The organism is Ruegeria sp. BI11 (assembly GCF_056538005.1).
Genome location: NZ_JBQFSM010000016.1, coordinates 1 through 88,772, shown reverse-complemented (window position 1 = coordinate 88,772; position 88,772 = coordinate 1). Strand labels below are relative to the sequence as shown.

The following is an 88,772-nucleotide window of genomic DNA, read 5'->3' as shown; positions in this document are numbered from 1 at the left end:
AATGCAAACTAAATAGGAGCTACACTGATTCTATGGCTTTTCCTATAAGGGCCAAACACCAGCGCGGGCTTTACGACCCGGAACCGGTAGTGTCGCAAAATTTTTGAAGGGTGAGAAACAGTGAAATAACAGGCGCAGTTATCCTGCGATATCAACAAACATCCGAAAGCCGGAAGTCGTATCTCTTGAGAATTGTTTCTTACGGATCATGTTGGCTACCTCAATGCCTTCCAGTGTGGCTGACGCTGATCTGAACGACTTGAAGCCGCACATATGTTGTAGGCGTTGATTGATGAAATCTGTAATCCTGTTCAATCATGTTGTTTAAGTGTTTCTACTTGATTGTCTGTACTCTGGCTGGGCAGCCAAACCGCTTTAGAATCCTGTTCACTTCTCGAATCTCGGCTGCATTGGCGCCACTTTTGTCTATGATGATTTTTTGGGGATCCCGTTTGACGGCTGTGCTTTGGCAAAGAATTTGGTGGCTGCTGGACTATTTCGTCACTCAGACAGCATGAAATCAAAGGTGTTTCCCGTTTTGTCGACCGCTCGATAGAGATATATCCACATACCGTGCACACGGAGATAGGTTTCGTCCATACGCCAGGAACTCTGAGTTGGACGCTTCTTTGATTGCGCACGGGCAGCGACTATCGGCGAGTATTTCACGATCCACCTATTCAACGTGGCGTGGTCAAATCGCACACCGCGTTCAACCATGATCTCTTCCAAATCACGATAGGAAACCGTGTATTGCAAGTAGAAGTACACAGCGTACAAATGGGCAACCTTGGGGAAATGGCAGCCTTTCAAGGAAATCATGCTGAAATCTGTTAGAGTACTATACGCGGATTACAAACGCCTAAAATCTGCATACTCGTCAATGTGGACCCAAAGTTTGCGACACAACCGAAATTGGTAGAGATCTTCTCGCATATGCATCGAATTCCATGCGGCAGTCGGAAAACTGCCAGTCACTCGTTACCGAATTCTCAACTGAAAAATTCCGTTCAAAACGAAATCCGCTGTGCTCGGACTGCTTGCGAATGGTAGGTCGTAAACAATCGCCAGCCGGCTCAAGGCTTTGACATCCACATCGTGGGGCATCGGCGACATCGGGTCTATGAAGAAGAATAAGCCATCGAGCTTGCCTTCACATATCATCGCACCCAATTGCTGATCGCCTCCCAACGGGCCGCTTTTGAGTGCAGTCACCTGAAGCTCGGGCAAGGCTGCGCTGATGCGGCCGCCGGTGGTTCCTGTGGCAAAAAGGCTGGCCCGGCGCAGAGTTGCGGAATGCGTTTTGGCCCATTCCACCATCAGATCTTTCTTGGCGTCATGCGCAACCAATGCCAGTTGCAGCCGACTATCTGATGAACTGCTCGACATAATCCGCACCCAGACCTACTTCCTCATAGTGCTTACGGCACATGTCGATCTTGGTAAAGACATCCTCGTAGCCCATGGTTTTGCCCCACGGGTCGACATAGAGCATTACTCCGTTCACCTGAAAGTAGGTGATCATCTCAAACACGTCATCCGGCACGACCAGCGTGTGGGTTTCACCCGGCGGCTCAAACACGTAACCGCCTTCTTGTGCGACCCAGTCATGTTCCAGATAGTGCCATCGGCCTTTCAGAACAAAGCCATGCACGGGCTGGGGGTGTCGATGCCGGGACAGAACGCCTGATTTCCGGACGCGCAGCAAGTTCATCCAGTAGCCCTGCGACCGGTTCAGGCAGAGCGGCCGGAACGACACGTTTTCAGTCTGAGGAACCCAGATGCGCTCATCCTCGGCAACAGCATTTGGGATGACGATCTCATCCTGCGCATCCTTTGGGAAAGGAAGCTGATAGGGTGTTCTGGGGTCTTCGTCGTGTCCTTGCACGGGCATGGATTGTTTCCTCTTCACATTGCAGAATAGCCACCGTCCACTGGGTAGATGGCACCGGTGACAAATGCGGCCTCTTCAGACAACAGCCAAGATACCAAGGCGCCCACCTCTGATGGTTTGCCCCAGCGCTCCAAGGGCGTTCGACCAAGGATTGGCTGGTTTCGGGATGGATCAGCGCGCAGAGCCTCGGTCATTTCGGTTTCGATCCATCCGGGGGCAACCGCATTGACGCGCAAACCGTCTGCCGCCCATTGCCCGGCTAGAGCTTTGGTCAATTGCGCCACCCCGCCCTTGCTGGCGGAATAGGCAGGCACCAAAGGACCCCCAAAATAACTGAGCATCGACGCGGTGTTCACGATTGCTCCACTGGACGCGGTCAGAAGGGGCTGAGCCGCCAAACAACAGCGCATGGTGCCCGTCAGATTGACGTCGACCACCTTTTCGAAGGTTTCGATATCGTATTCTGCGGCTCGAGCCAGTATCCCGGCACAGTTCACCAAACCATCCAAGCGCTGCATATTCGTGAAGAAGGTGTTCACAGCAGTGGTATCGCGCACATCAAGCTGTGCGCATGTATCTTTTGGGTTGAGCTTTGCGTAGTGCGCCACTTCATCTGCGCCGACCCCCGTTGCCGTAATACGCCATCCCTTCTGCCGCAAAGTGTCGGCGATACCGGCCCCGATTCCGCGAGTTCCCCCTATGACAACGGCGTGTTTCATGGGTTAGTCTCCTTCCGCAAGGAACGTCTCGACCGCGCCCTTGCGCGGCATTGGGGCGACTGCGCCGTACCCTTGGGTCGATAGGGCGGCGGCTGCGTTGGCATAGCGGGCTGCCCGAAACGGATCATCGCCAGCGACGATACGCGACAGGAAAGCACCGTCAAATGTGTCGCCTGCGGCGGTGGCATCTACCGCTTCGACCTGGCGGCCTTTGACACGCTCGCGCATGTCAGGTGTCACCACCAGGGTCCCTTCGGCCCCCAGCGTCAGGGCAACAATTTTTGCCCCGAGGTTCAGGTAGAAGTCTGCGATGGTATCCGGATCGGACAGGCCTGTCAGTTGCTCGGCATCATCCAGACCGGGAAGGGCAATATCGCACTGTGACATGGCGGCATGTGTCACAGCGCGCGCGCGCTCGATCGGCCAGAGCTTCAGGCGCAGATTGGTGTCGTAGGACACGAGGCCTCCGGCATCTTTCGCGATCTGGATGGCGCGAAATACAGCATCCGCAGCAACATCCGATATCGCCTGACTGATGCCCGAAACATGCAGGATCTTGGCCGTTTGCAGCGCGGCTACCGGCAGATCATCCGGCCCCATCCGGCTGCTGGCAGAGCCTGCGCGGAAATAGCTGAACTCGTGCCCGTTCGCGCCATGCGTCACGAAATAAACCCCGGTATGAGCGTCCGTAACCTGTCGAACGGTCGACGTATCAACCCCTTCGGCCTGCCACAAATCCATGAACGAGTTGCCGAAAGTATCCGCCCCGATATGCGTCACGTACCCTACGGATGCACCCTGACGCGCAGCAGCGATGGCACAATTCGACGTGTCGCCGCCATGTCCGGGCAGGTAATTCCCATCGGGCTGCTGATTGAACTCCAGCATCGGTTCGCCAAGGCACAGAATATCGGGGGTCATTGGTGTCTCATTTCCGAAAAAGGGGTCAGCCCCGAAAGGCTGACCAAGGTGTATGGGAGGATTATTCGGCCGTATAGCTTTGGCCGACACCCGGAATCTTCCAGATGCGGAAGTTCGGGATTTCGGGGTCTTCAAAGTTCATGTCACCATCGACCCAGACATGCAGGTGGTTCGAGACCACATACATCTCGCCATCCGGACCCCAGGCCAGCGTGTCCGGCCAGTTCATTTCCGGGTGGTGGACGAAACGGCTGACCTCGCGCGTGGATTCATCGAATTTCATGATGCCGTCCAGTGACAGGGCGGTCATATAGATGTTGCCTGCGTTGTCCGCCGTCATCCCATCGGTGTTCGATGGTAGCACTGCGGCAACCTCAACTGCGTTTTCAATCACCGTCTCATTGGTCGCGAAATCACGCAGGATTTCGGTCGGCAGGCTATAGAGGTGATTTCCCGTCAAGTTGGTCCAGTAGAGTGTTTCTTTGTCGCCAGACAGCGCGATTCCGTCGGCACCGGTGCGCATGCCGCCATTCTTCAGCACCGGACGGTCGTCGATATTGAAGAAGAAATTCGGCTCATCATTGGTAAACCGGTGCTGATCCAGAATGCGGCGCACAGAGTTGGTGTTGCTGTCATAAACGATCAAGCCACCATGTAGCGGGTCACAGAAGATGCCGCTGTCGGCGATATAGGCAAAGCCGGTGTCGTTATCGACAGCCAGATCGTTCAGGAAAGAACACTGACGATCCGCTTCTTCCGCCGTAAAGACATAGCGTTGAATTTCCTTGTTTTCTTTCAGATCCCAGAGCACAAGCTTCGCGTCGCCATCCTCGAACGGAGGGCCTGCCACGTGGCCCTGATCCAGGATCCACATCACGTCATTGCGGTCGATCTCAAAGCCCAGCACGGCCTTCAGACCATCGGGATTCGACATGCTGTTCATGTCCTCGGACGGAAACGCCTCCAACTCCCACGTGTCGCCGTTTTTGACCAGTTTGGAGACGGTCGAGGGGATCTCGGCGCCGCCCCAGCGCGCGGTAGACACATAGATGTTGCCTTGACTGTCAACCTTGGCGCCCTGAACCAGCGCTTTGCCGAAGATTTCGCTGCCTTCCCAAGCTGATTTTGTCGCCTCGTCCTTGACGGCATAGGGCAGACTGTTCCATTCCGCGACGACCTCGGGCCCGTTCGCGAGCGCCGGGGTGGCCAGAACGGCGGTAAGGGCCACCGTGTTGAGCATTCGTTTCAGCATGTATTCCTCCCTTGCTGAGGTCTGGTGTCCCGCAGGTTGTTGCCGCAACCTGCGGGGCGTCTATCGGTTTGATTTAGATACGGCCGTATTTAGCCAGACCTTCGCGCAGCGAACCGGTTTCGATGATCAGGCGGGCCTGTTCAGCTTCGCGCGCGTCGATCTCGCGGGCCATTTCCAGAACCGCTTCGGCATGGTCGCGAGGCACGGATACTGCGCCGTCAATATCGGCCACGATGACATCGCCGGGGTGCACAATCACCTCGCCCATTGCGACCTCGACATTCGAGGCTAGCGTCCGAATGCGGCCCAGCGTGGTGCCCGGGCTTACACAGCGGGAATAGACTGGGAAGTCATAGTCGCGCTTGATCTCAACAAGGTCACGAACACCACCGTCCAGAACAGCACCTTCGTGCTTGTTGGCGACGGCGCCTGCTGTCATCAGACCACCCCACAGCGCCACATCGGTGGTGCCGTTGGTCGAGATCACAATGACCGAACCGGCCTCGGACTCATCAATGGCGTCCAGCGCGTGCTGGGGTGGCAGAAACTCATCAGTCGGACCTTCCAGAATGGTCACGGCAGGGCCAACAATTTTCTTTTCGTTGATGCGCGGCTTGATCGAGGCAGGCAGAAAGCCGGTTTTTCCTGCGATCTTGTCTACCGCGTCTGCAACGGATGCCGTGGCCACTTCGCGAAACCCGGCAACGAGTTCTTGAGTGTTCATGAGTATTATCCTCTTGGGTCAGATAGTTAGAAAGCGGGGCGTCTCACCACGGGTTTTTCCAGCTTTTGGGCTGATCCCCGTTGAGAACGCGGGTGATTTCTTCGGCGGCGTTGCGCTGCAGTACCGCAACCGAGCGTTCCGAGTACCAAGCGGCATGATCGGACACGATTGTGTTGGCGCTATGCAGCAGCGGGTTGTCAGGGGCGACCGGTTCCTGTTCGAACACATCGATGCCAGCGCCAAATATGCGCCCGTGGTTCAGAGCGTTGGCAAGCGCCGCCTCATCAACCAAACCCCCGCGCGATACATTGATCACGATCGAGCTTGGCTTCATCATCGCAATGTGTTCGGCATCCAGGATATGCCGCGTTTCAGGGGTGAGTGGCGCGTGCAGGCTGATCACGTCGGCTGACTTGCAAAGCTCGGCCAGATCAACCTTTTGCACATCGGCAGCGGCGGCAGCCTCGTCTCCAAGGTACGGGTCCAAGACCAACACGGACGCAAACCCAAGCGCCCGGAACTTTTGCGCTGCCTTCAACCCGATCTTGCCACACCCGATCAGGCCAAGGGTGGCGTTTTCGCGGCTGGGGATCAGGGCCGCCTGGCCGATGCCCCATTTGCCTTGTCGCACTTCGGCATCGCGCGACGGGATGCGCCGCTGCACCGCCAGATAGAGCGCCAGGGCGTGTTCGCTGACCTCAGTCTCGGCCCCGTAATCGGGGACATTCGCGACGTAAATGCCGCGCGACTGCGCGTAGTCCAAGTCGATGTTGTCGACGCCCACACCATAGCGGACGACGACTTTGAGGTTTGGGCAGGCGTCGATTACCGCCGCATCCACCGCGCGTTCGCGCACAAGGATGGCGACCGGGTTCAACGCCTGCAGGGCTAAGACCGCCTCAGTCTCCGGCGCGACCGGTGCGATTTGAACGTCCTGCTCAGCCAGCACCGAGGCTTCGGTGTCATAAGCGGCATAGCCGGGTTCCAGGATTGCGATGGTCTGGCGGGTCATGTGACGGTCTCTCGGCATGGGTTACTGGGCCTTGTACGCTTCGACAGCAGCGTCGAGGCGGTTCGGCCAGTCCTCACCAATCTCACCGACGATGTATTCGCGCACGGCAGGCTGCGCGGCTTCGCGGAACATGGCCTTCTGCTCGGGGCTGACGGGAACGACCTCCATGCCTTTTTCCGAAAGGATTGCGGTGGCATTCGCATCCTGCGCAGCGGTCATGCCGCGGTGGATCGTCTTCGAGATCTCAACGCACTGTTCGACGGCCTTTTTCTCGTCGTCCGTCAGGCTTTCGAAGAACATGTCCGACATCAGGTAGGCGTGCCAGCTGAACACGTGCCCATCCAGTGAAACGTATTTCTGGTGCTGGTAGAGCGAGGCGTTGACGATGTTGGTCACGCCATTTTCCTGACCGTCCACAACACCCTGCTGCAGCGCGCCGGGCAATTCTGGCCACGGAACCGGTGTTGCCGAAGCGCCCAGGCTTTCAACCAAAGTCACCCAAACCGGCGCCGTCATCACCCGCATTTTCAAACCCTCCATATCGGCGGGTTCAGCCACGGGTTTGACGTTGTTGGTGAAGTTGCGCACGCCGTTGTCGGCCACACCAAAATTGCGGATGCCCGTCTGGGCCAGCATGTCTTCAGCCAGTGCGTCACCGAATTCACCGTCCATCACTGCCCAGGCCATCGCCTGATCGTCAAACAGGTAAGGCATCGCCAGAACCGAGAAGGGTTTGTAGACGGCCGAGATCGGACCGTCATGGATCGCGGCCATTTGAACGGTGCCCAGCTGTAGCCCTTCCATGATCTCGGACCCGCCACCAAGCTGCGATGCCGGGAAGATCTGAACGTCGATCGAGCCCGAGGTTTTGCCCTCGACACAGGCCTCAAAGGCCAGGGCTGCGGCGTGTTTCGGCGAGCTCAGGTCAGCGGCTTGAAAATGCGCGTATTTCAGCTCCTTGGCCGAGGCTGCACCGGCAGCGGTCATTGCAATAACAGCCGTGGCCGTCATCAGTTTTGACATGGCTTTCATGAGGTTCCTCCCTTTCATGTCAGTTCGCAAATCCAAAGAAGTTGGGGATGAAGGTGCTGACGCCAGGCACAAGAATGACCAGAAGCAGCACCACGAGTTCAGCCAGCAGCAGCGGCAGAACCGCTTTTGACAGGCGTTCGATTTTCAATTGTCCGACCGTCGCGATCACGAACAGCACCGGACCAACCGGAGGGGTGATCATCCCGATGGTCAGGTTCAGCACCAGCATCATCCCGAATTGCAGCGGGTCGATCCCGGCGGAATAGGCAATGGGACCGAGGATCGGAGTCAGGATGATCAGCGCGGGCAGCGTGTCGATGAAGAAGCCGCAAATCAGGGCGAATATGGCCAGAATGAACAGGATGCCCAGACGGTTGTCACTGATCTGTGTGATCAGTTTGGCCAATTCCTGCGGGATCTGCAGATAGGTCAGCAGCCAGGCAAAGATCGACGCCATCGCCACGATCAGGAAGACCGACGACGTCACCACGGCGGCCCGCACGAAAGCGGCGTATAGAGTTCGGAACGTGAAAGCCCGCAGGATGAAGCCAAGGAACAGAGCGTAGGCTGAAGCTACGGCGCCTGCCTCGGTCGGCGTGAAAACACCGAAAAGGATACCGCCCAGAATGATTGCCGGCATTATCAGGGCCGGAATAGCTGACAAGGTGGCGCTGCGCAATTCGGACATGGTTGCGCGATGCTCGCGCCCGCGATAGCCAAACCGTGTGGACACGATATGATTGGCGATAGCCAGCGCGACACCTAGCAGAACGCCCGGCACGATCCCTGCCAGAAACAGCCCCGCAACCGTCACACCATTAGTCGAGATCGCAAAGATCACAGCCAGAATGGATGGTGGAATGATCGGACCGATCGTTGCCGTCGCGGCGGACAGGGCACCGGCATAGTTCTTTTCATACCCGGCCTCGCGCATCATCCGCATAACGATGGCGGAAGGCCCCGCCGCATCTGCCAGCGCTGACCCGCTGATCCCAGCAAACAGCATGGATACCAGTATGTTCACATGTCCCAGGCCTCCGCGCACATGGCCGACCAACGCGTTGGCGAAGCGCAACAAGGCGTTGGTCAGGCCGCAGGCTGTCATAAGTTCAGACGCCAGGATGAAAAACGGTACCGCCATCAGGGGGAAACTGTCGATCCCGGCGAACATGCGTTGTGTTGCCACCAGCGGGTTCAGTGAGCCGTCGATGAAGATCGCGGATAGCCCCGCGATTCCCATCGTGAAAGCCACGGGAACACCAAGAAAAAGTGTGGCGAAGAACAAAATGATTAGCGTTTTTGCCACGGCTTAAACCCCCGCCTCGTCACGTTCGGGGCTTAGTCCATACTCAAAATCTTGATTAACGAAGCGTTTGGCAAAGAAGGCCAGCTGGATCAGGAACAACGCGCATCCTATCGGAATCGCCAGATAGGGAATGCCGCGCGAAATGCCGGTGGACATGGTTTCCTTGTTCCAGCCGAATTCGACGAATTGTATGCCTAGCCACAGCATCGTCGCCATGAAACCGAACATCACGATGACGATGCACCAACGTAGCGATCGGGCTAGAACATCCGGCAACAGATCAGGAAAGGTGGTGATCGCTACCAAACGGCCTTCACGCAGGGCAAGGCCAGCCCCGCAAAACGCACCAAGGATCATCAGGTGCCGAGCGACCTCTTCGACCCAGGCCAGGGATGATCCCAGCCCATAACGCCCAACCACGTTGGCAAAGACAATTGCAAAGACCGCAGCCAGCGCCAGAGCAACGAGCGCACGGTTCAACGCAACAATCCATGTTTCCAGAATTTGCAAAGACGCCCCTCCCGATGTCGTCTCCTTGTGAGAATCGAAACTGGCATACAGTATGCCAATATGTCAACACTAACACATTGTATGCCAGATGCGAGGCTGCTACTGTCGAACCGAGGAGAGCGATATGAGCCCATTCAACAGACCGAAATCATTGACGGAATTGGTGACTGAAAATCTTCGCGAGCGGATCATCAAAGGCGAATTCGAACTGGGTGAGCAGTTGTCTGAAGCTCGAATCGCCAAGAATCTTGAGGTCAGCCGCACCCCTGTGCGAGAGGCGATCAATCGGCTTGAAATGGAAGGTCTATTGGTCGTTGAGCCGCAAAGGGGGTCTTTCGTGTTCAATCTGGAACCGGAAGAATTGGCCAAGCTATGCGATGCCCGTGTCTGCCTTGAGACAACCGCCCTAACTTCGGCCATGCAAGCGAACCCGCAGGCGCTTCATGCCGCGCTTGAAGATTGCGTTGTCCGAATGACAGCAGCCCGTGAAGCTGCGGATGATGCAGAATATCTTTATCTGGATACTCTATACCACCAATGCCTTTTCGACTGTGCCGACAATCGGTTTCTGAATGATGCCTATCAAACGATTGCATTGAAAATGGCGGCGTTGCGCAGCCGGTTGGGGCACCACCCGGATCACATGGCTAAGTCCTATCGGGAGCACATTGAGTTGCTTCAGTGCGTCGAGAATGGCGATGTTCCAAAAGCGCTGGACGTACTGAAACTTCACATAGACCGGAAAGAAGGGTCCTATTGGAGTGACGCAACTAATATGGACGGCCCGATCCAGCCGGTGAATTGAGCGGTTCTACTTCCTGTGTAAAACCAAACGCGTTGCCTGCAAGTCAGATACTTGCGAAAATTGGCCAAAGTCAGTGCTGGAAACAGAGAATGCCACTGAGGTATGCAGACATTTACCCTTCCGAGCCGTTGCTCAATAGCGACGCGATTGGGCGTCCGTCGGCAGCTGGACTGATGTCAGTCAGGTATTTTCAGGCAAAACCGGACCATATGCCCGAAGCGGTTTTCGAAGAACATCACGTCCTTCTGAATCTTCAGGCAAACGCGCATCGGGTTCAGAACTGGCGGGACGGAAAATTGCGTGATTTCACGTTTTGCAAGGACGATATTATCGTCACCCCTGCCGGTATGCGCTCGGGTTGGCGATGGTATGAGTCGTCTGATGTCATTGTTATCACGCTGGATCCGGCCAAGGTGGAACGCTTTGCACAGGCCGAACTTGGCATGTTGCTCGATCCGCAACAGTTCCGGAACTTGCCGCAGTTCTCGGACCCTGACCTTTGTGCTGCAGGTGTCATATTGCGGGACGCGCTTGAGGCGGATGACATGTCTTCCGCGGTCATGTTCGAGGCCATGAGCCGGGTGTTTCTGGTCAAACTGCTTCAGAAATATGGAAAACATCGCGCCGAAGATATTGAGCTGACTTCTCGGTTCACCTCTCAACATTACCAGCGCGTTTTGGACTACGTACAAAACCGGTTGGATCAGACGATCACCGTGGATCAAATGGCGGACGAGGCGGGGATGAGCCCATCGCATTTCGCCCGGGTCTTCAAGGAAACGCTAGGGTCAACCCCAATGCAGTATGTCATGGCCTATAGAATTGAGCAGGCGATGAAGATGATGCAGGATCACGGTCGCCCGTTGGGGAATATAGCTCTGGCGTGTGGGTTTTCGGATCAGGCGCATTTCACACGCAGCTTCAAGCAGGTGGTGGGTCAGACTCCGCGCGCATTCCGCGCTGGAAACGACGCCTGAGCAGGATCCTTCAAAAACACGGCAGTCCGGTGCAAGTATGCCGGGCTTTCTAAAGGTATCTCTTTGGTCATCGGGCTTGCGCCCATCCAGACAGATTTTGGGAGATACCGCCATGAAAACGTTCACTCTGAACACCGCCGCTGCGCTGATGGCTTCGTCAGCTGCGATTGCTCAAGTAGAGACCCGCACCGTGACCTTCGAAAATGAAGGCGCGACCTTGTCCGGCACGCTCTATCTGCCAGAAGAACGCGGTGATGCGCCTCTGCAGACCGTCGTGGTCACCGGTGCGTGGACCTCTGTGCAAGAGCAGATGCCCGCCAACTACGCCCGCGAAATGGCCGAACGTGGTTTCGCCGCCTTCACTTTCGATTTCCGTGGGTGGGGTAAATCCGGCGATCTGCCCAACCATGTGCGCTTTGTTGAAAGCCCCGAGGCCAAGACTTCGGACATCGAAGCCGCGTTCAGGTTCGTTGCGAGTCTGCCAGAGGTGGATGCCGATCACATCAACGGCCTGGGTATCTGCGCTTCGGCTGGATACATGGTCGATGCCGTTTCCGGTAACCCACTGGTTCAGCGCCTGGGCCTAGTCGCGCCTTGGCTGCAGAATGAAGAAATCGTCAAGGCGGTTTACGGTGGCGAAGAAGGCGTTGCAGGGCTGATCGAAGTCTCCCAAGCGGCTGAGGCTGCAGGCGGTCAGATTATACCTGCCGCAGGTCCAGAAGGTGCCGAAGGTGTCCTGATGCCGATCGGGGGCTACTACTACGAGGCCGACCGTGGCGCGATCCCTGAATACGACGACAAATGGAACAATGCGGGTTGGGAAGGCTGGCTGACCTATCACCCTGCTGACAATCCGCAGCGTTTGGACAAACCGCTGGCGGTTGTCCACTCGGAAAGTGCAGCGATCCCGCAGGGTGTGCAGACTTTCCTTGCCGGATTTGCCGGGGAAACGACGGCGCAGTGGCTGGAAGACGTCACGCAGTTCGATTTCTACGACAACCCCGAGGACGTGACCCGCGCGGCGGACACTGTGGCCGATCACTTCCGCGCCGGCCTGGACAACTAAGCAGCTAACTGGGCGTTGGGATTCCGTCCGGCGCCCATCCCTGATTTATTCGGAGCACCCCCATGTACAGAAAGTTTACAACAACTCTCGCCGCGGCCTCTCTGATCGGCGGCGTGGCCTTTGCCGATCAACAGGTTGATATCTCAACCTCAATCACTGACATCGCCGCCGGTGCGGATCGCCATGATTGGATCCGCGTGCGCAGCGCGTTTGCCGACACCGTCACCACCGATTACACCAGTCTTTGGGGTGGGGAACCGGCGACGCAACCCGCTGATGACCTTGTGGCGGGCTGGGCCGCCTTCCTTCCGGGTTTTGACAGCACGCATCACATGGTGACCAATCACTCGGTCACCTCGATTTCCGAAAGCTCTGCGACAGCCGATGCCGACTTCACGGCGACGCACCGGATCGACGATGGTCTTTGGGTGTTGGGCGGCCGCTATAGCTACGAGCTGCAAAAATCAGATAATCGCTGGGTCGTCACCTCGATGACCATGACGGCGTTGTGGGAAACCGGTGACCGCGGCCTTGTCGCCATTGCTGGCGAACGCGCCGCTGAGGCGAATTGAGAGAGGAGACCATGACCAATCAACGCATCGCACTCGTGACCGGAGCCAATCGCGGCATCGGCAAAGAAGTCTCCCGCCAACTGGCGCAAAACCATGGGGTGAAAGTTCTGGTGGGCGCTCGCGATCTGGAAAAAGGGCGAGCTGCAGCGAAGGACATTGGGCATGGGGTGGAAGCTCTGCAATTGGATGTATCCAATCCTGACTCGGTCGTGACCGCCTTTTCGATGATTGAAGCCACCTATGGGCACCTCGATGTCCTGGTGAACAATGCGGGCGTGGATTACGACACGGATCAGCAGGCCCATCGCGCGGATCTTGAGCGCGTGCGCCTTGCGTTTGACACTAACCTCTTCGGTGCTTGGGACACAACAATCGCCGCGATATCGTTGCTGCAACGCGGAAAGGATGCGCGGATCGTCAACGTGTCTTCAGGGGCAGGAGCGCTGACCGGTATGTCCTCCGGCACACCTGGCTATGGTATTTCCAAAGCGGCGCTGAATGCGCTGACCATTAAAATCGCAGCGGAGTTGGAACCCCAGGGTATCCTCGTCAACGCTGTTTGCCCCGGTTGGGTGGCCACGGACATGGGCGGCGGAGGACGTCCAGTGGCCAACGGAGCAAAAGGTGTCGTTTGGGCGGCAACCTTGCCGAAAAATAGCCCGACCGGCGGGTTCTTTCGCGATGGTGTCGCGATTGCTTGGTAAGTCTATCCGGGAGCCATGAAATCAATCAGCTTACGGACCCGCGCCGGCAAGAGGCGGCGGCCAGGATAGACGGCGAACATGCCCCGCGCCAGAGGCACGGCATCCTCGACCTCAAGAGGGTGCAAGTCACCGCCCACCATGTCCCTAGGCAACATTGCGACACCCAGATTGCGTCCGGCAGCCTGTGCGATGACGTCAAGGTCGCTTAAGCTGTGGGTGATATGGGATGGCTGCAATGTCTCCCGGGTCTCTAGCACCCAGGGTTGCCCTGCTGCCAGAGCAGGCAACTTCAGAAACTCCTGCCGCGATACCGGCCCGCTAAGCCCGCGTTTTTGGATGAAGCCCTTCCCGGCGCAGAAACAGTAGGGAACCGACCAAAGCCGCTTGGCGACCAGGCTGGAATCCGTCAGGGGACCGAGCCGAAAGGCCAGGTCGATATTGTCACGAAAGAAATCCAGCATCATGTTTGTCGTGGTCAACTCGAGTTCCACGTCCGGATTCCGTTCCGCAAAATCCAGTAGGCGCGGGCCTATGGTTGTACGGGCTGCCAGCGGAGGGGCAGTAATGCGGATGGTTTGCCGTCTTGTTTCATCCGCAAAGCCTGCGATGCCCTGAAGCGCTTCAATCGGGTCCTGACAGCGATCCAGAAGGCGACGTCCTTCTTCGGTCAGGCGAACTTGACGGGTCGTGCGTTCAAACAGTTTGATGCCCAGATGGTCCTCCAACTCAGCAACCCTGCGGCTGACCCGACTAAGTGGTATGCCTAATCGATCAGCGGCCTTGGAAAAGCTTAGGTGATTGGCGACAACGGTGAACAGGGCAAGGTCATTGTAGATCATTGTCCCATTTTTGAGATAATATCTTACAATATCAACTATTATTAATACAAATACCAACCTCTACCTTCTGCGCAACAGAAGGAGACATCTAATGCCCTATGCAATTGAGATTACCCAGACTGGCGGGCCCAACGTCCTGCGCAAAACCGACCTCGACATTTTAAAACCCGGTGCTGGAGAGATCCTGATCCATAACCACGCCGGGGCCATTAACTTCATCGACACGATCATACGCCGGGGCGAGATGCCCGAGGGAATGATGCCCAATCTGCCGCATGTGCCAGGTGTCGAAGGGGCCGGAGTCGTTGAAGCTTTGGGCGATGGTGTCGAAGGTTTCTCTATAGGTGATCGTGTGGCTTGGATGGGTCCAATCGGCGCGGGCGGTTATGGCACGCATTCGGTGATCGAAGCGCCCTATGTAACCCGGCTGGCCGACAACATCAGCTTTGAAACAGCAGCCTCGATCCCGGTAAACGCGATGACCGCATACCATATGCTGGTCAATCTTGGCGACGCGGCGGCGGGTAAATCTGTGTTGGTTCACGCGGCTGCGGGCGGTGTTGGAACGATGGCCCTGCATATCGCCAAACATTTGGACATGACCGTAATCGCCTCGGCCAGTACCGACAAGGTTGGTTATGCGCGCGCGCAAGGCGCAGATCACGTCATAGACTACCGCCAAGAGGATGTCGCCGCCCGGGTGATGGAGATCACAGGCGGGCGCGGCGTTGACCTGACATTGAACCCAATTTCAGGCGAGACCCTAAAATCTGACCTCGATGCGTTGGCGCCGCTTGGCACAGCTGTGTTGTTCGGTTTTCTCGCGGGTCCGCCCGTTGGCAGCTTTGCCGAAGATCTGGCGAAGCACTTCCAAAAATCCGTCGCTGTCCGGGTTAGCGACATCTACACCTATTTCGTGAACCACCCCGACGCTTTCAGTACGGATATGGCGGCTGTGTTCGAACTGCTGGAAACCGGCGTTCTGCGTCCTCAGATCACCGCGTTGTCGATTGCTGAAGCTGCCAAGGCCCATCGCCGTCTGGAAGCAGGCGAGACTACCGGCAAGCTTGTATTGAGCATCGACTAACTCAATCAGGCAAATCGAAAGACAAGGACCAAAGAAATGAGCATAGTTTTCGAAACGGCCCTCGCGGATAAACACGTCGTCATCGTCGGAGGCGGCAGCGGAATCGGTAAAGCAGCGGCGGAAATGGCCGTCGCGCTTGGGGCGCGTGTCACAATCGCCAGCCGCAGCCAAGCCAAGTTGCAGGCGATAGCCGAGGAAATCGGAGGCGGGGTGCAGATCGCGCCAGTGGATATGACAGACGAGAAGGAAGTGAGATCCTGGGCTGCAGGCCTTGGCAAGGTGGACCATTTGGTGATCTCCGCCTCCAGTGCTGCGCACGGAGCCTTTGCCGAGCTGCTGACCGACGATCTGCGCGGTATGATAGAGGCCAAATTCATCGGCCCTTATGTGGCTGCGCGCCAAGTGTTGCCGACATTGAGCGCTGGCGGGTCCATCACATTTTTCTCTGGCGTACTCAGCCGCCGCCCGTCCGCGGGGGCGGCAGGTCTTGGTGCCGTGAACGCCGCGGTCGAGGCTCTGACCAAGGGGCTGGCGCTGGAACTGTCTGGGCGGGCACGGGTGAACTGCATCAGCCCCGGCATGGTCGCCACGGAAGCCTATGCCGGAATGTCGGACGAGGCGCGAGACGACATGTATGCCCAAGTCGGCACCAGCTTGCCCGTCGGACGCGTCGGAGCGGCGGAAGAGGTTGCGCAGGCTGTTATCCTGGCGATGACAAATGGCTTCCTGACCGGCGCTGTCCTAGACGTAGACGGTGGCCATTTGGTCCGCGGTTAGGGTTCTGTCGAAAGTTTCCTGAGCTCTCTGTTTGAGTTTAAACCCTCGAGAGATCGGCGGCCCGAGTTTCTCATTTGGAATGCAGCGAAGATGGTTTCATTCAAAGTTGCGCACTTCCCAAAGGATGTGATCCTACAAACCGTGTTCTTCTATCTGCGCTACGGTGTTTCATATCGCGATTTGGAAGAAATCATAGCGGAACGCGGAGTAGATCTTGATCACTCGACACTAAACCGTTGGGTCAGTCGATAGGCCGACGTCGTAGCTGATGCCGCACGGTATCGGAAACGCCGCAGAAACCGTTCCTGGCGCATGAATGAAACGTATGTCAAAAATAAAAAGTGAATGGATTTACCTTCATAGAGCCATCGACAAAAATGGCGAAACTCTTGACCTCATGTTATCCAAGCGCCGGAACAAGACCATTGATTTAAGCCGACGGATCAGGCCCATGCTCGGCTTCAATTCCTTCGCTCCAGCCGCATCTGTCCTGGATGGCATCGAGTTGGTCAACATTATCCGCAACGGTCAATTCACGCTTGGACTCCGCCTGCTTCGGAAGTTCGTCCAACTGGCGGGATAACCGGCTCACCAACTCCACTGATGCTGTCGCTACAAAATTTGCGACAGAACCAACGGAAGTTATGGTGGAAGAAGCAGTTTCTTCCTCAATTCTTGACTAAACGAGGGCGAATTTCGCCAATGCCGGCAGCACCAACTTGTCAATTGTCCTGATTTCATCATCCTGACCCTATGAGCGAGCCCATTTACAAAATCGAACGTGCCGAGCTTCTTCCGGAACAGGATTTGCCAAATGGCGCAGATCTGCTGGGCAATGGTAAAAACATGGTGTCCTGTTGGGCCGTTGGCGACAGTGCATTTCGTCGCGCGACCGGTTGCAGGAACGAGATTGAGTACAAGCAATATCGTATGCAATCCGGTCATGTGATGCAGCATGCGCACCTCGGGTTCCGTGATCTTGCGCACACAGTTGATGCCATCCAATGTGTTTATGACAGCTGTTCAAAACGGGGGGTGCAAATTGATCGGTTTGGCATGTGTTTGGATTGGTCCATGGGCTTTCCAAGGGACCGGCGCACAGATCAGGCTCGCGGAACCGGAATTCTCCTGAACGACGCAGGGGCCTTTGCACGCCTGACAGAGGTAAGCCCCGCCGCAATGCACTTTGGTGACTTTATGCTGGGGTTTCCCGCAGCGTTGGAAAACACATGTGCGGCACTGGCTGCTGGTGCAACAACAATCGGGAACCTGGGGCAATATTTTACCTTCCGCTTGCCGGGGCATGACGATGACGTTGAAGCGACGCGGGCCACTGTTCAGGCACTTGGCCTTATCGCCGCACAACCGGTTCCGGTTTTGGTGCATTCCAATCTGGATGATGGATATGCCGCGGTATTTGAGGATCTGACCTCGGCGATGGGTCAGGCCTTGCTTGAAAAATACATCGTAACTGACCTGATCGGGGCGCCCTATGCAGTTTGCTACGGCCATCACTTCACCGAACCTTTGACGCGGATTGCATTTCAACGGGCACTGGCAAAAATCAGCGGCGGAGTGCCCGGCTCGCAAATTTACGGCGCAACGGTGCTTTACAAAGGGACCCATGCCGAAAATTTTGCTGGATTGTCGAGCTATCTTCTGTCGGACATCGTGGCACAGCGGCTTCGACCAAGTGGACATGCCTTGAACCCGGTGCCGGTCAGTGAGAATGAGCGCATCCCCGATGTGGCAGAAATCTGTGACGCCCAGTGCCACTTGGGCAGGCTTGTCGAACTGGCGGACGGCTATTTGCCTCTGATCAACACCGATAAGATCGACAGCATAGGCGAGACCCTGTTGCAGGAAGGCCAGGACTTTGCCGACCGGGTTCTGACAGGTCTGTCGCAAGGCGGTATCGATACGAACGACCCGTTTGAGCTGCTGCTGTCTCTGCGTCGTCTGGGCGGACGGGTATTGGAAAGGTCATTCGGTGGAGGCGCAGCGCGCGAGGATGCACCGGGGCGACGAACCCCCATCGTTGGAGCGACAACGCATCGCGAACTGGAGGAAAAAGCCGCGGCGTTTGCTGCATCTGACGCGGGTCGCACGCTCAAAGAGCTTGGGAAGAGACCCGTCCGAATTCTGACTGCGACCACGGATGTTCATGAACATGGTAAAATGCTGTTGGACCTCGTTTTTTACAAAACAGGGTTCGCTGTTGAAGACGGTGGTGTATCAAGCGATCCGGATCATATCGTTACTCTTGCCAAAAAGAAGTCTGTCGATGTGATCGCGCTGAGCACCTATAACGGTGTGGCGTTGCGCTACACAAAAGCTCTGATGCACAAACTGAGAGAGGCCGGGCTCGAACTGCCGGTTCTGATTGGTGGTCGTCTTAACGAAATCCCCGAAGGCAGCAATACAAGTTTACCTGTAGATGTTTCTGCCGAACTTAAAGAAACAGGCGTGTCGGTTTGCGCTGATCTTGAAGCGGCCAGTAATGCGTTAAGCGCCATTTTCGCCAGATCTGGTGACTGAGGAACTACATTGGAAGCAACCATTGGCGCAGACAATGTGAACGACCGGCTCGTTACGCCGTTTGTGAGTTCAATAGCCTCAAAATGTAACACTTGCGGCAAATGTCCGAAAAGCGGGGACGACTGCAGAAATCAAACGACGTACTCTAGGTCGGCTAAAGGCCGTGAACAATCGGATACCAGCTCCGGCATGGGCCACGCGCTGCGTTGGGCGTGAGCCCAAGCTCAGGGCTTCTGCACCTTCTCAGAGTTGCATCGATTCCCGTATATTCGGGGGCGCAATCCTGTTCACCCGTAAGAGAATGCCTGGGTGTATCGGCATGTCCGCAAGATATGGCAGACACAAATGGTTTAGATCGCGAGCCAATAGATGTCGAAATCCAGATCGTCCAATGAGCAATGTGGATGCCACGGTCGACGTTCATTCGTAGCGCAGCATTTAGCTTACTGGGCTCAGTGTGGCCATTCTCCGCAGCAAGCATGATTGAGCGGTGGTAGTCGTTTGTGGACATTCGACAAAAGTGCTCAGATGATCGCGTTGAGCCCATTATTGTCGAATACTGCACTCGGACGAATGTTGGTTTGTCCGCATCGCTTAGATTTTTTTACGCACACATGTTGACGATTTTTGGATCAAATACTAAGTGCACACACGCCTGAGGCAGATTGCCTCTCGTTATGGAGATTTTATGAAAGAGTCCCGGGCCTAACGCCCGTTCCTGGCGAAGTAAATTCAGGAACACCAACTTTAATAGGCACACTCACGCGCAACGCTGAGTGTCCTGTTTCTGTACTTTCGTAAAATCGAGACATCCCATGAACATTTCAAAGCACGAGCAACGTGTTTTGCATGAACTCGCCTTGGGTGGCGAGATTAAGTACGCGCGTGCCGACAACGGAAAAGTACAATCCGTTCAGTGTTACACCCGTGACGGCTTTGTCTTCTCGGCCTGCACGATGGACGTTTTCAAACGTCTCAAGGACAAACGCTTCATCAAATCGAAAAATGGCAGTCCCTACCGGATTACGCATTTGGGGAACCAATCCGTTCGTGCACAAATGAACCAAAGATAGGAATGAACTATGAACCACGCAGAAATCAAAGCCATAGTGGAAGTCCACAGACAAGCGTTTGGCGAGGCTGAAGGGGCAGAAATAGCTCAGCTGGCAAAAGATTTTCTCGACCATCCGAAGACAATCTCGATCAGTGCAGAGCGCGATGGGAAGATCGCGGGCAACGTGTTGTTCACACCGTTTGTTTTCAAAGACCACCCTGGCACAAGTTGCTACTTGTTGGCACCTTGCGGGGTGTCGCCGCAGTATCAAGGCCATGGTGTTGGCAAGGAGATCATGGAAATCAGCATCAACCACCTCAAGTCCATCGGAACGGACGCAGTGTTTGTGTTGGGCGTGCCGACATTCTACCCTCGGTTTGGGTTTATACCGACCGATAAGCAAACGCCGTATCCAGACCTTCTGACCGCCCCGGAGGCATGGATGGCACTTGAGTTAACTGCAGGTTCAGTCGAGAAATTGAGCGGCAATACGATTGCGATCGCACCGTTCATGCACTCGCATTGGTGGGACACTTCGCAGCACGGGTGAATTCATATTTCATCCTTAATTCAAGCAATAACCAGACATTCAATTTAGTGAGTTGAATGTCTGGTTCGTCCGCAGACTGTGAGTTCGCTAGGGCCCCGAGTTTGCACTCGCTGCGAATGACGGCTTTGGCGGGCCGCAGTGCAGCGATGAAGGTTCTTGGTTAACGGCGGGTTTGGGTCGCTTCAACCCAACCGTTTCTTGAATCTCAGAGTGGCCGCCAATAATCCGAATGCCGCAAATCCGATCATCCAGAGAATTCCCCAGCGCAACTCGTATAGCGAAGCGTCACGCAGGACCACACCGCGGATCATGTCCATAAAGTGCGTCGCAGGTAGAATTTGAGCAATCATCTGGACCGGTTTAGGCATGCCGTCGAATGGGAACATAAAACCCGACATAAGGATTGAGGGCAGCAGGACAAAGATGGTCATCTGCATCGACTGAAGCTGGTTCTGGGCCAGAGTGGAAATGACCAGCCCCAGAGAAAGGCTGGCAACAATGAACAGCAGCGTTACCACCAGCAATACACCCAGCCCGCCATTGATTGGGACATCGAACAAGACATGCCCGAGACCGAGAATGATTGCGACCTGTATCAGACCCAGAAAGATGTAGGGGATGATCTTACCGACCATCAACTCGATCGAACGGATTGGGGTGTTGATAAGCATCTCCATGTTCCCGCGCTCACGTTCGCGGACGATGGCAGCCGAGGTGAAAAGGATCATCGTCATAGTCAGGATGACCCCGACAAGACCTGGCACGATATTCACCGCTGACCGCTGTTCGGGGTTGAAGTAGAGCGTGACCTCAAACGTGGGCACTTGCTGGTTTGGAGGCTGTTTCAATAACTCGGTCAGGGGCATCGTCCGTAGGGATTTGATTGCGCTGGCAACCATCGTGTCCGAGCCATCGACGATCCAATGGGCAACAGGCCGACTGCTGGTCTGGTCCGTTGCATTGGGCAGACCCAACCCGACTGACGGGCTGCGAGCAAGGCGTTGGCTCACGTCCTGAGGGATGATCAGTGCGGCGCGTACGCGGGATTCCGTAATTGCGCGTTCCGCCTCCTGGGGGGTGGTCAGCTCTTCGGTGATTGTCACGACCTGCGTGGCCTGAACGATCTGCGAAAGCGTACGAGACAGCTCGGTTCTGGATTCGTCCACAAGCGCGACGGGGACATGACGCAAGTTCGTGTTGATCGCATAGCCAAACAGCAGCAGCTGGATCAGCGGGATCATGATCACCATAGCAAAGGTCATCCTGTCCCGTCGCAGTTGCAGCAACTCTTTCTTCAGCACAGCGGCGATGCGGCGTGGGGAGATCACTGTTCAGGCCCTCGTGTAGCGCTGACAAACACATCTTCCAGATTTGGCCTTTGTGGTGTCAAGGACAGGTTCGAGAACGCGCCAAGTTGGGTGCGCAGCATATCGACGGGCCGAGGCTCGGACTTGTCGACCAGCACACGCAGCCGCGAGCCCACTTGTGCTGTCGATAGAATCTTGGGCTTGCCGTCCAACTCGTGTTTGACCTTTCGCAAGTCCGGCCCCTCGACTTCGACAACGTCGGCCCGCAAATCGTCCATCAACTGGCGCGGAGACCCGTCCGCCTTTTTCACCCCGTGCTGAAGGATGGCCAGTCGGTGACAGCGTTCTGCCTCGTCCATGAAATGTGTGGAAACGATCATTGTCGCTCCCTGATCGACCAGATCAAACAATTGCTCCCAGAACGTCCGGCGTGTTTCCGGGTCAACGGCAGATGTCGGTTCATCCAGAAACAGAAGCTTTGGGCGATGCATGACGGTGGCGGCGAGGGCCAGCTTTTGCCGCTGACCGCCGCTCATGCTTCCGCTTAACTGATGGACATTGGTCGTCAAGTCATAGGTATGTAGCAGTTCATCAATCCGTTCCTTGGCGGATTTCACCGGAATGCCGTAGATTTCCGCCGCGAACCGGAGGTTTTCCAGCACCGTCAGGTCCCGGTAATACGAGAAGATCTGGGTCATATATCCGATCTCGTTCTTCAGCGGCTCTGCCGCCTCGGGCATCGACCGACCCAAAACCGAGATCGCCCCACTACTGGGTGTCAACAAGCCGGTTAGCATGCGCATGGTCGTGGTCTTACCGCAGCCATTGGGGCCAAGAAACCCGTAGATCTGGCCCGTTCGGATCTCGAGGTCCAGATTGTTTACTGCGGTGTTTTCCCCGAACCGGCGGGTCAGGCCTTTCGTCGAGACGACCACGTCGCTCATGGCATGGGGACCTGCACGGGCACACCGGCGGGTAAGTCCGGCAACGCAGTGGGCAGATCAATTTCAGCCAGATAGACAAGCCGCGTACGGTCGTCCTTGTTCAACCCATAATATGGTGTGAACGACGCGTCGTCGCTGATCCAGCGGATCACGCCGTCCAGCGGCTCGGTAAGCCCGTCAACGCGCACTTCCAGCGTATCGCCGGGCTTGAGGCCGACGCGATGCGGCTCGGGCACATAAACGCGCGCATAGGGTGTTTGTCCGGTGACCATAACCGCAACTGGGCTGCCGGACGTCACGCGCTCGCCAAGATTCCAGGGTAATGAATCCAGTACGCCGTCGCGAGTCGCTACAACTGTCAGGTCCTCCAACACGGTCTGTTCGGCGGCGACCGAGGCTTCGGCAGCGCGCACGTTGGCCTCGGCGACTGCCAAATCTTCTGGGCGGGTGCCGTTTTGCAGTTCTATAAGGGACTGCTGAGCACTGGCCAGCTCGGCGCGTGCGGAATCGCGAAGGGCCAGATCATTAGCAACTTGCGCTTCGGTAACGACCGAATTTTCCACCAGCGTGGCGTTTCGGTCATAGATGGCTTCGGCGTCGGCGAGGCGCGCGACTGCGCCTGCGACTTTGGCCTCGGCGATCGCAATCTCTTCCTCCCGCGGTCCGACCTGCAATTTCAAAAGCGTGGCTTGTGCTTTTTCAAGCTCGGCCTGCGCCAGAGCCAGCTTTGCGCTCTGCAGCGTTGGATCAAGCTGAACCAACGTATCGCCGGCTTTGACGGTGGTTCCTTCTGCAACTGGCAAATCGACCACGATTTCGCTGGCCGTTGCGGTCAAGGCCACCCGATCGCGGGCCAACACGCCTAAGGCCACACTGGTATCGGACCCAGAACACCGGTCCAGAAAGGCGGGCAATGCCGCCACCAATATCAAGGGTATGGGGATTGTCATATTCAGCAAGGCTACCCTCCGGTTTATGGCCCATGAACGGGTTGGGCTGATCGTTGAACCATACAATCAGGAAATCCGATTTGTATATATCGACTGGCCACTACGCGAGGCTGGAACGGTCTACGCAGGCAGGCGCACCAACCAGTCCTCCAGCTTTTGTCCGATCAGATGGGGATTATCTTCCTGCAGGAAATGAATACCTTTTCCTACATCTACCACTTCGAGCTTCGGGATAGTCTGACGGCACCATTCGACCTCATTTGGTCCAATGGTTCCTCCGGGTGTAGCATGAAACATCAGCATCGGAGTTTGGGTTTCACCCAGCCAGCGACTATAAGCACTTACAATGTCATGCACGTCCGTCGGTGTTCCGTCGATCGGGATTTCGCACGGCCAAATGCGCACCGGTTTGCGGCTATGAGCGGTGGGAAATGGCACGCGATAGTGCTCCATTTCTTGCGGAGTCAGGTCACGCACAATGGCGCTTGGGAGGATCTTCTCGACAAACATGTTCAGGCCCGAGATCATCATCCACCCCAGACCGGGTGTTCGCATCATCCGAAAACCAGCGCGGAAGTCGGGCGGGAATCCGGCCCAGGTCATCGGGCGGATGACGCCCTCCATGAAGACGATGCCACGTACGTTCTCGGGATGACGGTGCGCATAGTAGAACCCCAATGCCGAGCCCCAGTCGTGAATGACGAGCGTCACGTTCTTCAGTCCAAGCGCTTTGATGAAACCGTCCACGAAGGGGACGTGATCAACAAAGCGGTAGGGTATGTCCGGCTTGTCCGACTTGCCCATGCCGATCAGGTCCATCGCGATGGCGCGGCCCTGCCTGGCAGCATAGGGGATGATGTTGCGCCACAGGTAGGACGAGGTCGGATTGCCGTGGAGAAACAGAACCGGCGCGCCTTCGCCTTCGTCGACATAGTGGATGCGCTGGCCGTCCACCTCGACATATTTCGAGTCAAACGGGAAGTCGGGGGAAATCCCCTGTTCGGTATTCATTGAGCGGCCCTTTCTGCAGTGCGGGTCTTGTCGATCAAAAACAGCGCCTCATCATACCACGCGGGTCGGGACGCCCACCCGACAACTTCGGTAACGGGGGCGGATGGCGGGCGGGACAGGTTGCCGACGGGGACGACCAAAAACTTTCCGTTTTGCGTCTCAAACGGCAGGGTTGTCCCGCAGGTGCGGCAAAACACCCGACGCACCCGAGAATTGGGCACGTCGAACGATGTCAGCTGCTCTTGCCCTTCCAGCCATTCAATCTGATCAGGCGTGGTGAAGGCATTTGCAACATGGGCCGACCCCGAAGCTTTTTGGCAATAGCTGCAATAGCACAGTTTGAAAGCGGCCATGTTGTCTTGCACCTGGTAGCGCACCGCGCCGCAAATGCATTGGTCGTCAATGGCATTTGGTTGGTCCATTAGAGTGCTCACTTCAGCCGCGATACGCAAAAAACGCACGGACCGAAGCGGTAAAGGTCAGGCCCATGCTGATGATTGCAATGATAAAACCGATGACTGCCGTCGCCGGGATCGAGACCAGAAAATCAACGGCAATCGCTGCGCGGACACCGATCATGCTGCGCTTGAGGATAGAGGCGACAATGCAGGCAAAAGTCACCAAATACCCCAGCATCGTATAGAGCATCAGGTTGGCGGCCTGCGGGCCTGCCAACTCTCCGACTTGTAGCCCGTAGAGCTTGAACGCGGCGAAGAAACCAAAGGCCAGCAGGATCTTCAACGCGTTCAGAATGAAGATTATGCGCAGGGTGACGGGCTTTGAGACCCCGGTTGTCGGGTCGATGGCGGTCATGTCAGGTCTCCATTTCAGTTGGGCACGTGGCATTTGCTGTCGCGCGCCCGCAATGCTATCCATGTGGATAGGAATTAAATACTATCCACATGGATAGAAAAGCAAGGAGAAATCTGTGGCACGCAAACGCAAGACGGATCACGACAGTGCTGTAGCAGGTGCGCTGGACCTGTTCTGGCGGCGCGGATACCACGGTGCCAGCACGCGGGAACTGGAGCAGGAGACCGGGCTGACCCGGTTCACACTGCAAACCACCTATGGCGGGAAAGAGAAGTTTTTCCTAAAGACACTTGATACTTATCTGGACAATGCTGAGGCCAGGCACTTCCCGGACCCCGACACCTATTCGCTGGATGACCTCGGCTATTGGTTCCAGGGTATCGCCTCGGCAGAACGTATGCCGAAGATCGAGGATGCGGGGTGCCTTGCTTTCAACTCGATCAGTTCATTTGACCGCACAGACCCCGAGGTGAACGCCCGAATCGAGAGATACCTCACCGCCTTGGAAGGACGGTTTGAGGCGATCCTCAGCCGTGGCAAATCAGAAGGGACCGTGCGCATCGATGTTGACCCGAATGACGCGGCAAAGCTGCTGATCGGCTTGTTGCTGGGACTTCATACGATCATGAAAGCCCGGACGTCCGACCAGTTCCCGCAGAGCTATGCAGACGCGGCGGTTAGGTTAATTGATGGGTGGAGAAATTGGTAAGTAATGAAATATGCAGGTGTGATTGGCTGCTTTAAACTAACTTTAAAAGAATAATATCCGAACGAACGTGAAAGCTGAGGCCTAGCAGTAGGCTTCATTTGATCTGACCACCTGCAGTGTGAGCATTACGTGTCTGTAGCGAATTTCTGGATTGTGTGCTGCCATTGCGCAACTCCAATGGCCGCTTTGGGCCGCCAGTTAGCTCTTGGATCATATGCTAAAGACGAAAGGCTGGCGCCATGGAAGCCGAACTATATGCGTCTATTAGTCGAGGCTTTGTGCTGCCTGAGACGGCATTTGCGCATAGGATGCGTCATAGAAATAAGTCAGCCAAATTGACGACCCATCGAAGAATATATCGGAAATCCCGTGCGAATGAGATCCGGTGTCTAGTGGGAAAATGGTTCCATCAGTTTTAACGTGCAAAAGCTTCGCACTCGGGTACTCTTTGTGACCCCGATAACCTCCGACAACAACCGTGTCGTTGACAATTTCAACGGATTCCAAGTTACCGAAACCATTCGAGACAGTTATAGCAGTATCCCCGCTGTCTGAATGCGGCACCCAATACAAAGCGCTGTCCCAGGCGTCGTCGCTGCCCCAGGACACCGCGTAAATTCCTGTCTCTGCAATTGCAAAGCGGGCAAGCCCACTGATGCGCAGATCGCCAAAGTAAGGTTGAATTTGTCCGGTTTGGGTTGCGACCGAAATGAATGCGCCGCGCCCAAAATCACTCACGAGAAGGGTGTTCTCGTCGAGAGCTTCGATGTCGTAGAGGAAAACACCATCGTCATCGAGAGCCTGCCGCCAGTTTACTGTGCCATCCGGCGCGGTAGAGATGAGCTCATTGCCATCCACAATGACAATCTGGTTGCCAGAACGCACCATTCCGGTCGGATTACGCAGGCCCCGACCATCTGAGAGTTTGATTTCTTTGGTCGCGCCGTCGGGAGTGAGCTTGTATAGCCCACCATTGGTTGCGTCCGAGCCGAACTCTTCATCTGGCCCGTCCGGTCCAATCGAGACGGCATAGATATCGCTTCCCATTGGCAAAACAGCTTCGGTAAAGGGCGGCAGCTTCTGTTCGGCGACAGCAGGGCAAGCCACGGTGCAAGCAACCAGTAGCGAAAGCACTTTCATCGTAACTACTCTCCTGTGAAATTACACGTCGATGTTGCCGACCGTTTTCCCCGCGATGACTGCTCTGGGTAGGTCGTAGCGAACCAAGCGGTTTGCATCAGATGCTTCGGTCGAAGGCCAGAAAGTGCGCGGCCAGCGCATTGACGGCGGCGTCAATGATCAGCGGGTCTTCGTAAAACTGAAGTTGATTGGCCCCGTCGATCCAATGCAATGTCTTCTGCTCTGACGCGATGTCTTCAAAAATGCGGCGGGGAATGTCCCGACCGCTTGCTGCTCTGTCGCCATGGATCATCAATACGGGCAGGCTTAATTGAGGGGCAGTCTCGTCGATCCGCCATCCCCAAATGTCCGCTTCGCTCATCGCAGTGATACGGTTTTCCCAACCCCCTTTGAAAGCTAGCCAAGGGGCCCTGTTGTCCCAAGGCAGGTACCAGTCTGCGATAGCTGCCGCGGTCAGAAGAGCATCCTCAGAACCGACGATTGGAATGTAGTTCGCTTCCCCCGTCTTTGCGAAGTCGGCGGCTGCCTTGGTCGCGCGTGCCATACGCGCTTCAACCGCGGATTCACTGCCAAGGTACATTCTTGCGGTCTCTGCGGTCAGATAATGGCCCGCGACAACCCCGAGAGACGCCACGCGATCGTCTGTCACCGCTGTTTCAATCGCCCAGTTGACGCCCTGGCAAATCCCAAGAAGATGAAGCCTGTTTGCGTCAATACCTTCTTGACCGGCGAGAAATCCGAGGGCTGACTGGGAGTCTTCAACCTTGGCTTCTCCAGACTCGTATCGTCGCGGCGCGCCTGTGCTTTCACCGTGAAAGCGCGGATCGAAAATCAGAACAGCCAGCCCGCGCGAAGCCAGGCGGGTCGCGTATTGTACAGGTGACTGTTCCTTTACGAATGCAACAGGCCCGATGATCACAACTGCCGGGTGAGGCCCTGCCGAAGCGGGTCTCAACAATTTCCCTATAAGGGTTTCCCCAGAGCTTTCGAAAGACACCGTCTGGACATCGTAGGAGCCAAGGGCCGATTGATCTACGTCACCGGACGACGCTGCGGCGCTGGATACGGCTGCGAAAGCTCCACTCACAGATGAAGCAATCGCAATTGAGTTGAATTTGCGACGTGTAATCATTGCTGCTGTCCTTTCGTATTCAGTTTGATGGGCTCCGCACCCAAAAGATCATGGACAGAACGCCTGATCGGAGGTGCCCAGTTGGGCTTTGCTTGTCAGTTAGCTCGCAATCAGCATAATTGGGATGACGCAGATAGTATGGTGGTCATGCGTAAAGTGAATGGTGGTATAACTTCTCTGGATGTGCGGACTCTACGGTTCCTGCAGCTCCTGCTTCAAACAAGCAGCGTGACACGCACGGCTATGCATCTGGGGATCAGCCAGCCTGCCGCCAGTCGCATCCTCGCGCGGGTCCGCGACCTGATAGGAGATCCGGTGCTGATCCGAACGCAGTCCGGATACCAGTTAACGGATCATGCTCTGGGCCTGAGTGACCCCGTCGATGCCGCACTGTCGGCGATCGCGGACGTCTTTAGGCCATCCATCTTTGATCCAGCACAGTCCAACCACTGCTATCGCATCGCCTCGACAGATTACGGCGTCGCGGCTGTCCTGGGGCCAATGATGGAGGTCTTTGCCGTTACCGCACCCGCGTTGAGATTCGATGTCTCGCCATTGGTGCCTCAAAGCTTTAACGACCTGGAAAAAGGGGCAATTGATCTATTGCTATACGCGGATTTGGATGCCAGGGACGATTTGCTTGTTCAGAAGCTATTTGATGAAACCTACGAAGTCCTCTTCCGACCAGGCCATCCGCTTGAGGAACATGCGTCATCAAAACGGGCTCTTAATCCAAAGGACGTGTCGCCTTACCGGTTAATCGAGTTCAGCTTTCCGGGCACTACAGGTTTGAAACCGGATACGATCATGCGGCAAGACGGAGACGGTTCGAATGCCGTATTCCAGCAGCCCTACTTCACCACACTGCCATTCCTAGTAGGGCAGACGGATGCGGTTGCAGCTGTCCCCAAGCGGCTGGCAAAGCAAGTCCATAAATTGACCTCTCTTTGTTCAGCGCCGTTTCAGCCGAATTGCGGTTTCCCTTATTTTCTTGTCCGCCACGAGCGTAGCCGCTTCAATCCAGCGGTCAATTGGCTGAGAGAGCAAGCACAGGAGATCACCAAATCCGATTGATCAGATGTTCGAGCTTTGATGATGGTTTGAACGTGAGATTAACCTGCCGCAAATGGCATTGTTGACAGCAAGATCCAGATAAGAGCGGCTACGGTTTGGCTGGGCGGATTGATGCCTCGGCTCACTCGATGGCTTATTCGTGCCGTCCTGTCACGAAACCACATAGTGAGCGAATGGAGTACCTCAAAGCGATGAAAGGATCGCGCGGGCTGAGCCTGATCGCGGCCTTGATGTTGATGAGGGCTTCTTTGCTGTTGCCCAAATAAACCTGGGATCGGGCCAGCAATGCGTAGGCATGGGGATCTTTGGGGTTGAGGGTAATAGCATCCGCAACTTCCGCATAGCGCTCTGATGACGAGCAGAAAACAAGTCCGCCGCACCAAGTATGGCCATTGCACAAGCGTCACGGCCGTTCAACGAAACCACTCGTTACGCCAAACGTACTGCTACGTTGTCACCGTCGCCACAAACGTCTTCAACCGCAATACTCATGTCGCCGCTGTGCAGTCCCATCCTCTACGTGATCCGAGGGCTATCGGTCAGTTCGTTTTGGACAGCCATTGCGCGCTCGATACCACTAACCACGCTGGGAAACTCAACCAACCAGCTGTCTCCCATGCTTTTTTTACCCTTCCGTAGTGCTCACCAACTTTTGGAGTAGTTGGACACATCTGCAGCAAGAATACCGGCCAGACGTCCTTCTGGAACGTTTGATATGGATGAAGCATAGTCGACGGCAGGCGGTTAAGAAACTTCGGTGGTGTTGGCGGCTGAGGAACAAATGATTGAGCGTTTTGTTAAGCTTAGTCGCTCATCAGTGTCGGTTCGGCGAGTTGCCGCTGGTCAAAGACTTGACCAGCGCGGATGTTGAGAACATCATCGCCAGAGTAGAAGAGTTGAAACAAGACAATGGGATGAGCGGAGCAGTGCTTTTGGACAGTCGCAGATGGATCGGGCTGATGCTCGTCGCGGTCGGCGTGTTCACCGCCGCTCTGCTTTTGTCCGGCGGTGTCGCGGAGGCGCACGGAAAACATGAGCCTTCCGTGGTTTCTGTCGAGGATCAATATCACGCTGAACATTCTGCAAATGACCACCAGGGCCATTGTCACGGTGGGGCGTTCTGCAGCGGACCGGCGATTGTGCAACTGTCAAATCTGAACGCGGATTTATTGGGATGCAGTGAACGGTATGGACTGCCGCGCGCGACGATGGGCATCCCGGTTGTTTCAAATTTTGATCCGCCGCCACCCAAAGCCCTGATCTGATCCGTATCCGCATACGCCTTTGGCGTGATGAGATAATTCAGACAGGAAAATTCGATGAAAACTGAAAAATTGTTGATGGGCGCGGTGGTTGCGTCCGTTCTGGCTGTGGCAAGCCAATCGGTGTTTGCGCATGGCGGTGCCACTGGCGTCGTCAAAGAACGCATGGATGGCATGGGCGTGATGAAAGAGGCGATGAAAGTGCTGACGCCGATAATGCGGGGGCAGGCCGATTATGATGCATCCGTTGTGCGCGAACGGTCTGAGGATATCAGCCGCCATGCTGGCGAGGCGCTGACCAAATTGTTCCCCGAAGGCAGCCTTGATGCGCCATCTGAGGCGAAACCTGAGATCTGGCAGGACTGGGAAGCGTTTTCAGCCCTGGCCGATCAACTGCGCGTAATGGCGGAGGGATTGGCGGAAGCTTCCGAAAACGGGTTGATGATGTCCGGCGAAACGCCTGCTGTCGGCGACATGATGGGTGGTCAGGAAAGTTCAATGATGGATGGCAGCATGATGGGCACCGGTGCAGGCTCCGATCTGGAGGACCTGTCACAGATGCCGGCTGACGGGGTTTTCACCATGATGGGACAGGTTTGCTCGGCCTGCCATACCCGCTTTCGGGTCGAGAAATAGGCCAGGACGATGCGTATGTACTATCGTCTGGGGCTGGTTGGCGCTGTTATCGCCGCAGTTAGCCTTGCAGGTCTGATGGCCTGGCCGATCGGCCAGCCTCTCGCGCCCATCACCCTGAAGGGAGATGTCGACCGCGGTGCTTATCTGGCCCGCGCCTCCGGCTGCATCGCGTGTCATACCGACTTCGCGAAAAGCGGAGCGCCACTGGCGGGCGGCATGGCATTGGAAACTCCGTTTGGCACGCTGTATTCGCCGAACCTCACCACTGACCCTGACCACGGGATCGGAGGTTGGAGCCAAGCGCAATTCGCCCGCGCCGTCCGCGAAGGGGTCTCGCCCGAAGGGCACGCCTATTACCCTACCTTCCCCTATCCTTTCTATGCCAATTTCTCGGATCAGGAGCTTGCTGATCTCTGGGCGGCTTTCCAAACCGTGCCACCGGTCGCCGAACCATCGCGCCCACCTGAGATGGGCTTTCTGTTCAACCAACGCTGGGGGCTGAAACTCTGGCGCGCTGCCTTTCTGGATCCTCCCAGGACAGAGCCCATAGCGGGAAAGGGTGCCGTATGGAACAGGGGTCGCGAGCTGGTCGAAGGGGCCAGCCATTGCGCGGCCTGCCATACAGGGCGCAACATCGCAGGCGCGCGCAAATCCGACACAGAGCACTTCCAGGGGAGCAATGCGTTGCCAGGCGGTGAGAAAGCGCCTGCCATCGATCACCTGACATTGGCTGACAAAGGATGGGATGTGGCCGGCCTGGCCTATGCCCTGCGCACCGGCATCACGCCCGAAGGGGACGTCTTTGGCGGTTCCATGGGTGAGGTCGTGCTTTACGGCACAAGTTTCCTGACCGAGGCCGACCGGACGGCTATCGCGACCTATCTGATGGACGAACATGAAGGGGGATGAGGCAATGAAAACCGGAACCATCTTTGCATTGGCCCTAGCTGGGATTGTTGTCATTGGAGCTGCAGTCGCGTTGCTCACGCCATCATACACGCAGGCGGGAGCGCTTGTGCAACCGAAAGGGTCCGATATTGAGGAAGGCGCGGTGCTCTATGCCGAGTTTTGCGCCTCCTGCCATGGAGCTGAACTGGAGGGGCAACCCAATTGGCGCACCCCAAATGGTGATAGCACAATGCCTGCCCCACCGCATGACGAGACCGGCCATACCTGGCATCACGGAGATGCGCTGCTGTTTGATTACACCAAACAGGGTGGTGAAGCGGTGCTGGAAGCCCGCGGCGTGTCCGGCTTTGCCAGCGGTATGCCGGGATTCGGCGACAAACTGAGCGACCAGCAGATCTGGGACATCCTAGCCTACATCAAATCCACCTGGCCTCAGCGCATTCGCGACATGCAGGTGGTGCGCACCGAAAGCGAACAAATGCAGGGCGACTCATGACCGCCCGCTTGACACATATCATGACACTTGCCCGCGGTTTCGGCCACAAGATCCATCGTCACACCGCAGGCGCGAAAACGGAAAGGAAATGACATGACCACCCCGACACTCGACCGCCGCCTCTTCCTAGCTGGCCTCGGGGCCTCTGGCATCGCTCTGGCAACCCCGACAGTGGCAGCCGCCAAACCGCAGGTGCTGGTTCTCAAGGACCCCAACTGCGGGTGCTGCGGTACCTGGATTGACATCATGCAGCGCGAAGGATTTGAGATGGAGGTGCAGAACGCCTCCTGGGAGACCTTGTCTCAATATAAAGCCACCAAGGGTATCCCGGAGGAGATGGCCTCCTGCCACACCGGCCTCGTCGAGGGCTACGTCATCGAAGGCCATGTGCCGCCAACCGATATCCGGCGCCTTCTGGCCGAGCGCCCCAATGCCGTCGGGCTGATCGTGCCCGGCATGCCCTATGGCTCGCCCGGTATGGGGCCGGATAGTGAACGGGAGGCCTTTTCGGTCTTCCTGATCCGCAAGGATGGCACCACAGAAGTGTTCAATCACTACAAGGCAGCGTGATCGGCAAAATTTGTGTCAAACGCAAACGGAATTGCCGTGCGTTTAGGATGACTTTGCGATCACAGCGAATGGTAGCAATGTAGGCAGCGATTGCAGCAATTGAAGAGCGGGCTTAAGGTCCGCTCTGGGCCGAAAGTGACAGTTACCAGACATCCTAGCGAACGTTCGGCTTAGCGAAGGGCAAAGGGACGTAAGGGTTGCTCCTTCCTGAGGCTGCAGGCAGTGAAAGCGCGCCGGGTGATGCAGCTCTGCTACAAGTCAAGCTTCGAATGCTTTCGCAGAGGTCTATCGTGCCGCCTTAGCCGTGAATCTGAGCAAATACACGCCACCTGAATAGCGGGTTTCCGCAGGGTAAATTCGCTCTCACTATGCGAGGCAACAAATTTGCTCTAGGCCGTGCAGAACGTTTTGATGGGGGTCAAAATGAAACTAAGTGCATTGGAAATCTGTTGCATACTGCTGGCGGGCGCAGTGGCCGTAGCTGGGTTTGCCGAAGCTGCAAGCGCGCTGATATCGGCCATATGATGTAAAGGAGGGAAGTAGTGTTCCTCGTAAATACTCGGTGGCTAAAACCAACCGCATGACCAGTTCCACTTCTCCATCAACAATTCTACCCGTTGGGCGAAAGCCAAACTTGGCATAGAGCGGCATAGCGCCACCTGGTTTATCAATAACGCTGACGATCAGGTTTGAGCGCCCCCTTTCGCGCGCTAACGACTTTGCGAAATCCAATGCTGCTCTACCGTGCCCATGACCCTGATGGGCCTGGTCGACCATTAAGCGCCAGATATAAATCCCGTCCGGGTCATCGCCTTCGTCAAGATCAGCATCCGGGTGGGACATATCGACAACCGCCAATAGCCCGACCGGAGTAGATTGCTCCCAAACACCATAGATTTCTGACCCTGTTTCAAAGATGGACTGCGCCATGGTCATTAGGTTTGATGCAACGAAGGTGGTCTGACCGTCGCGCACCTTTAGTCCAGCCAGAGGCCGTAGGGTATCTCGGGAGAAAGGGCGAAACTCGCGCATGGGCTATACCTAACAGAACTCCTAAAGACCGAGAAGCTTTGGACATGCCGGCCTGAAACCAACTACCAGAATCGCGCGATCTCGGGTATGAAGTCTCATATCGATTTTTCTTTGAGGTATTGCCATGACCATTGTCCGCACTCTGACCGAGTACCATGCTGCGCTCCGAGAGATTGAGTATCTGTGGGGATCTGAGCCGGATACGGAAGAGGGCAAAAAACTCGAAGAATATTTGGCTGCTGTGGATCATTACGAGCGAATTTCCAATGTGGCACCTGACGTGCAGGCCATAGCTTAATTCCGCGTCTGTCTCTCACCGTGGGTGCCGCTCAGCGTATCGGGAGAAAAGATATGAACAGAAATTACCTGGTTGTCGGCGCAGTGCTGGTTGTTTTGCTCTTTGGCCTCACAATGATGAGGTCAGTTGAGGAGGGCGCGGGCAGTGAAGAAGCCGCCCCAGCTGCTGAAACGGAAACATCAACTGCTACGGACTAAGCGCCCCACATGACCTAAGGGCCGTGTTAAGGCGTAGAGAACGTCCGAACCAGACCAACGTGTCAAAAGTAGTAGTGGCGGTAGAAAAAGGGGTCTGGCGTGTAGTCAGTGTATTGCCCGGTTTCTCGAAGGTCTATTGCGACTTGAGCATCAGTCTCCCTTTGCTTCTTTCGCGCCAGCTCTTTTCTCTTTCGTCTCGCAAGCTTTTGTTCTGGCGAGGCGAAGAAGCCGCCCCAAAAGTTTCTGTGAATATTTTTGTTTCTAAAAGCCATTGTAGTTCCTCCCGCAGTTTGCAGTGAATCCATGACTTTTAACTGGTGCCTCTAAGTTGGTAGTTCTCTTCCAAATCATTAAGAAAAGTACATCGAACAAACCGCTTTTGGATCGTTTGGGTAGGGCCGGGTCTTAAGATGCATCACTTCGCAGACCACTTCGAAAATCTTGTTGAGAACTACGGGCTATTCATACTTTTCCCCACAATTTTTTTTGAGACCTTTGGACTGCCCCTTCCGGGTGAAAGCGCCCTAGTGGCTACATCGGTGCTTGCAGCAAAAGGGACTCTGAACATTTTTGCGGTGGCAGCGGTAGCCAGTCTTGCGGCCATAGCCGGCGACAATGTTGCATACCTGATTGGGCGAAGGTATGGGCGCGCTATCATCCTAGCGTATGGATCGCGTTTCGGGATTACCGAGACGAAGTATGAGGCCGCAGAACGCGCGACAAACAAATATGGTGCCTATGTAGTGGTCTGCGCGCGCTTTTTTGTATTGCTGCGGCAGTTAAACGGTTTGGTAGCCGGTTCAGCTAATATGCCGTGGTTAAAGTTCTTTTTGGCAAATGTTGCGGGCTCTGTGCTGTGGGTCGTGTTCTGGACAACTATCGCATACCAGTTCGGACATCGCGTCTCACTACTACCAGATGTCCTGCATCATGCTTTACTGATGGGTGCCGTCTTGGTTCCAATAGCTTTGGTGCTGATGCTTGTATTTGGCCGTAGGGCTTTATTGAAACGAAAAGCACTGGCGAAGAAGCAACCTGGACCAAGTTGAACGCAACTGGCTTGTGGCATTTTCTTTGGCTTGAAGTGGCAAAATGCTTTACTGATTTCGCATTCCTTGCTTGGAGAGATAGATGAAACGTTTGGCCGTGATCCCATTTATTGCTGTCTTGGCAGCATGCGATACCCCAACTGATATAGAAGGCACCGCCATAGACTCGGGCGGCGAAACGGCAATTATCAAAGGACTTAATACCTCTACACCGACCGATGCTGAACAAACCAACGCCGAAGTTCAGTGTAGTGGGCCTGCTTCATTCGAAAGCGCAAACCCCGTAGGAGATGGCTTCTACGACCTGAAGTTTACCTGCGACTAACGGAATTTTCATGCCCATCGCCGTCCACAAGACCCGGGTATATCCACGGTGCGTAGCACGGGCATCGCGTCAAAGAGCACCCGATCCGGTTTCCATAGAAAAGACCAGCCCAACCAATGCAGGGCTGACCGATCTTTAATCTGAACTCAGATATGCAGGGCTTGACCCAAAGCCTTCAGGCAAGCTTCCTGCAAGCCTTCAGACTGTGTCGGATGGGCGTGGATGGTTGCGCCGATGTCTTCAAGGCAGGCGCCCATTTCGATGGCGAGCGAGAAGGCCGCCGAGAGTTCCGACATCTGCGCGCCGACGGCCTGAATGCCCACGACAGCATGGTCGGCTTCCCGCCAGACCACGCGGACAAATCCATCTTCACGTTCGCATGTCATGGCCCGGCCGTTAGCTGCCAACGGAAAATCTGCGGCCTTTGTGCCTTCAATCTCGCCAGGCAAAGCACCACAGGTGACGATCTCGGGGTCAGTGAAACAGACTGTCGGGATCGCGCGTTTGTCCCATTCGACGGTGTGACCCGCGATATGTTCGGCAACCATTTCACCCTGTGCCATTGCGCGATGTGCCAGCATGGGTTCGCCTGTGATGTCCCCGATTGCATAAATGCCCCGCATTGAGCTCTGACAAGTCTCGTCGATTTGGATGAAAGGCTCGTCCATAGTTAGCGACAGTTCTTCGACCCCGATGCCTTGGGTGCGTGGGCGGCGGCCAACGGTCACCAGTACCTTGTCGGCGGCAACATTGCCTTGATCCGTGGTCAAAACACCATCGGCAAAGCTCTGTGCCCTGGTGCCGGTCATAACCGTGACATTCAGAGCCGACAGACGTTTAGCGACCGGTCCAGTCAGTTGTTTATCATAGGTTGGCAGGATGCACTCCTCGGCCTCGATCACTGTGACCTTGGTGCCCAGTTTCGCGAATGCCGTGCCCAGTTCCAGCCCTATGTAACCACCGCCAACAACTGCGAGGCTATTAGGTAAATCACGCAGCGCCAGCGCCTCGGTCGAGGATAAGATATCACCGCCAAACGGTAGGAAGGGTAGTTCGACCGGGGCCGATCCCGACGCGATGACGATGTATTCAGCGCTGATTTCGCGGCTCTCGCCATTAGTATCGCTGACCAACACGGTCTTGCCATCCAAAAACCGGGCGCGGCCTGCCACGAACCTGACACTTGCCTTTTTCATCAGACCCGAGACACCGGTGTTCAGCCGACTGACGATACCGTCTTTCCAAGCAACGGTCTTGGCGAGGTCGATTTTCGGAGCTGCTGCGGTGATGCCCAACGGGCCGTCATTGACCGCTTTGATCCGGTGAAACTCATCGGCCGCATGGATCAGCGCCTTCGAAGGGATACAGCCCACGTTCAGACAAGTTCCGCCGGGCTTGGCCTCGTCCACTATGATCGTGTCGATGCCCAACTGGCCCGCACGAATGGCGCAGACATACCCACCAGGACCAGCGCCGATGATCAGCAACTTGCATTTCAGGTCTGACATTCAGCCCTCCACAAACAACATGGCCGGGGTTTCCAGCAGGGATTTCAGTTTCTGCACGAAGACTGCCGCATCCCAGCCATCGACCACACGATGATCGAAGCTGCACGAGATGTTCATCATCTTGCGCGGTTGGAACTGCTGACCGTCCCAGACCGGGCGGATCTGCATTTTGTTGACGCCGACGATTACCACTTCGGGGTGGTTGATGATCGGTGTGGTGGCCAACGCGCCCAGCGGTCCGAGGGAGGTTATGGTGATGGTGCCGCCTTGCAAGTCCTCGCGCTTGATTGTGCCGTCACGGGCGGCTTCGGCCAGGCGGGTCAACTCAGCGGCATTGTCCCACAGGCTGCCCGCTTCGGCGTGGCGGATCACCGGAACGTTCAGGCCATTTGGCGTCTGGGTGGCGATACCAACATGCACGCCACCATGGCGATGGATGACGCCGGCCTCATCATCGAAACGCGCGTTCAATCCGGGCTGTTCGCGCACCGCTTCAACAATCGCGCGCATCAGGAAAGGCAGAATAGTCAGCTTTGGCCTGTCATCCTTGTGCTTGTCGTTCAGCGCCACCCGCAGGGCGTCGAGAGACTCAATTTCGACCTCTTCAACGATGGTGATATGCGGAATCTGGCGTTTCGAAAGCTGCATCTTTTCGGCAATCTTGCGACGCATGCCGACGACGCGCACCTCTTCGATGCCGGTATTAGCACCACGGGTGATCTGACCCTGTTGAATGCCGCCCGAAGCTATCCACCGGTCCAGATCGCTGTGGCTGATCCGCGAGGCCGGACCGGAGCCCGGCACATGGCGCAAGTCGATCCCTTCTTCACGGGCACGAGCCCGTACCGAAGGAGAGGCCAGCGGCTTGGTACCTTGCGCGCGCGCGACTGCGGGCGCGGCCGGTTCGGGAGCCTTTGCAGGCTCACGCGTGGGCTCGACCTTCGGCTCCAGTTCAGGCTCAGCTTCAGACGTCTCGGCCGGGGCAGGCGCGTCGCCTTCGTTGCCTTCGCCGTCGACCTCTATGCGGATCAGTGTGGCACCTACGGCCATCAACTCGCCGATCTCTCCACCCAGTTCCAAAACCTTGCCATTCACGGAGGATGGCACCTCGACTGCGGCCTTGTCGGTCATCACTACAGCCAGAATATCGTCTTCCCTGACTAGGTCGCCAGGTTTGACCTGCCATTCGGTCAACTCGGCTTCGGCGATCCCTTCACCAATGTCCGGAAGACGCATGACGTACACACCCATTGCTCAGTCCTCCATGACAGTTTTGAGGGCTTCACCCACCCGCATTGGGCCCGGAAAGTACTGCCATTCCTGGGCATGCGGATAAGGTGTGTCCCAACCGGTGACCCGGATAATTGGCGCTTCGAGGTGATAGAAGCACTCCTCTTGCACAAGGCTCAGCAGTTCGGCGCCAAAGCCGCACGTGCGCGTGGCTTCATGTACGATCACGCAGCGGCCGGTCTTCTTCACCGAGGCGGTGATCGTATCTAGATCCAACGGCATTAGTGTCCGCAGGTCGATCACCTCGGCGTCAATGCCGGTTTCCTTTGAGGCGGCTTCGGCCACGTAGACCATGGTCCCATAGGCCAGGACGGTCACGTCCGCCCCCTCGCGGGTGATCTCTGCCTTTCCCAGAGGCACGATGTCCTCGCCTTCTGGGACGTCGCCCTGAGCATGTTTTTTCCAGGTTGTCAGCGGCTTGTCGTGGTGCCCATCAAACGGCCCATTATAAAGCCGCTTCGGTTCCAGGAAAATCACCGGATCAGGGTCCGCAATCGAGGCAAGCAACAGCCCCTTGGCGTCCACAGGGTTGGACGGCATCACCACCTTGAGGCCCGACACATGGGTAAACAGCGCCTCGGGGCTTTGGCTGTGGGTCTGGCCGCCGAAAATGCCGCCGCCCGTGGGCATGCGGATGACAAGCGGGCAGGTGAAGTCGGCGTTCGAGCGGTGTCGCAGACGCGCGGCTTCGCTCACGATCTGGTCGTATGCGGGATAAACATAATCGGCGAACTGAATCTCGATCACCGGTTTCAAACCGTATGCGGCCATGCCGATAGCGGTGCCAACGATGCCGCTTTCGTTGATCGGCGCATCGAAACATCGGCTCTTGCCGTATTTCTCCTGCAAACCGGCGGTGCAACGGAAAACGCCCCCGAAAAACCCAACATCCTCACCGAATACCACTACACGGTCATCGGCGGCCATGGCCACGTCATGGGCATCACGAATGGCTTCGATCATTGTCATTTGAGCCATCTCTCAATACCCCGCCTGCTGGCGCTGCCGGACCAGATGCGGCGGCATTGTTTCATAGACACCCTCGAACATGTCGCGTGGCGATGGTGCCTTGCCGTCGCCCAGCGTACCGACGCTTTCGGCCTGTTTCTGAGTCGCAATGACCTCATCCATGATTTCGGCCTCGGCCTGAATATGGCGTTCGTCGGACCATTCGCCGATCGTGATCAGATGCTGTTTCAAACGCTTTATCGGGTCGCCCAGCGGCCAGGCGCTGGCTTCCTCACCCGAGCGATAGGCCGACGGATCGTCCGACGAAGAATGCCCGCCTGCGCGATAAGTCACATACTCAATCAAAGTTGGACCAAGCCCGCGGCGCGCACGTTCGGCGGCCCATTTGGCGACTGCATGAACAGCCAGATAGTCGTTGCCATCTACACGAAGTGAAGGAATGCCGAACCCATGACCGCGCGCGGCAAATGTGCCAACACCGCCTCGGGCGATCCCCTGAAAGGTCGAGATAGCCCATTGGTTATTGACGATGTTCAGAACAACCGGCGCCTTATAGGTGGAGGCAAACACCATCGCCGCGTGAAAATCGCTTTCCGCGGTTGAACCGTCACCGATCCAGCCAGCGGCAATCTTGGTATCCCCCGAAATAGCCGAGGCCATGGCCCAGCCGACCGATTGAACGAATTGCGTGCCCAGATTACCGGAGATCGAAAAGAACCCGTGTTCTTTCGATGTGTACATAATTGGCAATTGCCGGCCGTGCAGCGGGTCATCGGCATTGGAATAGATCTGGTTCATCATCGTCAGCATCGGATAATCCACTGCAACCAGCAGACCGGCCTGACGATATGTCGGGAAGTTCATATCCCCGGGTTGCAACGCACGCGCGAAGGCGCAACTGATCGCCTCTTCGCCCAGATGCTGCATGTAGAAACTTGTCTTGCCCTGACGCTGTGCCATCAGCATGCGTTTGTCGAAGGCGCGCAGGGTTAACATATGGCGTAAGCCGGTACGCAGCTCATCAGGCGTCATCGCACCTGCCCAGTCGCCGATGGCCTGTCCCTCTTTGTTCAGAACCCGAACAATCGAAAAAGCCATGTCACGAATGTCATCCGCGGCCACATCGACCGGCGGGCGCAGGACCTCGCCAGCCCGGGGGATTTCGAAATACGAGAAATCCGGAGTATCGCCTGGTCGGCAGCCCGGTTCAGGGACGTTCAGCGACAGTGGTTTGGTTGCGTCGTTCATGCCGCCCCCTCCTGTCGGTGTTCACGGGCGCTGTTCAAAATGTCATCGACAATCTGATTGGCGACCGTTGTCGTCGAATAACCGGTGCGCTTCGAGGTTTCGAGGATCTCGGCAATTCGCGTCGCGATCTTCTCGAGTCTGGCCTGCCGATATGCCTCACCAGCCTTGTGAATTTCACTGGCCACGCTGATGATGCCGCCTGCATTGACCACATAATCCGGCAAATAGCGTATTCCAAGCTTGCTAAGGGTCTCGGCCACACTGTCTGCGGCCAATTGGTTGTTAGCTGCGCCACAAACCAGCCTCGCCGACAGTTTCTGCGCGGTTTCATGGGTCAGAATGCCACCCAAAGCGCAGGGTGCGAAAATATCCATCTGTGCGTCAAAAACCTGATCCACAGGGCAGATATCCGCACGCAGCTGGTCGCGGGCCTGCCCCAACGCGGCCTGATTGATGTCTGACACGATCAGTGACGCGCCCGCTGCATGCAGTTTTTCCGCCAGGCTCATGCCCACATTGCCCAGCCCCTGAACCAGCACGCGGCGTCCGGTTAGGTCGTCGCTTCCGAAAACGTCGTGTGCGCCAACCTTCAGGCATTGGAAAACCCCTTCGGCGGTAAAGGGTGACGGGTCACCGCTCCCATACTCACCCCCTTCGAGACCAACAGCGAAATCCGTTTCCTCAGCCACAATCCGAATGTCGTCAGGCGAGAAACCCACATCTTCTGCCGTATAATACCGCCCCTCCAGCGCATCGATCGCGCGGCCAAAGGCGCGCAGCATTGCCGGAGTTTTTTCTTCGCGGGCATTACCGATGATCACCGATTTACCCCCGCCCAGCCCGATCCCAGCCATGACGTTCTTGGCCGTCATGCCTCGTGCCAGTCGCAATACGTCCTCGCGCGCGGCCTCCCGGCTGTCGTAAGCCCACATTCGACAGCCACCCGCAGCTGGGCCGCAAACTGTCGAATGCAGACAGATGTAGGCCTGTAACCCGTTGCTGGAATCCTCGGCAAAGACCAGACGTTCATATCCGGGCGGCGGGGTTTCTTCCGTGATGATCAGGGGCATGGTTTCACCATTCGTTTGTATGGCAGGAGTGTCGTCAATTCGATCCATCGGGATCATTTCTTCCAGCCTATGGCCCTGTGCCGGGTTGAAAAACCGCTTTTCCAAGGTATTTTGAATTGAACTGAGTGCTTTTCACTACCAATTGAGAAATTCATAGTGCCTTATACTACTGATCAGGTGGATCGAGAGATTCTTCGCGCGTTACAAGAGGATGGACGCATGTCATTGGTCCAACTTTCGGAACGCATTGGCCTGTCCGCCACGCCTTGCAAACGCCGGTTGGCACGCCTTGAGGAATCTGGGCTGATTTCGGGCTACAGCGCTCGCATAGACCGTAAAACGGCAGGCTTTCCGATCACAGCTTTCATCTCGGTTGAATTGGAGAGACAGGACGCCGAAAAAGTGGCCGACTTCCAGCGCCAGGTTGCGCTGTTTGACGAAGTGGTGACCGGAACGTTGATGACCGGCGCACAGGATTTCCTGTTGGAAGTTGCGGTTGAAAGCCTTGAAGAGTTTGAGACGTTCCTACAGACAAAACTAATGCGCTTACCGGGATTACGAGTGGTGCGTTCACGGTTCGCTTTGCGCCAATTCATCAATCGAACACGCATCCCATATTGAGAGCATAGCTAGTTTTGTCTGCGCTTAATCTAGCGCTAGAAGAAGACAGCTATCGCGGTACACTAATGACCCATCTAACGTCGGGAATGGGCTGTCCGCCAAGACGGCCCGGAAACACTAGATTTCGTTGGATTCAGCTATTGCTAGCGTCCTAAAGCTCCACACTGAGATGCCGAACTGTGCTGTCCATTTTTGTATGACAGAGCAAGAGTTGCACCGCGCGCAGTTCACCCATCTTCTAGTAAAACTGGGTGACTTTGATTCGCCGCAATGAATGCGTGCCGTAAGCGCTTGCCTCCAAGCCAATAGAAGTCACCCAACCACTTTTCGACGGAGGCGCACGTTCCGTCTGATATTTCGAAACGAGCTGGTTTTTGCGTCTTGGTCTGCAATACAGTATTCGTTCTGTGCTCGCAGGGCCGACATCTTATTAGGAGAGTTCAATGTCCATGACTGCTCGCCGTGCAAACACTGCTGCGCATTCTATCCAGAAAGTCGAATCCTTCTTTACAACTTACAATGCTGCGGTGAAGGAAACGCCAGCTGTCGCAGATTTCACGTTTGGTAATCCGCACGAAATGCCTTTGCCCAGTGTCGTCGATGCGCTGAAGACTCACGCCGAACCTCAAAGTGTGGACTGGTTCGCGTATAAGACCAACGAAGCGGACCCGTGCGCGTTTCTGGCAGACGCCTTGTCCAAAGAGTTGGGGCTTCCGTTCGAGACGGAAGACATCGCACTGACCAAAGGCGCCTTTGGGGCCATCAAGATGTGTTTCACCATGCTTCTTGAGCCCGGAGACGAGTGCATCGTGCCACTGCCGGGTTGGTTCTGCTACGGTCCGATGCTAGCCGCAGCCGACGCAAAAGAGGTGCAGGTGCCTCTGGATCCAGACAATTTCGATCTTGACCTTGAGGCTATTGCCAGGGCCATAACACCTCGTACGAAGATCGTGGTTGTTAATACGCCTCACAACCCGACAGGTCGCATTTACTCGCGTTCTGATCTGCAAAAGCTCGCCGACCTGCTCGAGGCTAAGTCAGCTGAGATCGGTCATCGAATTTGGATATTGTCTGACGAAGCCTACCGCCGCATTCGGTTTGACGGTATTGGCTTTACGACACCGGCCGCCGTCTATCCTCACACACTTATCGACTATTCCTATGGGAAAATTCTCCTCGCACCGGGTCTGCGCCTTGGTTACCTTGCGATCTCTCCAACCTTGCCTGCGGCGGAACGAAGAGAGCTTCAAACTCTGCGGTTTGCAGTGCAGATGGCGGATGGTTGGAATGTCCCGGATGCCCCATTGATCTATGCGCTGCCGGATCTTGAAAACGTCTCAATCGACATTGCTGCTCTTGCTCGCCGACGTGAACGTATGCTTGGTGCTCTTGGTCAATGGGGATACAGGATGACAAAGCCAGAAGGCACCTTTTACCTATGGGGGCGAGCCCCGGGCGGCGATAGCGACGCCTTTGCTAGAAATCTTCAAAAGTGTGGCGTCTATGTGATGCCAGGAACAGTTTTCGACCGACCAACGGATTTTCGTATTTGCCTTACTGCTACTGACGAAATGATAGAAAACGCAATGACTGCATTTCAGGCGACCGCAAACCAAATGTTGGAATGAGAACTGGCGACCGATCAGGACATTTATCCTTGTTCAGAAGATCCTCTGCGCTCATCTAGCTCCAGCACCGCAGGGTCGACCATCCGGTTTTTTGCGCTTACCCTGACGGAGTTCCGCATGGCTTCACTTCGCTGGAGCAATCGCCGGAAACGCGCTTCGTCGAGCATGAGCAGGGTCGAGGGAGCCAACGCCCGCACGTTAACGCGACGGGGCCGTTTCAATAGCATGGCCAATTGTCCAAACATTTCGCCGCGCCCTAATCGCGTAGTATGTCTGCCGAACTCCACTTCTACTGCCCCAGAAGCAATGAAGAATACACTCTGAGCGAATTCATCTTTGGAAATGACGGTTTCGCCTGCGTTGGCATAACGGGTACGCAACGTTCTGCTGAGTTTTCGCAGTGATGCTTTGTCGAGATCAGAGAATAAAGGAAACTGCTTGACCAGATCGCGTCCTTTGAGGGCGATGTCCAGTACCGGACGCCCTTCAGTTAAAGCACGTCGTGCCGCAACTTCCTGCATCAACACCGAATAGAGCTCTTCGCCTACCAGGCCGTCCTCGCGCATGACAGCGTACTCACGCTCCTCCAGTCGCAATGCAGTTCTTCGGATGAACCGCCGCTCCAGCTTTTCGGCATAGCCTGGATATTGTAGCCGCAATCCGTCGAGCGCTGTCTCAACCGCCTCGGATCGACGCGCCAACAGGTCATCAAGCAATTCCGCAACCCTGCGACCGTGGATTCGGCGAATGCGGCCACGGACAAATCCATCGAGATCCCGAAGGATTAGGCGTTGCATGAGCAATCTTTCAAACCGATCTGTTGTAATGCGCGTGAGTGGAAACGAGATTCGAAGCCGGTTGTGAAGAAACACGGCGATTCGAAAAGACCTGCCATAGACGACGGAACGGTTTGAAGCACGCTGATAACCGATCCGACCGCCGGTTCGTGCGCCTTCGATGAGCCGATCCGCGTCGGAGAGAATTTTTTCGCTCAGAACCGATGACATGGTGCGCTCTCGCATTCGGGCCAAAACGGAGTCCCGCTCTGCACCGGCCAGCGCGATGAGGCCAAGCGTGATCCGGTCACGATCCAGGATCTGAGCGCTGTCTTCGGCGGCCTTTACAGCCTCGTCGAGGCGTTCGCTAAACTGTTTGGCTTCGTTTCTGACGATATCGTGGGTCAGGTTATAGTTTTCTGCAGTGCGGGATACATCCTCGCGAACCGATTGCAAGGCGACAGCGACAACTTGACGTGACAGTGCCGTATCAAGCGGAGAGAGTTTGTCGAGCCCCAGTTTTGTGATTACCGCGCGCAGAGTTGTGCCCTGAACAATCAGCGTAAACAACGTAAAGCCGGTGGCCAAGATACCGACCAGACGCTTGGTCTCGAGCGGGATATGCGTGCTTTCGGTGACTGCCAGCGCCAGCGCCAGGGTTACGGCACCCCGCAACCCACCCCACAGCATCGCGGTGCGATAGGGGCGTTCCACAGCTGGCGACAGGCCGATTGTCGTGAGAAAGGGTAACAATCCGAAAAGAACCGCCGCCCGCGCGAGTGTTGCAGCAAGAACGACCACAGCCAACAGGCCAAAGTCAGACGGCCGGACTCCTTCTAACAATCTCGGTATCAGCAATGCTGCAAGAATAAAAATCAGCGCTCCGGACCAATGAGCCAGGAGGTCCCATACTTCTTGCAGATTTGTCCAAGCGGCCGGTGCCAATCGACCGGGACCAGTCAAGTTGAGAGTAAGGCCTGCCGCTACAACTGCGATGACACCCGAAGCCCCGATGCTTTGTTCTGCAACGATATAGGCGAGATATGGCAGCGCAAAGGAAATTGAAATCTGCGCCATTTCCCAGCGGTCTACGAAAGCCATCAGCCAAACTGCCATGCGCGCCATGAGCCAACCGGTGAGTACTCCGCCTACAATCAACAGCGGAAACTGCCCCACGGCTTCACTCAGTAAGGGATTGGGCCTCCCGAGCATGACAAAGCTCATGAATAGTCCGAAAAGAGCAATCGCAGCAGCATCGTTAAGGAGGCTTTCGCCCTCGATTATTCGCGATAGCCTGCGTGGTGCGGAGATTGATCGAAATATGCTGACAACCGCCGAGGGATCAGTTGTCGACACAATAGCACCGATCAACAGGCAGGCGGCCAGCGGTAGCGTACTAACCCAACTGAGCGCATAGCCAATGGAAAGTGTTGCCACAATCACTGCCACTACGGCCATCATCAGGATGGGCATCCAGTCGTCCAGCATCCTGCGCAGGTTCATGCCGAGTGTCGCCTGAAAGAGCAACGTTGGCAGGAAAACATAGAGGAACACGTTAGACCGGATCGGCAGATCAATAATCGCTTGCGCCCCCGGGTTCAGCGCATCCGTCAGGTCAGTATTGAGAAAGAATGCCGCGCCGAGCCCGATCACTACTCCCAGGATGGCGAGAATAACGCTGAAAGGTAAGCGCAATCGTGCAGCCAGTGGCTCTGCCACGCCGATTACAACAAAAAGAGAAGTGATGATGGTCGTAATGACGACAATATCCATCAGTACGTATTACCTGAGAAATCGAACTAATGGAATCCACCCTTCAAGCCGGATCAACCATGTGAGATCAATGTGTGAACTTACGTCGGGCCAGACTGCGCACTTTCAGCGAATTTCAGGAATGACGGGCCGCACTGCGACACCTACGCGGTGAACGGTTGGCACGGGCCGTCTTTGAATTTACGGGTAGTCCCCCGCACGGATCAAATGCCGCGCTGTATCCGGGTCTGGAATGCGCCCTCTTTAATCGTTGCTACGGCAGCTTTACTTATGGCGACCTAACTAAAAAGAGATACTTTTTCATGCTGTTGGTTTGATAAACTAAAATTGCTTAAGTGTAGTCTCAACGCGCATCACGTTTTTTGTTCGTCGACGTCTATTCAAGATTAATTCTATGGGCGTCGATCAGATTGAGATTTTGCAAAGTGGATGCGATGAAAGCGCGCTCACGAGACATTCTCTTTGAGCGTGTCCCTGTATTGCGAAGGAGATTGGTTCGTCCAACGCTGGAAGGACCGGCGGAAAGCTCTGTCGTCGGAGTAGCCAAGTAACTGCGCAATCGCATCGATGCTCAAGTCAGGATTGGAAAGCAGGCGTTTGGAAGTGGCCTCACGCACTTCCTCAAGCATTACCCGTAGTTCCGTGCCGTGCTAAGGAAGCTCCCGTGATGTTTCAGATAACTTCACCTAAAGCAAAGGTGCGTCGTTGCCAGTTGCGGTCTCCAGTCAGTTGGGTTGCGTGGCGTGGCGCGTGCGCAGTAGGCTCTTAAGAGATTGCGGTTCATTCTACTTTTAATTCTTTGGGAGTCTTAAGATGAACGTTCGCACTTTGCCGTTATATTTGCTTTGGCAGTCTTGGGTAGTTTCAATCACCCAATCCTTGTTTCTTCGGATTGTTTCGAAAACAATTTGTGCCATCGGGTTCCTGTCTTTCCTGAGTGGTAACCTGCATGCTGAGAATCTGACGACGACAGAGGATTTGGTGAATACGATTTGGGTGACAAATAGTGGCTATTCCTACGTCGCAGTTACAACCGAAGGCAACATCCAGTCTTTTGAAGGGGCAAACTTTGCCATTGAATTTTTGGAAACAAGGCACGGCGTTCTTGTTGCGCGGGTTCGATGGATCAGCCCGGAAGAGCAGTTGAGCGAAACTCAGCATATGCTTTTCGTACCAGACGGTGTTGGAGGATTTGCATTCCAGACAGCCGGGGCCTTGGACGTGGTCGGCGGTGCTGCAAACGGTAACATGCGCAAAGTCGATGATGTTACGGCATCTTTTACGAGTTTTAACCTGGAAAATGATCGAGCAGGGTCGATCAATACGACATTGACCAAAGTCGATACGCTTCCGGCTAAATTTGAGACTAAGAATTAAAGGTCATGGACACGCAGAAAACGTTGTTCGTGATAACATCGAAAAATTAGGCTATCTGTTTATTCGGTATTGGGAGGCGTGAGTGCGCTTAGGGCAGGGGGAAATAGGTGAGAAGCGGGGTGCACGCCATATTTTATCATTGTGCATTCTGACCCTCATTGCCGGTTGTTTCGAGAAAGAGGCGGATGAAACAAAAACCACCGCTCCGAAAGTTGTCGTCGCGCAGGTAACGGCAGAAAAGGTGCCGCTTTTTCTTGAATTGACCGGACGCACAGAGTCACCCAATACAGTTTCCGTTCGATCTCGTGTCGATGGCCACGTTGAATCGCGCCCTTTCAAAGAAGGCACAGATATCGTCAAAGGTGAAACTTTGTTCGTAATCGACCAACGTCCTTACGCAACTGAGCTTAAGCGCCTCAAGGGCGAACGAGACAAAAACCAGGCCGGTTTCGAGTTCGCAACCCGGGAGAAAGAGCGTTTTTCCGCTCTGGCCAGTGACGGAGCTGTCGCCCAGGAAAAACTTGACAAATCAACCACCGACGCGGCCCAAGCCAAAGGCGATCTCGACAGTAGCCAAGGCGCGGTGGACTCGGCTCAGGTTAACCTTGACTATGCTACGGTCTCCGCGCCAATTAATGGGCGTATCGGGCGTGTTTACCAGGATGTCGGCAACGTCGTTTCGGCAAATGAAACCGTCTTGACAGAGCTGGTCCAAATGGACCCGCTGTTCGTCTATGTAAGCCCAAGCGAAACACAATTTCTGGAACTGGAAAAATACAGGTCGACAAATCCAGATCTAAAGGTGGCGATAACGCTGGTCGACGGCAGCGTGCACCCGCACTCAGGGTCTCTCGACTTTTCGGAACCGGGAATTGATCCTACGACCGGCACCATTGCTGTGCGTGCCGTGTTTCCCAATCCCGAAAAGACGCTCCGCCCTGGTCAATATGCCAGAGTGAACATTCAGCTGACAGAACAGTCTGGCCAGACAACAGTGCCCTCTGAAGCTATTTCACAGGATCAAGCTGGGTTCTTTGTTTTTGTTGTCGACAAGAACGGTACGGTCGCAATGCGCCGGGTTACTGTTGGTCGTAACTATGAAGGTCGCCGCATTGTTATGACGGGACTTAAAGAGAGCGAAAGGGTGATTGTGCAAGGTCAACAACGTGTGCGATCAGGCATGGCCGTCGAGATCAAAAAGCCATCCGCAGGTTCGGGTGATGACAAGGCTGATGGCTGAATGCTGAGCCGGTTCTTCATCTTCCGGCCCGTATTCGCCTCGGTTATCGCGCTGGTCATCGTGATCGCCGGGTTGATCTCGATACCGCTGCTTCCCGTTGGCGAATTCCCGGAAGTCGTGCCCCCGACGGTTGTCGTCAGCGCCACATATACCGGCGGCAGCGCTGAAGTCGTAGAAGAGGCGGTGACCATTCCCCTTGAAGAGCAAATTAACGGTGTCGAGGGCATGGTCTACATGGCGTCCACCAGCTCCAATGACGGCACCTCGAACATAACGGTTACTTTTGAGGAAGGTTACGATCTCAGTATTGCGGCCGTGGACACGCAAAACAGGGTTTCCACGGCAATGGCGCAACTCCCGGACGAGGTTGTCGCTTCTGGGGTGACAGTCACGAAGGAGTCGGTTGATCTGACGATGGGGGTCAACCTAATCTCGCCAAACGGGCAGTTCGACGAACTTTTCATCTCAAACTACGCGGACATCCACATCACAGATCGCCTAAAGCGTATCCCGGGCGTTGGCACGGTGATGGTGTGGGGTGAGCGGGTCTATGCAATGCGGATCTGGCTTGATCCGGAAAAGATGGCAAGTCTCGGTCTGACCACCTCTGATGTCTATGACGCCATCACCGTGCAAAACCAGCAGGTCGCGGCCGGTGCGTTGGGTGCGCCACCGAACGGCAAAAATCAAAAGTTTCAACTGACACTAACCGCAAAGGGAAGATTGCAAAGCAAGGAAGAGTTTGAGGACATCGTTCTGGGTATTGGGGACGATAGTGCCGTCATAAAGCTTAAGGACGTGGCGCGAGTTGAACTGGGTGCCGAAGATTATTCGTTCAGTTCAACTCTGGATAGCAGTCCCACGGTGGGTCTAGGTGTCATGCAGCTGCCGGGTGCGAACGCATTGCAACTGGCATCACAGGTGCGCGAAACCATGGCGGAGCTGTCGCAGGATTTCCCCGAGGGTCTCGAATACACCGTTATCTACGACACGACTAATTTCGATCGTGAAGCAATTCGGGATGTTCTTCTCACGCTCGGACAGGCCATCCTGCTTGTCGTTTTTGTCATCGTCATTTTCCTACCCAACCTGCGGGCGGCGCTTATTCCGGTGATAACGATCCCGGTCTGTCTGATTGGCACTTTCGCTTTGATGTTAGCGCTTGGTTTTTCCATCAATCTGCTAACATTGTTCGGCCTCGTGCTGGCCGTCGGTCTGGTTGTCGATGACGCCATTGTCGTGGTCGAGAATGTATCGAGGCATATCGAGAATGGTGAGACCGACGCAAAGGTAGCCGCACGCCGAGCGATGGATGAAGTCACCAGCCCGATCGTAGCTACTTCACTGGTGCTGATGGCTGTTTTCATACCGGTTGCATTGATGCCAGGGCTGACAGGAAAGCTCTATCAGCAGTTCGCCCTGACAATTGCGTCGGCCGTTGCCATTTCAGCGATCAACGCCCTGACGCTTAGCCCGGCTTTATGTGGTTTGCTTTTGGGCGGAGCGCGACCGAAAGCCAAGATAATCCAGAAATTCGACGCCGGATTTGCCTGGTTCACGAAGCGTTATGAGGCGGTGGTCGGTTGGTTCATTCGGGTCTGGCAACCTGTGGCACTGGGCTTTGCAGTTTTATTGGCTGGCACTGTTTATATGTTTACCGTGGTGCCAGCGGGTTTTATCCCAAACGAAGACCAGGGTTATTTCATCATTAGTTTGGAAACGCCGGAAGGCACAGCGCTGGGGCAGACCCAAAAGGTTGTCGATGAGGCCTACGAAATTCTACATGATCTGCCGGGCGTCAAAGGCGTAATTACGTTCACCGGCTTCAGCATTTTGACGAATACGTCAGCACCCAATCAGGGCAATCTATTCGCCATTCTCGAACCTTGGGACCAGAGGAAGGGTTCCGGTGAAAGCGTGACAGAGATCATGGCCAAAGCACAGGCACAATTCGACGAGCTTCCTGGTGGAGTTCTTGCTACATTCAATCCGCCGCCCATCTTTGGTCTGTCTCCGACCGGTGGGTTTCAATTCGAACTGCAGGATACGACTGGCGGCTCGCTTCAGGATTTGGAACATGTGACCCGGGAAATGGTTTCGTCTGGAAATGCCCAGCCTGAACTATCTGGCCTCTACAGCCCGTTTTCGGCGAGCACACCACAGCTCCATATCGAACTTGACCGAACCAAAGCTCTGACCGAGGGGATTTCGATTGGCGATGTTTTTGATGCGCTGCAAACGTTTTTGGGTGGTGTCTACGTCAACGATTTCAACGTCTACGGCAGGGTGTACAAAGTCTATTTGCAGGCCGATGTGGATGCCAGACAAGTCGAGGAAGATATAGGCCGCCTATACGTACGCAACGACAAAGGCAGCATGGTTCCGTTGAGTGCTTTGGTTAAGCTGAAACCTCAGATTGGGGCGCGGACCATCAATCACTACAACCTGTTCCGTTCGACCAGCATCAGTGGCGCTGCGGGAGTGGGGCACAGTTCCAGCCAGGCAATCACGGCCATGGAAACCTTGGCGAAACAAACATTTCCCAGAGGGTACACCTATGAGTGGACTGGCAATGCCTATCAAGAAATCAAGGCCGGGAATGTAGCTCCGATCCTCTTCGCGCTCGCGGTCATTTTCGCCTTCCTGTTTTTGGCTGCGCAGTATGAAAGCTTCGTTATGCCCCTGATGGTACTACTGGCGGTCCCGCTCGCGATATTCGGGGCTCTGGTGGCGCAATGGCTGCGTGGTTACGACAATAACATCTATTGCCAGATCGGACTGGTCATGTTGATAGGCCTCGCAAGCAAAGGAGCCATCCTGATCGTCGAATTCGCCCGTCGTCGACGCCAGGAAGGCCTTTCGATCGAAGAGTCGGCAATGGAGGCCGCGCGTATCCGAATAAGACCATTGTTGATGACTGCATTCGCATTCATTCTGGGCGTTGTGCCGCTGGTTGTTGCTAGCGGTGCTGGCTCCGCGGCTCGAAGATCTCTGGGAACAGCTGTTTTTGGCGGGATGATTGTGGCTACAATTCTTAGCCTCGTGCTTGTCCCGGTTTTGTACGTAGTGATTGAACGGTTGCGAGAGCGTTTAACAAAAAGCCGCAAAATCTCTAGCTGAGACCGTAAAGTCGGGCTATTGGGAGAACGGTTGACACTCGTAGCTTTAACGAAACACGTTCAGTGATCTGATTTGGGCAACCGATCAGGCATTTGCTCCAATACCTAGCCAAAGTTGAATGTCCCCTGCTTCTGGCGTGAATTCACCATATTTTTGGCTGAAGCTCGTCTAAGCGCATGACCTATTTCTGTCGCTGGATCTGTTGCTACGTCGTCGCCAAGTAGCGGATTGATGCCCGTGAAGGGCATTTTTAAACAACGGCATCATACCATTAGCTTTGTTTCGAAGTTTCTACTGAACGAACGGATTACACCTGATCAGGTTTAGCTGGAGCCACGTAAGGAAGTCGCGCGCGCGCTTTGGTGTCAGCCGCGCCAGCGTTACGGATATAGCGTTCGTCGTCATCGTTGCGGACGGTGTAGACGTAGGTGGGATCACCTTTGGTGACCTTGTGTATGGCAAGGCGACGAACCTGGCTGGCGCGGATCGTGTCGCGCAACTCCTCGGGATTCCAGCCATCGAACAAGATCCTTTCAAGCTCGGCCCTGACATCTGCGCAATCTGGATCGACGGCGCGGTTGGTTATTTCGTTGGGGTCTTCTTCAATGTTGTAGAGCAGCGTATCGACCCCTTCGAGCCACATTAGCTTCCAGGGGCCCTTTTTGATCATGCGGCTAGGGCCGGTCGACCCGTCAGCGGCAAACTCTGAGATTGCGACATCCTGGAGACCTTGTGTATCGCCTTTCAAGGCAGGGACTAGTGACTGGCCATCAATGGGGGCAGCATAGTCATTAAACGAGCCGCCAAATGCAAGGTCCGCGAGTGTGGGTAGAAGGTCAACAAGCGAGATATTCTCTTTCACGCGTGCCGGATCAAAGCGTCCAGGTGCATAGACGATGAAGGGCACGCTGGAGGCCCATTCGAAAAAATGTTGTTTGAACCACATTCCACGCTCGCCCATCATCTCGCCGTGGTCGGCAGTCAAAATGACGATTGTGTTGTCGATCTGGCCAGTCTTTTCCAGAACGTCCACAAGGCGGCCTACCTTTTCGTCGATATACGAGATCATACCGTAATAACCGTGGCGGGCTTTGCGGCGGTTTTCCGGTGTGACAGTGAATTCGTGGCGTGACTGACAGTAATGTAAGTTGCGACTGAGGTGATCCATCTCATTCAATGCCAGCGGGGCAACTGCCGGGAATTCGATTTCATCATGGTCATAGAGGTCCCAGTATTCCTGTCCGATCACAAACGGCGAATGCGGAGATGTGAACGATACCGTCAACATAAAGGGACGGTCATCGCCCTTTCGCGCCAGATCATACAGGGCTTGAACACCGTGATACTCGACCTCGTCATCGTAATCCATCTGCATCGTGCGGATGGCTGGGCCGCTTTCCAGAATAGGGGCCATGGTCAAGTTGGTAGGTTTGTATTCGCAACCCTTTGACCAATCAACGGTCCAGGCAAAGTTGGCCGGGTAGATTTCAGTCGTATGGCGTTTGTCATATCCGTGCAGTTGATCGGGGCCGACAAAGTGCATTTTGCCGGACATTTCGACCCGGTAGCCCATGCTGCGCAGGTAATGGGCAAATGTCGGAATGTCGGCGTGAAATTCGCTGGCGTTGTCATACATGCCTATCGAGAATGGCAATTTTCCTGCGTGCATCGACGCACGGGACGGTCCGCACATGGGCAGATTGCAATAGCAGTTCTCAAACACCACTCCATTCTGTGCAAGGCGGTCTATATTCGGAGCCTTAACGGTCGTGTTTCCATAAGCTTTCAGTGCATTCGCCGCGAGCTGGTCTGCTTGAATAAATAGGATGTTTGGAGGTGCCATCTGCGTTTCCCAGGAATAAGAAGAAAAATCCCGGGCAGCAAAAGGGGAGGAGCCGCCCGGGACGCCGAAGTTGTTACTGGATTATCATTCCCAACTTTTCGGCAGTGTCGCTGAATGTCTGAACCTGACCCTCGACAAAAGTTTTGGTTTCGTCAGGTGATAGGACCGTTGGGACCGAGCCCAGTTTTTCGGTTGTTTCGACCCAGCTTTCATCGGCTGAAATGGCGCCAAGTACTTCGATCCACTTTGTCACAACATCTTCGGGCAGGTCTTTTGGTCCCCAGACCCCAGTCCAGCCGACCACGTTTTCAAGGTTCGGGTGTCCGAGCTCCTGTGCGGTTGGCGTGTCCGGAATAGCTGCAAAGCGCTCAGGCGTTGTTGTCAACAAGGGCCGGATCTGGTCAGATTCGATGGCACCAGACAGGCCTGAAAGGTTGTGAAAGATCAGGTCAGCATGCCCACCGACTACGGCTGCGGTAGCTTTGCCGCCGCCTTTGAACGGTACGTGGATCAACGCTTCTGAATCAACGCCGAGATCGTCCAACATGATGAGCATGGCCATGTGCAAAAGTGTGCCTACACCAGCGGACGCATAAGACAGGCGTTCACCGTTCGCGATGGCAGTCTTCAGCTCATCAAAGTTTTGATATGGAGAATCTGCGCTGACACCTAACACAAACGGGTTCTTTTCGATCAGGCCCAGAAAAGTGAAATCGTCCCACTTGTAGGGGATTGTGCGGTTGATCGCAGGAACAGTGGCCTGAGAACCTACGCGCGCCATCAGTAATGTGTAGCCATCCGGCCGCGATTTGGCGACTTGAGTCGAGCCGACGACGCCACCTGCGCCAGTCTTATTAACCACCAGTATATTCTCACCCAGGTAGTCCGGCACCTCAGTGCTGAGGGTGCGTGCGGCCAGATCGGCAGCACCGCCGGGACCGTAGGGAACCACCAAAGTTACCGGTTTACTTGGATAATCCTGCGCCGCTGCCCCAATCGGGATCGCGAGCAAGGCAAGGCTGCTCAGCGCGGCGGTTGCTGTGTTTCTTAGTTTCATTTGTTGCGTCTCCCTGAATCGAATGAGACTCACCATAATAAAATACTTGCAGTAAGTAAATATTTAAGTAAAGATACATTCAGGAGGTGCAAAATGGCAGGTTGGTCACAGGAGGAAATCGGTCGCGGGAATCGCCAGCGCGTTCTTGGTGAGATATTGGGGTCGGGTACGATTTCGCGTACGCAAATTGCCGATAATCTCGAATTGAATGCGGCGAGCGTCTCAAGGATCACACGTGAACTGATTGAGGCTCGTCTGGTTCAGGAGGTCGGCGTGTCCCAGCCTGAAGGGCGCAGGGGGCCCAGGACCAAGAAGCTAACCATGGACCGCACTGGCGGCTATGTGATTGGCATTGGGATAAATGCATATCAGCAAGTGGTCACACTTGCGGATCTGTCGAACAATCGTATCGCGTCTTGGGATGCCGGCGGGGCAGGGTTGACCGATGGCACTAGTTTCATCAGGGCTTGCTGTAAAAAGGCCAAAGCCCTGATAGAAAAACACGTTCAAGAGCGTGACCGGCTTTTTGGCGTTGGACTGACGATTGCTGGTAACCTCGATAAGGCGCGCGGAATCGTCATTTCAGCGCCTACTCTGGGGTGGGTTGAAGAAACCAATGTCTGTGAGGTTGTAAGGGAAGAGCTTGGCGTTCCGGTAGTGTTAGAGACCCCAAGCGCTGCGATCTGCCAGTCAGAAGTGACCTTTGGTGTAGCACGGAACATCGAAAATGTTGCTGTGATCTATTGTGCACTTGGGTTCGGGATCGGGCTGCAGGTCAACGGCCAGCCCTACAGTGGCATCGGCCGGGTCGGCGGTGTCTTGACCGAAGCCAAGACCACCGAAGGGGTGAGTTCAAACACTCCTGTTTCCTTGTCTGATCAGTGCGGCGGGAAAGCTCTGTTGCGGCAGCTTTTGACGCCAGCGACGTTTAACGCAATGTCGGATCAGGAAAGGGCGCAGAAAATCTGGGATGTTGTGTCCTTGGCAGATGAACCGGATGGAGAATACAGATCTGTGTTGGAGGAGTTCGGAGCCAGGGCGGCAAACTGCTTTTCGTTAAGCCTGACGGTTCTACAGCCTGAACTGGTATTGCTCGCCGGTCCGTTGGCCCAATCCCCCTACTATCTGGATGGGTTTCGCAAGCAGATCGAAAACCTGAAAGCCGATCTTCAGATGCCTATCAAGATCAAATCCAGCGAAATGACCCATATGGGCGCGGCGCGCCTCCTGTCTCTTAACGAAAATATCGCGAATGCGGAGCTTGATCTGAGTTTGCTTAAGGGAGGAAGCTGATCATGGTTAGCTCAAAGAAAAGGGACCTCTTTGCGGGGGCATTGTTTCTTGTTCTTGGTGTTCTGACGGTGATCGTACTCATTCCCGTTGGCGTCGACTCACCAGGTTCCATCGAGATCTCGGCATTGTCGCCGGAATTCTGGCCGAGGGTAATAGCGATAGCAGTCGTTTTCGTGGCGCTGTGTCTGCTAGCTGAGTCCTACTTTTTGAAAGTTCCCGAACTCGATGTGGATGAAGACGCAGAAGCCGATGCCGCCTATAAACTGGACACTCTTCCAGGTGCATTGCGAACAGTCATTCTGATCTTTGCCTTGTTCCTGTTTTACTTCGCGTTGACGACCTTGGGCGTGGTTGCAAGCTCGATCATTCTTATGCTCGCCATGATGCTCTTCTTTGGAGAGCGCAAATGGTACTACATTGTCCCGATAAGCATCATTCTACCCATTCTTCTTTATCTGTTCTTTCTGCACATCGCGGGTGTGCCGATGCCACTTGGCATTTTCGAAACGTTAGGCTGAGGAGGAGCTGAGCATGATCGAGAATATTTCCACGGCTTTTCAGTTGTTCCTGAGTTTCGAGAACATTCTGGTTATTGGCATAGGAGTCCTGATCGGAACCATCATCGGCGCGATACCTGGGATGACAACCCCGATGGGCGTGGCCTTGGCCTTACCGTTTACGTTTACGATGCAGCCCGTAACCGGCATTCTGCTGTTACTTGGTGTGTACAAAGGTGGTCTGTATGGCGGGTCTTTGACTGCTATCCTGATCAAAACGCCCGGCACCCCTGCAGCATCCTGTACCATTCTCGACGGGTATCCCTTGGCGCAGAAGGGGCAGGCGCGAAAGGCGTTGGATATAGCGCTTTATGCGTCCTGTGTAGCTGATCTTATCTCGAATATCGCGCTGATCATATTTGCAGGATTTTTGGCATCTTTTGCATTGCGCTTTGGTCCGCCGGAATTCTTCACCCTGATCGTTTTTTCTCTGACGATCATTGCAGGTGTTGCGGGGCCTAGTCTAACCAAAGGTATCCTGTCGGCCTGTCTGGGTCTGATGCTGGCCACAGTCGGGCTAGATCTGATTTACGGCACGAACCGGTTCATCTTCGGGAATTACGAGTTGATGTCTGGACTGAACTTTATTCCGGTACTCATCGGCTTGTTTGCGATCCCAGAAATCCTTGATAGGTCGACACGCCGTCCCCGTCCGCCAGGGGCGCAGCGTCAGGAGTTGGGAAGCGGCGCAAGTTTCGCCGAATTTCGCAAGACTCTAAAATCGGTCATCCGTGGCAGCTTTATCGGCGTAATCCTGGGGGCTATCCCCGGTATTGGTGGTGCTCCGGCGGCTTTCTTAAGCTACAGCGAAGCGCGCCGAAACTCAAAGAACCCGGAAAATTTCGGCAAAGGTGAACCCGAGGGCGTCGCGGCTGCAGAGGCCGGGAACAACGGCGTAGCCGGGGCCACTATGATCCCTCTGCTGGCGCTTGGCGTGCCGGGGGATGTGATCACCGCGGTAATTCTCGGCGCATTCATGATCCACGGCCTGCGACCCGGCCCCATTCTGTTCGCTGAAAATCTGCCGATGATCTATGCGTTGTTCATGGGTATCTTGCTCAGCTCAGCCTACCTTTTCGTCGTGGGTAAGGTTGCCATCAAAACTTTCAGTCGCGTGGCATTGATCCCAAACCGTATCCTGTACCCGATCGTCTTCACGCTGTGTGTTTATGGCGCATATGCAGTCAACAACAACCTGTTCGACATCCTGGTGATGCTGTGCATGGGGCTGGTTGGGTTCGCTATGCTGAGGCTCGATATCCCGGTTGCGCCCTTTCTGATTGCCTTCGTTCTTGGACCACTCCTTGAGGACAACTTTCGTCAGTCTCTGCTGTTGTCTGATGGGAACCTGTCAATCTTTGTCAGAAACGCGATTTGCTGGCTTTTCTGGTTACTGACAGCCCTCTCGATCTTTGTGCTGATCCGATCCCGTATTCGCGCCTCGCGTACGGGGCAGGCATCTGTTCTGACAACCGGCGGCTAATCGCGAAGATTAAGGGTAAGACCATGGCTAATAAGGAAAATGCTGGTCTGGGGCGCTTTGCGTACAGATTTGCAGTGATTTCGGATACGCATGTAAATCCAGAAGAAAAAACGTGCAATTCGCCCTTTCCCGTGAACGCCCGGGCCAATCGACGTTTCCGTTATGTGGTTGCGGATATCAACCGCCGAGAGGTGGACTTTGTTGTCCATCTTGGTGATCTGCTGCATCCGGTTCCCGAAACCGGAGCATTGTACAGGCAGGCCGCCAGTGCCTACCGCGCAATCGTGTCTGAGCTGACGGTTCCGATCCATGCCCTGCCAGGCAATCACGACATCGGAGACACTCCGATCAGTGGCGGACCGGCGAGCCCGTTAACGCCTGCGATGATCCGCGCATGGGAAGGTGAGTTTGGCGACCACTACCAGAGCTTCGAAAAGGGCGGCGTACGCTTTATTTTATTGAACGCGCAGTTGATCAATTCCGGTTTGCAAGCCGAGGCGGATCAAAAGAGGTGGGTTGAATCTGAACTTGCAGCCGCGCAAGGGCAGCGCGTCATGCTGATGCTGCACCACCCGGCCTATCTATGTTACCCCGACGAGCTGGATCACTATGACAATACTGATCAGCCAGGCAGAGGCTGGCTGTTGGGGTTACTCAAAAAGCATGGGATTGAGGCCATGTTTTCAGGGCATGCCCACAATTATTGGTACGACCGCTCTGGCAGGACTGACTATTATCTGGCCCCGGCAACCAGCTTTGTCCGACAAGACTATTCAGAGATGCTACGCGCGATTCCACCCGAAGGCAGCGAGTTCGGTCGCAATGACGCGGCAAAGCTGGGGTATTTTGTGGTCAACGTGTATGAAAATGGCCACGTAACCAAGTTCGTGCGCACATACGGGGCTGAACTGGCATCAGGCGCGCAGCTTTCGGATGAGGTGCTGGAACTTGCACCGGACCCACGTGAGAACAAAAACCCTTTGATCGGCTTCGACCTTAGGCAGAACTGGGCCGAAATCTCCGAAGTGCCTCCTAGTGGCGGTCTGGATGAGTTTGATCGCAAACCGGTACGCAATGACTATCACCTGCTGGCGCTGCAAGAGATGGGCGTGCGCGATATTCGTATACCGTTGCATGATCTGCTAGACCCAGCGCGTCGCGCGCGAATTGGGGTTCTGAAACATCTTGGATTTCGAATAACTTTGTTTGGCTTTGGCATTCCAGAAGACCACCTGGATCTGATCGCGTCTGAAGCGGCCCGTTTGAGTGATTGGGAGGTCACGCTGAACTGGGGTGATGTTGAATCGTCGGCAGATGCGTTAGCTCATGCCCATGAAAAGACGGGTCTACCAATCTACATTTCCCGGATGCGTACGAAGGACGATATCAAGGCCGAAGATACTTATTTCCATGTCATAAATCACGGGTTTAACGCGACAGATAACGACCAGCTTGTGGCCCTTTCCGCTCTGCCCAAGAAGTGCGGCGTTGTCGGCGCTGTCTTTCGGCTCAACAATAGCGACCCGGTGTGCCAGGTATTGGAGGCGGCGGATCGAGCTGTTGCTAGTCACGACTTGAAAGCATCAGTGCACATGAGGGTCGCCGGAGATAACCCGGCCGTTCCGCACGCTGACGACAACGCGACCGTCGCCCGGGTGTTGGAAGCGATGGACATTCGGCCAAAACTCAACAGCACGCGTGTGTTTTGCGATACATTGGTTGATGTGGATCGCGGGTATTTCTTACGAAACGGCGCCATTGATCGCTGCAACAACCCTCGACCGCTGCTGGATGCTGTTCGGTTGCGGCATGCGCGGAATGCTTGAACCCCCAAAAAAACCTGCCCGATTACGTCTAGGCCATGCGGGGGCGGTTGTTGACGTTCCGTTTCCGCGTAGATGGGTTAGATGCAAAGTCTGTCTTTCAGCCGAAAGCTCCACCGATTTCTGGCACAAATTATTGCTCAGCCTGTTTGTCTGAATACGCAGTTCAAATTGAGCTTGGGCGAAGTTCAAGAAAAGCTGCTTAAGCACGGGATAGTTGTCTCAGTTGAGACTAAAGGCAGCTAAGTTTACCTCCATCGATCCGTCGGCAAGTGCGGCATGACGCTAGATTTTTTGCCTGCAATCTATCGGTTTCGTCAATTCGCGGAACTCACCTCTTTAACTCGCAGCAACGGCGTGATTCCTTTTGCCGATTGGATTTCCGTATCAGAACCATGCAAGGTTCGCTTCGTCGCTCACTCTGATCATTTTAAATAATTGTTGAACCAATCAATGGTGCGGTTCCAGGCTAGGTTTGCCATCTGCTCATCATAGCGTGGCGTGCTGTCGTTATGAAAACCGTAATTGGCAATTTGTAGAAATAAGCCTCGTAAACCTTGTTTTTGGATTGCAGAGCGGCCTCAAAATCTGGCCAATTTGCGTTGATACGTTCACCAAGCTCTCCCATCTGAGTTAGCAAAGGTGCCTGAATTTTAGCCACATCCTGACCTGTTGGCTGGCGTCCGTAGAACGGTACGCCAGCGGCCAGTCCGTGGTAGGCGACGGCAATTGCGCTGTCTACACCACCGCCATAGCAGAACTCGATTGCTCAGCATCGCGCCATTGGAATGGTCCGTGGTTCCCGTTGTACAAATCAGCACCGCAAAGTTGTCCGGGGTGCGATCTGCGGTTTAATATACGCCGGGCTAGACATCGGCCGAGCAATTTATGCGCGAGGCTTCGATCATGGCATTTACCGCAAACACCTGAGGGTCCTGCCTCTAATACGTTTCTTCGTACAGACGGCAGCGTGCTTCCGTTTCCAAATCCGCTGTTGTTTCAATCTCTGATTGTTTGTGCGCGCGGTAGACCTGTGCAAACCCGTCCGGGAACCAGGCAGTCACCACCGGGTTGTTTATGAACCGGTCCAGCGCTTCTTCCAATGTCTGCGGTAGACGCACGATGCCACTTTTGGCCAGCTCTGCGGCATCTAGTAGAGACAAATCGTCTTCCGTTGGGGTCGGCGCGGTCAAACCCTCTTCTATGCCCTGGGCCCCAGCCATGATGATGGCAGCAAGCGCCAGATGGGGCGAGGCTGCGGCGTCAGCTGCGCGGTATTCGATGTTGAATTGTCGCGCGACAGAGGTCGGGTCTTTGGCCGTTACCGGGCAAATACGTAAAGACGCCTCGCGGTCGCGGAAGCCTAGGTTGTTGAAGGCCGCAGACCAGCGATGAGGGGTCAGGCGTTCGTAGGAGATTACCGACGGTGCGGTCAGCGCCAGTATCGCATCCAGATATGTCAGCACCCCGGCGGCGAACGCGCCCGTCAGGGCAGACATCCCGGATGGCCCGTCTGCACTGTAGGTCAACGGCGTGCCCTGATCGTCCACAAAGCTCATGTGGATATGCACCCCGTTGCCGACGCTCGCGACATCGCGAATGGGGGTATAAGTGGCTCGCTCCCCATAGGCGCGCGCGGTGGCATAGGTTAGTTCGCGCACCATGATGGCGGCGTCGGCGGCCCGAACGCCCAGTTCCGGGCCAATCACAACTTCGTATTGGTTTGGGCCGTATTCCTTCATTATCGAATCCGGTTTCAGACCAACTTGCGAGATTGCGGCGATCAGCGTCTCGCACAGTTCACGCTGCAGGCTGAAACCCCGGTGACCATAGGCCTCGTTGGTCTGGTCCGGTTGGTCTTTCAATTGAAACTCATGTTCGAACGCTGCCAGCACCCGCGCACCGGACGCCTCGTATAGCCGGTCCAGCGCCGCCTTCAGCAAACCACGCGTGCAATACGCCCAAGGTTTGCCTTCCAGCGTGACAATATCGCCCATTAGGAAATGCAGCCCCGGATGTTCACCGAGCTCTACCTTGGCCTCAGCAGTTGCGTCCGGGATCAAAAGCAGATCGCCCAAAGCCCCAAATGGACTTTCGGCGATTACGTCAAAACAGTTGATCTGAACATTGGTCGGTGTCCACCCCACCCCTCGTTTCAACCGCATATTCAGTTGATCTGCCGGAAATGCCTTGCCCCGCAGTTTTCCGGCAAGATCGGATGTAGCGGCAAAGATTAAGGGGGTCTTGGGCATCATGAATTGGAATCCTGATTGTGGGATCGCATGGCGTCCCAGGCTTCGATACGGGATTTGGTCTGATCCCAGTTGTCTTCGGCGATACGGGTAACCAACGCCTCGGTCACCGCAAGGGCTGCAGTATATGTGTCCCAGAGTGTGCCGCTTTCGATCGGAACCGGCAAGATTTCAGCGGCGTGGCGCGAGATTGGTGACAGCCATTTGTCTGTCATCAGCACGACTCTCACACCCCGTTCCTGCGTCGCTGTGGCTGCCAGTTGCGCTAACGCAGGTTGGTAGCGGCGAAAATCGACGAGAAACAAGATGTCAGCAGAATTCATTCGCAGCAAATATTCTGGCCAGACTTCGCTATTGGCCGGAAGATGGTAAACGCCACTACGGGTCTGGCGTAGGTGAAAGGACAAGTGCCGCGCAATGGTGTCGCTAATCCGCCCGCCAAGAGTGTAGACATCGCTTTTAGGTTGGCTCAGTAAGGTGCAGATCCGTTGGAATTGCGCCTCGGTAATACCTTCCGCCGACAGCGCCATCTGGGATGAGGCGCGCGCGATGAAATCCCTTAGGAAACCGCCATCGACGCTGCGCCCTTCACCGTGCAGATCGGTAGGCGACCGTTCCCCCTCCTTCAGTTCGGACAGCAGCGCACGTTGGAATTCCTGATACCCGCCCAATCCGATCTTGATCACAAACCGCGAGATCGAAGGGGCCGAAACCTCAGCCCGTTGAGCCAGTTCCTGGATCGAGACAAGGCCCGCATAGGGATAATCGCTCAGCAAGGCGGCGGCCAGCTTACGCTCGCTTGCGGTCATACTTTCGGCCTTGGCCTCTATTCGTTGCCGGACAAGCACGCGTATACCTCCTGTATTGAAGGGATCGCATGGAAGGAAAATTTCAGTCAATCTATTTTTTGTTGACTCTGAAAAAAATTGTTCCCTAATTTGGACCGCATGAACACTTCCGTCGCAACCGAGAGCCTGCTGCTCTCCGGGGATCCCGCCCCGGTGGAGTGGGTCAATCGCGATAGTGATGCCCCGGTCGTCTTACTGTGCGAACACGCCGGCCGGCAGATCCCTCAAAAACTTGGCGATCTGGGTATCTCGGAAGAAGTGCAGGCCAGTCACCGCGGTTGGGATATAGGTGCCGAGGCAGTGGCGCGGCAACTGGCTGATCGGTTAAAGGCCCCACTGCTTTTGCAGCGTTATTCCCGGCTGGTAATTGACTGTAACCGACCCTTGGATGCCCCGGATTCGATTCCGCCATTCAGCTTTGATGAGCAGATTCCGGCGAATCTAAACCTTACCGCGTCCGAGCGAACTGCGCGACAGAAAGAAATTATGGCACCGCTAAATACCGCAATCGAACATATGCTAGACCGCGTTCCCCGTACGCTGGCGGTCTCGATTCATTCCTTCACTGCGCATGTTGCGGGTGTGTCCCGGCCGTGGCACGCTGGGTTCCTTACACGCGAAGACACGGCAACGGGCCAGGCGCTGATCGCCCACATTTCAGCCCGCCGACCAGACCTACACTTGGCGTTGAACCAGCCCTACCAGATCGACAGTGAAAGCGACTGGTTCATCCCGCACTTCGTCGAACCGCGTGGTCTGGCGCATTCTCTGGTCGAGATTCGCAACGACCTGATCCGCGATGCAAAAGGCGCGGCGGACTGGGCGCAGCTTTTGGCGGATGCTTTTACCAGTTTACTGGAGGCCAAGCCGTGACCCTGACCCGTAATGTTCCGCTGATACCGTCGCAATCTGCGCTTTTGTTCATAGATGTACAAAATTTCTCGGCCCATCGGGACGGGGCTGAATTCAAGGACCTGCCTGAGGCCGAATTTCAGCAGAAATACGGCTGGTTTTTCGATCAGCTGGAAACCCGTGTAATCCCGAACATGCAGGCCATTCAGACTGCCTGCCGCACCGCTGGTGTTGAGGTAATGTATACCAATATCGAAAGCCTGACACTGGACGGGCGCGACCGGTCGCTGGATTACAAGATTACCGGCTTCCATGTTCCCAAGGGCAGTTGGGACGGTAAGGTGATCGATCAGATTGCACCCGTGGGGGATGAGATCGTGCTGCCTAAATCCTCATCCTCGGTCTTTGTGTCCACGCATATCGATTATATCCTGCGCAATCTGGGCGTCCGGCAGGTAGTCCTGGCCGGATTGGTCACCGACCAATGCGTTGAAAGCGCGATCCGGGATGCTTGCGATCTTGGCTATCTGGTGACTCAGGTAACCGATGCCTGCCTCACCTACTCGCCTGAACGCCACGAGAATTCCCTGAGTACGATTAAAGGCTATTGCAGGCAGATGACGGCGGCTGAACTGGTCGAGGAACTGGGGCATGCTTGAACTGAACGGCATCACCAAGACTTTTGGCGGGGTCCACGCGGTCGAGGATGTGACTATGTCCGTGGGCTCAGGCGAGGTGCGCGGCCTGATCGGTCCTAACGGGGCGGGTAAGACGACGCTCGTGAATCTGATTTCGGGTCTGCTGTCCCATTCGGCGGGCAGCCTGTCGTTGGACGGCGAACCGTTGGACCGACTGCGCGCGCATGAGCGCGCTGCACGCGGTGTGGCGCGGACTTTCCAGAATCTGCGGGTTTTTCCAAGCCTTAGCGTCGCCCAGAATATAGACGTTGCCCGCTATTCAGGGCGGGGTGCGGCGATTGTGGACGCCGCGATCGTTGAATTCGGCCTGTCGGACAAACTGAACCAAAGCGCTGGCTCGCTGGCCTATGGGCAGCTTCGGCGGCTGGAAATAGTGCGTGCGCTGGCCCTGAATCCGCGCGTCCTGATGCTTGATGAACCCGCCGCCGGGATGAACGAACAGGAAACTGACGCTCTGGGCCGATCTCTAACCTGGGTCCGAGCGCATTCGGATTGCGCGATCCTGGTCATCGACCATGATCTGAAATTCATCATGTCGCTATGTGACAGGATCACCGTTTTGAACATGGGCACCGTTATCGCCGAAGGCGCGCCCGAAGACATAACGAAGAACCAAGAGGTTATAGACGCTTATCTTGGCGAAACCGATGAACAGGCCGCGTGACGCAGGCGGCTATCAACAGGAGAATGAGTATGATGAAGCTGACCCTTTCCACTCTGACTGCCATGAGCCTGGCAATTCCGGCTGTTGCCGAGGACACAATCAAGATCGGCCTGGGTGTGCCGATGACCGGCGATTTGGCGATTTATTCTGAATATCTGGGCGCGCGCTGCATGGCCGACATGATCAACGCCGAAGGTGGCGCGGGTGGCAAGAAGATCGAAGTGCTGGTGCAGGATTCCGCGGGCGACACGCAGGCGGCGATTTCACTGGCTCAAAAGTTTCTGGATGAAGGGGTCGTGATGCTGGGCACCACGCCGTTTTCGGATACGATGATCCCGGTTGCACAGATCGCCCAGCCCTATGGCGTGTCGATCTTCCAACCGCAGTCCACGCAGGTCGAGATGCACGCCGGCATCGTCGACAATTTCTTTACTGGTGTCTCGCCCGATCCATTCACCGCCACCGCAGCTGCCAACTATGCGCTGAGTCAGGGCGTCAAAAACGTAGTCCTACTGACCTCGGACGAAGGCGGATCATGGTCGGCGCGGACACCGCTCTGGTTCGGCCAGGTGATCGAAGAAGGCGGGGGCAAGGTGCTGACCAAGATGAATTTCAGCTTTGGTACCTCGGATTGGTCTCCGCAGATCGCCGATATGAAGGCGCTGGGGGAACAGATCGACGCAGTTTATATCTCTTCGATCATGCCTGATATCGGCGTTCTGGTCCGGCAGCTGCGCAGTGCCGGGATTGATGCCTGGGTGGTTGGTTCCGATGGGTTTGACGACCCGTCGCTGGATGCGGTCGCCGTTGATGATCCATCCATCCTGGATAAGGTTTTCTTTGCCACGCTGGCCCCAAGCCATGACGAGAGCGCCGTGGTGAAATTTATGTCCGATTGCAAGGAATTAGGCCATGACGTGCCGGGCTTGTTTCCTGCCACCGGCGCCGACACGGTCAAGGCCGTGGCCTGGGCTGTCGAAACTTCGGGCAGCTCCGACCCGGCGGTCATCGCCGAAACGATCCGTAATGCCGATACCATCCCGGTTCTGACGGTCGACAACATTTCGTTCAAGGATACCAAAACCTACGCCCAACGTACGATCCCGGTGATCGGCTACAAGGACGGCAAGCGAGTATTGATCTCAAACGAGATCCCAGAAAACACACCAAAGGAATGGAACTGAGCACACAGTTGGGGGCGTTTCCCGCCCCCAAAACCCAATCAATGTTGAATGTAGAAAATCTTATAGTTTCTCACGGCCCGATCGAAGCCGTGCACGGCATCTCTTTTGCTGTAGAGCAAGGCTGTTGCGTGTCCTTGTTGGGCCCGAACGGGGCGGGTAAGACCTCGACTATCTCTGCGTTGATGGGAGTGGCCCAATCGTCGGGGCGGATTTCGTTTGACGGAGCTAACATCTCGGCCCTGCCGGTGGAAACGCGGGTGCAGGCAGGTATGTCCGTGGCTCCCGAGGGGCGCCGGGTTTTTTCAAATCTAAGTGTCGAGGAAAATCTGGTTCTGGGCGGTGCGACCCGCCCTGACCGCGACGGCAAAGATTCGGATACAGCGCTTTGGCTTGAAACATTTCCAATCCTGGGCGAGCGGCGCAACCAGCTCGCTGGTACTTTGTCGGGTGGAGAGCAGCAGATGCTCGCCATTTCGCGCGCGCTAATGACGCGGCCCAAGATCCTATTGCTGGACGAACCTAGCCTGGGACTGGCCCCCAAAATCGTCACCCAGATATTCCAGATGATTGAACGACTGAAAGCCGAAGGCATGACTATCCTGTTGGTGGAACAGAATGCATCACAAGCGCTGCGCCTTTCGGATTATGCGTATCTTCTAAACAACGGAAGGATCGTGGCCGAGGGTACAAAGGAAACACTGGGCCAAAGCAGCGCGCTGATGGCGGAACTCACGGGGATCGCCTAATATGGAATATGTGGCCCAGCAGGTTATGAACGCTCTCGCCTTTGGGGCAGAATATGCGCTGATCGCCTTGGGTCTCGCAATTGTCTTCTCAATCATGGGGTTGGTGAATTTTGCCCACGGCGAGGTGATCGCTGTGGGCGGCTATACGATGGTCGCTTTTGCCGCGCTGGCGCTGAGCAATCCGTTCATCGTCATCGGTGGTGCAATTGCGGCGGCAGTATTGATGTCGCTGGCACTGGAACGGGTGGCGTTCCGGCCCGTACGCTATGCGGACCCAACGACGGGTCTGCTTACCGCTTTCGGCGTTTCGATCATCCTGCAAAACGTATTTCTGCTGGCAGTTTCGCCCCGACCCGTGGCCGTTACCTCACTCTATTTTCTGGACTGGCCGGTACAAGTGCTGGGCGTGCGGGTGTCCTCGCTTCAGGTGTTCGAGGCAGTGACGACGGTTCTGGTGATCGTCGGGCTGATGCTGTTTCTCAAGCGCACGACTCTGGGTCTGGCCATGCGCGCCGCCTCGCTTGATTTTGAGATGGTCCGCATGGTCGGCGTCAGATCAAACCGGGTGTTTGCCGTGGCCTTCATGGTGTCGGGGCTTCTGGCCGGCCTGGCCTGTATCTTCATCATGGCACGGCGCGGGTCGGTCGATCCGCATCTGGGGTTCAATCCGGTGCTCAAAGCCTTTGTGGCCTGCGTTGTCGGCGGGTTTGGTAGCCTGCCCGGCGCGGTGCTGGGTGGCTTTCTTCTTGGCGCGGTCGAGGTCGCAATGCTGGTATTGCTGCCGCAGGAATATGGCGGCATGAAAGATGCCTTTGTCTTTGGCATCATTGCCCTGGTTTTGGTCTGGAGGCCGAATGGCATCCTTTCTCCTCCAACTGAGAAGGGTGACAAGATATGATCGTGAACCCCAGTCAGAAACGCGGACTAGTGGGTGCTGCGATCCTGGCCGCTGTGCTGATCATCATTGGCCTGATCGTGATCTATTTCGGCTCGCGCTATCAGTTGCGGCTGGCCTACAGCGCCTTTGTGAACTTGCTGGTTGTACTTGCGATGCAAGTATTCATGGGTAACGCTCGGCTGACCAATCTCAGCCACAGTGCCTTTATGGGGATCGGGGCCTACGTGGCTGCAATCTGCGTGACTCCGGTGACTGTCAAATCGATTTCGCTGCCGGATGCGCCTTGGGGCTTGAACGCGTTTTCGTTGGATCCTGTGACCTCGGCATTGCTGGCCATCGTGATCACGGCGGCGCTTGCGCTGATTGTCGGCTTGTTCGTAGTGCGCCTAACGGGGTCGGGCGTGACCATCTTTTCCCTCGCCGTTCTGGTCATCGTTCATTCGGTGTTTTTGTACCGTACGGATATTTTCAAAGGAAATCAGGCATTCTTCGGCATCCCGCAAGTGTTCTCGCTGACGTCCATCGTAATCCTGTCAGTGATCGTGGTTTTTGTTGTGCGCCTGTTTCGGGAAAGCCGCTGGGGCATTCAGTTGCGTGCCTGCGCTGACGATGAGGTTGGCGCGGTGGCGATGGGCGTGAACATCCGCAAACTGCGCCTGATTGCCTGGGTTCTTTCGGCGGTGCTGCTGGCGGTGGCCGGGATTGCCTATGCGTTCTTCCTTGGTACGATCAGTGCACGACCGTTCTATTTCAACCACGTCTTCCTGACGCTCGCCATGCTAATCCTCGGGGGAATGCGGACGGTCACGGGGGCTGTACTCGGAACCTTGCTGATCTCGTTCGGGCTGGAATGCGTACGTTGGCTGGAAACCGGTCCGGCCCTGCTGGGGATTGACCTGCCCGAGGTGCTGGGTCTGTCAGGCATCGCCCTTGGTACGGTGATCGTGCTGACAATGGCACTGCGCCCCGGCGGCATCATGGGTGATTCCGAAATCGAGGACCTCGTACTGAGAAAACAGGAGTGAGTCATGGGCTGCAACCACACCATTCACAAGCACAACCACCATTTTGGCTGGGACAACTCCATTGAGCCCGTCCTGAGCGTCGATCCGGGTGATACGATCGAGGTCGAGACCATCGACAGTTCGGGGGGGCAATTGAACGCATCTTCAACCTTGGCTGATCTGGACGCGCTGTCTTTTGACGAGGTCAACCCGGTCACCGGACCAATTCAAATAAAGGGGGCTGAGCCAGGCGATACAGTTGCTGTCTCGTTCCTCGACTTCAAGCCTACAGGCTGGGGTTGGACTGCCAACATCCCCGGTTTTGGTTTGTTGACTGATAAGTTTCCTGATGCGGCGCTTCATATCTGGAAATACGATGCGATCGCGATGTCTCCAGCCTTGTTCGGCCCCGGCGGCAAGGTTCCGCTCAAGCCGTTTGTGGGCACAATCGGGCTGGCACTGGCGGAACCGGGCCTGCATTCAGTCGTCCCCCCGCGCCGGGTCGGTGGCAATCTGGACATCCGCGACAATTGTGTGGGCACAACGCTCTACCTGCCGGTTGAGGTGACAGGCGGGATGTTGTCGCTGGGCGACACACATGCCGCGCAGGGCGATGGCGAGATTTGTGGTACCGCAATCGAAAGCCCGATGGATGTGGCCATCAAGATAGATCTAATCAAGGGTGAAAACCTGCCCTTCCCAAGGTTCGAAACCAGCGGCCCCGTTACCCGCCATTTCGATAGCGCAGGGTACAAGGTTACAACTGGTATCGGTGAGGACTTGATGCAGGCTGCCCGAGATGCGGTCTCGGGCATGGTCGACTGGATATCCTCCACAACGGGCATGTCGGCGTTAAATGCCTATATGCTGTGCTCGGTCTGCGGCGACCTTCGGATAAGTGAGATTGTGGACATACCGAATTGGACCTTGTCGTTCTACTTTCCAAAATCCGTACTGGATTAACAAAAACGGCGACTGCGTTTTCCCGCTCAGGATTCAAGCTTGAGCCAACGTGGTGCATGAAATTGCTGGCATCCCCACCCGATCCGGCAAAGCCGCCAGGTTGAAATCAAGTTTGTTATCCAATCTAGAATGGCTGCGATCACCATGAGCCAGACATTGAACAGACTGTCTCGTAGAAGCCGATCATCAACGGCAAGAGACCTGTATTATCCACAAGTTCATAGCTGCCAACGGTGATCCGTTTAGTAGCCGAGATTGGATCAGTGCCAACCATCTTAATCAGCACGCCCGATGTTTTTTCGCCGAAAGGCGAGAAGCACGATGCCTATTTGAAAATGAAACCACGTGTCGAAGATTTAAACTTTGATCTAATGCATGGGCTTCCTTGCACTGTTACTGTGGAACACGGATCTGTTGTTCCCGAATGCCCTTATTACCTGTTAACCAGCCCGGAACGAGGGTTCCGTCATCGGTCACGCAAAGGAGCGTTCCTTGTCCGTTCAAAGCATAACCCAAAAGCAGGCGCGGTTCGAAATCACGTATGGCGCGATCAATTCGCTCCTGTGCCGTATTATTTAGCCGCTGATGGTCGCCACGGAGTATCCTTGATCCAACCGGTTTCGCGAACGTCCGCACATATCGTCCCGGCAGCGTGACCGTGTCCAACGGGATTGGTTGAGTTCCCTCGGTTTGGATGTCAGCGTGTATGAAATGTGGTTCACTCTGATTGTAGAATTGTAGGCAATTTCACAGAAATTCGACACGGTTCGCTGGGGCAGCAGAGTGGTTTACGCAATTCATATGGCAGATCGCCTTCGGCCACGCCTACTCCATTGGATCAGAGTGTTTCAACACTACCGCTCCTTCGATAGAGCCAATGGTATCCAGCCAGATACTGCGAGTCATGGCAGGGGCAGTTCGCCAAAAAACACAATCAAAGTGGTGGACCCACAATCTTTCTCACTTCGGGACAACGCGGTTCATAGTTGTCCAAGCAATCCGTGTGTTGCACCACGTGCAAAGATCAGAGCGGCTATTCCGATGTCCTTCTTTGTCGGTCAAAATTTGATCCCGACCCTTTTTGGTCTTGTTGCTCATGTCGAAGCTCAGCCGATGCAGTCGATGACCATCGGTTTCTCAAGGGCCGAGAAGAAACCCAGCCAACCCCTAAAGGCTAGCCAGACCGGTTTCGAGCGCTGACAGTATCTTGGTCACGTCGTCCGAGGTGATGACCAGGGGCGGCGACAGGATGATGTTGTTGCCGGATACGCGGACCATCACACCATCTTCGTAAGCCGCCTTCTGCGCCTGTAGTGGCAAATGTTTGGCGATAGGTGCCTTGCTTGCGCGGTCCGAGACCAGTTCCAGCGCGCACATCAGCCCCTCGCCGCCGCGCACATCGCCGATGGCATCAAATTTGTCGGCCAGCTTTTGCAGACCGGTATACAATTCGTCACCGCGCGCCGCGGCGTTTTCCCAAATTCGCAAGCGGTTGATTTCCGACAGTGCAGCCAGTGCAGCCGCTGCACCGACCGGGTGGCCGGAATAGGTATAGCCTTGATCGATTGAAGCTTTGCCGGTGGTATCGCTTTCGAAAACCTCTGCCACCGCACCTGAAATCATCGCCGCGCCGAAGGGGAAGTAGCCGTTGGTGATGGCTTTGGCCGTGGTCATGATGTCGGGCTGAACGCTCCAGTGACGCGCACCACTTTCGCTGCCAGTGCGGCCAAAGGCGGTGATGATTTCATCGGAAATCAGCAAAATCCCATGTTTGGAGCAAACTTCGCGTACCATCGGCATAAAGCTTTTATGTGGCGGGATCACACCACCTGCACCTAGGACTGGCTCCATGATGAAAGCGGCGACCGTGTTTGCGCCCTGAAAGGCAATCTCAGCTTCCAGCGCTTTGACGCACAGCTGGGCCAGGCGCTCAGGGTCGGCCTCGTCAAAAGGATTGCGATAAGTCCAGGGGGCGGGCACGTGGAAACACCCGGGCATCATCGGCTCGTATGCGGCGCGGAACTTCTGGTTCCCGTTGACTGAGGCGGCTGCGAAATGGGTGCCGTGATAACCCTGCTTCAAACTAATGAACTTGGTGCGCCCGGCCTCACCACGCACTTTGTGATACTGACGGGCCAGTTTCAGTGCGATCTCAACGGAATCCGAACCACCTGAGGTAAAAAAGGCGCGGGTCAGGCCGTCAGGGGCAAAGAACTGTGCCAGTTCATATGAGAGTTCGATGGCTTTGTCGTTGCTGGTGCCGCGGAAGGTTGAGTAGTAGGGCAGCGCATTTAGCTGATCGGCAATTGCCTGTTTCACCGGATCGCAAGAATAGCCCAGATTGACGTTCCACAACCCGCCCACGGCGTCGATGGCTTTATGGCCATCCACATCGATGATGCTGACGCCTTCGCCACCGGTCAGGATGGTCGGCGGGTTCTTCTGGCTGTCGGCCGGGTGCGCCATGGGGTGCCAGAAATGACGGGCGTTGTTTTCCTTCAGGAAGTTGGAGTCTTTCATTTTTTGCTTCTCCGTAGAGTGCCTTTTGGCATCAGATTGTCAGAGCGTCGGTAAGTCGAGCGAGGTCAAACCTTCAAAATGCCCGCGTTGGGACATCGACAATGGTAGCCCCGCCATCCACAGTCAGGGTTGCGTCGGAGATTATGGCGACTTTTCCGTTAAGCCGATTCATGACGCGTTCTCCTGAACAGCCAGATAGTCCAGCGCCAGTTTGCGGGTATTGCGGGTGAATCTTTCATTGCGGAGTTCCGAGCCGTCTTCTTGCATGCGAGCGATGATCCAACCAACGTATGTCGCGGATCTGAGCAGTATGAACAGGTCCAACGGCGCGGTGTCGATTTCGCGAACGGATTTGTAACCTTCGATCAAGGCATCGCGCAGTTCGGGGTAATCGGGCTCATCAAGATTTTTGAGCAAGGTCGTCGCGAGGTCAAACAACCGGAAGCCAAAGCCGCTGTCATCGAAGTCTATCAGTTGCAGTTTGTCACCGTCGACCATGACGTTTTCGCGGACCAGATCGGCGTGAATCAGGCCATAATCCAGCTCGGGTTCCAGCCGTAGCAATTCCTGATCCGCCACCTCACGGACCTTAAGGAACAGGTGGTGGTCTTCGTCGGAGAGGGTGGGGTTGTCCCAGAAGCGATCCCAGACAGGGTTCTTACCGACAAGACCCAGGCGGTCCCAGGCGCAGCGGGTAAACCCCTCGGGTGGGGACCAAGCGTCAGTTAATACATGCATTCGCGCCATTTCGCGCCCGATATCGCGGAACAATCCGGCGCGATCGTAAATCTCCATCGCCGCGCCGGTTTTGCCAATTGGCGCGCCGGAAAGCCACGTTAAAACGTCGATCTGAATCCCATCTATGACATGCAGATATTCGCCTGTGGTCGAGGCGACCGGAGCAGGGACATGCAGCCCACCTTTCGCCAGAGCGCCCATCCATTCCAATTCTGACCACAGCTCGGCATCAGTGCGATACCCGTCGCGATGAAATCTTAGAGCAAAGGCTTTGCCTTGGTGATCGACCCGGAAAACTCGGTTTTCGCGTTCTGCAATTAATGTGCAGGATGCGCCGTCGTATCCCCATAGCGCCAATGCTATTTCGATTGTCTCAGACACAGTCATAGCGCTGTTTCCGCCAATACGTCATCCAGTATGTCGAACAGCAGATCGGCATTCTCTTTTGAGAATGGCATTGGAGGGCGGATTTTCAGCGTATTCTTGTGCCGCCCCAGTTTTGAGTGAATGATACCCCGCTGGCGCATTTCGTTGATCACACGGTCGGTAAATGCACTGGCGGGTTCCTTGGATTCCCTGTCCAGAACCATTTCAGCCCCAAAGATCAGGCCCGAACCGCGGACATCACCGATGAAATCGTACTTCTGCTTCAGCGTTTCCATTCGTGTGCGGGCGTGGGTCCCCACGGTTTTGGCGTTTGCCAGCAGCTGATTGTCTTCGATCTCTTCCAATACGGCGATGGCTGCCGCGCATGAGACGGGATTGCCGCCGAAAGTGTTAAAATAGCGATAGCCTTTGCGGAAGGTCGCCAGAATTTCCGATCGTGTCACCACGGCCCCCACCGGATGACCATTGGCCATCGGCTTGCCCAGCGTCATCACGTCCGGAACAACACCCATTTTCTGGTGCGCCCACATGTGGGTACCGGTGCGGCCAAAGCCCGACTGAACCTCATCGCAAATCAAAAGACCCCCAGCCTTGCGCACTACTTCAGCCGCCGGTTTCAGCCAGCCATCGGGATGATCCGGAAAACCTTCGTTCAGGAAATATGGGCAGACCACGAGCGCGGCAAAGCCGATGCCGGATTTTTCATGTTCGGCGATTTGCTCGGCCACCGCGTCGGCGAATTTGGTGCCGTCCGGATCTGGGTTGCGATAACTGTCCGGCGCTTCGACAAAACGGAAATACTGCCCCAAGCCAAAGCCAACGGTCGGTTCGTTCGACTTGCTGAGCTGGCTGACCAGTGAGGTATTGCCGTGATAGGTCGCATCGGTGGCGATGATGCCGCGTTTGCCGGTCATGCCCTCGGCCATACGCAGGGCGATATCGTTGGCCTCAGACCCGGTACAGGTCAGGATTGCAGTGTCCAGCGACGCGTCCATTGTGCTGGTCAGTTTCTCAACATAGTCCAGAATACCATCGTGCAGATAGCGGGTATGGGTGTTGAGGGTCGCTGCCTGACGGCAAATCGCATCGACCACGCGCGGATTGCAGTGCCCGACATGCGGCACGTTGTTGTAGCAATCCAGATATTTGCGACCATCCGCGTCCCACAGCCAGACACCCTCACCCTTCACGACGTGAACGGGTTCATCATAAAAAGTCGAGACATTGGGACCCAGCAGTTTGCTGCGCCGTTCAATCAACTCTGCGGATTTGGGAGAGAGGGCCATTTGGGTCGTTCCTGAGATTAGAGTTGAATCCAGGCGGATTTCAGATCGAAATATTTCTCGATCGCATGCAACGATTTGTCGTGGCCGTTACCCGACTGACGCACACCCCCAAGCGGCACAGTCAGATCAGAGCCGCCATAGGTGTTCACGTGCACGATGCCCGCGCGGATACGTTCGACCATGCGATGTGCGCGGCTGAGATCGGCTGTCCAAACGCCCGCGGACAGGCCATAAACAGTAGAGTTGGCCAGCGCGACGGCCTCATCCTCGTCCCGAAATGTTGTGACCGCCAGAACCGGACCGAAAACTTCGTTCTGAAACAGTTCACTGTCCGGTTTGACTCCGGTCAAGATTGTGGGCTGCATGTAGTATCCGCCGGTTTCTTCCAAAATACGCTGGCCACCGGATCGGCATTCAGCTCCTTCGGCTTCAGCGCGATTGACGAAGCCCAGATTGGCCTCAAGCTCGGGCAGGGAATGCACGGCCCCGATCTGGCTGTTCAGATCCAGTGGATCACCAATGCGGTAAGCCTGCGCATGGCGAGCCATTTCTGCTATGAAGTCCTCGGCAATGTCTTCCTGTACCAGCAGACGTGACCCGGCGATGCAAACCTGCCCGGAATTGCGGAAGATCCCGGCCGCTGACACTTTGGCTGCCTCGGCCAGGTCTTTCGCATCGTTGAAAACGATGTTGGGGGATTTGCCGCCCAGTTCCAGATAACAGCGTTTGAGGTTGGAGCGTGCCGAGTACTCCAGCAACCGACGGCCGGTGGCACCGGATCCGGTGAACACCATGATGTCCACGTCCATGCTAAGCGCCAGCGCTTCGCCCACAACGCTGCCTTTGCCGGTCAACACATTGAACACACCTTCAGGCAAGCCTGCCTCGACCGCCAGTTCGGCGATTTTCAACAGCGACAGCGAGGCACTTTCGGCCGGTTTGAGGACGATGGAATTGCCAGCCGCCAGAGCGGGGGCAATTTTCCAGCTGCCAATCATTAAAGGAAAGTTCCAGGGAACAATCGAACCAACGACTCCAACAGGCGCATGATGCACCAACCCCAAGACGTTATGTGCGGTCGGGGCGATCTGACCGTAGATCTTATCGATCGCCTCGCCATAATATCGAAATGTCTGAGCCGCAGACAGGGCTTCGGCCTTCAGGGCCATGTTAATCTCGGTTCCGTTGTCGCGAACGCCCAAAACCGCGATTTCAAGTGCCCGTTCTTCGATCAGATCGGCAAGGCGTAGAAGCACTTTCTTGCGTGCTGCCGGGGCTGATCGGGACCAGCGCCCGCCCTCAAAGGCCGCCCGGGCCGAGGCCACGGCCCGGTTCATATCCTCTGGTTCACCACCAGCGATCCGAGTAATGCTTTGCCCGTTGATCGGGGACAGAACGTCCAATGTCTTGCCAGAAGCAGACGGGACCAATTGCCCATCTATGAAATGCCCTTGCAGGGGAATGTCTGCGTTTCTCAGGCCGTCGATTTTTTCCTGGTTCAGCATATTTTCACCCTTGCTGGTTCGGATGGTCAGAATCCACCGGGGGCAGATTGGGTTCTGGTCTGAGTTTGTTCTTGAACTCGTAGTACAACGTGCGGAAGTGCAGGATCAGGATCAGCACAATCAGTCCGAACAGGATGGCCGCAATGGGACGGTCGATGAAATCCAGTGGGGATTTTACCCGCGCCATAGCGCTGCGCAGCTTGGTTTCCATGATACCGCCCAGAACCATGCCCAGAATGATCGGAACAATCGGCAGGTCCAGCCGTTTGAGTATCAGGCCGAACACCCCGAACCCGGCGGCAATGGCGCAATCGGTGATCGAATTGCGCAGGCTGTACACCCCGACAAATGCCAGGATCAGGATCATTACCCCCAGGAACCTGGTCGGGATCTGAATAATCTTGAGCAACAGGTTAGTCGAGAACAGCAGGAACACCAGAACAATTACGTTCAGCAGGATCAGCGCCATATACAGCGCCATGACGAAGTCCATCTGGTTCTCGAACAGTTGCGGCCCTGGAATAACGTTGTGAACGTAAAACACCGAGAGCATCATCGCGGTCAGCGCTTCACCCGGGATGCCAAGCGCCAGCAGAGGGATCATTGCTGCCCCCGGCACGGCGTTGTTGGCGGATTCGGACGCCACCAGCCCTTCCGGCGATCCGTCGCCGAATTTCTCGGGGTCTTTCGAAGTTTTCTGTGCGTAGGTGTAGGACAGGAACTGCGATGTGAATTCGCCAGTGCCGGGGACCATTCCCATGAACACACCGATACTCGAAGATACAGTGGCGACGCGTTTGATGCCCAAAAGCTCTTTCAGACCAGCAAACATGTTGCCGTTTACATGTGTGTCGCCCGGTGCGTGATTCTTTTCCAGCAACAGCAGAAATGCCTGACTGATCGCAAACAGGCCCAACACGACCACGATCAGATCGACGCCTGACGCCAACCAGCTTTGGTCGAAAGTGAACCGCCGGGTATATTTAACCGGCTCAAGGCCAACTGTGTTAAGGAAGATACCAAATGCCGCTAGCATTCCGGCGGCAAAGATCTGTCCCCGGTGCGCGAGCACCACCAGAACAATACCCAAAAGGGCGGCGAGGAAAATCTCACGACTTCCGAAATGCGGCGCAACAAGCGCCAGCACGGGTGACAACACCATCAGGCAGATGATCGCAAACACGCCGCCAAAGAATGAGGCCGAGTAAGCCAGCGACAGGGCGCGATGCCCTTGCCCGCGTTTCGTCATCGGATAACCGTCATATGTGGTCAGCGCATTGACGGCCGTACCCGGTGTATTGATCAGGATCGCGGGGATGGCACCGCCATACATGGACGATCCATAGATACCCAACAGCAGCGTCAGACCTACGATGGGTTCAAATGCAAAAGTGGCTGGCAAAAGGATGGCGATGGCGACCGCCGCACCCACACCGGGCAGCGCACCGATGATGACGCCACCAATCGAACCGACCAGTAGGGCGACAATAACCTGCCATTGCAGCAGGATGGAGATACCGGAAAGAAGCGTTTCCATGCTGACCCCCTACAGATAGGTCAGCGCAAAGGCGCGTACAGATTCCGGCAGGTATTCGTAGATGGCCCCAGCCGGTATTTTGACTTGCAGAAAGGCCCGGAACACGATGGTGACGAGAAAGCCGAACAGTGCCGCGATACCTATTGCGCCTGCACCTCGGAACCCGGCGCGCAAGGTTAAAAAGACCGCAAACAGCATTGTGGACGGCAGGTAACCAATCTGCGGCACCAGCAGGACATAGATCAGGAAATAGGCAACATATTCAAACGACCGGACCCAGAAGCCAACCTCCATCCAGCGACCGCTGATCCGCTCGGATAAGGCCGAACTAAGCCAGTGCAAAAAGCCGAATATGACCATGCCCCAGACTGCAACCGTCGGCCATAGGCCCGGCTGTGCAAACCATTTGGTGCGCTTTACAACTTGGGTTTGTTCACCAAGCTGGGACAGAAGGAAAACGGAAAAGGCCAAAAATAAGACCGCAAACACGACATCGCCAGGTCGACGATACCTTTTGAACATGTCCTGAAGTGTCTTTGCAATCATCGCAGCCTCCTCCCGTGAAAAAGGCGCGGCAGCTACGTCCCGCGCCTGATCTGATGCTTATTCGCCCAGGATTTCTTCGATTTTTGCGAATGAGGCTTTGTCTTGCTCAATCTGAGCATTGGAAGAGTCTGGATCCTGCCAATAGATCAGCGCACCTGTTTCCTGCGCTAGCTTTTTGGCTTTGTCCGACTGCAAGGCCTTTTGCGCCGCTGCGGTAATTTTTTCACGTGCATCTGGAGGCGTGTCCTTGTGCACGAACAAACCGTTCCACAGGGCCAACGGCAATTCTGGGTTCAGCTCAACGACTGTTGGCGATTCCGGCACCAGAGAAATGCGTTCGCCGCCGATGCTGGCCAGAACATTCACCTGATCTAGGCAGGGCAGTACGAGCTGCAGAGTGGTGTTGATCACATCAACATCGCCCGAGGCCAGCGTGTTGCAATCCAACAAATCAAAGGCTGCTTCACTGGCAAAATCGAAACCGCTGCTGACAGCGGCTGCAAATGTCACCTGAGTTGGCGGAAGAACCGAACCAAAATGCCCAAGCGCAACATCGTTTTCTTTGCCGTGCTCAACCAGCTCCTCCCAGTTCGAGAACGGCGCATCTTTGCTGGATGCGATCACAAACGGATAGGTCAGGAAGATTCCGATGGGTTCGAACGGATTCGGATTGAGTTCGGGAATTCCGATATCAGGCCCGATGACGGGCACTCCGATGACAAATGAGCCGATGGTGTAGCCGTCCGCAGGGGCAGTGGCCACTTCGACCGCACCCGGGAATGGTCCGCCGCCGCCGCCGGGCTTATTCACCACCGCCGCCGGAACGCCGTACATCGCCTGGAATTCATCCGCAATCATGCGGGTCAGGACATCTTCAAGATCACCGGGCGGCCACGGTACAACAAATGAAACTGGTTTTTCTGGGTATTCGGCAAAAGCTGCCGTTGCGCTGAGCAGAGTGGCTGCGCATGCCATTTTGAAAACGTTCGTCATGGTTTCCTCCCTTTTGACGAATGGTATTGCGGTTTGTTGGTCAAGTGGTGCCGGGCGGGACAATTCCATCGGCAACCCATTGGTCGAATATCTTCAGTGCGGTGGCGTTGAATTCGGGGTCGTTGATATGGGCGTCCAGTTCCGTCACCTGGACGGAAGGCGCGACAGTCGCGCTGAGTTCGCCGATGAAAGCTTGCAAGCCATCGGCGTCGTGGCAATCACCGCCGGGGCGATCCCATTCCTCGATCCCTTCGCGCGGTATGATTAGATGCGTCGGCGCAGGGCTTTCCTCGAGGCGCTTATTTAACTCACGGGCAATCTCACGCCGTTCGTCCGCGTTGTAGTAGGTGTTCTTGACGAGCTTGTTGTGCGTGTGGATCGGGCGATCCTGGAACCGCTCTGGAATTTCCTGCCAACCAGCAAAATCGATCAGATCCATGCAACCAGGCGCCACGATTTGTGGAATGCCCGCACGTCCTGCCGCGCGATGCCGGTCTTTGCCCGCGTTCACGACCGAACCAGCCAAAAGGTTGCCCAACTCACACCCGGCAAAGTCCATCACGCAGACAAACCCATTTTGGCTGGCAATTTGCTCGAAGGCCATGCCGCCCATGCCCATCGCGTGAAACACCGCCACTTCGTAGCCGCGTTCTTCCAGAGCTGGTTTGAGCGTCTTGACATATTTCAGGCAAGACGTACCAAGCGATGTCATCCCCACCACCGGACGTCCGCTGATTGCAGGTTCTGCGGCCTGCGCCGCACCCAAAACCGCACCAGCCGCTTGCGCCAGAGAGGATTTGCAAATCGCATTCAACCCATAGAGACCGCCAGCCCACAGGATCATCTGAATGTCAGGAGACAAGCGCTCGGCCGGGATAAGAGCAGAGAATGAAACAGTTGACACCACATATTTCGGCATCCCAATCGGCAAGGCCTGACAAACATCCAAGGCCAAATCGGTGCCCATCGTGCCGCCCAGAATGATCACGCCATCGATCTGGTTTTCGTCGTGCAATTTACGAGCCAGTGAACAAGCACCCGTAGACATGATCTGCATCGCGACATGTTCGCTGCCGCTTTTGATGGCGGCCTGAATTGAACTACCTCCTGCCACGGCAACGTCGTGTTTCGAGTAATCGGTGGGTTGGGAAGGATCACCCAACACGCTGACATCAAGCGTTTTCACCTTGCCACCCAGAGAGCGGATCTTGTTGGACATGAATTCCAACTCGTCATTCTTGGTGTCGTACGTGCCAATGACCAGGATGGTCTTGTCCGCCATTTGATCCTCCCCTTCTGCATTGATTAACATATTAAGCAAAATATTACTTCACATGTCAACTAAATCTCTGCACCGCTTTTCCGGCTCGACCGCGTTTCAACTCCGCATCAACTCACCTTTCGGGTCATAGTAAGGCGCGAGTTGAACACGCAGCGGATACATTTCCCCGGCGATTTGCGCGTTGAACCCACCTTCGTCGATCCAGGCTTTGGACACGCCTTCGTCGCGGTGCAGACTGGCCAGACCCACCATCGCCCCCAGCCGGAAGCCCCAATCGCCAGACGTTACGTGACCAACGATCTGACCGTCTCTCCAGATCGGTTCGTTGTGAATCAGATAGGGGCCGGTTTTGGCATCCACTTGATCTACAATACACGACACAGTGCGGTACTGGATTGCCGCGCCGCCTGCCTTCTGTTCCGCCAGAACGGCTTTGCCAAGGAAGTCGTCCTCTTTGCCCAGAGCCACGGCGAAACCCAGGCCGGTTTCAAAAGGTGTGTCATCTTCGGCGATGTCATGGCCAAAGTGACGGAAGCCTTTTTCCAGGCGGCATGCATTCATTGCGAACATGCCCATGTGGCGCAGGCCATGCGGTTTGCCCGCTTCCATCAACGCCTCATAGACACCGACAACGAATTCGGTGGGCATCATCAGTTCATAGCCAAGTTCGCCAAGGAATGAGCGGCGGATGGCCCAACCACGGGCATAGGCCATGTCGATCTCACGCGCGGCACCAAAGGGGAAAGCCTCATTCGACAGGTCGTCGCCTGAGATGGCCTCCAGAATCTCGCGGGATTTAGGGCCGTGGATCGAGATCAGGCCATAGCCCGAGGTCGCGTCGAACACTTCGAAACGCCAGCCGGGATCGGCATGGTCTTTGATCCACCCTTGATCGCGCATTTGGCTGGGGTGGCCGGTGATGACCATAAAACAATCAAAGGCGGTGCGGGTCACAGTCACGTCCGCTTCGATCCCACCGCGGGAATTGAGGAATTGAGTATAAACCGAAGTACCAACCTCAAAATCCATTTGCGCGCCGCAAACCTTGTTCAGCGCCTTGACCGCATCCGGTCCCTGGACCTGAATTTTTGAGTACATAGATTGATCGATCAGTACGGCGGCGTCGCGGGCAGCTAGGCATTCGGCCTGCACATGGCCGGACCAGTCCTTCCACCAAAGGTTTGGTTCTTCGTTCCAACCTTTGTGCTCGGGGTCAAAATACATCGGCATTTCCCAACCGATCCGTTCGGCAAAAGTCGCACCCGCTTCTTTGAGGCGATCATGCAAGGGAACACGGCGCACTCCACGGGCTGAGCTAATCTGCCGCCCAACCCAGCTGACGCCATAGTGAAATCCGACTGCTTCGGCACTGCGGTCGTGGTTGTACTTGGTGTTACGCTGGAACGGGTGCGCCCGGCGTGCCAGCATCGGACCCATACCGCGCGACGGCGCACCGTCGGTCATCCATTCCGCCATCGTCAAGCCAACACCGCCCGAATTCAGAATACCGTTCGAATTCATGCCGGTGGCCACAAATAGCCCCTTGATCTCACTGGTTGGGCCCAGATAGGGGCGGCCATCCGGGGTGAAACTCTCGGGACCGTTGAAAAAGGTCTGAATACCCATCTCACCCAAAGCGGGCATACGCTCAAACATCTTTTCAAGACATGGTTCCACGTGCTCCATATCGAAGGGTAGTTCGTCGAATTCAAAATCCTCGGGGATACCACCTTTGCCATAAGGTTTGCCGTGTTTTTCGAACGAGCCAATCAGAAGCTTGCCGGTGTCCTCTTTCCAATAGGTCCGCTCTTCGGCGATGTTTAGGATCGGTTGCGTCTTGGGCAAACCTTCCACCGGCTCAGTGACGATGTAGAAATGTTCGGTCGCGTGTAGAGGTACGGTTACGCCATGCGCCTTGGCGAACAGATGGCTCCACATGCCACCCGCCAGCAGTACTTTGTCCGTAGCAATCACGCCTTTGTCCGTTTCGACACCTGTCACCTTTCCGTCTTTGACGACCAGCAGGGAAACGGTTGTGTTCTCGAATATCTGGGCCCCCAAGGCTCGCGCACTCTTGGTCATTGCGACGGTAACGTCCAGCGGGTTGACCTGGCCATTTGACGGGACAAAAAAGGCTGATTTCACATCATCCGTTTCAATCCACGGCCACTTTTCCTTTAACTCCTGCGGAGATAGCAGGAAGGATTCTATCCCCATGCGTACAGCGTGGTCATGGCTCCGCAGCAATTGTTCGTGCCGAACGTCGCCGATGGCCAAGTTGATTGTTCCATTGGGTTTGTAGCCTGTAGCTTGCCCGGTTTCCTCTTCCAGATCGCGATACAAGCGCGCCGTGTATTTCCCCAGTTCGGTCTGCGCTGTGCTGTCACGCAACTGCCCGACAATCCCAGCCGCGTGCCAGGTTGTGCCACTGGCGATCTTGCGGCGCTCGAGCAGAACGGCCGGTATGCCGCGCTTTGCCAGGTGATACAGAGTCGACACACCGATAATACCGCCGCCGACAATTACCACAGGCGCCCGATCGGGTAGAGAGTGAGCCATCACAACAACCTTTCAGCCCACTGTGCGGGCCATCCGTAGGTTTCCAACTGAGTGCAAACCAGGCCTTTCGATGCGCGCCTCATTTGCTCGAATTCGCAAATTTTGACAGAGAGAGGCGGGGTGGCAAAGTTTTCCGCACTATTGGTGCGATTAAAGCACCCTTGATGCCATGGACGGGTGCAACGATCGGCATTCTTTGCGTCGCCAGTTCGTTCACCGGGATCTCCTGTTCATACGATTCGAGCAGATTTCGGACTTGAAGAAAGTATTCGTTGCAATTGCAACGTTGTCAACTTTTTTGTTGCATTTGCAACGAAACTTTGTTGCCAGACGTGCTTGGGTAAATTTACTGACCAACAATCAAGAGCTTGTCGGAACACAGTCTGGGCGGCATCTAGGTGGTGTCTTGGCAACAAAGTTTTGTGCGCCAATAGATCCGGAGTTTGTAATGTGTTCGAGACCCGAAACTGCGGGTTCAGAGGCGCGTTAAACCGAAGCGGAGAGAGAGGAAGACCCGGTCATCGCGGTCTCTAGCTTTTCAATTGCTGTCTTCAAAAGCTGAACCAGTTCCTCGCAGCGCACCTCGTCCATGTTCAGATCAGGCACCGCAATGGCGATCGTCCCAGCCGGGTCCTCTCCATCGGTAAAGAACGGCATTGCCACGCTTGCCACGCCCAACTCGACAGTATTGCGGGTCGCAGCAAATCCACGATCTCGGTTCAGGGCTATTAGTTTCAGGAGCTCGTCGCTTTCAGTAACCGTAAATCGAGTCAGTTTTTCGCGTTTTTGTGCCAGCAGCTGCTCTCGCGTTTCGTCGGAGCAGAATGACAGGAAAGCGAGGCCCGAAGCTGAGGAGTGGTAGGGATACAAATCCGCTGGTCGTAAGTTGATGACGTTGCCCCTTGGGGGTAGGGTGAACGACGCGGTTGCCATGCCAGTTGCCCCCGGAATGCCGACATGAACAGTTTCATTTGCATGCGCAGATAGCCACTGCGACACGACCTGAGTGGCCTTGTACATCGGAACGGTGGCTTCTCTGAGCCGGGCCAATGAGAGAAAGCCGTGCCCGAGCCGATATTTTCGGTTCTCGGGGTTCTGTTCGATGAACCCATGCTTGATGAGAGATATCAACAGCCTGCGAATTACAGCTTTATCCTCGCCAGTGGCGCGCGCAAATTCATTCAAGCCTATTTCCAAATTTTCCAGCGAAAACTGGCGTAAAAGGCCCATGGCTTTGTCGACGGTTTTCATGGTGATCTCATTCTACCCGGAAACGTCCAGCAACCATCTGAACATGCGATTTCTATCGTATCATCGTTTTATCGTGACACAGTTCAGGTGTACCTGTCAGCAAATAGCCCACCATTTGTGCGAAAATAGCACCGGCTTCCAACTGTGGTGTAGCATCTCGAAAGCACTGGGACAAAACACGAAGCTTTCAACAAAATTTGGAAAGCCGTCTGGGCAGTAGGTCACAGATATGCAGAATTTCAGCTATTCCGAAGCTCTATTTCGAAACTTCCAGCGCTTGTTTTAGAGCTTCCCGGTCGCCGATGTGATTGGCCAGAACGAGAATAAGGCGAGAATTCAGCGCCTCGCTTTCCTCATCAGACAGACCCTCATGCGCGGCTAGGAGGTCAGCATAAAAATCATCCGGTGAATACAGGTTCGGCTCGGTAATCAGGGGCATCGGTTTATTCCTTTCCGCAGGCTTTCAAGACGGCTGAACGCAGCGCGCCCTCGTCATACTCACGCCAGCGTGCCGTAACGTGTTGGTCCGGGCGGATGAGGTAAACGGCTTGGCTTTCCGAACCTAGGTATCGTTCCGCCAAGGCACTCGATGGGTCGTCTGCAGTCTTCAGTCGAACGCTATTGATATGGATGCCGTCGACGTCGATGCCGTTCGGGACATCAGCGTTTATTGCCAACAACACGAACTCGTTTCCAAGTCGATCAAGCAGATAACTATCGCCAATCGGCGCATCTTTACACGGTGAACCTACCCGCGAAGCGGCAGGTCCTTCTGGAAGATTGTCCGTTCCGTTCAGTGGCGAATGATCATAGGTACAGGGCACCGAGAGGCGTCCCGAATTCACCAGTGGCCGCGCAAATGCGTGGCGCTCTGCCAGTTTGAGAACCGCATCCCGGAAGTTCTTGCTCACCTTTGATTTCGGCGTAATGAAATCGGTCGATCGGGTCGAGTTCAGGATGTTTTCATCTGCTCCGTAAATCCGTTCGTCATCGTAGGTGTCCAGAAGCCTTTCAGGTGCATTGCCTGAAATCACCAGCCCAAGCTTCCAGCCTAGGTTGTCGACATCCTGAAATCCGGAGTTCGCGCCGCGCGCTCCGAATGGCGACACTTGATGCGCGGAATCACCAGCAAAAATGACACGCCCGTGGCGGAACTGATTCATTCGACGGCATTGGAAAGTGTAGATTGACGACCAGACTATTTCATAGTCGACATCGTCGCCCAGCATCGCATCCAGCCGCTTACGGATGTTTTCCTCCTTCAATTCCTCTTTGCGGTCTACGTCCCAGCCAATCTGGAAGTCCACGCGCCACACGTTGTCGGGTTGTTTGTGCAGCAATGTCGAGGCGCCGGATTTGAAATAGGGCTCGAACCAAAACCAGCGTTCTGTCGGGAACTCGTTGTTTTTCATTTTGATGTCGGCGATCAGAAAGCTGTCCTGAAACACCCGGCCCTCAAAGCTCAGACCCAGCATGTCACGGGTGGGTGAGCCCGCACCGTCGCAGGCGATCATCCAGTCAGCCTCTATTTGATACGGACCGTCCGGAGTAGTGACGGACAGCACCACGCGGTCGTCTTTAACATCGATCGCATCGACCCGGTTCTTACCACGTACCTCGATAGGCGCTCCGCGCTCCTGTTCCGCGCAGATGGCTTCGAAAATGAACTTCTCGAAATAGGGCTGCTGCAGGTTGATGAAGGCCGGGTTGCGGTGGCCGGATTCCGCCAGCAGGTTGAATTCATAGACCTGCCTGTCATCCTGAAACACCTTGCCCACATTCCAGACCACGCCTTTGTCGAGCATTGGCGCGCCGCAGCCGTAACGGTCGGCGATTTCCAGCGTCCGCTTGGCAAAGCAGATGGCGCGGCTGCCTTGGCCGATCCCTTCGTGATCGTCCAAAACCAGTGCCGGAATGCCTTGCCGACCCAGATCCAGCGCGGTGGCCAGCCCGATCGGACCGCCACCCACGATGACGACCGGGTGACGTACCGTTTCGGATGCGTCCTGATCCTTGGATTTCTCATAGGGATAAAGCTTGAAGGCGAGAGAGTATCGGTCCTGAAGCATCGTGGTACCTAACTATCGGAGTTCGGGTGAGATAAGATCAGCTTTGCAGCTGTTCCCACATTTCCAGATCACGTTTGTCCGTCCAGATGCGGGGATGGGTGATCCCGCGAGCCTCGTCATAGGCTCGGCTGACGTTGAAGGGCAGACAGTGCTCGTAGATCGCGTAGTCCTTGAACTTGGGGTCGCACGTGTCGCGCACTGCGTCCCAGGCATCCTTGAGCGTGCCGCCCTTCATCGCGACGCGTTTGGCTGGACCGTAGGTTGAGTTCACGAAGTCACGCGTGCTTTCAATGGCGCGCTCGACCGCATCTTTGCCAACCAGTGCACCGCCACGACCCGGTGCGATGGCATCCACGTCATAGGCTTTGATCGAATCCAGCGTGTTGCCCCAATCCTCGAAATGGCCGTCGCCACAATAACAGGCCGAGTGGTCCTCGACGATGTCCCCGGTGAACATTACATTCTGATCCGGCACGTGGATCACCGCATCGCCTGCGGTATGGGCACGACCGATCTGTTTGATGTCGACGCGGCGGTTGCCAAGATAAACAGTCATGCTGTCGCTGAAAGTGGTTGTGGGCCAGGTCAATCCGGGAATGCTTTCATGCCCTTCGAACAGGCGCGGGAAACGTTGGAATTCACTGTCCCAATCCTCCTGACCGCGCTCCACCACCATCGAGCGGGCCACGTCGGACATGATCACCTGTTGCGCGCCAAAGGCGCTGGCGCCCAGAACGCGCACGGCGTGATAATGGGTCAGAACAACGTGGCTGATCGGCTTGTCGGTTACTTCGCGAACCTTTTCGATCACCTTATTTGCTAAACGCGGCGTCGCCTGCGCTTCGATGATCATCACGCTATCATCGCCGATGATGACGCCCGAATTCGGATCGCCTTCGGCAGTAAAGGCATAAAGCCCGACACCGATTTCGTCGAAAGTTATTGTCTTTTCGGTCAGGTCGCCTTGCGATGCGAATGCTTTTGCCATGGGTGTCCTCCGGTGCCCTTGCGGGCGGTTTTGGTATTAATTTCGTGTATATGGCTTATCGAGTGCTGGCATGATTGTTCCTGAGCAGTTTCCGAATCCGATAGTGTATCCGTTGCCTTTGGCTTTGCCTGTC

The 88,772-nt window shown here is 55.5% G+C and carries 82 protein-coding genes and 5 pseudogenes; 39 read left to right on the top strand and 48 right to left on the bottom strand.

Annotation, left to right across the window (positions count from 1 at the left end; translation table 11 throughout):
- Positions 1 to 138: 138 nt before the first annotated feature.
- The 11 genes and pseudogenes from ACR0DT_RS22735 to ACR0DT_RS22685 all read right to left on the bottom strand — a co-directional run bounded on the left by ACR0DT_RS22735 (position 139) and on the right by ACR0DT_RS22685 (position 9,370).
- Positions 139 to 822: pseudogene (locus ACR0DT_RS22735) on the bottom strand (IS6 family transposase).
- Between the two features lie 159 nt (positions 823 to 981).
- Positions 982 to 1,389 carry a methylglyoxal synthase gene (locus ACR0DT_RS22730; RefSeq protein ID WP_480712952.1) on the bottom strand — a complete coding sequence of 136 codons (408 nt, stop codon included), beginning with the start codon at positions 1,387 to 1,389 and terminating at the stop codon, positions 982 to 984.
- Entirely contained in the window at positions 1,367 to 1,894 is a 528-nt protein-coding gene (locus ACR0DT_RS22725) for a 2,4'-dihydroxyacetophenone dioxygenase family protein (protein WP_480712951.1), read from the bottom strand. The genes ACR0DT_RS22730 and ACR0DT_RS22725 overlap by 23 nt, the downstream gene beginning before the upstream one ends.
- Before the next feature lie 14 nt (positions 1,895 to 1,908).
- Positions 1,909 to 2,613 carry an SDR family NAD(P)-dependent oxidoreductase gene (locus ACR0DT_RS22720; RefSeq protein ID WP_480712950.1) on the bottom strand — a complete coding sequence of 235 codons (705 nt, stop codon included), beginning with the start codon at positions 2,611 to 2,613 and terminating at the stop codon, positions 1,909 to 1,911.
- Positions 2,614 to 2,616: 3 nt separating this feature from the next.
- A complete protein-coding gene (locus tag ACR0DT_RS22715; protein ID WP_480712949.1) occupies positions 2,617 to 3,534 on the bottom strand; it encodes a sugar kinase in 918 nt (305 codons plus the stop codon).
- A 61-nt stretch (positions 3,535 to 3,595) separates the two neighbouring features.
- Positions 3,596 to 4,786 carry an L-dopachrome tautomerase-related protein gene (locus ACR0DT_RS22710; RefSeq protein WP_480712948.1) on the bottom strand — a complete coding sequence of 397 codons (1,191 nt, stop codon included), beginning with the start codon at positions 4,784 to 4,786 and terminating at the stop codon, positions 3,596 to 3,598.
- Positions 4,787 to 4,859: 73 nt separating this feature from the next.
- A complete protein-coding gene (locus ACR0DT_RS22705) occupies positions 4,860 to 5,510 on the bottom strand; it encodes an RraA family protein (RefSeq protein WP_480712947.1) in 651 nt (216 codons plus the stop codon).
- 43 nt (positions 5,511 to 5,553) lie between these two features.
- Entirely contained in the window at positions 5,554 to 6,522 is a 969-nt protein-coding gene (locus ACR0DT_RS22700) for a C-terminal binding protein (protein WP_480712946.1), read from the bottom strand.
- Positions 6,523 to 6,543: 21 nt separating this feature from the next.
- Entirely contained in the window at positions 6,544 to 7,554 is a 1,011-nt protein-coding gene (locus ACR0DT_RS22695) for a DctP family TRAP transporter solute-binding subunit (protein WP_480712945.1), read from the bottom strand.
- A 19-nt stretch (positions 7,555 to 7,573) separates the two neighbouring features.
- On the bottom strand, positions 7,574 to 8,860 hold the full coding sequence (locus tag ACR0DT_RS22690; RefSeq protein ID WP_480712944.1) for a TRAP transporter large permease: 1,287 nt from the start codon (positions 8,858 to 8,860) through the stop codon (positions 7,574 to 7,576).
- Positions 8,861 to 8,863: 3 nt separating this feature from the next.
- Entirely contained in the window at positions 8,864 to 9,370 is a 507-nt protein-coding gene (locus ACR0DT_RS22685; protein WP_480712943.1) for a TRAP transporter small permease, read from the bottom strand.
- A 124-nt stretch (positions 9,371 to 9,494) separates the two neighbouring features.
- Here ACR0DT_RS22685 and ACR0DT_RS22680 point away from each other — a divergent pair, with 124 nt between their 5' ends.
- From ACR0DT_RS22680 to ACR0DT_RS22660, 5 genes are all read left to right on the top strand, one after another.
- Positions 9,495 to 10,175 (top strand): GntR family transcriptional regulator, encoded by a 681-nt coding sequence (locus ACR0DT_RS22680; RefSeq protein WP_480712942.1) that lies wholly within the window; start codon positions 9,495 to 9,497, stop codon positions 10,173 to 10,175.
- A gap of 89 nt (positions 10,176 to 10,264) precedes the next feature.
- Positions 10,265 to 11,152 (top strand): helix-turn-helix transcriptional regulator, encoded by an 888-nt coding sequence (locus ACR0DT_RS22675; protein ID WP_480712941.1) that lies wholly within the window; start codon positions 10,265 to 10,267, stop codon positions 11,150 to 11,152.
- A 112-nt stretch (positions 11,153 to 11,264) separates the two neighbouring features.
- Complete coding sequence (locus ACR0DT_RS22670) at positions 11,265 to 12,218, top strand: alpha/beta hydrolase (RefSeq protein WP_480712940.1); 954 nt, start codon at positions 11,265 to 11,267, stop codon at positions 12,216 to 12,218.
- Positions 12,219 to 12,280: 62 nt separating this feature from the next.
- Complete coding sequence (locus tag ACR0DT_RS22665) at positions 12,281 to 12,790, top strand: nuclear transport factor 2 family protein (protein WP_480712939.1); 510 nt, start codon at positions 12,281 to 12,283, stop codon at positions 12,788 to 12,790.
- A gap of 11 nt (positions 12,791 to 12,801) precedes the next feature.
- Positions 12,802 to 13,494 (top strand): SDR family oxidoreductase, encoded by a 693-nt coding sequence (locus tag ACR0DT_RS22660; RefSeq protein ID WP_480712938.1) that lies wholly within the window; start codon positions 12,802 to 12,804, stop codon positions 13,492 to 13,494.
- A gap of 2 nt (positions 13,495 to 13,496) precedes the next feature.
- Here the strand turns inward: ACR0DT_RS22660 and ACR0DT_RS22655 are convergent, their stop codons facing one another.
- Positions 13,497 to 14,333, bottom strand: coding sequence for a LysR family transcriptional regulator (locus ACR0DT_RS22655; protein WP_480712937.1), 837 nt, complete (start codon positions 14,331 to 14,333; stop codon positions 13,497 to 13,499).
- Between the two features lie 91 nt (positions 14,334 to 14,424).
- Between ACR0DT_RS22655 and ACR0DT_RS22650 the strand changes: the two genes are divergently transcribed.
- The 6 genes and pseudogenes from ACR0DT_RS22650 (at position 14,425) to ACR0DT_RS22625 (ending at position 20,339) form a co-directional block, all read left to right on the top strand.
- The gene (locus ACR0DT_RS22650) at positions 14,425 to 15,420 is read left to right on the top strand and encodes a quinone oxidoreductase family protein (RefSeq protein ID WP_480712936.1); all 996 of its coding nucleotides are present in this window, start codon (positions 14,425 to 14,427) and stop codon (positions 15,418 to 15,420) included.
- A 21-nt stretch (positions 15,421 to 15,441) separates the two neighbouring features.
- A pseudogene (locus ACR0DT_RS22645) lies at positions 15,442 to 16,197 on the top strand (SDR family oxidoreductase); the annotation flags it as partial.
- Between the two features lie 90 nt (positions 16,198 to 16,287).
- Positions 16,288 to 16,780, top strand: a pseudogene (locus ACR0DT_RS22640) (IS6 family transposase).
- A gap of 170 nt (positions 16,781 to 16,950) precedes the next feature.
- Positions 16,951 to 18,735: a cobalamin-dependent protein gene (locus ACR0DT_RS22635; protein ID WP_480712935.1), complete on the top strand. Its 1,785-nt coding sequence runs from the start codon at positions 16,951 to 16,953 to the stop codon at positions 18,733 to 18,735.
- An 815-nt stretch (positions 18,736 to 19,550) separates the two neighbouring features.
- Positions 19,551 to 19,808, top strand: coding sequence for a YjhX family toxin (locus tag ACR0DT_RS22630; protein ID WP_298853976.1), 258 nt, complete (start codon positions 19,551 to 19,553; stop codon positions 19,806 to 19,808).
- Between the two features lie 9 nt (positions 19,809 to 19,817).
- Positions 19,818 to 20,339, top strand: coding sequence for a GNAT family N-acetyltransferase (locus tag ACR0DT_RS22625; RefSeq protein ID WP_480712934.1), 522 nt, complete (start codon positions 19,818 to 19,820; stop codon positions 20,337 to 20,339).
- A 182-nt stretch (positions 20,340 to 20,521) separates the two neighbouring features.
- On the opposite strand, the gene ACR0DT_RS22620 is transcribed toward ACR0DT_RS22625, so the two are convergent.
- The 6 genes from ACR0DT_RS22620 to ACR0DT_RS22595 all read right to left on the bottom strand — a co-directional run bounded on the left by ACR0DT_RS22620 (position 20,522) and on the right by ACR0DT_RS22595 (position 25,364).
- Entirely contained in the window at positions 20,522 to 21,667 is a 1,146-nt protein-coding gene (locus ACR0DT_RS22620) for an ABC transporter permease (RefSeq protein WP_480712933.1), read from the bottom strand.
- The gene (locus tag ACR0DT_RS22615) at positions 21,664 to 22,590 is read right to left on the bottom strand and encodes an ABC transporter ATP-binding protein (protein WP_480712932.1); all 927 of its coding nucleotides are present in this window, start codon (positions 22,588 to 22,590) and stop codon (positions 21,664 to 21,666) included. The genes ACR0DT_RS22620 and ACR0DT_RS22615 overlap by 4 nt, the downstream gene beginning before the upstream one ends.
- The gene (locus ACR0DT_RS22610; protein WP_480712955.1) at positions 22,587 to 23,540 is read right to left on the bottom strand and encodes an HlyD family secretion protein; all 954 of its coding nucleotides are present in this window, start codon (positions 23,538 to 23,540) and stop codon (positions 22,587 to 22,589) included. Before ACR0DT_RS22610 ends, ACR0DT_RS22615 begins: the two co-directional genes overlap by 4 nt.
- A 120-nt stretch (positions 23,541 to 23,660) precedes the next feature.
- Positions 23,661 to 24,551 carry a haloalkane dehalogenase gene (locus ACR0DT_RS22605; protein WP_480712931.1) on the bottom strand — a complete coding sequence of 297 codons (891 nt, stop codon included), beginning with the start codon at positions 24,549 to 24,551 and terminating at the stop codon, positions 23,661 to 23,663.
- On the bottom strand, positions 24,548 to 24,973 hold the full coding sequence (locus tag ACR0DT_RS22600; RefSeq protein ID WP_480712930.1) for a GFA family protein: 426 nt from the start codon (positions 24,971 to 24,973) through the stop codon (positions 24,548 to 24,550). Before ACR0DT_RS22600 ends, ACR0DT_RS22605 begins: the two co-directional genes overlap by 4 nt.
- 13 nt (positions 24,974 to 24,986) lie before the next feature.
- Positions 24,987 to 25,364: a hypothetical protein gene (locus tag ACR0DT_RS22595; protein ID WP_480712929.1), complete on the bottom strand. Its 378-nt coding sequence runs from the start codon at positions 25,362 to 25,364 to the stop codon at positions 24,987 to 24,989.
- A 115-nt stretch (positions 25,365 to 25,479) separates the two neighbouring features.
- Between ACR0DT_RS22595 and ACR0DT_RS22590 the strand changes: the two genes are divergently transcribed.
- Complete coding sequence (locus ACR0DT_RS22590) at positions 25,480 to 26,073, top strand: TetR/AcrR family transcriptional regulator (RefSeq protein ID WP_480712928.1); 594 nt, start codon at positions 25,480 to 25,482, stop codon at positions 26,071 to 26,073.
- Between the two features lie 264 nt (positions 26,074 to 26,337).
- Here the strand turns inward: ACR0DT_RS22590 and ACR0DT_RS22585 are convergent, their stop codons facing one another.
- Both ACR0DT_RS22585 and ACR0DT_RS22580 read right to left on the bottom strand, forming a co-directional pair.
- Positions 26,338 to 27,213 (bottom strand): hypothetical protein, encoded by an 876-nt coding sequence (locus tag ACR0DT_RS22585; RefSeq protein ID WP_480712927.1) that lies wholly within the window; start codon positions 27,211 to 27,213, stop codon positions 26,338 to 26,340.
- A gap of 97 nt (positions 27,214 to 27,310) precedes the next feature.
- Complete coding sequence (locus ACR0DT_RS22580; RefSeq protein ID WP_480712926.1) at positions 27,311 to 28,345, bottom strand: alpha/beta hydrolase; 1,035 nt, start codon at positions 28,343 to 28,345, stop codon at positions 27,311 to 27,313.
- Between the two features lie 147 nt (positions 28,346 to 28,492).
- On the opposite strand from ACR0DT_RS22580, the gene ACR0DT_RS22575 reads away from it, so the two are divergent.
- The 6 genes from ACR0DT_RS22575 to ACR0DT_RS22550 all read left to right on the top strand — a co-directional run bounded on the left by ACR0DT_RS22575 (position 28,493) and on the right by ACR0DT_RS22550 (position 33,292).
- Entirely contained in the window at positions 28,493 to 29,419 is a 927-nt protein-coding gene (locus ACR0DT_RS22575; RefSeq protein ID WP_480712925.1) for a LysR family transcriptional regulator, read from the top strand.
- Positions 29,420 to 30,204: 785 nt separating this feature from the next.
- A complete protein-coding gene (locus ACR0DT_RS22570; protein WP_480712924.1) occupies positions 30,205 to 30,684 on the top strand; it encodes a hypothetical protein in 480 nt (159 codons plus the stop codon).
- 54 nt (positions 30,685 to 30,738) lie between these two features.
- Entirely contained in the window at positions 30,739 to 31,317 is a 579-nt protein-coding gene (locus ACR0DT_RS22565; RefSeq protein ID WP_480712923.1) for a c-type cytochrome, read from the top strand.
- Between the two features lie 9 nt (positions 31,318 to 31,326).
- Positions 31,327 to 32,226, top strand: a complete 900-nt coding sequence (locus ACR0DT_RS22560; RefSeq protein WP_480712922.1) for a c-type cytochrome — start codon at positions 31,327 to 31,329, stop codon at positions 32,224 to 32,226.
- 4 nt (positions 32,227 to 32,230) lie between these two features.
- Positions 32,231 to 32,722: a c-type cytochrome gene (locus ACR0DT_RS22555; RefSeq protein ID WP_480712921.1), complete on the top strand. Its 492-nt coding sequence runs from the start codon at positions 32,231 to 32,233 to the stop codon at positions 32,720 to 32,722.
- Between the two features lie 27 nt (positions 32,723 to 32,749).
- Entirely contained in the window at positions 32,750 to 33,292 is a 543-nt protein-coding gene (locus ACR0DT_RS22550; protein ID WP_480712920.1) for a DUF411 domain-containing protein, read from the top strand.
- A gap of 429 nt (positions 33,293 to 33,721) precedes the next feature.
- Here the strand turns inward: ACR0DT_RS22550 and ACR0DT_RS22545 are convergent, their stop codons facing one another.
- Positions 33,722 to 34,267 (bottom strand): GNAT family N-acetyltransferase, encoded by a 546-nt coding sequence (locus ACR0DT_RS22545; RefSeq protein ID WP_480712919.1) that lies wholly within the window; start codon positions 34,265 to 34,267, stop codon positions 33,722 to 33,724.
- A 181-nt stretch (positions 34,268 to 34,448) separates the two neighbouring features.
- On the opposite strand from ACR0DT_RS22545, the gene ACR0DT_RS22540 reads away from it, so the two are divergent.
- Together ACR0DT_RS22540 and ACR0DT_RS22535 are read left to right on the top strand one after the other, a co-directional pair.
- Positions 34,449 to 34,622: a hypothetical protein gene (locus ACR0DT_RS22540; RefSeq protein ID WP_480712918.1), complete on the top strand. Its 174-nt coding sequence runs from the start codon at positions 34,449 to 34,451 to the stop codon at positions 34,620 to 34,622.
- A gap of 53 nt (positions 34,623 to 34,675) precedes the next feature.
- Positions 34,676 to 34,819, top strand: coding sequence for a hypothetical protein (locus ACR0DT_RS22535; RefSeq protein ID WP_480712917.1), 144 nt, complete (start codon positions 34,676 to 34,678; stop codon positions 34,817 to 34,819).
- Positions 34,820 to 34,881: 62 nt separating this feature from the next.
- Here ACR0DT_RS22535 and ACR0DT_RS22530 read toward each other — a convergent pair whose 3' ends face one another.
- Positions 34,882 to 35,091 (bottom strand): hypothetical protein, encoded by a 210-nt coding sequence (locus ACR0DT_RS22530; protein ID WP_480712916.1) that lies wholly within the window; start codon positions 35,089 to 35,091, stop codon positions 34,882 to 34,884.
- A 138-nt stretch (positions 35,092 to 35,229) separates the two neighbouring features.
- Between ACR0DT_RS22530 and ACR0DT_RS22525 the strand changes: the two genes are divergently transcribed.
- Positions 35,230 to 35,868, top strand: coding sequence for a DedA family protein (locus ACR0DT_RS22525; RefSeq protein WP_480712915.1), 639 nt, complete (start codon positions 35,230 to 35,232; stop codon positions 35,866 to 35,868).
- A gap of 82 nt (positions 35,869 to 35,950) precedes the next feature.
- Positions 35,951 to 36,193, top strand: coding sequence for a hypothetical protein (locus tag ACR0DT_RS22520; protein ID WP_480712914.1), 243 nt, complete (start codon positions 35,951 to 35,953; stop codon positions 36,191 to 36,193).
- Positions 36,194 to 36,339: 146 nt separating this feature from the next.
- Here ACR0DT_RS22520 and lpdA read toward each other — a convergent pair whose 3' ends face one another.
- From lpdA to ACR0DT_RS22495, 5 genes are read right to left on the bottom strand one after another with little or no spacing between them, the layout of a single operon-like run.
- Positions 36,340 to 37,701: a dihydrolipoyl dehydrogenase gene (gene lpdA / locus ACR0DT_RS22515; protein WP_480712913.1), complete on the bottom strand. Its 1,362-nt coding sequence runs from the start codon at positions 37,699 to 37,701 to the stop codon at positions 36,340 to 36,342.
- Positions 37,702 to 38,952 (bottom strand): dihydrolipoamide acetyltransferase family protein, encoded by a 1,251-nt coding sequence (locus ACR0DT_RS22510; RefSeq protein ID WP_480712912.1) that lies wholly within the window; start codon positions 38,950 to 38,952, stop codon positions 37,702 to 37,704. It abuts the gene before it with no gap.
- A 3-nt stretch (positions 38,953 to 38,955) separates the two neighbouring features.
- Entirely contained in the window at positions 38,956 to 39,969 is a 1,014-nt protein-coding gene (locus ACR0DT_RS22505; protein ID WP_480712911.1) for an alpha-ketoacid dehydrogenase subunit beta, read from the bottom strand.
- Positions 39,970 to 39,972: 3 nt separating this feature from the next.
- Positions 39,973 to 41,208: a thiamine pyrophosphate-dependent enzyme gene (locus ACR0DT_RS22500; protein WP_480712910.1), complete on the bottom strand. Its 1,236-nt coding sequence runs from the start codon at positions 41,206 to 41,208 to the stop codon at positions 39,973 to 39,975.
- The gene (locus tag ACR0DT_RS22495) at positions 41,205 to 42,326 is read right to left on the bottom strand and encodes a Leu/Phe/Val dehydrogenase (RefSeq protein WP_480712909.1); all 1,122 of its coding nucleotides are present in this window, start codon (positions 42,324 to 42,326) and stop codon (positions 41,205 to 41,207) included. The genes ACR0DT_RS22500 and ACR0DT_RS22495 overlap by 4 nt, the downstream gene beginning before the upstream one ends.
- A 105-nt stretch (positions 42,327 to 42,431) precedes the next feature.
- On the opposite strand from ACR0DT_RS22495, the gene ACR0DT_RS22490 reads away from it, so the two are divergent.
- Together ACR0DT_RS22490 and ACR0DT_RS22485 are read left to right on the top strand one after the other, a co-directional pair.
- On the top strand, positions 42,432 to 42,899 hold the full coding sequence (locus ACR0DT_RS22490; protein WP_366550241.1) for an Lrp/AsnC family transcriptional regulator: 468 nt from the start codon (positions 42,432 to 42,434) through the stop codon (positions 42,897 to 42,899).
- Positions 42,900 to 43,342: 443 nt separating this feature from the next.
- Positions 43,343 to 44,527: an aminotransferase class I/II-fold pyridoxal phosphate-dependent enzyme gene (locus ACR0DT_RS22485; protein ID WP_480712908.1), complete on the top strand. Its 1,185-nt coding sequence runs from the start codon at positions 43,343 to 43,345 to the stop codon at positions 44,525 to 44,527.
- Between the two features lie 23 nt (positions 44,528 to 44,550).
- Here the strand turns inward: ACR0DT_RS22485 and ACR0DT_RS22480 are convergent, their stop codons facing one another.
- Together ACR0DT_RS22480 and ACR0DT_RS22475 are read right to left on the bottom strand one after the other, a co-directional pair.
- Positions 44,551 to 47,076, bottom strand: coding sequence for a cation:proton antiporter (locus ACR0DT_RS22480; protein ID WP_480712907.1), 2,526 nt, complete (start codon positions 47,074 to 47,076; stop codon positions 44,551 to 44,553).
- A gap of 446 nt (positions 47,077 to 47,522) precedes the next feature.
- Positions 47,523 to 47,711: pseudogene (locus ACR0DT_RS22475) on the bottom strand (helix-turn-helix domain-containing protein); the annotation flags it as partial.
- A gap of 178 nt (positions 47,712 to 47,889) precedes the next feature.
- Between ACR0DT_RS22475 and ACR0DT_RS22470 the strand changes: the two are divergent.
- The 3 genes from ACR0DT_RS22470 to ACR0DT_RS22460 all read left to right on the top strand — a co-directional run bounded on the left by ACR0DT_RS22470 (position 47,890) and on the right by ACR0DT_RS22460 (position 52,813).
- Positions 47,890 to 48,453, top strand: a complete 564-nt coding sequence (locus tag ACR0DT_RS22470) for a hypothetical protein (RefSeq protein ID WP_480712906.1) — start codon at positions 47,890 to 47,892, stop codon at positions 48,451 to 48,453.
- A gap of 82 nt (positions 48,454 to 48,535) precedes the next feature.
- Positions 48,536 to 49,693 carry an efflux RND transporter periplasmic adaptor subunit gene (locus tag ACR0DT_RS22465; RefSeq protein ID WP_480712905.1) on the top strand — a complete coding sequence of 386 codons (1,158 nt, stop codon included), beginning with the start codon at positions 48,536 to 48,538 and terminating at the stop codon, positions 49,691 to 49,693.
- Entirely contained in the window at positions 49,694 to 52,813 is a 3,120-nt protein-coding gene (locus ACR0DT_RS22460) for an efflux RND transporter permease subunit (protein WP_480712904.1), read from the top strand.
- A 307-nt stretch (positions 52,814 to 53,120) separates the two neighbouring features.
- Here the strand turns inward: ACR0DT_RS22460 and betC are convergent, their stop codons facing one another.
- Together betC and ACR0DT_RS22450 are read right to left on the bottom strand one after the other, a co-directional pair.
- On the bottom strand, positions 53,121 to 54,656 hold the full coding sequence (betC, locus tag ACR0DT_RS22455) for a choline-sulfatase (protein WP_480712903.1): 1,536 nt from the start codon (positions 54,654 to 54,656) through the stop codon (positions 53,121 to 53,123).
- 73 nt (positions 54,657 to 54,729) lie between these two features.
- Entirely contained in the window at positions 54,730 to 55,713 is a 984-nt protein-coding gene (locus tag ACR0DT_RS22450) for a Bug family tripartite tricarboxylate transporter substrate binding protein (protein ID WP_480712902.1), read from the bottom strand.
- 93 nt (positions 55,714 to 55,806) lie between these two features.
- Between ACR0DT_RS22450 and ACR0DT_RS22445 the strand changes: the two genes are divergently transcribed.
- From ACR0DT_RS22445 to ACR0DT_RS22430, 4 genes are read left to right on the top strand one after another with little or no spacing between them, the layout of a single operon-like run.
- The gene (locus tag ACR0DT_RS22445) at positions 55,807 to 57,006 is read left to right on the top strand and encodes an ROK family transcriptional regulator (protein ID WP_480712901.1); all 1,200 of its coding nucleotides are present in this window, start codon (positions 55,807 to 55,809) and stop codon (positions 57,004 to 57,006) included.
- Between the two features lie 2 nt (positions 57,007 to 57,008).
- Entirely contained in the window at positions 57,009 to 57,524 is a 516-nt protein-coding gene (locus tag ACR0DT_RS22440) for a tripartite tricarboxylate transporter TctB family protein (protein WP_480712900.1), read from the top strand.
- A gap of 13 nt (positions 57,525 to 57,537) precedes the next feature.
- Complete coding sequence (locus ACR0DT_RS22435) at positions 57,538 to 59,046, top strand: tripartite tricarboxylate transporter permease (protein WP_480712899.1); 1,509 nt, start codon at positions 57,538 to 57,540, stop codon at positions 59,044 to 59,046.
- 23 nt (positions 59,047 to 59,069) lie between these two features.
- Positions 59,070 to 60,872, top strand: a complete 1,803-nt coding sequence (locus ACR0DT_RS22430) for a metallophosphoesterase family protein (RefSeq protein ID WP_480712898.1) — start codon at positions 59,070 to 59,072, stop codon at positions 60,870 to 60,872.
- 422 nt (positions 60,873 to 61,294) lie between these two features.
- On the opposite strand, the gene ACR0DT_RS22425 is transcribed toward ACR0DT_RS22430, so the two are convergent.
- From ACR0DT_RS22425 to ACR0DT_RS22410, 4 genes and pseudogenes are all read right to left on the bottom strand, one after another.
- Positions 61,295 to 61,402 carry a dienelactone hydrolase family protein gene (locus ACR0DT_RS22425; RefSeq protein ID WP_480712954.1) on the bottom strand — a complete coding sequence of 36 codons (108 nt, stop codon included), beginning with the start codon at positions 61,400 to 61,402 and terminating at the stop codon, positions 61,295 to 61,297.
- Between the two features lie 62 nt (positions 61,403 to 61,464).
- Positions 61,465 to 61,578 (bottom strand): annotated as a pseudogene (locus ACR0DT_RS22420) (dienelactone hydrolase family protein); the annotation flags it as partial.
- A gap of 232 nt (positions 61,579 to 61,810) precedes the next feature.
- Positions 61,811 to 63,124 carry a type I glutamate--ammonia ligase gene (locus ACR0DT_RS22415; RefSeq protein WP_480712897.1) on the bottom strand — a complete coding sequence of 438 codons (1,314 nt, stop codon included), beginning with the start codon at positions 63,122 to 63,124 and terminating at the stop codon, positions 61,811 to 61,813.
- A complete protein-coding gene (locus ACR0DT_RS22410; RefSeq protein ID WP_480712896.1) occupies positions 63,121 to 63,969 on the bottom strand; it encodes a MurR/RpiR family transcriptional regulator in 849 nt (282 codons plus the stop codon). Before ACR0DT_RS22410 ends, ACR0DT_RS22415 begins: the two co-directional genes overlap by 4 nt.
- Positions 63,970 to 64,068: 99 nt before the next feature.
- Between ACR0DT_RS22410 and ACR0DT_RS22405 the strand changes: the two genes are divergently transcribed.
- Genes ACR0DT_RS22405 through ACR0DT_RS22370 form a run of 8 tightly spaced genes read left to right on the top strand, consistent with a single transcriptional unit; the run spans position 64,069 to position 70,978 of the window.
- Positions 64,069 to 64,842, top strand: a complete 774-nt coding sequence (locus ACR0DT_RS22405) for an N-formylglutamate amidohydrolase (RefSeq protein WP_480712895.1) — start codon at positions 64,069 to 64,071, stop codon at positions 64,840 to 64,842.
- Complete coding sequence (locus tag ACR0DT_RS22400) at positions 64,839 to 65,480, top strand: cysteine hydrolase family protein (RefSeq protein ID WP_480712894.1); 642 nt, start codon at positions 64,839 to 64,841, stop codon at positions 65,478 to 65,480. Before ACR0DT_RS22405 ends, ACR0DT_RS22400 begins: the two co-directional genes overlap by 4 nt.
- Positions 65,473 to 66,183, top strand: a complete 711-nt coding sequence (locus ACR0DT_RS22395) for an ABC transporter ATP-binding protein (protein ID WP_480712893.1) — start codon at positions 65,473 to 65,475, stop codon at positions 66,181 to 66,183. The genes ACR0DT_RS22400 and ACR0DT_RS22395 overlap by 8 nt, the downstream gene beginning before the upstream one ends.
- Before the next feature lie 29 nt (positions 66,184 to 66,212).
- Positions 66,213 to 67,367: an ABC transporter substrate-binding protein gene (locus tag ACR0DT_RS22390; RefSeq protein WP_480712892.1), complete on the top strand. Its 1,155-nt coding sequence runs from the start codon at positions 66,213 to 66,215 to the stop codon at positions 67,365 to 67,367.
- A 41-nt stretch (positions 67,368 to 67,408) separates the two neighbouring features.
- Complete coding sequence (locus ACR0DT_RS22385; protein WP_480712953.1) at positions 67,409 to 68,113, top strand: ABC transporter ATP-binding protein; 705 nt, start codon at positions 67,409 to 67,411, stop codon at positions 68,111 to 68,113.
- 1 nt (position 68,114) lies between these two features.
- Positions 68,115 to 69,011, top strand: coding sequence for a branched-chain amino acid ABC transporter permease (locus ACR0DT_RS22380; protein ID WP_480712891.1), 897 nt, complete (start codon positions 68,115 to 68,117; stop codon positions 69,009 to 69,011).
- A complete protein-coding gene (locus tag ACR0DT_RS22375) occupies positions 69,008 to 70,036 on the top strand; it encodes a branched-chain amino acid ABC transporter permease (protein ID WP_480712890.1) in 1,029 nt (342 codons plus the stop codon). The genes ACR0DT_RS22380 and ACR0DT_RS22375 overlap by 4 nt, the downstream gene beginning before the upstream one ends.
- Positions 70,037 to 70,039: 3 nt before the next feature.
- On the top strand, positions 70,040 to 70,978 hold the full coding sequence (locus ACR0DT_RS22370) for an acetamidase/formamidase family protein (RefSeq protein ID WP_480712889.1): 939 nt from the start codon (positions 70,040 to 70,042) through the stop codon (positions 70,976 to 70,978).
- Positions 70,979 to 72,145: 1,167 nt separating this feature from the next.
- Here the strand turns inward: ACR0DT_RS22370 and ACR0DT_RS22365 are convergent.
- From ACR0DT_RS22365 to ACR0DT_RS22305, 13 genes are all read right to left on the bottom strand, one after another.
- A complete protein-coding gene (locus tag ACR0DT_RS22365) occupies positions 72,146 to 73,498 on the bottom strand; it encodes an aminotransferase class III-fold pyridoxal phosphate-dependent enzyme (RefSeq protein ID WP_480712888.1) in 1,353 nt (450 codons plus the stop codon).
- A gap of 168 nt (positions 73,499 to 73,666) precedes the next feature.
- Positions 73,667 to 74,623, bottom strand: a complete 957-nt coding sequence (locus ACR0DT_RS22360) for a phosphotransferase enzyme family protein (protein ID WP_480712887.1) — start codon at positions 74,621 to 74,623, stop codon at positions 73,667 to 73,669.
- Positions 74,620 to 75,909 carry an aspartate aminotransferase family protein gene (locus ACR0DT_RS22355; RefSeq protein ID WP_480712886.1) on the bottom strand — a complete coding sequence of 430 codons (1,290 nt, stop codon included), beginning with the start codon at positions 75,907 to 75,909 and terminating at the stop codon, positions 74,620 to 74,622. Before ACR0DT_RS22355 ends, ACR0DT_RS22360 begins: the two co-directional genes overlap by 4 nt.
- Positions 75,910 to 75,926: 17 nt before the next feature.
- Positions 75,927 to 77,414 (bottom strand): aldehyde dehydrogenase, encoded by a 1,488-nt coding sequence (locus ACR0DT_RS22350; RefSeq protein WP_480712885.1) that lies wholly within the window; start codon positions 77,412 to 77,414, stop codon positions 75,927 to 75,929.
- 4 nt (positions 77,415 to 77,418) lie between these two features.
- Positions 77,419 to 78,951 (bottom strand): tripartite tricarboxylate transporter permease, encoded by a 1,533-nt coding sequence (locus tag ACR0DT_RS22345; protein ID WP_480712884.1) that lies wholly within the window; start codon positions 78,949 to 78,951, stop codon positions 77,419 to 77,421.
- 9 nt (positions 78,952 to 78,960) lie between these two features.
- On the bottom strand, positions 78,961 to 79,497 hold the full coding sequence (locus ACR0DT_RS22340) for a tripartite tricarboxylate transporter TctB family protein (RefSeq protein WP_480712883.1): 537 nt from the start codon (positions 79,495 to 79,497) through the stop codon (positions 78,961 to 78,963).
- 57 nt (positions 79,498 to 79,554) lie between these two features.
- Complete coding sequence (locus tag ACR0DT_RS22335; protein ID WP_480712882.1) at positions 79,555 to 80,490, bottom strand: tripartite tricarboxylate transporter substrate binding protein; 936 nt, start codon at positions 80,488 to 80,490, stop codon at positions 79,555 to 79,557.
- Between the two features lie 40 nt (positions 80,491 to 80,530).
- Entirely contained in the window at positions 80,531 to 81,772 is a 1,242-nt protein-coding gene (locus tag ACR0DT_RS22330) for a Tm-1-like ATP-binding domain-containing protein (RefSeq protein WP_480712881.1), read from the bottom strand.
- 96 nt (positions 81,773 to 81,868) lie between these two features.
- On the bottom strand, positions 81,869 to 84,331 hold the full coding sequence (locus ACR0DT_RS22325) for an FAD-dependent oxidoreductase (protein WP_480712880.1): 2,463 nt from the start codon (positions 84,329 to 84,331) through the stop codon (positions 81,869 to 81,871).
- 486 nt (positions 84,332 to 84,817) lie between these two features.
- Positions 84,818 to 85,582: an IclR family transcriptional regulator gene (locus ACR0DT_RS22320; RefSeq protein ID WP_480712879.1), complete on the bottom strand. Its 765-nt coding sequence runs from the start codon at positions 85,580 to 85,582 to the stop codon at positions 84,818 to 84,820.
- A 256-nt stretch (positions 85,583 to 85,838) separates the two neighbouring features.
- Complete coding sequence (locus tag ACR0DT_RS22315) at positions 85,839 to 86,021, bottom strand: DUF2783 domain-containing protein (RefSeq protein WP_480712878.1); 183 nt, start codon at positions 86,019 to 86,021, stop codon at positions 85,839 to 85,841.
- A 4-nt stretch (positions 86,022 to 86,025) separates the two neighbouring features.
- The gene (locus ACR0DT_RS22310; RefSeq protein ID WP_480712877.1) at positions 86,026 to 87,651 is read right to left on the bottom strand and encodes an FAD-dependent oxidoreductase; all 1,626 of its coding nucleotides are present in this window, start codon (positions 87,649 to 87,651) and stop codon (positions 86,026 to 86,028) included.
- Positions 87,652 to 87,688: 37 nt separating this feature from the next.
- Positions 87,689 to 88,639, bottom strand: a complete 951-nt coding sequence (locus tag ACR0DT_RS22305; RefSeq protein ID WP_480712876.1) for an MBL fold metallo-hydrolase — start codon at positions 88,637 to 88,639, stop codon at positions 87,689 to 87,691.
- Between the last annotated feature and the right edge of the window lie 133 nt (positions 88,640 to 88,772).

What these genes read in the sequence shown, in the direction of transcription:
- ACR0DT_RS22585 (WP_480712927.1), bottom strand. Translation starts at nt 27,213, where the DNA reads ATGAAAGTGCTTTCGCTACTGGTTGCTTGCACCGTGGCTTGCCCTGCT.
- ACR0DT_RS22510 (WP_480712912.1), bottom strand. Translation starts at nt 38,952, where the DNA reads ATGGGTGTGTACGTCATGCGTCTTCCGGACATTGGTGAAGGGATCGCC.
- ACR0DT_RS22565 (WP_480712923.1), top strand. Translation starts at nt 30,739, where the DNA reads ATGAAAACTGAAAAATTGTTGATGGGCGCGGTGGTTGCGTCCGTTCTG.
- ACR0DT_RS22730 (WP_480712952.1), bottom strand. Translation starts at nt 1,389, where the DNA reads ATGTCGAGCAGTTCATCAGATAGTCGGCTGCAACTGGCATTGGTTGCG.
- ACR0DT_RS22615 (WP_480712932.1), bottom strand. Translation starts at nt 22,590, where the DNA reads ATGAGCGACGTGGTCGTCTCGACGAAAGGCCTGACCCGCCGGTTCGGG.
- ACR0DT_RS22650 (WP_480712936.1), top strand. Translation starts at nt 14,425, where the DNA reads ATGCCCTATGCAATTGAGATTACCCAGACTGGCGGGCCCAACGTCCTG.
- ACR0DT_RS22535 (WP_480712917.1), top strand. Translation starts at nt 34,676, where the DNA reads ATGAACAGAAATTACCTGGTTGTCGGCGCAGTGCTGGTTGTTTTGCTC.
- ACR0DT_RS22630 (WP_298853976.1), top strand. Translation starts at nt 19,551, where the DNA reads ATGAACATTTCAAAGCACGAGCAACGTGTTTTGCATGAACTCGCCTTG.
- ACR0DT_RS22560 (WP_480712922.1), top strand. Translation starts at nt 31,327, where the DNA reads ATGCGTATGTACTATCGTCTGGGGCTGGTTGGCGCTGTTATCGCCGCA.
- ACR0DT_RS22660 (WP_480712938.1), top strand. Translation starts at nt 12,802, where the DNA reads ATGACCAATCAACGCATCGCACTCGTGACCGGAGCCAATCGCGGCATC.
- ACR0DT_RS22715 (WP_480712949.1), bottom strand. Translation starts at nt 3,534, where the DNA reads ATGACCCCCGATATTCTGTGCCTTGGCGAACCGATGCTGGAGTTCAAT.
- lpdA (WP_480712913.1), bottom strand. Translation starts at nt 37,701, where the DNA reads ATGTCAGACCTGAAATGCAAGTTGCTGATCATCGGCGCTGGTCCTGGT.
- ACR0DT_RS22635 (WP_480712935.1), top strand. Translation starts at nt 16,951, where the DNA reads ATGAGCGAGCCCATTTACAAAATCGAACGTGCCGAGCTTCTTCCGGAA.
- ACR0DT_RS22530 (WP_480712916.1), bottom strand. Translation starts at nt 35,091, where the DNA reads ATGGCTTTTAGAAACAAAAATATTCACAGAAACTTTTGGGGCGGCTTC.
- ACR0DT_RS22370 (WP_480712889.1), top strand. Translation starts at nt 70,040, where the DNA reads ATGGGCTGCAACCACACCATTCACAAGCACAACCACCATTTTGGCTGG.
- ACR0DT_RS22625 (WP_480712934.1), top strand. Translation starts at nt 19,818, where the DNA reads ATGAACCACGCAGAAATCAAAGCCATAGTGGAAGTCCACAGACAAGCG.
- ACR0DT_RS22575 (WP_480712925.1), top strand. Translation starts at nt 28,493, where the DNA reads ATGCGTAAAGTGAATGGTGGTATAACTTCTCTGGATGTGCGGACTCTA.
- ACR0DT_RS22480 (WP_480712907.1), bottom strand. Translation starts at nt 47,076, where the DNA reads ATGGATATTGTCGTCATTACGACCATCATCACTTCTCTTTTTGTTGTA.
- ACR0DT_RS22595 (WP_480712929.1), bottom strand. Translation starts at nt 25,364, where the DNA reads ATGACCGCCATCGACCCGACAACCGGGGTCTCAAAGCCCGTCACCCTG.
- ACR0DT_RS22345 (WP_480712884.1), bottom strand. Translation starts at nt 78,951, where the DNA reads ATGGAAACGCTTCTTTCCGGTATCTCCATCCTGCTGCAATGGCAGGTT.
- ACR0DT_RS22605 (WP_480712931.1), bottom strand. Translation starts at nt 24,551, where the DNA reads ATGAATACCGAACAGGGGATTTCCCCCGACTTCCCGTTTGACTCGAAA.
- ACR0DT_RS22555 (WP_480712921.1), top strand. Translation starts at nt 32,231, where the DNA reads ATGAAAACCGGAACCATCTTTGCATTGGCCCTAGCTGGGATTGTTGTC.
- ACR0DT_RS22500 (WP_480712910.1), bottom strand. Translation starts at nt 41,208, where the DNA reads ATGAACGACGCAACCAAACCACTGTCGCTGAACGTCCCTGAACCGGGC.
- ACR0DT_RS22580 (WP_480712926.1), bottom strand. Translation starts at nt 28,345, where the DNA reads ATGATTACACGTCGCAAATTCAACTCAATTGCGATTGCTTCATCTGTG.
- ACR0DT_RS22655 (WP_480712937.1), bottom strand. Translation starts at nt 14,333, where the DNA reads ATGATCTACAATGACCTTGCCCTGTTCACCGTTGTCGCCAATCACCTA.
- ACR0DT_RS22710 (WP_480712948.1), bottom strand. Translation starts at nt 4,786, where the DNA reads ATGCTGAAACGAATGCTCAACACGGTGGCCCTTACCGCCGTTCTGGCC.
- ACR0DT_RS22705 (WP_480712947.1), bottom strand. Translation starts at nt 5,510, where the DNA reads ATGAACACTCAAGAACTCGTTGCCGGGTTTCGCGAAGTGGCCACGGCA.
- ACR0DT_RS22430 (WP_480712898.1), top strand. Translation starts at nt 59,070, where the DNA reads ATGGCTAATAAGGAAAATGCTGGTCTGGGGCGCTTTGCGTACAGATTT.
- betC (WP_480712903.1), bottom strand. Translation starts at nt 54,656, where the DNA reads ATGGCACCTCCAAACATCCTATTTATTCAAGCAGACCAGCTCGCGGCG.
- ACR0DT_RS22350 (WP_480712885.1), bottom strand. Translation starts at nt 77,414, where the DNA reads ATGCTGAACCAGGAAAAAATCGACGGCCTGAGAAACGCAGACATTCCC.
- ACR0DT_RS22675 (WP_480712941.1), top strand. Translation starts at nt 10,265, where the DNA reads ATGCCACTGAGGTATGCAGACATTTACCCTTCCGAGCCGTTGCTCAAT.
- ACR0DT_RS22520 (WP_480712914.1), top strand. Translation starts at nt 35,951, where the DNA reads ATGAAACGTTTGGCCGTGATCCCATTTATTGCTGTCTTGGCAGCATGC.
- ACR0DT_RS22495 (WP_480712909.1), bottom strand. Translation starts at nt 42,326, where the DNA reads ATGGATCGAATTGACGACACTCCTGCCATACAAACGAATGGTGAAACC.
- ACR0DT_RS22310 (WP_480712877.1), bottom strand. Translation starts at nt 87,651, where the DNA reads ATGCTTCAGGACCGATACTCTCTCGCCTTCAAGCTTTATCCCTATGAG.
- ACR0DT_RS22720 (WP_480712950.1), bottom strand. Translation starts at nt 2,613, where the DNA reads ATGAAACACGCCGTTGTCATAGGGGGAACTCGCGGAATCGGGGCCGGT.
- ACR0DT_RS22365 (WP_480712888.1), bottom strand. Translation starts at nt 73,498, where the DNA reads ATGAAAGACTCCAACTTCCTGAAGGAAAACAACGCCCGTCATTTCTGG.
- ACR0DT_RS22335 (WP_480712882.1), bottom strand. Translation starts at nt 80,490, where the DNA reads ATGACGAACGTTTTCAAAATGGCATGCGCAGCCACTCTGCTCAGCGCA.
- ACR0DT_RS22360 (WP_480712887.1), bottom strand. Translation starts at nt 74,623, where the DNA reads ATGACTGTGTCTGAGACAATCGAAATAGCATTGGCGCTATGGGGATAC.
- ACR0DT_RS22680 (WP_480712942.1), top strand. Translation starts at nt 9,495, where the DNA reads ATGAGCCCATTCAACAGACCGAAATCATTGACGGAATTGGTGACTGAA.
- ACR0DT_RS22470 (WP_480712906.1), top strand. Translation starts at nt 47,890, where the DNA reads ATGAACGTTCGCACTTTGCCGTTATATTTGCTTTGGCAGTCTTGGGTA.
- ACR0DT_RS22305 (WP_480712876.1), bottom strand. Translation starts at nt 88,639, where the DNA reads ATGGCAAAAGCATTCGCATCGCAAGGCGACCTGACCGAAAAGACAATA.
- ACR0DT_RS22665 (WP_480712939.1), top strand. Translation starts at nt 12,281, where the DNA reads ATGTACAGAAAGTTTACAACAACTCTCGCCGCGGCCTCTCTGATCGGC.
- ACR0DT_RS22340 (WP_480712883.1), bottom strand. Translation starts at nt 79,497, where the DNA reads ATGATTGCAAAGACACTTCAGGACATGTTCAAAAGGTATCGTCGACCT.
- ACR0DT_RS22525 (WP_480712915.1), top strand. Translation starts at nt 35,230, where the DNA reads ATGCATCACTTCGCAGACCACTTCGAAAATCTTGTTGAGAACTACGGG.
- ACR0DT_RS22450 (WP_480712902.1), bottom strand. Translation starts at nt 55,713, where the DNA reads ATGAAACTAAGAAACACAGCAACCGCCGCGCTGAGCAGCCTTGCCTTG.
- ACR0DT_RS22385 (WP_480712953.1), top strand. Translation starts at nt 67,409, where the DNA reads ATGTTGAATGTAGAAAATCTTATAGTTTCTCACGGCCCGATCGAAGCC.
- ACR0DT_RS22405 (WP_480712895.1), top strand. Translation starts at nt 64,069, where the DNA reads ATGAACACTTCCGTCGCAACCGAGAGCCTGCTGCTCTCCGGGGATCCC.
- ACR0DT_RS22375 (WP_480712890.1), top strand. Translation starts at nt 69,008, where the DNA reads ATGATCGTGAACCCCAGTCAGAAACGCGGACTAGTGGGTGCTGCGATC.
- ACR0DT_RS22395 (WP_480712893.1), top strand. Translation starts at nt 65,473, where the DNA reads ATGCTTGAACTGAACGGCATCACCAAGACTTTTGGCGGGGTCCACGCG.
- ACR0DT_RS22610 (WP_480712955.1), bottom strand. Translation starts at nt 23,540, where the DNA reads ATGACAATCCCCATACCCTTGATATTGGTGGCGGCATTGCCCGCCTTT.
- ACR0DT_RS22355 (WP_480712886.1), bottom strand. Translation starts at nt 75,909, where the DNA reads ATGGCCCTCTCTCCCAAATCCGCAGAGTTGATTGAACGGCGCAGCAAA.
- ACR0DT_RS22540 (WP_480712918.1), top strand. Translation starts at nt 34,449, where the DNA reads ATGACCATTGTCCGCACTCTGACCGAGTACCATGCTGCGCTCCGAGAG.
- ACR0DT_RS22725 (WP_480712951.1), bottom strand. Translation starts at nt 1,894, where the DNA reads ATGCCCGTGCAAGGACACGACGAAGACCCCAGAACACCCTATCAGCTT.
- ACR0DT_RS22320 (WP_480712879.1), bottom strand. Translation starts at nt 85,582, where the DNA reads ATGAAAACCGTCGACAAAGCCATGGGCCTTTTACGCCAGTTTTCGCTG.
- ACR0DT_RS22330 (WP_480712881.1), bottom strand. Translation starts at nt 81,772, where the DNA reads ATGGCGGACAAGACCATCCTGGTCATTGGCACGTACGACACCAAGAAT.
- ACR0DT_RS22485 (WP_480712908.1), top strand. Translation starts at nt 43,343, where the DNA reads ATGTCCATGACTGCTCGCCGTGCAAACACTGCTGCGCATTCTATCCAG.
- ACR0DT_RS22415 (WP_480712897.1), bottom strand. Translation starts at nt 63,124, where the DNA reads ATGATGCCCAAGACCCCCTTAATCTTTGCCGCTACATCCGATCTTGCC.
- ACR0DT_RS22325 (WP_480712880.1), bottom strand. Translation starts at nt 84,331, where the DNA reads ATGGCTCACTCTCTACCCGATCGGGCGCCTGTGGTAATTGTCGGCGGC.
- ACR0DT_RS22700 (WP_480712946.1), bottom strand. Translation starts at nt 6,522, where the DNA reads ATGACCCGCCAGACCATCGCAATCCTGGAACCCGGCTATGCCGCTTAT.
- ACR0DT_RS22380 (WP_480712891.1), top strand. Translation starts at nt 68,115, where the DNA reads ATGGAATATGTGGCCCAGCAGGTTATGAACGCTCTCGCCTTTGGGGCA.
- ACR0DT_RS22505 (WP_480712911.1), bottom strand. Translation starts at nt 39,969, where the DNA reads ATGGCTCAAATGACAATGATCGAAGCCATTCGTGATGCCCATGACGTG.
- ACR0DT_RS22445 (WP_480712901.1), top strand. Translation starts at nt 55,807, where the DNA reads ATGGCAGGTTGGTCACAGGAGGAAATCGGTCGCGGGAATCGCCAGCGC.
- ACR0DT_RS22600 (WP_480712930.1), bottom strand. Translation starts at nt 24,973, where the DNA reads ATGGACCAACCAAATGCCATTGACGACCAATGCATTTGCGGCGCGGTG.
- ACR0DT_RS22435 (WP_480712899.1), top strand. Translation starts at nt 57,538, where the DNA reads ATGATCGAGAATATTTCCACGGCTTTTCAGTTGTTCCTGAGTTTCGAG.
- ACR0DT_RS22460 (WP_480712904.1), top strand. Translation starts at nt 49,694, where the DNA reads ATGCTGAGCCGGTTCTTCATCTTCCGGCCCGTATTCGCCTCGGTTATC.
- ACR0DT_RS22670 (WP_480712940.1), top strand. Translation starts at nt 11,265, where the DNA reads ATGAAAACGTTCACTCTGAACACCGCCGCTGCGCTGATGGCTTCGTCA.
- ACR0DT_RS22440 (WP_480712900.1), top strand. Translation starts at nt 57,009, where the DNA reads ATGGTTAGCTCAAAGAAAAGGGACCTCTTTGCGGGGGCATTGTTTCTT.
- ACR0DT_RS22390 (WP_480712892.1), top strand. Translation starts at nt 66,213, where the DNA reads ATGATGAAGCTGACCCTTTCCACTCTGACTGCCATGAGCCTGGCAATT.
- ACR0DT_RS22695 (WP_480712945.1), bottom strand. Translation starts at nt 7,554, where the DNA reads ATGAAAGCCATGTCAAAACTGATGACGGCCACGGCTGTTATTGCAATG.
- ACR0DT_RS22315 (WP_480712878.1), bottom strand. Translation starts at nt 86,021, where the DNA reads ATGCCCCTGATTACCGAGCCGAACCTGTATTCACCGGATGATTTTTAT.